The organism is Diaminobutyricimonas sp. LJ205, from assembly GCF_009755725.1.
GTDB lineage: Bacteria > Actinomycetota > Actinomycetes > Actinomycetales > Microbacteriaceae > Ruicaihuangia.
The window spans coordinates 1,255,600-1,370,942 of sequence record NZ_CP046619.1; the positions used below are offsets into that span (position 1 = coordinate 1,255,600).

Below are 115,343 nucleotides of genomic sequence, written 5' to 3' on the forward strand. Positions count from 1 at the left end.
GCCTCGCTCATTGTGCCCGCTGAGTTGTACAGTGAGGACACGCTCGCAGTACTGAAGTCACTCGTTGAACTGCAGCGGTCCGGGATCGAACCGCGGCACCTTCGTGGATTCCGTGCCGCAGCGGAACGTGAGCTAGGCCTGATCGAAAACGCACTGATGCCCGTGGCGAGACGCAAGGACGCGTCGAGTCGGGCGAAAGCGGCGGAACTCGCCCGGGAAATTGCCGGGCAGCTGGAAATCGTCCGCTCGAGCCTGATCCGGTCGGCGCTCGTAAAATTCCAGAGTTAAGGGACATCCGGCTCGACACGCCGGGTCCGGATGTCGGTGCTCCGATGCAGGGTCGATACGGTTGGAACAGCCCGCCGGAGTATCAACTTCAACATGAAGGTTAGGAAGCGTAATGAGCGAACTCAGCCGTAGCGAGGATCGCTACGACCTCGGACTGCTCTTCACCGACGGTCTTCCTGACATGGACGATACTGCCGGCTACCGCGGGGCGGTTGCCGCTCGCGCCGCAGGCATCAGCTACCGTCAGCTGGACTACTGGGCTCGCACCCAGCTCGTCGAGCCCACCATCCGCGGGGCCGCAGGCTCCGGCTCGCAGCGTCTCTACGGTTTCCGGGACATCCTTGTCCTGAAGCTCGTGAAGCGGCTGCTGGACACCGGTATCTCGCTGCAGCAGATCCGCACCGCCATCGGCCAGTTGCGGGAGGCGGGCATCAATGACCTCGCCCAGACCACGCTGATGAGCGACGGCGCAAGCGTGTACCTGTGCACCTCGAACGACGAAGTGATCGACCTCGTCAGCCGAGGCCAGGGAGTTTTCGGCATCGCGGTCGGCAAGGTGCTGCGCGAGGTTGAGACCAGCCTCGTCGAACTGGACATTCAGCAGGACAAGGACCCGCAGGACGAGCTGGCCGCGCGGCGCGCGTCCAAGGCATCCTGAACCGCGCCTGACCTCGCCTGGACGGGATTGTGCGCAAGCGTGCGCGCGCTCGGCCGAGAGGCTCGCTCAGCGAGGAATCAGCCGGCGTCCTGCGCGTACTCGCCGATCTTGCCGGTGCGCATGATCCGCACGAGCAGCTGGTCGAAGTAGCGGGCCATTTCCTGGGCGCTCTCGCCCGGCCAGACGTGCAACGGCTTCGCCGCACCCTGAGCCTGCTGCAGCGACGTGCGCTCCGGCAGTTGCGGGCTGAGCACGAGGGGGCCGAACATGTCGCGCAGCTCCTTGATGCGGAACTGGTGTTCCAGCGACTGCACCCGCACGCGGTTCACGATGATTCCCAACGGCTGCAGACGGGGCGACAATCCGCGGCGGATCTCTTCGATCGCACGCAGCGCACGGTCGGCGGCCGCGACCGAGAACAAACCAGGTTCGGTGACCACGGTGACCCGGTCACTCGCCGCCCACGCCGTGCGCGTGAGCGCGTTCAGCGACGGGGCGCAGTCGATCAGCACCAGGTCGTAGTCGGATTCGACGTGCGCGAGCGCTTCCTCGAGCTTCCAGATGTCGCGGATGCTCGGATGCGGTCCATCGAAGTTCAACGCAGACGGGCTACCGATGAGCACATCGATCCTGCCCGGGCGGCCTCGGGTCCAGCCGCTCGGCGCGATAGCGGAGCGGACCGTCTTCTCCTTGGGGGAAGCGAGCACGTCGGCCACGTTCAGGTGACCGGCGACGGTGATGTCCATCCCAGTGGAGACGTCCGACTGTGGGTCCAGATCGACGACGAGCGTGTTCAAGCCCTTCGCGAATGCGGCCGAGGCGAGCCCGAGCGTGACGGTGGTCTTTCCCACGCCCCCTTTGAGGGAGCTGACGCTCAGTACATGCACGAGAACCGACCATACCTTCCCGATCCGAAAAATCCCTAAAACTTGCCGCCCGTGGCGACTCTTACGAACCTGAGGGGGAGGACGCCCACAGTAGGCTCGTCAGACAGCTAGGAAGGGACTCGATGTTCAAGAAGATTCTCGTAGCCAATCGTGGAGAGATCGCAATCCGGGCGTTCCGGGCAGCCTATGAACTGGGTGCCCGCACGGTCGCGGTGTTCCCCTATGAGGATCGCAACTCGTTGCACCGGCTGAAGGCCGACGAGGCCTACCAGATCGGCGAGGTGGGACATCCGGTACGCGCGTACCTCGATGTCGACGAGATCATTCGGGTGGCGAAGCTCAGCGGCGCCGACGCGATCTACCCCGGCTACGGGTTCCTGTCGGAGAACCCCGACCTGGCTACGGCGGCAGCCGACAACGGCATCACCTTCATCGGACCGAACACCTCGGTGCTCGAGATGGCCGGCAACAAAGTCACCGCGAAGGAACACGCGATCGCCGCCGGAGTGCCGGTGCTGAAGTCCTCACCGGCGACGACGGACATCGATGTCCTCGTGAAGGCGGCCGATGAGATCGGCTACCCGGTGTTCGCCAAGGCGGTCGCCGGTGGCGGTGGCCGTGGGATGCGCCGGGTGAACACCCGGGAGGAACTGCGCCCCGCGCTCGAAGAGGCAATGCGGGAGGCCGGCAGCGCGTTCGGCGACTCGACCATGTTCCTCGAGCAGGCGGTGCTGCGACCGCGGCACATCGAGGTGCAGATCCTCGCGGATGCCACCGGTGAGACGGTGCACCTGTTCGAACGCGACTGCTCGGTGCAGCGCCGAAACCAGAAGGTCGTCGAGATTGCTCCGGCGCCGAACCTGGATGAGGACATCCGGCAGGCCCTGTACCGGGATGCTGTCGCCTTCGCCCGCTCGATCGGTTACGTCAATGCCGGCACGGTCGAGTTCCTGCTCGACACGGTCGGGACGAACAAGGGCAAGCACGTGTTCATCGAGATGAACCCGCGCATCCAGGTCGAGCACACCGTGACCGAGGAAGTCACCGACGTCGACCTCGTGCAGTCCCAGATGCGCATCGCGGCGGGACAGACGCTTGCCGAGCTCGGGCTGCAGCAGCCGGACATCAAGCTTCGCGGGGCTGCACTGCAGTGCCGGATCACCACCGAGGACCCGACGCAGGGATTCCGCCCCGACACCGGCAAGATCACCACCTACCGCTCACCAGGCGGCGCCGGCATCCGTCTGGACGGCGGCACGGTGGCCTCCGGTGCCCAGATCAGCCCGCACTTCGACTCAATGCTGGCAAAGATGACCTGCCGCGGCCGCGACTTCGGCGCAGCCGTCACCCGGGCCCGGCGCGGACTCGCGGAGTTCCGCATCCGTGGCGTCTCGACCAATATCCCGTTCCTGCAGGCGGTCCTCGACGACCCGTCATTCGCGGCCGGGGACTTGAGCACGTCGTTCATCGACGAGCGCCCCGGGCTGGTCAACGAGAACGTCTCGAAGGACCGCGGCAGCAAGATCCTCACCTGGCTGGCGGATGTCACCGTGAACAAGCCGAACGGTTCCGGTACCGCCGTGCTGGATCCGGCGATCAAGCTTCCCGTGGTGGACTTGAATGTGCCCGCTCCAGCCGGGTCGCGTCAGCGGCTACAGGAACTGGGCCCGGTCGGTTTTGCCCAGGCGCTGCGCGCGCAGACCGCGCTGGCGGTCACCGACACCACCTTCCGCGACGCCCACCAGTCGCTGCTCGCCACCCGCGTGCGCACCAAGGACCTCGCCGCGGTGCTGCCGCACGTGGCCAGGCTCACCCCGGAGCTGCTCTCGGTTGAGGCGTGGGGAGGCGCCACCTACGACGTGGCACTCCGCTTCCTCGGCGAAGACCCGTGGGAGCGGCTGGCGCTGTTCCGCGAGCAGTTGCCGAACGTGAACCTGCAGATGCTGCTGCGCGGACGGAACACTGTCGGCTACACGCCGTACCCGACCGAGGTCTCCGACGCGTTCGTGCGCGAAGCGGCCGCGACCGGTGTCGACATCTTCCGGATCTTCGACGCCCTGAACGACGTCTCACAGATGCGTCCGGCGATCGATGCTGTGCTCGAGACCGGAACCGCGGTTGCCGAGGTGGCGTTCTGCTACACCGGTGACCTGCTCGACCCGGCCGAGGACCTGTACACGCTCGACTACTACCTGCGCCTTGCCGAGCAGATCGTTGAGGCCGGCGCGCACGTGCTCGCAATCAAGGACATGGCTGGGCTGCTCCGCGCCGGCGCCGCCCACAAGCTGGTCGGTGCGCTGCGTGAGCGATTCGACCTGCCGGTGCACGTGCACACGCACGACACCGCAGGCGGCCAGCTCGCCACCCTGCTGGCTGCCAGCTCGGCCGGTGCTGACGCGGTCGACGTCGCTAGTGCGCCGATGGCGGGCACCACCAGCCAGCCGTCCGCGTCCGCGCTGGTCGCCGCGCTCGCGCACACCGAGCGGGACACCGGCCTGTCGTTGAAGGCCGTCTCCGACCTCGAGCCGTACTGGGAAGCCGTGCGGCTGGCCTACAAGCCGTTCGAATCCGGCCTGCCCGGCCCCACCGGGCGCGTTTACAAGCACGAGATCCCCGGCGGCCAGTTGTCGAACCTCCGCCAGCAGGCCATCGCGCTCGGACTGGGTGAGCAGTTCGAGAAGGTCGAGGATTGGTACGCTGCGGCGAACCGGATCCTCGGACGGCCGACCAAGGTCACCCCGTCGAGCAAGGTCGTCGGCGACCTGGCGCTGCAGCTGGCCGCCGTCGGCGCCGACCCGGACGACTTCGAGCAGAACCCGGACAAGTACGACATCCCTGACTCGGTCATCGGGTTCATGGCCGGCGAACTCGGCGACCTCCCCGGAGGCTGGCCGGAACCGTTCCGCAGCAAGGTGCTCGCGGGCCGCAACGTCAAGGTCGGCGTCACCGAGATCTCTGACGACGACAGGCGCGCACTGGAAGCCGAGCCGGCTACCCGACGGGCCACGCTCAACCGGCTGCTGTTCGCTGGGCCGACCAAACAGTTCGAGCAGGTACGCGAGACCTACGGCGACCTGTCCGTGCTGGACACCGTCGACTACCTGTACGGGCTGAAGCCGGGCACCGAGCACGTTGTGGACATCGAGAAGGGCGTCAGCCTGTACGTCGGTCTCGAGGCAATCAGCGAGGCCGATGAAAAGGGCATGCGCACGGTCATGGCCACCCTGAACGGGCAACTGCGCCCGGTGTTCATCCGTGACGCCAGCATCCAGGTCGACGTGAAGAGCGCCGAGAAGGCGGACCCTGACCTGCCTGGCCATGTCGCCGCCCCGTTCTCCGGAGTAGTCACGCTCCAGGCGGCCGTCGGTGACACCGTCAGCGCCGGCCAGGTTGTCGCCTCGATCGAGGCCATGAAGATGGAGGCGGCCATCACCGCCCCTGTCGCCGGCACTGTGAAGCGGTTGGCTATCCTGCCTACACAGCAGGTCGAGGCGGGAGATCTGCTGGTAGCGGTCGAGCCGTCCTGACGCCCCGGCGCCAAAGGCACGCCAAGCTGACGATAAGCTGAAATGTCATTCACCGAAAGGGAACCTCGTTTTGGCGATCAACACAGGCAAGGAATCCGACGCGGATTCCGCGTTCAAGGACGCGGACGCGCCGGATGTCGCGGACGTGTCCGCCGAGCTCGTGGAGCTTGCGGAAGAGGACCTGACTGCGGCACTGCCGGAGTCGCTCACCATCAGCATTGACCTTCCCGTTGCGGTGCACACGGTGCCCGATGACGAAATCGCGGTCGCGATCGACGAGATCGCCGTCAATCCTGGCGAGTTGGTGGGTGTGGAGGCCACTACCACCAGCATCGACCTGACGCCGATGGCCGCCGTCCGCGAGGAGCTGCCGTACACCCGGCAGGCACGGCTGCGAGGGGATGCCGCAGGCAGCCCGGAGCCCGCCGCGATGCTCACCGCCGACCGGCTGCTCGAGAGCAAGACTCTCGGCCGGCCCGCGCCCCGCGGGGCGTGGCCGGCGTTCGTCTACGGGGCGACGCTCCGCACCATCAACCTCGGCGACTCGGCGAAGTACCGGGCCAGGAAAGCGGTCGACGCCAGGATCAGCAAGCAGTTCGAGGGCGGCACCCGGTTCGTGCCCGTGCTCACCCGTAAGGGCGGCGTCGGCAAGACCACGATCACCACGCTCATGGGCATGGCACTCGCGGATGTCCGCGAGGACCGCATCGTCGCCATCGACGCGAACCCCGACCGGGGAACACTGTCTGAACGGGTCGCCAGGCAGACCCGGGCCACCGTCCGGGACGTGGTCACCAAGGCCGCGTCTATCGGCGGATTCACCGACTTCTCGACGCTGGTCAGCCGCGATGAGACGAGGCTGGACATCCTCGCCTCAGACACCGACCCGCTGCTGTCAGAAGCGTTCGACGAGAACGATTACAACGTCGTCGCTGACTTGTGCGCGCGGTTCTACTCGATTGTGCTCACCGACTGCGGCACCGGTATCGTGCACTCGGTGATGCGGGCCACCCTGCAACGGGCCGACTCGGTGGTCATCGTCTCCGGCGGTAGCGTCGACGAGGCACGACTCGCCTCCGAGACCCTCACCTGGCTCGAAGCCAACGGGTACGGCGAACTGGTGCGGAACGCTATCGTCGCCCTGAATACGGCGACCCAGGGAACGAACCTGGTGAAGCTCGACGAAATTGAAGCGCACTTCCGGTCCCGGGTCCGCGACACCGTGCGGATCCCGTACGACCCGCAACTGGCCGCAGGTTCGGTCGTGAACTACAAGGAACTGAAACAGATCACCAAAGACGCCGCCCGCGAGCTGGCCGCGCTCGTCGTCGACGGGCTGCCCGCGCGCCGCGGCGCCTGACGGCGACGAACGAAAGCTGGAACCACCCCATGACTGTGCGCGAAATCCGCGTCTTCGGAGACCCCGTGCTCCGCTCACCCTCCGACCCGGTCCGTCCCGGTGACCCGCGAGTCGCTGCCCTCGTGACCGACCTTCTGGACACGGTGCGGCTGCCCGGTCGAGCCGGCGTCGCCGCCTGCCAGATCGGTGTCGGCCTGCGCGCATTCAGCTACAACATCGACGGCGAGGTCGGGTACCTGCTCAACCCCGTGCTGGCCGAGGTGTCGGGGGAGCCCACCCTGATCGATGAGGGCTGCCTGTCGGTGCCCGGCTTCTACTTCTCCCGGAGGCGGTACCCGTTCGCCCGGGCCACCGGAGTGGACCTCGACGGCAAGCCGGTCGAGGTGTCCGGTGAAGGCCTGATGGCCCAAATGCTGCAGCACGAGATCGACCACCTCGATGGGCACCTGTTCATCGAGGGCCTCGAGGGCGACACCAAGCGCGAGGCCATGCGGGCGATCCGCCAGGCCCCCTGGTACTGAGCCCGCTCGTAACCCACCGAACCTGCCGAGATCTCGCTTAACCGTTGATCGAGCCTGCCGAGATCTCGGCAGGCTCGATCAACGATCAACTCAGTGCGTGAGCGACTGCCCCTGCGTTTCGGGGGCGCTCGCGTACATTGCCTCGATCACGTGCGCGAAGTCCTCGACGATGACCTGCCGCTTGATACTCATCTTCGGCGTCAGGTGGCCGCTGGCCTCGGTCAGGTCCGTGGCCAGCACGGTGAACTTCCGGATGGACTCCGCGCGCGAAACCCGTTCGTTGGCCTGGTCCACCGCAGCCTGGATCGCCTCGATCACCTTCGGGTTCACCGCGGCTTCGGCGAGGGTCTGATCGGCCGCCTCACCGTTGTTGTGCAGCCACACGGGCAGCATCTCGGCGTCGAGGGTGATCAGTGCGGAGATGAACGGCTTCTTGTCGCCGACGACGATGACCTGGCCGACCAGCGGATGCGCGCGGATCGGGTCTTCCAGGGCAGCGGGGGCGACGTTCTTGCCTGCGGCGGTGACCAGGATCTCCTTCTTCCGGCCGGTGATGGTCAGGTATCCATCGTCGTCCAGCTGCCCGATGTCGCCGGTCTTGAACCACTCACCCTCGAAGGTCTCTGTCGTCGCTTGCGGGTTGTTCCAGTAGCCGCCGAACACGTTGATGCCCTTGACCCAGACCTCGCCGTCTTCGGCGATCTTGACGCCGACACCGGGGAGCGCGGGACCGGTGGTGCCGATCTTGAACTTGTCGACCAAGTTGACAGTCGCCGGGGCGGTCGTCTCGGTCAGACCGTAGCCCTCGAGGATCTTGATTCCGAGGCTGTGGAAGAAGTGCCCCAGCCGCGGCCCCAGCGGAGCGGAGCCGGACACGGCATACTTCACGTTGCCGCCCATGGCGTGGCGGAGCTTGGCGTAGACCAGCTTGTCGAACAGCGCGAACTGCACCTTGAGCCCGAACGGCACTGACTTGCCCTCTTCGAGCAGCCGCGAGTGCTCGATGGCGACGTCTGCGGCGCGGCGGAAGATGCGGCCCTTGCCGCCGGCTTCGGCCTTCTGCTCAGCCGAGTTGTACACCTTCTCGAACACCCGCGGGACGGCGAGCAGGAACGTCGGCTTGAACGATCCGAGCGACGGCAGCAGCTGCTTCGTGTCCGGCTGGTGGCCGACGCGTACCCCGGCGTGCACGGCGAGAATCGAGATGAACCGCGCAAAGATGTGCGCGGTGGTGATGAACAGCAGCGTCGACGCGCCCGGCTGAACTACCTCGTGCAGAGCGACCGCTGCGTTACGGGATACTTCGACGAAGTTCGAGTGGCTGATGATGCAGCCCTTCGGCTGCCCGGTCGAGCCCGACGTGTAGATCAACGTGGCAAGGTCCGAACCCTTCGCCAGGCTCCGGCGCCGCTCGACTTCTTCGTCGGTGACGGCGGATCCGGATGCCGCGAGCTTGTCCAGGTCGCCGAGGTCGACCTGCCACACCTTACGGATCTGCGGAACGTCGCTGGCGATCTCGTCAAACCGCGAGAAGTGTTCGGCGGTCTCGACGATCATCGCGGTAGCGCCGGAGTCGGTGAGGTTGTAGATGATCTGGGCAGGAGCCGAGGTCTCGTAGATGGGAACCAGCACCGCCCCGGCGAACCAGGCGGCGAAGTCGACCAGGGTCCACTCGTATCGGGTCTTGCAGATGAAGCCGATCTTCTCGCCCGGTTCGATGCCGGCTGCGATGAAGCCCTTTGCGAGCGCGGTGACCTGGCCGAGGAACTCGGTGGCGGTGACATCCGACCAACCGCCGTCACCGGTCGGCAGCGAGAAGAGCGGGGTATGCGGGGTTGCCTTGACCCGGTCGAGCAGCAGGTCGGTGGCGTTCGCGCCGGGATCAGCCTCGACGAGGGGTGGGACGAAATTCTCAATCACGGGGACTCCTTTGGCACCGTTGGGAAGCGGGTTGATCCACTCTAACTTGCCTCACGTACTTGCCGCAGTGGCCTCAGTAGACTCGGTTGTCGTGCACGCAATCGGAATCGACATCGGTGGGACCAAGATCGCCGGAGGTGTCGTCACCGATGCCGGCGACATCATCCGGCAGGAGCGGACGCCCACCCCGGCCGGCGATCCGGCAGCGATCATCGAGGCCGTCGTCGCGATGGTCGAGTCGCTGCGCGATGGGGACGGTGTCGAGGCCGTCGGCGTTGCCGCGGCGGGTTTCATCGATGCCGCCCAGTCCACCGTGTATTACGCGCCCAACATCAGCTGGCGAAACGAGCCGTTCCGGGACCGACTCGAGCAGCGCCTCGGCATGCCGGTCACCATCGACAACGACGCCAACGCTGCCGGCTGGGCTGAGTTCCGGTACGGGGCCGGCCGGGACGTCAGCGACATGACGATGATCACCATCGGCACTGGTGTCGGCGGCGCGATCGTCACCGGCGGGCAACTGTTCCGCGGCGGGTTCGGTGCCGGAGCAGAGCTCGGCCACGTTCGGATGGTGCCGGACGGGCTGCACTGCGGTTGCGGTGCCCGCGGCTGCATCGAGCAGTACGCATCCGGTCGTGCCCTGCTGCGGATCGCCGATGGCATCGCTGATGGCGGCGGCATCGGGCTTGAGCTCGCGAAGGTGCGCGTGAGCAGCGGCGGCCGACTGGACGGCAACGACGTGGCCGCATTGCTCGTCGCCGGTGACCCCGGTGCGCTGGCCGCACTGCGCGAGGTGGGGGACTGGCTGGGGCAGTTCTGCGCCACCCTGTCCGCTGTGCTCGACCCGCAGCTGTTCGTGATCGGCGGCGGGGTGGCGCAGGCGGGAGCCCAGTTGCTCGACCCGATCCGCTCCGCCTACGACCGGCACTTGCCTGCCAAGGGATTCCACCCGGAACCGCGATTCGCGATCGCCGAACTCGTCAACAATGCGGGGGTTGTCGGCGCTGCCGACATCGCCCGCCTACACGCGTCACGTTAGAGTTGTCGAGTCTCGCGGAAGGTTGACCCCCAATGTTCTATTGGTTCATGAAGAACCTGATCGTCGGGCCGCTGCTGATGACGGTGTTCCGGCCGTGGATCGTCGGACGGGAACACATTCCCGAATCAGGCGCGGTGATCTTCGCCTCCAACCACCTGTCGTTCATTGACTCGATCTTCTTGCCGCTGGTACTCGACCGACGGATCTCCTTCCTGGCGAAGAGCGACTACTTCACCGGCCGTGGCCTCAAGGGCTGGGCCACCAAGCTGTTCTTCAACGCCACCGGCCAGTTGTCCATCGACCGATCCGGCGGCAAGGCCTCGGAAGCATCCCTGAACACCGGGCTGGCGGTGCTGGCGCGAGGCGAACAGCTGGGGATCTATCCCGAGGGCACGCGCAGCCCGGACGGTCGCATGTATCGCGGACGCACGGGCGTCGCTCGGATGATCCTCGAAGGGCAGGTCAAGGTCGTGCCCGTGGCGATGATCGACACCGAGAAGGTCATGCCGATCGGCAAGCGGATGCCGAAGGTACGCCGGATCGGCGTGATTTTCGGCGAACCGCTCGACTTCTCGCGTTATCGCGGGCTCGAGGGGGACCGCTTCATCCTGCGTGCGGTGACCGACGAGATCATGCACGAACTGCGTCAGCTGAGCGGGCAGGAGTACGTGGACGTGTACGCCTCCTCAGCCAAGGAACGCACCCCCATCCGCGCCCGCTGAACCGACGAAACACAGGTTTCGGCTGAGCTAGGCTGGCTGATTGGGGCGCCTGACGCGCCCTTTCCTTAGTTCTACGTTGCAAAAGGATTCCCCGTGGTAGACCAGTCCGAACCTGTCGTGATCGCCGACCCCGCTGTGGTGGCTGGTCTCGACTATTGGCGGACCCTGCCCATCAAGCAACAGCCGGAATGGGCGGACCCGGATGCCGCGGGCGCGGCTTCGGCCGAGATTGCCACGATGCCCCCGCTGGTGTTCGCCGGTGAGGTCGACGTGCTCCGCGACCGCCTGGCACGTGCGTCGCGCGGTGAAGCGTTCCTGCTGCAGGGCGGTGACTGCGCCGAGACCTTCGCCGGGGCAACCGCCGACCAGATCCGCAACCGGGTGAAGACAATCCTGCAGATGGCGGTCGTGCTCACCTACGGTGCGTCGATGCCGGTGATCAAGATGGGCCGGATGGCCGGGCAGTTCGCCAAGCCCCGCTCAAGCAACACCGAGACCCGCGGCGAGATCACCCTGCCCGCGTACCGCGGCGACATCGTCAACGGCTACGACTTCACCCCGGAGTCGCGCGCGGCCGACCCGCGCCGCCTGGTGCAGGCGTACCACACGGCGGCGTCCACGCTGAACCTGATCCGCGCGTTCACGCAGGGCGGCTTCGCCGACCTGCGCCAGGTGCACAGCTGGAACAAGGGCTTCGCGCAGAACCCCGCCAACCAGCGGTACGAGGGGCTCGCCAGCCAGATCGACCGCGCCATCAAGTTCATGGAAGCCGCAGGCGCCGACTTCGACGAGCTCAGGCGGGTCGAGTTCTACTCGAGCCACGAGGGCCTGCTGATGGACTACGAGCGCCCTATGACCCGGATCGACTCCCGCACCGGAACGCCGTACAACACGTCCGCGCACTTCCTGTGGATCGGCGAGCGCACCCGCGACCTGGACGGCGCCCACATCGACTTCTTCTCGCGCGTGCGCAATCCGATCGGCGTCAAGCTCGGCCCGACCGCGACGCCCGAGACGATGAAGCAGCTGGTCGACAAGCTCGACCCGAACCGCGAACCCGGACGCCTCACGTTCATCACCCGTATGGGTGCAGGCACCATCCGCGACGCCCTGCCGCCACTGCTCGAAGCTGCAAAGGACCTGGAATCCACCCCGCTGTGGATCACCGACCCGATGCACGGCAACGGCATCACCACCGCCACCGGCTACAAGACCCGCCGGTTCGATGACGTCGTCGATGAGGTCAAGGGCTTCTTCGAGTCGCATCGCGCGGTGGGCACCCACCCGGGCGGCCTGCACGTCGAGCTCACCGGCGACGACGTCACCGAGTGCCTCGGCGGGTCGGAGCAGATCGATGAGGCTACGTTGGCCACCCGGTACGAGTCGCTGTGCGACCCGCGGTTGAACCACATGCAGTCGCTCGAGTTGTCCTTCCTCGTCGCCGAGGAACTCGCCGCCCGCTAAGAGGTACCGGGCACAGGCAGTGTCCCGGTTTGCACCGGGATGCTCGCGGTGTGCTCGTACTGGCGTTCAGCGCGCGGGATGAACAACGCGAGCAGGATGCTGGCGGCGGCGACCGCGGCGGCGATGATGAAGATCAGCTGAAACGCGCCCTCGGTCGGCACCGTGCCTGTGGAGATCTCCATGGTCTGGGTGGCGAGGATGATGCCGATCACCGTGGCTGAGGATGTCGAGCCCAGCGTGCGCATGACCGAGTTGAGCCCGTTCGCCGCGGCCGTCTCGCTCGACGGCACAGCCCTCATGATCAGTGTCGGCAACGAGGAATAGGCGAACCCTGTCCCGATCCCGACCACCGTGGAGATGATCACCACCTGCCAGACCTCGTACATCAGCCATGGCCCGACCGAGAAGGCGGCGGCGATGATCGCGGTGCCGAGAATCAAACTGGTGCGCGGCCCTTTCGCCGTGGACAGCCGGGCGGCGAGTCCCGAGACGAAGAACATCGCCAAGCCACCGGGCATCAGGCACAGGCTCGTCACGATGAGGGTCTGACCGAGCCCCGCACCTTCGGTGGGTCCCTCCAGCAGCACCGGCAGTGCTGCATTGGTGACGAAGAACGCGAAACCCACCGAGATCGACGCCAGGTTGGTGAACAGCACGGCACGCCGGACACTCACCCGGAGGTCGACAAGCGGCGACGCGGTGCGCAGTTCGAACACGCCCCACGCGATGAGGACGAGGATGCCTCCGCCCAGCAGGCCGAGCGTCAGCGGGCTGGTCCAGCCCCACTCGGTCCCCTTGGAGATCGCCAGCAGGATGCAGATGAGCCCAACCGCCAGCCCGACGGCGCCGACGAAGTCGAACCGGCCGCCCGTGCGCAGGGTGCTGACCGGAATGATCGCGAGCACCGCGAAGAAGGCGAGGAAGCCGAGGATCGCCGCCATCCAGAACAACAGGTGCCAGTCGAAGTTCTGCGCGATCACCGCCGCGACCGGCAGTCCGACGGCGCCGCCGACGCCCAGCGTCGCACTGACCAGGGCAACCGCTGCGGCGAGGTTCTTCGGATGGATGACATCGCGCAGGACACTGATGCCGAGCGCGATCACACCGAGCGAGATCCCCTGCAGGGTACGGCCGACCAGCATCGGAATCAGGGTGACCGACAGTGCGGAGATGATCGAGCCGAGCACCAGGATGGCGAGCAGCACCAGGACCATCCGGCGTTTGCCGAACATGTCGCCCAGCCGGCCGCTGATCGGAGTGGAGATCGCCGCGGCGAGCAAGGTCGAGGTGAGCACCCACTGCGCGTCCGCGGTGGTCGTGTCGAGCAGCTCGGGCAGGTGCGGGACGATGGGGACCACGAGGGTCTGCATGAACGCGGCGATCAGGCCGGACGCGGTCAGGACGGCGATCATGGCGCCGTCGCTCGGGCGCCGAGTCAGCCGACGGCGTTGCTGCGGGGTGAGGATGGAGGTAGACGGCGTGAATTCAGTCGATGAAGGTGGCATGTGACCGGTCAAGTTTTAGATCAGTCGAACGGATTGAGCGGGTTGGCAAAATCCACCGTCACTGTCGAACCCTTGTCGACGGAGTCTCCACCTTGTGGGTCGGTGTCTGTGACCCGGAAACGCTCGGGAGCAATATCGGCGAACCGGTCGTAATTGAGCTTGAAGCCCGCGGCCTGTAGTAGACCCTTCGCCTCGTTCCAGGTCTTGCCCTCGACATCCGGCACTTTGACCTGTTCCACGCCGAGAGACTGGATCAGGGTGACCTCGTCACTGGGGCGCACCGGGTCGGTCTTCGGCTCGGCACGAATTATCCGGTCGCGCTTGATGGAGTCGCTGAACTCGCTGCCGCCGACGGTCCCGACGAGATTGGCGTCGGCAAGCCGGTCGATCGCGTCGTCGACGCTCAGGCCTTCGACATCCGGAATCGGCCCCACAGAGACGATCAGGCTGAGCGGCTGCTGCTCGCCGTACTCGGCCTGTCCGGCGATGCTCGTGGCGCCATCGGCGCCGAGCACATCGAGCACCTCACCTGCTTCGTTCTCGGTGAACCGATACTCGGTGCCTGTATGCGTGAACTGTCCCTCGATGGCGGCGAGGGCGGCCTCCTCCTGCATACCGACGAGGGCCGGCAGGGGGAGCGGTTTCGGCCCGACGGACAGGAGCAGGGTGATGATCGAACCCCGGTTGATCATGGTGCCGATCGCTGGATCAGTGTTGGCCACCAGCCCGGCGGCAATCTGGGGGTCGGTCGTGGTTCCGGTTTCGGCCGCGACCTCCAGCCCGAGGTCTTCGAGGATCGCAGTGGCATCCTCAGGGGTGGCGCTGGCGATTGTCGCCGGGATCGTCACCTGCGAGCCGGGACCCCAGCCGAGCCACCAGCCGGCACCGCCGGCGAGCGCAGCCAAGACGACCACGACGGCGAACAGCCACCAGCCGCGGCGCCTCCGTTTCTTACCGGCGGAGGCCAGCGCGGTGGTGGAGTCGGTGACTGCCGGTTCAGCGCTCGGCGCGGCGACCCGGCCGATGACCTGGGTCGCGGCGTCCGGGTTCGCCGCCGCGAGGGTCGGCAGCACCATCGTTCTTTGAACCGCGGTCGCGCCGCCGGGGAGGGCGGATGTCAGGGAGGCAGCGGTGTCGCGCAGCTGGTCGAGCATCTCCCGGGCGTCGCGCGGTCGCTGTTCCGGATCCCGGGCGGTCGCCCACAGCACGAGCTCGTCGAGCTCAGCCGGCACCGCCGGGTTCTTCGCGCTCGGCGACGGCACCGAATCATTGGCGTGCTGGTAGGCGATCTGCATGGGCTGCTCGCCCTTGAATGGCTGCTCGCCGGTGAGCATCTCGTACATCATGATGCCGACCGCGTAGATGTCGCTGCGGGTGTCGGCCACCCCGCGGGTGACCAGCTCGGGGGAGAGGTAGGCGATCGTGCCGAGCAGCGCCCCGCCGGTCGCCGTCTGCGAGGTGGCGGCGCGGGCGAGGCCGAAGTCGCCGATCTTGATCCGACCGTCGTCGGCCAGCATGACGTTCTCGGGCTTCAGATCCCGGTGCACGATGCCCGCACGGTGCGCAGCCGCAAGACCGGCGAGCACCGCTTCGCAAATGTCGATGGTCTGTTCGGAGGTGAGGCTGCCGTACTCCTCGAGCAGGTCACGCAGGGTGATGCCGGGTAGGTACTCCATGACCAGATAGGCGGACTCGGCATCCTGACCCTGGTCGAACACGTTGACCACGTTGGGGTGCGCCAGGCGTGCAGCGGACCGTGCCTCCTGGATGAACCGCTCAGTGAACTGCGTGTCGTCCGCTAAGTGGTCGTGCATGATCTTCACGGCGACGAGCCGCTCAAGGCGCAGATCGGTGGCCAGATAGACCGTCGCCATGCCGCCACGGGCGATGCGCGAGCGGACCTGGTAACGACCGTCGATGAGACGGCCGATCGTAGGGTCGGTCTGCTGCGTGCTCACTCGTCGAGTCTAGAGTCGCGAGGCTGGGTAGTTCAGCAACAACACCGTGCCGCTGCTAGCGGAGCTGGTCGTACCAGGCGCGGGCGCTCTTCTCCCACTTGGCGTAGGCCTCCGGGTATGCGGAGATCTGCACCGCCTGAGCGGCCTGGGTGAGAGTCATCGACTGCCAGCCGCTGATCTCGAGCAGTCCCCGAGTCACGCCCTTGTTCGGGTTCGAATCTCCGCCGTAGAACAGCCGGGCCGCGTGGGCTGGGTTCATGATGTGGGCGGGAGTGCCCCATCCAGCACTCGGCCGCTGCTGGAACAGGCCGAGCGAGTCGCGGTCGCCGTAGTCGATGTTGCGCATGCTCGACTCCTGCGCCGCGGCAGCCAGGGCGATGACGATGCCGTAGTCGGGAACGCCCAGGTCCTGACCGACCTGCACGATGATGCTGGCGTTCTGACGCATCTCACTGGTCAACGGCACGACAGAGTTCCCGACCGGAACCTCGGAGGCACCGGGGATGCTCAGGGTGCGTCCCGCATAAATGACGCTGGACATGGTGAGGTTGTTCGCCTGCAGCAGGGCCGACATGGTGAGCCCGTACTGCTTGGCGATCGAGCTGATCGTGTCGCCGCGCTTGATCGTGTGGCTGCCAGTGGTCGTCGGGGTGGTCGAGCTGACCCGCTCGATCGCCGGCGCTGCGGCCGGGGCGGCGGTGCCGGGGATCGCGAGGGTCTGCCCGGGGTAGATGATGCTCGACCAGCCGAGGCCGTTTGCGCTGAGGAGCGTCTGCGTCGAGAGCCCGAAACGGCCGGCGATACCCGAGATGGTGTCGCCCTTGGCGATGGTGTAGCGGTTGGAGGCGGCCGGCGGAGCGGCCTTCGGCGCTGCCGTGGGCTGCTTGGCGGGGGCAGCGCCGTTCGTGAGCTTCAGTTCCTGGCCGGGGAAGATGATCGACTTCCAGCCGAGCCCGTTCAGCGCGAGGACGGAGGCCGTGGACAGCCCGAAGCGGCCCGCGATGCTTGAGACGGTGTCACCCGCGGCGACCCGGTAGGTGCTCGGCGCGGTCTGCGCCGCCGCGAACGCGGCGGTGCTCACCGTGGTCGGCTCAGTCTTTGCGCCCGCGGACACCAACGCCTGCTTGATCTGCTTGCCGAGCTGGCTGGTGGCCTTGACCGTGTCCTGGCGCGGCGGCTTCTGGGCGTCTGTGTCAACCGGCGCGGTGAGGTTCATCGAGACCGCGGCGACCGATCCGACAAGCACGATCGGCACCGTGTTCAGCAGGCCGCGTGCGACGCGGTTCTCGCGACCGGCGCTCGGCTGGTGCTGTGCGGGTACGAGCCCCGCGAAGACCCGGTGTGCGTTCAGCGGTGTTTCGCTGTTGTCGATACCTGTGGTCATGAGGTTCCCCATCTTCTCCGGCCCCGAGATGTGCGCGCCGACGAGTCGGCACCGTTTTCAAAGCTGTCACAGAAAGAATCTCAAGTCAATTAGTGTGACTAGAGTGACGTGAGTTAACACGTTCGTAACATGCGCGAGGGTCGAAGCGCCCAGATCAGCCGTGGCACTCTTGGAACGTGACTGAACTTGTGCCCACGACCTGGCTGACCATCCCCGAACTCGTCGACGTGCTCGGCGTCTCGCAGAGCCGGGTGCGTCGCCTCATTGAGGAGCGCGCCCTGCTCGCGGTGCGGGTGGATGGCGTTCTCAAGGTGCCCGCCCAGTTCATCGTCGACGGCGAGCCGCTCGGCGAGCTCAAGGGCACCCTCGTCGTGCTCGCGGACTCCGGCTTCTCGGATGACGAGGCCATGCAATGGCTGTTGAGCGAGGATGACGCCCTTGGGGTGGCCCCGATCGACGCGCTGCTGGCCGGACGTAAGGCCGAGGTGCGCAGAGTCGCCCAGGCTCTCGCCTTCTAACCCGGCTTAGGACTCGCGCCGCACGACCGTCTCGGCCATTCGGGCCAGCTCCCGCTTGGCAGGGTCGGCGAGCGGAGCATTCGCGAGCGCGGTTGTCGCGGCTCCGACGTTCTTGTCGATGATCCGCTCGACCTTCTCCACCGCTCCGCTGTCACGGATGGCGGTCTGCAGCATGCTGATCTGCTGGGCGTCGAGATCGGGATCCCCGAGCAGTTCGTCGAACGTGCGCAGCACGCCAGGGGGCAGTTCGCTGCGGGTGAGGGCGACCAGCACTGACCGTTTGCCTTCACGCAGGTCATCGCCGGACGGCTTGCCCGTCAGCGAGGCGTCGCCGAAGACGCCGAGCATGTCGTCGCGCAGTTGATAGGCGATGCCGAGCGGCAGCCCGAAGTCCCGCAGCGACGAGACCTGGTCGGGCGTTCCGCCGCCGAGGCTCGCGCCGATGGTCAGCGGCGCCTCGATCGAGTACTTGGCCGACTTGTAGATGATCACCCGGCGTGCGCGGTCGAGCTGTTCGGCAGCGGAGCGACCCTGCCAGGCGCTGCCCTCGAGCACGTCGAGGTACTGGCCGAGGGTCACCTCGGTGCGCATGCGCGTGAACTCTGCGCGGGCCAGGGCCCCGGCATCCTTCCGCGACAGACGGGACAGTGCGTCATCCAGCAGCTCATCGCTCCAGCCGAGCAGCAGGTCGCCGAGCAGCAGCGCGCCTGACCGGCCGAAGCCTGCTGCGCTGCCGAGCCATCCGGAATCCTGGTGCACCTGCTCGAAGCGGCGGTGCGCTGACGGCCGGCCGCGTCGAAGGTCGGAGTTGTCCATGATGTCGTCATGCACGAGCGCGGCGGCGTGGAACACCTCAAGGGCAGTCGCCGTCAGCACGACGGCGGGCAGGTCGGCGTCATCCGACGGGTTGTGCAACGGATCGAAGGAGCTTTCCAGACCCGCGATCGACTGCCATCCCCAGTAGCAGAACAGCGCACGGAAACGCTTGCCGCCCTGCAGAAGGTCGCCGGCGAACTGGGTGAACGACCCGAGCTCCGGCGCGATGTGAATGAGGTGACTATCGCGGTCCTCGAGGAACCGATCAAGCTCGGCCTGCACTAGATCAACTAACCGGGTACTCTCAGCCACCCGCCTAGCCTAGCCGTGGGCCGGGGCATACAATGAGGATTCAGTACAAGCGTCGAACCCGATCCGTAAGGGGGTACGAGATGCCGCTATCGGAGCAAGAGCAACGGCTCTTGGATGAGATGGAGCGCAGCCTCTATCAAAACGATGCAGATTTCGTTGCAACAGTTGGAGCTCGGCGCGGAAAGCCGAACTACACCGTCCTCGTGATCGGCATCCTGCTCGCCCTGCTCGGTGTGGGCGTTCTCATCACTGGCGTGGCCATACAACAGCCCCTCGTCGGCGTGCTCGGGTTCGTTCTGATGTTCGCCGGCGTGCTCACCATCGTCAGTCCTCCGCGACGCGCAATTCGTGCCGAGGATGCCGCCAAGGCTCGAAATTCCTCGAAGTCGAAGGCCAAGGGTGGCACCTTCATGGACAACTTGAATGACCGTTGGGATCGTCGAACCGACGGACGCTGATCGTCCGCGCTGACCTCTCGCGCTGACCCTCCACACCACTCCACCGACGCGACCAGGACCCCAACCGGGGCTCACTGAAAGGCGCCGCAAAAGGACCGACCGAACAGGTCGGTCCTTTTTTGTGCCCGAATTCACCCCAAAGCGGGGTTCGCCCTCCACCGCCCTCCACTCCCCATTGCCGCTAGGTAATGGGGGCGTGGAGGGCTTTTCGTGCAAAATGGATGCCGAAAACCCTAGACCAGTGGTTGAAAGTGGAGTAAAGTGGAGGTATCCCGAATCGGGGGCCGCTGAGTGAGGGGAGGGCGCTCGTGTTTCTGGGCACCTACGCACCCAAACTCGACGAGAAAGGCCGCGTCATCCTGCCGGCCAAATTCCGCGATGAACTGGCCGCAGGGCTTGTGCTCACCCGCGGTCAGGAACGATGCATCTACGTCTTCAGCGAGGACGGTTTCGCCGAGCAGCACGACAAGATCCGGCAGGCCCCGCTGACCAGCCGTGCGGCCCGTGACTACCTGCGCCTGTTCCTCTCAGGCGCGAGTGCTGAGCAGCCCGACAAGCAGAACCGGGTGACCATCCCCGCGAATCTCCGCGACTACGCCGGACTCGACCGCGACCTCACCGTCATCGGCGCAGGGAACCGTGCGGAGATCTGGGCGACCGACACCTGGAACGCCTACTACGCCGAAAAGGAAGAAGCCTTCTCAAACACCGAGGAGGAGGTGATCCCGGGACTCTTCTGATCCCCTGGCCGCTGACTCCCAGCCGTTCGATCGCCCTGACACACCTTCCCCGGTGCCAGGTCGGAATGGATGGGGATCAGCAGCCAGGAGCCTCCCGGTAACTCATGAACGATCAAATTCACACCCCGGTCATGCTTGAACGAACCATCGAGCTGCTCGCCCCCGCCCTCCAGGCGCCGGGCGCCATCGTCGTCGACGCCACCCTGGGCATGGGCGGCCACTCAGAGGCGCTGCTGACGCGGTTCCCCGAGCTCACGCTGGTCGGCCTGGACCGCGACCTCGAAGCGATCGCCATCGCCGGGGAGCGGCTGGCTCGATTCGGCGACCGCGTGCACCTGGTGCACACGGTCTACGACCGCATCCAGCAGGCCCTCGACTCGCTCGGCATCAGCACCGTCTCCGGCATCCTGTTCGACCTAGGCGTCTCCTCGCTTCAGCTGGATCGCGCCGAACGCGGGTTCGCCTACTCGAAGGACGCTCCGCTGGACATGCGGATGGACTCCACCTCGGAACTCACCGCGGAACGGGTGCTCGCCGAGTACAGCGAGGCTGACCTGCGTCGCATCTTCTACGAATACGGCGAAGAGAAGCTGGCGCCGCGCTACGCCAGGAAGATCGTGGAGCGCCGCGCGCTTCAGCCCTTCACCCGATCCGCTGACCTGGTCGAGGTCATTGCCAGGGCGACCCCGGCGGCCGTGCAGCGCAGCGGTCACCCGGCGAAACGTGTCTTCCAGGCGCTTCGCATCGAGGTGAATCAGGAACTTTCCGTGCTCGAGCGCGCCATCCCAGCCGCCCTCGATGCGCTCGAGGTTGACGGGCGCATCGTCGTGCTCGCCTACCAATCCCTCGAGGACCGCATCGTCAAGAAGGTCTTTGCTGCCCGGTCCACCTCGACCACGCCGCAGGACCTCCCCGTCGAGTTGCCCGAGCACCGCCCGCAGTTCCGGCTGCTGGTGCGCGGCGCTGAGCTCGCCACGGCCGAAGAAAAAGCAGAGAACCCGCGTGCAACGCCAGTGCGTTTGCGCGCAGCAACCCGCATCGTGAGGCCAGCATGAACACCAATCTCGCGTACACGCTGCCGACCACCGCGCCGGCCGAGAGCCCCACTCGTCATATCGAGGTCGTCCCCACCCGCCAGCAACGCCGCGCCCGTCCGCGCATGCTGTACGCCGCGGTCACCATCGGCGGGGTATTCGCCATCCTGATCGCCCAACTGCTGATCAGCATCGTGCTGAGCGACGGCGCCTATCAGATCTCCGCATTGCAGAAAGAGCAGAAGGAACTCTCGCGCAGCGCCGGCACCCTGACCGAGGAACTGGATTTGCTCGCCTCGCCGCAGCATCTCGCCGCCAGCGCCGAGGCGCTCGGAATGGTCAGCAACTCGAACCCGGCGTTCCTGCGCCTGACCGACGGCGCAGTGCTCGGCGCACCGGCCACCGCCGATGCCACCGCGGGAAGCGTGATCGGCCCGGGCGGCAGCCTGCTGGTGCCCAATTCGCTGCTCGATGGCGTTCCGCTGGCCGGTGCCAGCACGCCTGACCAGGTCGTCCCTCCCGCCGCGCCCCCCGAGGGTGGTACCTGGACGAGCAGCGCCGCGCCCACCGCACAGGGGCCGGCCCAGCCGGGCGCGCCTGCCGGATCGGAAACTGGCGGCTCGGTAGCGTCGAACTCGGGAACCCTGCCCGCACCGACGACCCGATAGGCACGCACCACCAGCACTCGCACCACACCGGCACCGGAAGGACGCCTCGTGACACCATCGCGCTCATCACGCGCCAGGCTCTCGGTCACCCTGCTCGCAATCTTCGCGCTCGTCGCGGTGTTCGCGGTGCGACTCGTCGACATTCAGGTTGTGCGCGCTGATGAGCTCAACGAACAGTCCGAAGGCAAACGCGCGGTCAGCGTGACCACCCACGCCGCGCGCGGCGACATCCTCGACACCAACGGAACCCCGCTCGCCGACAGTGTGATGCGCTACGACGTCACCGCCTCCCCGCAGAACATGGGCGACCTGGACCGCCGCCTCGAAGACGGCAGCAAGGTCACCGTGCCACTCATGGACGTGGTGCGTGAGATAGCCGAAACCCTCGGCACGGATGTCGCGGCCCTGCAGGCCAGGGTGCAGAAGCAGCTCACGGATGACCCGGACTCCAACTTCATGTACATCAAGCAGGGCATCACCGCCGAGCAGATGGCCGCGGTGAAGGCGCTCAAGGTGCCCTGGCTGTACTACGACAACCGACCGAGCCGCACATACCCGAACGGCGCCGTGGCAGGGAACCTGGTCGGCTTCCTGAATACCGACGGCCCGGGCGCCGGTCTCGAGCTCACCGAGAACGACTGCCTGAAGGCCACGAACGGCTCATCGACCTACGAGCGCGGGATGGACGGGGTTCAGATCCCCGGCAGCACGGTGACCGAGAAGGAAGCCGTCGACGGCGGCACGTTGCAGCTGACCATCGACGCCGACCTGCAATGGTTCGCCCAGCAGCGGATCAGCGAACAAGCGACAGCGATCGGCGCCGACTGGGCGACCGCTGTCGTGGTGCGAGTCTCCGACGGGCACATCATGGCCCTCGCCGACTACCCGACGGTCGACCCGAACAACGTCGACGCGTCCAACGTGCTCGACCTCGGGTCCCGGGCGTTCTCCACCCCGTACGAACCCGGGTCCACCTTCAAGGGAATGACCGCAGCGATGCTGGTCGACCAGGGACTCGCCGACGCCGGAACCAGGGTCACCGTGCCCGGGGCGCTCGAGCTGTCCTCCGGCGATGTGATCCAGGACAGTTTCGGTCACCCGACCATGCAGTGGACCCTCGCGGGTATCGTCCAGCAGTCCTCGAACATCGGAATCTCCATGCTCGCCGACGGGATGAGCGATGAACTGCGCTACGACTACATGAAGAAGTTCGGGCTGGGGGAGGAGACCGAGGTGGACTTCAACGGCGAGTCCGGCGGCATCCTGCCCCATCACGAACGCTGGGGCGTCACCCAGTCCGCGAACATCTCCTTCGGGCAGGGTGTCTCGACGACCTCCGCACAGGTCGCCAGCATCTTCCAGACCCTCGGCAACGGCGGAGTCCGGATGCCGCTGACCCTCGTCGAGGGGTGCACGATGCCGGACGGCACGGTCATCTCGCCGACCTCGGAGGGAGCCAGGGTGGTCTCCGAGCACGCGGCCGACTCGAGCGTCCATATGATGGAAACCGTCGTCACCGGTGGGTTCCTGAAGAACCAGCTGCAGATCCCGGGCTACCGGGTGTCCGCGAAATCCGGTACCGCGGAATGGGCCGAGAACGGCGTTTACACCGATGAGCGCGTGGTTTCCATCGCGGGCGTGGCTCCCGCGGAGGACCCGAAGTACGCCGTCGTGGTGACCTTCGGCAAGCCGGATACGATTAAGACGTCGGCCGCGGCGGCGCCGACGTTCCGTAAAATCATGACGCAGGTACTCACCATGTACCGCGTTCCGCCGTCGACAGAACCCGCACCCAACCTGCCGACTACTTGGTAAGAAAGAAGACGCTGTGACCGATCGGATTCCCCCGGTACTACGCCCGGAGCATCCGTCACCACGATCTCTCTCCCGGCTCATCGACGAGTTCGAACTCGAGTACCGCGGCGACATTGACGGCGTTGAAATCACGGGCGTCACTCTCTCCACCGGTGACCTGCACCCCGGCGACCTGTACGTCGGGGTTCGCGGCGCCCACAGCCACGGCGCGGACCACGCGCAGGCGGCGCGGGACGGCGGCGCGGTCGCCATCATGACGGATGCGGAGGGCGCAACCGTTGCCTCGGCCAGCGGGCTGCCGGTCATCGTCGTCGACTCGCCCCGCGCCGCCCTGGGAGACATCTCCGCATGGGTGTACCGCACCCTGGAAGAGCCGCCCGTGCTGTTCGCGATCACCGGCACCAACGGCAAGACCAGCGTCTCCTACCTGCTCGAGGCGATCCTGAAGCAGCTGGGACTGGTGACCGGACTCAGCTCGACCGCCGAGCGCCACATCGGGGACCTCAGCATCACGTCGAAGCTCACCACTCCGGAAGCTCCGGAAATGCACGCCCTGCTTGCCCGCATGCGGGAGAGCGCGGTGCGCGCGGTGGTCATCGAGGTGAGCGCCCAGGCCCTCACCCGGCACCGGGTCGATGGAATCGTCTTCGACGTCGCCGGTTTCACCAATCTCAGTCACGACCACCTCGACGACTACGGCACCATGGAGGACTACTTCCAGGCCAAGCTTGCGCTCTTCGACCCCGACCGCGCCCGTCGCGGAGTGGTGTCGCTCGACAGCGAGTGGGGGCAGAAGGTCGTCGACGAGTCCCGAATCCCGGTGACCACGCTGTCGGCGTTCGCCGACCGCGACCCGCAGTGGCTGGTGACCATCACCGAGGAGCACTCGGCGTACACCGAATTCGTCCTGTCCGGTCCCGAAGGACGGAGCCTCAAGACCCGGGTCCCGGTGATCGGCTGGCACATGGCCGCGAACGCGGCGATGGCGATCCTGATGCTGGTCGAGGCCGGCTTCGAGCTGGATGCCATCGCGCACGCGCTCGACGCCCGCGGCGGCATCGACGCTTACCTCCCTGGCCGCACCGAGCGCATCTCCGGCGACACCGGCCCCTCGGTCTACGTCGACTTCGGGCACAGTGCTGACGCGTTCGAGCGCACCCTCACCGCCGTGCGCAAGTTCACGCCAGGCAAGATCATCATCGTCTTCGGCGTCTCCGGCGACCGCGACAAGACCAAGCGTCCTGGCATGGCCAGGGTCGCCGCGGAGCTCTCCGACGTCGTGATCATCACCGACCACCACCCGCGATTCGAGGACCCGCACGCGATCCGCGCCACTCTGGTGCAGGCGGCCCGCGAAGCTTCCCCCGACCAGCCGCAGTTCGAGATCGCCGATCCCAAGCAGGCGATCCGGCACGCCGTATCCCTCGCCGGTCCCGGCGACACGATCCTCTGGGCCGGGCCGGGTCATCAGGATTACCGCGACGTCGAGGGCGTCCGGGTTCCCTATTCCGCTCGCGACGAGGCACGCGCCGCGCTCCGCGAGGCGGGGTGGGACGCGTGATCGCCCTCAGCCTCGCCGAGATCGCAGCGCTCACCGGCGGACGCCTGGTCGCGCCTGCCGGCGTGAGCGCGGACACCATCGTCGACGGGTCGGTTCAGACGGACTCCCGGCTCGTCGAGCCAGGGTCGATCTTCTTCGCACTGGCGGGGGAGACCACCGACGGTCACCTGTTCGCTCCCGCGGCCGCGGAAGCGGGCGCCGCGCTGGTGATCGGCGAGCACGACCTGAGCCTGCCGATCCCGCAGGTGATCGTCGCCGACGGCTACCAGGCGCTCGCTGCTCTCGCCCGCGGCGTCGTCGCCCGGGTGCGTGCTGCAGGCACGCTGCAGATCGTCGCGATCACCGGCTCCAACGGCAAGACCACGACGAAGAACATGCTGCGCGCCGTGCTCGAGCAGCACGGCCCCACCGTCGCGCCACGCGGCTCGTTCAACAACCACGTTGGAGCCCCGGTCTCGATGCTGCGGATCGAGCACGACACCCGCTACCTGATCGTTGAAATGGGCGCATCCGGCACCGGCCAGATTCAGCACCTGATGTCGATCGTCACCCCGGACGTGGCCGTCGTGCTCAAGGTGGGCCTCGCCCACGCCGGCAACTTCGGCGGCGTCGATGCCATCGCCGAGGAGAAGGCCGCGATCGTCCGCAGCCTGCCTGAAGGCGCCGTTGCGGTGCTGAACGCCGACGATCACCGGGTGGTTGCTATGGCGCAGCAGACCAAGGCACGCATCGCCTGGTTCGGGCTGTCGGATGCCGCCGGCTTCCGCGCCGCGGACATCGACCCCTCGGCAACCGGCACCGACTTCACCCTGGTCACCGCCGGCCGTGAACTCCCGGTGCACCTGCGGGTGCTCGGGGAGCACCACGTCATGAATGCCCTCGCGGCATTGGACGCGGCATCCGCCCTCGGCATCGACCCGGCGGACGCCATCCCGGCGATCGAATCGGTCGTGCGGGCAGCCCGCTGGCGGATGGAACTGCTGACGCGGCCCGACGGAGTCATCGTCATCAACGATGCCTACAACGCGAGTCCGGACTCCACCGCGGCCGCCCTGAAGACCCTCGCGCAGGTCGTCACCCCCGAACAGCGCAGCGTCGCTGTCCTCGGTGAGATGGCCGAGCTCGGCGAGTTCGCCGATGAGGAGCACGACCGCATCGGTCGTCTCGTCGTGCGGCTCAATATTCGCAAGCTCGTGGTCGTCGGACACCGTGCCAGGCACATCCACAATGCCGCGGGTCTCGAGGGCTCGTGGGACGGGGAGTCGGTCCTCGTTGAGAGTGCGGACCAGGCGTACGATCTGTTGAATGAGCAACTCCGGCCGGGCGACGTCGTGCTGGTGAAGTCATCGAACTCCGCCGGCCTCCGATTCCTCGGTGACCGGCTCGGTGGCATGGCGGAAGGAACTGACAAGTGATCGCCTTGCTCATTGCCGGAGGCGTGTCACTCATGTTCACGCTGCTGCTCACCCCGTTGTTCATTCGGCTGTTCAAGCGCCTGCAGTGGGGGCAGTTCATCCGCGATGACGGTCCCAAGTCGCACCACGCCAAGCGCGGCACGCCCACGATGGGCGGCATCATCTTCATCCTCGGCGCTGTGGTCGGCTACTTCGTCGGCAAACTGATCGGCGGCGGGGCGATCACCCCGTCCGCCCTGCTGGTGATCCTGCTGATGGTGGGCCTCGGCCTGGTCGGGTTCATCGACGACTTCACCAAGACCCGCAACCAGCGCAGCCTCGGCCTCACGCCGTGGGCGAAGATCATCGGGCAGACCGTCGTCGGCGCGGTGTTCGCCTGGCTCGCGCTGACCATCACTGACGACGAGGGCAACTCGCCGGCATCGACGGCGATCTCGTTCATCCGCGACATCCCCGAACTCGACTTCATGCTGCTCGGCACCGTGATCGGCAGCATCCTGTTCATCATCTGGGTCGTGCTGATCACGGTGGGCACCTCAAACGGCGTGAACGTCGCCGACGGTCTCGATGGACTGGCCACCGGAGCATCGATCCTCGCCTTCGCCGGGTACATCCTCATCGCGTTCTGGCAGTTCAACCAGTCATGTCTCAGCGGCGCGCCCGAGTCCGTGTGCTACGAAACCTCCAACCCGCTGGATCTGGCGACGATCGCCGCGGCGATCGTCGGCGGGCTGATCGGCTTCCTCTGGTGGAACACCTCGCCCGCGCAGGTGTTCATGGGCGACACCGGCTCGCTCGGCCTGGGCGGCGCCCTCGCCGCACTGGCGATCCTGACCCGCACCGAACTGCTGATCATCCTGATCGGTGGCCTGTTCGTCATCGTCACCGGCTCGGTGATCGTGCAACGGGTCTACTTCAAGCTCACCCACGGCCGCCGCATCTTCCTGATGAGCCCGCTGCACCACCACTTCGAACTGAAGGGCTGGGCGGAGATCACCGTGGTCGTGCGGTTCTGGATCATCGGCGGGCTGTTCGTCGCCGCAGGCGTCGGACTGTTCTACCTCGAATGGGCTGTCAGACAGTGACCAACAGGCTGTCCGAGCGACTGTCGACCCTGACCAGCTGGCACGCCGACTGGAGCGACCTGCGGGTCGCCGTCTACGGCGTCGGCGTCACCGGGTTCGCCGCCGCCGACACGCTCGTCGAACTGGGCGCCCGCGTGCTGGTCATCGCCGACCGCGCCTCGGACGAACACCGGCAACTGCTGGACATCATCGGCGCCGACCTGCACGAGCAGGCCGACCTGTCGAACGTCCCGGATGCGCTGGAACGCTTCGACCCCGAGCTCGTGGTCGTCTCGCCCGGCTTCCACCCCGACCACCCCCTGCTGGCATGGGCCGAGGAGCGCGGCACCGCGATCTGGGGCGACATCGAGCTTGCCTGGCGGCTGCGCGACAAGGTCGGCAGGCCAGCCGAGTGGCTGTGCATCACCGGCACCAACGGCAAGACCACGACCACGCAGCTGACCGCCACGCTGATCAAGGCCGGCGGGCTGCGCGTCGCCCCGGCGGGGAACATCGGCATCCCCGTGCTTGACGCGATCCGCGACCCGCAGGGCTTCGACATCCTCGTCATCGAGCTCTCCAGCTACCAGCTGCACTGGATCAACCGGAACCCGGGCGGCGAGTTGATGCCGTTCTCCAGCGTGTGCCTGAACATCGCCGACGACCATTTCGACTGGCACGGCTCGGCCGCGGCCTACCGGGCGGCCAAGGCGAAAGTGTACGACAACACCCGGGCCGCCTGCGTGTTCAACAAGGCCGACCAGATCACCCGCGCGATGGTTGAGGATGCCGACGTGATCGAGGGTGCCCGAGCGATCGGGTTCGGCCTCGACGCGCCAGGACCAAGCGACTTCGGCATCGTCGACGGAATCCTCTGCGACCGAGCCTTCCTCGAGGATCGACGGCATTCCGCGCTCGAACTGACCACGATCGAGGAGCTCGCCGAGGTAGGACTGGCCGCTCCGCATTCGGTGCAGAATGTGCTCGCGGCCTGCGCCCTCGCCCGCTCGGTGGGCATCGAGCCCGCCGTGATCCGCGACGCGTTGCGCGAGTTCCGCATCGACCACCACCGCACCGAGCTGGTGGCCGTGCACGCCGACGTGCGCTGGATCGACGACTCCAAGGCCACCAATCCGCACGCGGCGAACGCTGCGCTGTCCGCGTTCGACTCGGTCGTCTGGATCGTCGGCGGCCTGCTCAAGGGCGTTGACATCGACACCCTGGTTTCCCAGCACGCCGACCGGCTCGCCGCGGTGGTGATCATCGGGGTCGACCGCACCGAGGTGCGTGAGGCGTTCGGGCGACACGCCCCCGCGCTCAAGGTCTACGAGGTCGAAGAGACGGAAACTGGTGAGGTGATGCGGGCAGCAGTCCGCTTCGCGGGTCTTGCCGCAGGACCGGGCGACACCGTGTTGCTTGCGCCGGCGGCGGCGTCGATGGACCAGTTCACCGACTATGCCGACCGTGGCCGCCGGTTCGCGGCAGCCGTGCGAGAGTTCCTGGAAGGGGGAGCGGATGAAGCATCCGATACGCCGCCCCTTCCCGACACCCGATAGCCGCCCCGAGAGCCCGGCCGCGACCGAGACGGGCGACGACGCAGAGCGCAAGGCCCCGGTCGCGTTCGTCGCGGTGAAACGAATCTTCGCCGCGGAGACCGGGAACTACTTCCTGCTGCTCGGCACCACGCTGTTCCTGGTCATCTTCGGCCTGGTCATGGTGCTGTCCTCCTCGGCGGTGCAGTCGCTCAAGGAGCAATCGGACGCCTTCGCGGAGTTCCACAGCCAGGGCGTCTACCTGGCCATCGGTGTGCCGCTCATGCTCGTCGTGTCCCGCTTTCCTGCGAGCTTCTGGAAACGATGGGCATGGCCCGCTGTCGTCGTCGGCGTGGTGCTCCAGATGCTCGTCTTCACCCCACTCGGATACGGCTACGGCGGCAACCTGAACTGGCTCGACCTCGGCGCATTCACCATTCAGCCGTCCGAGCTCGTCAAGCTCGCGCTCTGCCTGTGGCTGGCCTTCATCCTGACCACCAAACGTGAACTGCTCGGCGACTGGAAGCACGTCGCCGTGCCGATTGCTCCGGTCGCGGGTGTCGCCATCGGTCTGGTGCTGCTCGGCAACGACCTCGGCACGGTCGTCATCATGCTCGCGATCGTCTTCGGTTCGCTGTTCTTCGCCGGGGTGCGGTTGCGTTTCCTGGTGCTGCCACTGATCGCGATCGCCGGAATGGGCCTGATCGTTGCCCAGCTGAGCTCGTCCCGCCGCGACCGGATCGAGGTCTGGCTGAACGGCTGCCCGCCCGAGGAGTACCTCAACAACTGCTGGCAGGTGTTACACGGCACCTGGGCACTCGCCTCCGGCGGACTGTTCGGCGTCGGCCTCGGCAACTCGAAGACCAAGTGGTCGTGGCTGCCGCACGCCGAGACCGACTACATCTTCTCGATCATCGGTGAGGAACTCGGCCTGATCGGCGCAGTGGTCGTGCTGCTGCTGTTCGTGGTGCTGGCGATCGCGTTCGTGCGCATCATCCGCGCCAACCGGGATCCGTTCGCTCGACTGACCACCGGCGCGGTGATGATCTGGATCGTCGGGCAGGCGCTCGTCAACATCGCCGTGGTGCTCGGACTACTGCCAGTGCTGGGCGTTCCGCTGCCGCTGATCTCGGCTGGCGGCTCGGCGCTGATCACAACGCTCCTTGCGATCGGTGTTGTACTCTCGTTTGCCCGGACCCCCAAGCACGACCTCGAGGACCACCAGAGAATGAGCCCCGCCGAGCGATCCCGCTGGGCAGCCGCACAACGGAGCCGCACCACCCCATGACGACTTACCTGCTCGCCGGTGGAGGCACCGCCGGCCACGTGAACCCGCTGCTCGCGGTTGCCGACCGGCTTCGCGAACGGGAGCCGGATGCCGAGATCCTGGTGCTCGGCACCGCCGAGGGGCTCGAGGCACGGCTGGTGCCCGAACGCGGGTACGAGCTGCTGACCATCCCGAAGCTGCCGTTCCCGCGCAAGCTGAACCGGGCAGCCATCCGATTCCCTGGGCGGTTCCGCGAGGCGGTGCGGGTGACCCGAGAGTACCTCGACGCGCGTGGCGTCGACGTCGTCGTCGGCTTCGGCGGCTACGTCTGCCCGCCCGCGTACGTGGCCGCCGCGCAAGCCAAGGTGCCGCTGGCCGTGCACGAGGCCAACGCCCGTCCCGGCATCGCCAACCGGCTGGGCGCCCTGCTCACCCGGTTCGTCGGCGTCACCTTCCGCGCCACCAAACTGCGCCACTCCCGCCTGGTCGGGATGCCGCTGCGGCCCGAGATCGAACGGCTCGACAAGATCGTCGCTCGCGCTGAGGGCAACGAAGAGTTCGGCCTGGACCCGCTGAAGCCGACCCTGCTGGTCACCGGCGGTTCGACCGGGGCACGCAGGATCAACCAGACCGTGAGCGAGTCGATCGCGCTGATCCTCGGATCGGGATGGCAGGTGCTGCACATCACCGGTGAGAAGTCCGACCTGGAAGACCCGAATCTGCCGGGCTACCACCTGCTGCGCTACTGCGATCGGATGGAACTCGCGCTCGCCTCCGCGGATCTCACCGTGTCCCGCTCGGGCGCCGCCACCGTCACCGAACTGGCCGCTCTCGGCGTGCCCGCCGTGTTCGTGCCCTACCCGGTCGGCAACGGCGAGCAGCGGTACAACGCCCGTGACCTGCTCGACGCGGGCGGTGCGAGGCTGGTCCTCGACAAGGACTTCACCCCGGAGTGGGTCGCCGCCGAGCTGGTGCCGCTGCTGCAGAACCGAGCCAGGATCGCCGATATGGCCGCTCGCGCCGGCACCGTAGGGGTGCGGGACGGTGCCGACCGGATGGCAGACCTCGTCGCCGAAGCGGCGAAGCAGCGCGTAGGTTTGAAGCGATGATCAAGCCCGACTTCTCCGTCCAAATCCCCGCCGAACTCGGCAAGCTCCACTTCGTCGGAATCGGCGGTTCCGGAATGAGCGGGATCGCCCGCCTCTTCCTCGGCGCCGGGCACACCGTCACCGGATCCGACCTGCGCGAAACGGATGCCGTCGCAGAACTCAGGGCGCTCGGCGCCACCATCGCGATCGGCCACGACGCCGCGAACGTCGGCGACGCCGACACGCTCGTCGTGACCGGAGCACTCTGGCAGGACAACCCCGAGTACCAGCTCGCACTGAGCCGCGGCATCCCGGTGCTGCACCGGTCACAGGCGCTCGCCTGGCTGATCAACCAGCAGCGGCTGATCGCCGTTGCCGGAGCGCACGGCAAGACCACCTCGACCGGCATGATCGTGACTGCCCTGATCGAACTCGGCGAGGACCCGAGCTTCGTCAACGGCGGCGTGATCCAGACTCTCGGCACCAGCGCGGCCAGTGGCTCGGGCGAGCTCTTCGTCGTTGAGGCGGACGAGTCAGACGGATCCTTCCTGCTCTACGACACCGCGGTGGCCCTGATCACCAACGTCGACGCCGACCACCTCGACCACTACGGCTCGCACGAGGCCTTCGACGAGGCGTTCGTCCGGTTCGCGGCGGCCGCGTCGGAACTGGTCGTCGTATCCAGCGACGACCCCGGCGCGATCCGGGTGACCGAGGCGCTCCGGGCGGAACACCCGGGCAAGCGGATGGTCACCTTCGGTGAGGATGCCGCCGCCGATGTGCGCCTGCACTCGGTGGAGACCTCCGGGGCAGTGGCCTTCAGCATCGCCTACCAGGGGAACGACTACCGGACGCAGCTGCAGGTACCCGGCCTGCACAACGCCCTCAACGCGGTCGGCGCCTTCGCCGTGCTCACCGGTCTCGGCTTCGACCCTGCCGCCGTGGTCGATGGGCTCAGCCGCTTCGGCGGAACCGGGCGACGCTTCGAGCTGCACGGCACCGTCCGCGGCGTGCGCGTCTACGACGACTACGCCCACCACCCGACCGAGGTTGCCGCCGCGCTGAGCGCCGCCCGCTCGGTCGTCGGCGAAGGCCGGATCATCGCGATCCACCAGCCGCACCTGTACAGCCGCACCCGGATGATGGCCGGCGAGTTCGCGACCACTTATGAGTCGCTGGCCGACCACACCGTCGTGCTCGATGTGTTCGGGGCGCGCGAGGATCCAGAACCCGGCGTGACCGGCGCGCTGGTGTCCGAGCGCTTCACCGACGCCAGCCACGTCGACTACCTGCCCGATTGGCAGCAGGCAGCCGACCGCGCGGCCGCGATCGCGCAGGACGGCGACATCATCATGACGCTGAGCTGTGGCGACGTGTATCGCATCATTCCGCAGGTGTTGACCGCGCTGGAATCCGGCACGAAGTAGCAGAGCATCAGTGAAGCGACCAGAGGGATTCGACCGGCCCCCCGCGCCGCCCACGCCACCGCCGTCCAAGGCCAGCCCGGACGCTCGACCGAAGGCCGGACCGCAGGCAGGACGCGGCGAGCAGGCGCCGGCGCGTCAGGTCCGGGTACCCCGCGAGCCGCGAGCACTGCGCGAGCCACGGCCGCCGCGCGAGCCGCGCACCACATCGCCGGCAGCAGCCGAGCGGCAGGCAAGGCGAGCCCTTCGCAAGGCGGAAGCCGCCCGGAAACGGTTCGAGCTGGCCGAGGTGCGACGGTTCACCCGGCGCAGCCGACGCAGGCGGATCACCTGGTTGTCCGTGGGGGGCGCGTTCACCGCGCTCATCGTCGCGGTCGGCATCGCCGTCTTCTCGCCGGCCCTCGCACTGAAGACCATCCAGATCGAGGGTGCCGAGCGCATCAGCACCGAGGAACTGACCGGCGCGGTCGACGACCAACTGGGCACCCCACTGGCGCTGCTCGACCTGGGCCGGGTGAAGGACGAGCTCGGGAACTTCCCGCTGATCCGCAGCTTCGTCACCGAAACGGTCCCACCGGACACGCTGGTGATTCGGATCACCGAGCGGCAACCGATCGCTGCAACGGCGTCGGGCGCCGTCTTCCAGTTGCTGGATCCGGCCGGAGTCGTGATCGGCGAGACCCCCACCCGGATCGAGGGGCTGCCGCTGATCGATCTCGGCGGACAGGGCACCGACGGCGTCGCCTTCGAGTCTGTTGTCGAGGTGCTGCTTGCCGTGCCCGCCGATCTGAGGGCGAACATTGATTCGGTGACCGCAACCAGCAAGGACAATGTCAGTTTGATCCTCCGCGGCGTCGGGCAGCGAGTCACGTGGGGGAGCGCGGAGAGTTCCGCGCAGAAGGCGCGCGTGCTCAGCGAGCTGATCAAGCAGACCGACCCCGCCCAGGCGGGCGAGTTCGATGTCTCGGCTCCCTCGATCGCAGTGTTCCGACCCGCCTGATTCAGCGGTTTTCAAGCTCCCGCGACGACTATCGGAAGCGATTCGCGACACGCGGGGGAATCGGCCGCCAGCGAGCCCTGCCGAGCCATACCGTCAGAATCAAGAAATGCATACTGAGCATAACTTTAGACCTCAAGTTGAGGTTGAAAGTTTCCCCGGAGGCCGGACGTGACATCAAACCAGAACTACCTCGCCGTCATCAAGGTGGTCGGTATTGGCGGAGGCGGCGTTAACGCCGTCAACCGTATGATCGAGCTCGGCCTGCGCGGCGTCGAGTTTGTAGCGATCAATACCGACGCACAGGCGCTGCTCATGAGCGACGCCGACGTGAAGCTCGACGTCGGCCGGGAGATCACCCGCGGCCTCGGCGCCGGAGCCGATCCCGAGGTCGGCCGTCGTGCCGCCGAAGACCACGCCGAAGAGATCGAAGAGGCTCTCGCCGGCGCCGACATGGTGTTCGTCACCGCGGGCGAAGGAGGCGGGACCGGAACCGGCGGCGCCCCGGTCGTCGCAAGGATCGCCAAGTCGATCGGCGCGCTCACCATCGGTGTCGTCACCAAGCCGTTCAGCTTCGAAGGCAAACGCAGGCAGGCTCAGGCCGAGGCCGGTGTCGCCACGCTGAAGAACGAGGTCGACACCCTGATCGTCGTCCCCAACGACCGGCTGCTTGAGATCAGCGACCGCGGAATCAGTATGCTCGAGGCGTTCTCGACCGCCGACCAGGTGCTGCTCGCCGGTGTGCAGGGCATCACCGACCTGATCACCACGCCCGGCCTAATCAACCTCGACTTCGCCGACGTGAAGTCGGTCATGCAGGGCGCCGGGTCCGCGCTGATGGGCATCGGATCCTCGCGCGGCGCTGACCGCGCGATCAAGGCTGCCGAACTCGCCGTGGCCAGTCCGCTGCTCGAGGCATCCATCGACGGCGCGCACGGCGTGCTGCTGTCGATCCAAGGTGGGTCGAACCTCGGCATCTTCGAGATCAACGACGCCGCCCGCCTGGTGCAGGAAGCCGTGCACCCCGAGGCCAACATCATCTTCGGTGCGGTCATCGACGACACGCTCGGCGACGAGGTACGCGTCACGGTGATCGCCGCAGGCTTCGACGGGGGAGAGCCCTCGCAGAAGGCCAAGGACCGTCGCTCGACGTACGTGGATGCGGCCGCCGCAGCCTCGGCCGCCGCAGTCGGCGCGCCCGCGGTGACCCCGGTCGGTGAAAGCGTGGCAGCAGCCACCGGTGAGCACGCCCCCGTCGCCTCCTGGGCGGTGGAGCCTGAGCTCCCGCACACCACCGCCATCGACCGCGACTTCGACGACGACGGCGAACTGGACGTCCCCGACTTCCTCAAGTAGTGAGTAACTCGCCACTCGCCGACCGGCTCGCCACGGTGTCCGCGCGGATCGACCAGGCCGCGCGGGATGCCGGGCGAGACCCGAGCGAGATCACCACGATCGTGGTCACGAAGTTCCAGCCGGCCTCGCTGGTTCGGGAACTGGCGGCCCTCGGCGTGCGCCACGTGGGCGAGAACCGTCACCAGGAGGCGCAGTCGAAGGCGGCGGAACTCGCCGACCTCGACCTCAGCTGGCACTTCGTCGGCCAGTTGCAGTCGAAGAAGGCTCGTCAGGTGCGGCGTTACGCGCGCGTCATCCACTCCATCGACCGCGAGGCGCTCGTCGACGCACTGGCCGAGGGCGAGCCGATCGACTGCTTCGTGCAACTGAACCTGACCGACGATCCTGCCCGCGGCGGGGTGGAACTGACTGGGCTCGAACTCCTGGTCGAAAAGGTACTGGCGGCCCCGGGTCTTCGACTGCTGGGGGTGATGGCCGTTGCTCCGCTGGAAGTTGAGCCGCGGCGAGCCTTCGCTGGTGTGCGGGCGGCCTCCGATCGGGTTCAATCGCTTGCTCCCGCAGCCACGGCAATCTCGGCAGGGATGTCGCAAGACTTCGCCGATGCCATCGCCGAAGGTGCGACACACCTCCGGATCGGCACGGCAATCACTGGAAATCGGCCGGGCCGCGGTTAATCTAGCGACCAAGGCTTCATCTCGGAAGGTATTGAAATGGCTAACCCGCTGCGCAAGACCATGGTGTATCTCGGACTCGCCGACGAGGAATTCGAGTACGAGAACCAGGCCAGCCCTGCGCCGGCCGCTCCCGTCGCCGCGCAGCCTGCACCCGTACCGCAAGCCACCCGGGCCCCGGTGACTCCGTTGCGCCGAGCGACCCCCCAGAAGAACACGGGAAACGCCGAAATGAACGAGATCCTGACCGTGCACCCGCGTCAGTACAAGGATGCCCAGGTCATCGCCGAAAGCTTCCGCGAGGGCATCCCGGTGATCATCAACCTGTCTCAGATGACCGAGCCCGACGCCAAACGTCTGGTCGACTTCGCCAGCGGCCTGACCCTCGGCCTCTACGGGAAGATCGAACGAGTCACCAACAAGGTGTTCCTGCTTTCGCCTGCGCACGTCGCAGTCAGTGGCGAGGGCGCGACCGAGGAGTCCGACGTCGAGGCCTCGTTCTTCTCCCAGCAGTAATCTGAACCGGTGGTAGTCGTAAGCATCGTCGCCAACCTGGTCTATTACGCGCTCCTGATTTTCTTCATCGCGATGTGGGCGCGGTTCGTTTTCGACTGGGTGCGCGTGTTGTCCCGGAACTGGCGACCGCAGGGTTTCCTGCTGCTGGTTGCGGAGGCCAGTTACACGGTCACCGATCCGCCGATGCGCGCGGTCCGTAAGGTGCTGCCGCCGATCCGGATCGGCGCCGCCGCCCTGGACTTCGGGTGGACTATCGTTCTGATTGCGTGCATCATCCTGATGTGGATCGTGGGCAACGCGCGCTGAGCCGTCCGGCTCGCCGCGGACGTCCATCGGCGCGTTGTACTGTTAAGCCACTCGCAGCGTCCCAGAATTCGGCCGCGGAGTTGCTAGCGTTAGATCACGTTCCACGGTCCGTGACAGAGAGTGATAGAGGTGACGGTAATGGCCTTGACGCCTGAAGATGTAGTCAACAAGCGGTTCCAGCCAACGAAGTTCCGCGAGGGCTACGACCAGGACGAGGTCGACGACTTCCTTGACGAGGTCGTCGTGGAGCTTCGCCGCCTGAATCAGGAGAACGAGGAACTGCGTCAACGACTCGTGGCAAGCGACGCCCGGATCAGCGAGCTGCAGCGCAGCGGAGGCTCGTCGCAGGCCGCTTCCGCCCCTGCCGAGACGACCCCGGCTCCGGTCGTTGCGCCGCCCACACCCGCGCCCGCCGCTCCGGCGCTCGCGTACCCGACCCCGGCCGTCGACGCCGGCGCGGTCGACCCCACGAACACCAACAACTTGCTTCAGCTGGCTCGCCGCCTGCACGAAGAGCACGTCCGCGAGGGCGTTGAGAAGCGCGACGCTTTGATCGCCGAGGGTCACGCCACTGCGGCCCGCATCGTTGCCGAGGCCGAGGCCAAGCAGCGTCAGCAGATCAGCTCGCTCGACCAGGAGCGTGCACTTCTCGAGCACCGACTCGACGAGCTGCGCACCTTCGAGCGTGAGTACCGCCAGAAGCTCCGCGGCTACATCGAAGGGCAGCTGCGCGAACTCGACTCGTCGACGACGGCCGGCGGCCAGTCGCCCGACTCCAGCGGACCGGCGAAGGTTTCGTCGTCGCAGGGCTTCGGCTCTGCCGCGACCCCGCCGGCGAACTACAGCGGTTTTGCCGGAAACAACTGAGCCACAAGCGGGGAGGGCAAGCGCCACGAAGGTCAGCCTTCTGGCGCTCGCCCTCCTTGCTGTTGTGGCAGTGGTCGTTTACGTCGTCGACCAGGGCAGCAAGTTTCTGATCACGACGAACTTCGCGCTCGGCGACCCGGTACCGATCCTCGGCGAACTCCTCACCTTCCGGTACGTGAAGAACCCGGGTGCGGCGTTCTCGTTCGGCATCGGCATGACCTGGATCTTCTCGATCGTCGCGGCCGGGGTCGTGGTGTTCATCCTGGCCTTCGCCCGACGGATCCGGTCGGTCGCCTGGGCGCTTATGTTCGGGATGCTCCTCGGCGGCGCCCTCGGCAATCTCACCGACCGGCTCTTCCGGGAGCCGAGCTTCGGCCAGGGTCACGTGATCGACTTCATCCAGGTGTGGGGATTCCCGGCGATCTTCAACGTCGCCGACATCTTCATCGTCTCAAGCATGGGACTGTTCATCATCCTCACTGTGCGTGGCATCGGCCTCGACGGAAAGCGCACCGTGGAAGCGAAACCGGAGCCGGCGCCGACGCCCGGCGCCGACGTTCAGTAGCCCGATGGAGCATCGAAGCCTCCCGGTCCCCGACGGACTGGTCGGGGAACGCGTGGATACCGCCGTCGCGAAGCTGCTCGGGTTCTCTCGCAGTTTCGCCGCAGAGACCGCCGAGTCCGGGGGAGTGTCACTTGACGGGGTCGTCCTCGGCAAGTCGGATCGGCTGAGTGCTGGCGGATGGCTCGAGGTCAGCTGGCAGCCGAAGCAGCCGCCGACCGTGATCCCGGTCGTCGTCCCCGAGCTCACGATCGTGCACGACGACGATGACATCATCGTGATCGACAAGCCGCTCGGCGTCGCCGCGCATCCCTCGGTCGGCTGGGAGGGCCCCACGGTGCTCGGCGCCCTCGCCGGAGCCGGTTTCCGGGTCGCGACATCCGGGCCCTCAGAACGAGCCGGCATCGTGCACCGCCTGGACGCGGGCACCAGCGGGGCCATGGTCGTGGCGAAGAGCGAACGCGCCTACGCGGCACTCAAGCGCGCCTTCCATGACCGTGAAGTCGACAAGGTCTACCACGCGGTCGTGCAGGGTCACCCGGACCCGCTGCGCGGCACCATCGACGCGCCGATCGGCCGGCATCCCTCATCCGACTGGAAGTTCGCGGTGACCTCGGATGGCAAGCCGTCGGTGACGCACTACGAGACGCTTGAGGCGTTCCCGAGCGCGTCCTTGCTGGAGATCCACCTCGAGACCGGGCGCACCCACCAGATCCGAGTGCACATGGCCGCCCAGCGACACCCGTGCGTGGGCGACACCATGTACGGAGCCGACCCGACGATCTCGGCGCGGCTGGGCCTCACCCGGCAGTGGTTGCACGCCGTGCGGCTGGGCTTCCGGCATCCGGGCACCGGCGATTACGTCGAGTACTCCACCCGTTATCCGGACGATTTGCAGCGCGCCCTGGACACCCTCCGCGCGGCCTGAACCGAAGCGTCGTACGTCCGGCCTAAGCTGGATATCCACCCCAAGCTAGACGGAGAACCAGTGCCTTCCAGCAACGATTCCTTCGTGCACTTGCACGTGCACAGCGAATACTCGATGTTGGACGGGGCCGCTCGCGTCAAGCCGCTGATCGACGCGGCGGTCGAGCAGGGGATGCCGGCCGTCGCCGTCACCGACCACGGCAACGTGTTCGGTGCCTACGATTTCTGGAAGACCGCAACCGCCGCAGGAATCAAGCCGATCATCGGCACCGAGGCGTACCTGACGCCTGGCACGCACCGGTCCGACAAGACCCGGGTGCGCTGGGGCAACGGCGGCGGTGACGACGTGTCCGGCTCGGGTGCGTACACGCACATGACCATGCTCGCCTCGACCAGCGAGGGTCTGCAGAACCTATTCCGGTTGTCGTCAAAGGCGTCGATCGAGGGTTACTACTTCAAGCCGCGCATGGACCGCGAGCTGCTGTCGACCTACGGCAAGGGCCTGATCGCGACCACCGGCTGCCCGAGCGGCGAGGTGCAGACCAGGCTCCGGCTCGGCCAGTACGAGGAAGCCAAGAAGGCGGCATCCGACTTCCGTGACATCTTTGGCAAGGAGAACTACTTCGCCGAGATCATGGACCACGGACTGGGCATCGAACGTCGCATCATGGATGACCTGCTGCGGCTGGCGAAGGAACTGGACCTGCCGCTGGTCGCCACCAACGACCTGCACTACACCCACGCGCACGATTCCACGAGCCACGCCGCGCTGCTCTGCGTGCAGTCCGGGTCGACCCTCGATGACCCCAACCGGTTCAAGTTCGACACCGACGAGTTCTACCTGAAGAGCGCACAGCAGATGCGCCACCTGTTCCGCGACCACCCCGAGGCCTGCGACAACACGCTGCTCATCGCCGAGCGGTGCGACGTGAGCTTCGACGAGAACGCGAACTACATGCCGCGCTTCCCGGTGCCCGAGGGGGAGACCGAGGACAGCTGGTTCATCAAGGAGGTCGAGAAGGGGCTGCACTACCGCTACCCCGGCGGCATCCCGGAGAACGTGCGCAAGCAGGCCGAGTACGAGAAGCAGGTCATCATTCAGATGGGCTTCCCCGGCTACTTCCTGGTCGTTGCCGACTTCATCAACTGGTCGAAGGACAACGGCATCCGAGTCGGCCCCGGCCGTGGCTCCGGCGCCGGATCGATGGCCGCGTACGCGATGCGCATCACTGACCTCGACCCGCTCGCGCACGGCCTGATCTTCGAACGGTTCCTGAACCCGGACCGCGTCTCGATGCCCGACTTCGACGTCGACTTCGACGACCGGCGCCGTGGCGAAGTGATCAAGTACGTCACCGAGAAGTACGGCGACGAGCGCGTCGCGCAGATCGTCACCTACGGCACGATCAAGGCCAAGCAGGCACTCAAGGACTCCTCGCGCGTGCTCGGCTTCCCGTTCGGCATGGGCGAGAAGCTCACCAAGGCGATGCCGCCCGCGGTGATGGGCAAGGACATCCCGCTCACCGGCATCTTCGACAAGGAGCATCCGCGGTACAAGGAAGCCGGAGACATTCGCGCCGTCGTCGAGACCGACCCCGACGCGAAGACGGTCTTCGACACTGCGCTCGGCCTGGAGAACCTCAAGCGGCAGTGGGGCGTGCACGCCGCCGGTGTGATCATGTCGAACGAGCCGCTGATCGACATCATCCCGCTCATGAAGCGCGAGCAGGACGGCCAGATCGTCACCCAGTTCGACTACCCGGCGTGTGAATCGCTCGGGTTGATCAAGATGGACTTCCTCGGCCTGCGGAACCTGACGATCATCTCCGACGCCCTCGACAACATCGAGATGAACCGCGGCGAGAAACTGGACCTCGAGGCGCTGAGCCTCGACGACCAGGCCTCGTACGATCTGCTCGCCCGTGGTGACACCCTGGGCGTGTTCCAGCTCGACGGCGGCCCGATGCGCGGGTTGCTGCGGCTGATGAAGCCAGACAACTTCGAAGACATCTCCGCGGTGCTCGCGCTCTACCGGCCGGGCCCGATGGGTGCCGATTCGCACACCAACTACGCGCTGCGCAAGAACAAACTGCAGGAGATCACCCCGATCCACCCGGAACTCGAGGAGCCTCTCAAGGAGATCCTCGGCGGTACCTACGGCCTGATCATCTATCAGGAGCAGGTGATGTCGATCGCGCAGAAGGTCGCCGGCTTCTCGCTCGGCCAGGCCGACATCCTCCGGCGCGCAATGGGCAAGAAGAAGAAGTCCGAACTCGACAAGCAATACGAGGGCTTCTCCGGCGGCATGAAGGAACGCGGGTACTCGGAGCCGGCGATCAAGGCGCTCTGGGACATCCTGCTGCCCTTCTCCGACTACGCGTTCAACAAGGCGCACTCCGCTGCCTACGGTGTCGTTTCGTACTGGACGGCATACCTCAAGGCGCACTACCCGGCCGAGTACATGGCCGCGCTGCTCACCAGCGTCGGCGACTCCAAGGACAAACTGGCGATCTACCTCAACGAGTGCCGCCGAATGGGCATCAAGGTGCTGCCACCGGATGTCAACGAGTCGATCGGGTACTTCGCCGCCGTAGGCTCCGACATCCGCTTCGGCATGGGCGCCGTGCGCAACGTCGGTTTCGCCGTGGTCGACCAGATCCGTGCCGCGCGCGAGGCGAAGGGGCGGTTCACCTCCTTCCACGACTTTTTGAAGAAGATCCCGCTGCAGGCGGCGAACAAACGCACCGTGGAATCGCTGATCAAGGCCGGCGCGTTCGACTCGCTCGGCGCCACCCGCCGTGCGTTGCTCGAAATCCACGAGTCCGCTGTCGAGAGTTCGGTGAAGGAGAAGCGCGCCGAAGAGCACGGCGACGTCGGCTTCGACTTCGACAGCCTGTTCGACGAACCGCAGGAGACCGCGAAGGTCCCCGACCGGCCGGAGTGGTCCAAGAAGGACAAGCTGGCCTTCGAGCGGGAGATGCTTGGCCTGTACGTCTCGGATCACCCGCTGGCCGGGCTGGAAGTCACCCTCGCCAAGCATGCGTCGGTGTCGATCGCCGACATCCTCGCGGGGGAGACCGTGAGGGACGGTGAGCAGGTCACCATCGCAGGACTGGTCACCAGCGTGCAGCACCGCACCGCGAGGAACTCCGGCAACCAGTACGGCATGATCCAGGTCGAGGACTTCGGCGGCGAGATCACCGTGATGTTCATGGGCAAGACGTATCTCGAGTTCTCGCCGCAATTGGAGGCCGACTCGATCATCGTGCTGAAGGGGCGCGTCAGCCAGCGGGACGACGGGGTCAACCTGCACGCGGTGACCATGTTCAAGCCCGACGTGGGCGACGCCATGGGCTCCGGGCCGCTGCAGATCTCGCTCGCCGAACGCCGCGCGACAACCGACACCGTGCAATCACTGCACGAGGTCTTCCGTCGGCACCGCGGCGACAACGAGGTGCGGCTGCGGCTGATCAAGGGCGACACCGCGCGGGTGTTCGAGATCCCGCATCCGGTGCGGATCAGCGCCGACCTGTTCGGGGAACTGAAGAGCCTGCTCGGCCCGAACTGCTTCGTGTGATGCTGAAGACTACGATTGACGAGTGATTCAGCGAATCGATCTGCGGGGAACCCGCCCCACTCCGGCCGAACTGCTAGCCCTCATCCCGCGCACCCAGAGCGACATCTCCTCGGTCTCCGGTGCGGTCGGTGAACTCATCGGCGATGTGCGGGCGCGGGGTGAGCACGCCCTGCTCGATCAGGCGGAACGCTTCGACGGGGTCCGGCCGGCAGCCGTGCGCGTTGACGCCGGCGAGATCACTGCGGCCACCGAGGCCCTCACTCCAGCCGTGCGCGCCGCACTCGAGGAAGCCATCGTCCGGGTTCGCGTGGCCACCGCCGCGCAGGTGCCGCCGCCCGCACGCACCGAACTGGCGACCGGCGCGATCGTCGAGCAGCGCTGGCAGCCGGTCAGCCGGGTCGGCCTGTACGTTCCCGGCGGCAAGGCCGTCTACCCGTCCAGCGTGGTGATGAACGTCGTCGCCGCCCAGGTCGCCGGAGTGCGCTCGATCGCGCTGGCGTCACCGCCGCAGAAGGCGTTCGGCGGGTCGGTGCACCCCACCATTCTTGGTGCCGCTGGCCTGCTCGGCATCGACGAGGTCTATGCCATGGGCGGCGCCGGCGCGATCGGCGCCTTCGCCTACGGGGTGCCCGGAATCGGGCTTGACCCGGTGAACGTCGTCACCGGCCCCGGCAACCTCTTCGTCGCCGCCGCCAAGCGGGCCGTGCAGGGCGTCGTCGGCATCGACGCCGAAGCCGGTCCGACCGAAATCCTGATCATCGCCGACGGGACCGCCAACGCAACCCTGATCGCCGCCGACCTGATCAGCCAGGCCGAGCACGATGAGCTGGCCTCATCGGTTCTGGTCACCGACGCGATCGAACTCGCAGACGCGGTCGCCTCCGAACTGGACCGGCTCGCCGCATCCACCCGCCACCGGGACCGCGTGCTCACAGCGCTCGGCGGACGGCAATCGGCGATCGTGCTGGTCGACACGGTGCAGGATGCCGCGGACTTCAGCAACGCCTACGGTCCCGAGCACCTCGAACTGCACACCGCGAATGACGACGCCACCCTCGCGCTGATCGACAGTGCAGGGGCGATCTTCGTTGGCGAGCACTCGCCGGTGAGCCTCGGCGATTACCTTGCCGGCTCCAACCACGTGCTGCCCACTGGCGGGCAGGCACGGTACTCATCCGGGCTCGGTGCGTACACCTTCCTGCGGCCGCAGCAGGTCATCCGGTACGACCGTGCCGCGCTGGCCGAGGTCGAAGAGCGCATCGTCGCTCTCAGCACTGCCGAGGACCTGCCAGGGCACGGCGACGCCATCAGCGTCCGCTTCTCAGGCTGACGCCCTAATCTGGACTCACCATGTATTGCCCGTTCTGCCGCCACCCCGATAGTCGCGTCGTCGATTCCCGCACCAGCGATGACGGGCTGTCGATTCGGCGTCGCAGGCAGTGCCCGGAATGCGGTCGCCGTTTCTCCACCACCGAGACCGCGAGCCTCAACGTGATCAAGCGCAACGGCGTCGTCGAGCCGTTCAGCCGCGAGAAGATCGTCGCCGGCGTCCGCAAGGCCTGCCAGGGTCGACCGGTCACCGACTCCGACCTCGCCGTGCTGGCGCAGCGCGTGGAGGAGACCATCCGCTCGACCGGGGCATCGCAGATCGAGGCCAATGACATCGGGCTGGCGATCCTGCCCCCGCTGCAGGAACTGGACGAGGTCGCGTACTTGCGCTTCGCGAGCGTCTATCAGGGGTTCGACTCGCTCGAGGACTTCGAAGGCGCCATCGCGGTGCTGCGGATGGAGCGCGAGCAGCGGCTGGAGTCCGCTGACGCCGGCGCCGACCAGTAGCCTGATCCAGGCATGTATCCACTTCTCTTTCGCCTGTTCCTGTCAAGGCTCGACCCCGAAGACGCGCACCACCTGGCGTTCGCCGTCATCAAGCGGTTGCCGACGCTCGGCGTCGGAAAGCTGGTGCGGCGGTACACCCGGCCGCATCCGACGCTCGCGGTGAACACGCTCGGCCTGCACTTCGACTCACCGTTCGGCGTCGCCGCCGGATTCGACAAGGACGGCAAGGGCATCTTCGGGCTCGGTCAGCTCGGCTTCGGTCACATCGAGGTCGGCACGATCACCGCGAGGCCGCAGCCGGGCAACGACCGTCCGCGGCTGTTCCGGTTGATCCCGGACCGCGCGGTGGTCAACCGGATGGGCTTCAACAACGAGGGTGCGGCCGCGGCATCCGGTCGGCTGAGGATCGCGGCATCCGCGAGAATCCGCCCGGTGATCGGAGTGAACATCGGCAAGTCCCGTGTCGTCGAGGTCGACGACGCGATCGACGACTACCTCGCCAGCACGCGGTTGCTCGCACCCGCCGCGGATTATCTCGTGGTCAACGTCTCGTCGCCGAATACGCCCGGACTGCGCGGCCTGCAGGAACTGGACAAGCTCGCCCCGCTGCTGCGTGCGGTGCGCGACGAGGCCGACGGGACACCGGTGCTGGTGAAGATCGCCCCAGACCTCACCGACGAGCAGGTGCAGCGGATCGCGCGGCTCGCTGTTGATCTGCGCCTCGCCGGAATCATCGCGACGAACACCACGCTGTCCCGGGACGGGTTGCGAACGGATGCCGCCACCGTCGCCGGGGCCGGTGCCGGTGGTCTCTCCGGGGCGCCGCTCAAGGAGCGGTCGCTCGAAGTGCTGAGGATCATCCGCACGGTCGTGCCCCCTGAGTTGTGCGTGATCTCAGTCGGGGGAGTGGAGACCGCCGCGGATGTCGCCGAGCGACTCGCCGCCGGCGCGACGCTCGTGCAGGGCTACACCGCGTTCATCTACCGCGGCCCGCTGTGGGCGCGCCAGATCAACCGCGGCCTGCTGAAGCTCCGCGCCTCCGCCTAGGAACGGTGACCCCCGGGCGCCTGACGGCACCATCTGCGCGGTGTTTCATTGACCGCGCGCTGGTTCAAGCCTCCGCGGTGTCCTCGAAACTCCGCGCACTCCCAGATGGCGGTGGCCAAACCTCTGTGCGGTCACAAAACCGCAGCGCAGGGGCGAATGGGTGATTTCGAGACGCGCCACTCGCTTCGCTCGCGGTGATCCTCAATCGGCGGAGGGGACTACTTGGGAAAGTGCCCGCGCTTGACCTGCGGCTTCGGCAGCCGCATAACGCGCAGTTGCAGGCTGCGCATGGCCGCGTACCAGCGCACGCCACGCTCCACCCTGTCTTCGCCGAACTTCACGCGCAGCTTCTTGCGGACCAGGAATCCGAGGATCACGCTGTCGATCACGGCGAGGCCGAAGAACAGCCACAGGGTCAGCATCGCAATGACCTGGGTGGACGGGTCAGGCACGAACGTGATGATGATCACGAGGAACATCACCGGGATCATGAACTCGCCGATGCTGGTACGCGCGTCGACATAGTCGCGGACGTAGCGCTTCTGCGGTCCCTTGTCACGCTCGGGTAGGTAGCGTTCCTCGCCGTTGGCGATGCCGATGCGCGCCTTCTCACGAGCCTCGGCCATCTTGGCGCGGGCTTCCTTGTTGGCTACCTTGCGGTCGCCAGGGACGAGGGGACGCTTGTTGGCCGCCTCGCGCTCCTTGCGACTGGGGGTGGGCTGGCCCTTGCCGACGGCGCCGTCGGTGGGCTCCGCCTCAGAGTCTGGAGCGGGAGTGTTGTCAGATATTTTGGCCACGAAGAATTTCCTTGAGAATGGGGTCTCTTAAGATTACCCGCATGACTGATAGAGAGTTGCAGCTCCACGAAGCTGTCCAGGAAGGCCTGCCCTCCGCGATCGCCGACCTGTCGCGGCTGGTGCGGATCCCGTCCGTCTCGTGGGATGGGTTCGACCCGGCGCATGTGCAGGCCAGTGCGGAGGCAATCCGCGATCTGCTGACCGGACTCGGCGTCTTCGACTCGGTGCAGATCTCCCGCGCCCCGATCACCACGGGGGAGCGGCTCGGCCAGCCCGCCGTGCTCGCACGCCGCGCCGCCAAGAACGGCAGGCCCACCGTGCTGCTCTATGCGCACCACGACGTTCAGCCGCCCGGAAAGGATGAGGACTGGCAGACCCCACCGTTCGAACCCACGGTCATCGGTGACCGGCTGTACGGACGCGGGGCCGCGGATGACAAGGCCGGCGTGATGGCGCACGTGGCGTCGATCCGCGCCCTCGTCGAAACAATGGGGTCCGACTTCGACCTCGGGATCGCGGTGTTCATCGAGGGCGAGGAAGAGTTCGGCAGCCGGTCCTTCCAGAACTTCCTGCAGCAGCATCGCGAGGAGCTCGCCGCTCACGCGATCGTCGTCGCCGATTCCGGCAACTGGGATCTCGCCACGCCAGCCATCACCGTTGGCCTGCGCGGCAACGTCACCTTCAAGCTGACCGTCCGCACGCTGGACCACGCCCTGCATTCCGGGATGTTCGGCGGGGCCGTGCCGGACGCCATGCTTGCCCTGGTGCCGCTGCTCGCAAGCCTCCACGACGCGGACGGCGCCGTGGCCGTCAAGGGGCTGCACTCGCGCGAGGCCGACACGCCCGACTACTCAGAGGAAAAGCTGCGCGAGGAAACCGGCCTGCCAGACGAGGTCAGCCCGATCGGCCGGGGCAGCATTTTGAGCCGCATCTGGGACCAGCCCAGCCTGACCGTCACCGGCATCGATGCGCCGACCGTGCAGAACGCCTCGAACACGCTCATTCCGTCGGTCACGGTGCGGATCAGCGCGCGCATCGCACCCGGGCAGACCGCCGTCGACGCCCTTGAGGCGCTCAAGGCTCACCTGCACGCCAACGTGCCGTTCGGTGCAGCGCTCACGATCGACGACGTCGACCTGGGCGACCCGTTCCTGGTCGACACGAGCGGGTGGGCGATCGCCGAGGCGAAGGACGCCATGACCGAAGCTTGGGGTGTTCCCGTGGTGGAGATGGGCGTGGGCGGATCCATCCCGTTCGTCGCCGACCTGGTCGAGATGTACCCGAATGCGCAGATCCTCATCACCGGCGTCGAAGACCCGGATTCACGGGCGCACGCGCCGAACGAGTCGCTTCACCTCGGGGTTTTCCACCGCGCCATCCTGACCGAGGCGCTCTTGCTCGCGAAGCTGAACGCGCGCGCGTAGAATTACTTCGATTTCCCTAAGGAGGGCTAATGACCGACACGATCACCGCCGCCCACGGCGTTGGCCTGAGCGAGACCGCAGCAGGCAAGGTTCGCAGCCTGCTCGAGCAGGAGGGTCGCGACGACCTGCGTCTTCGCGTGGCCGTCCAGCCGGGCGGATGCTCCGGACTGATTTACCAGCTCTACTTCGACGAGCGACTGCTCGACGGTGACGTCACCGTCGACTTCGATGGCGTCGAGGTTGTGGTCGACAAGATGAGCGTGCCGTACCTCGACGGAGCCAAGATCGACTTCGAGGACACCATCCAGAAGCAGGGCTTCACGATTGACAATCCCAACGCGACAGGCAGCTGCGCATGCGGTGATTCGTTCCACTGAGAGTGGCAACACGGAGGGCGTCGACCATCGGTCGGCGCCCTTCGTGGTTATAGGATGGCTAGGAAGCACAGTCCCCAAAGCATTACTCGAGAGGTCAGAGGTGCGCTCAAATCATCGTCGGTGGGCCACAATTCCGATTGGAATTGCGGTAGCCATCGTTCTTGCAGGATGTACCCAAGCGCAACTGAACGGCTTTTTGCCGGCGGAAGCGGGTATCACCAACCACGTTGATCGTGTCATCGGTCTCTGGGTAACTTCTTGGCTCATCCTGCTGGTTGTCGGTGTGATCACCTGGGGCCTCATTATCTGGGCGGCCGTCGTCTACCGTCGCCGGAAGGGCCAGACCGGCCTGCCCGTGCAGCTGCGGTACAACATGCCGATCGAGATCTTCTACACGGTCATCCCGTTCATCCTGGTGATCGGCTTCTTCGCCTTCACCGCGCGTGACCAGGAAGCCATCGAGGCGCCGCACGCCGAGCCGGCTGACGTCGAGATCGAGGTCTACGGCAAGCGTTGGGCGTGGGACTTCAACTACGTCAGCGAGGATGTCTTCTTCGCCGGCGAGCAGGCTCGTGAGACCGGTCCGAACAACACCATCGACCCCGAGTCGCTGCCGAAGCTTTACCTGCCGGTGAACCAGACGGTCGAGATCAAGATCGAGTCTCGCGACGTCATTCACTCCTTCTGGGTGATCGACTTCCTCTACAAGAAGGACATGGTTCCGGCCAAGTCCAACTACATGTATTTCGAACCGCTCAAGACCGGCACCTACGAAGGCAAGTGCGCCGAGCTCTGTGGTGAATACCACTCGCTGATGCTCTTCCAGGTTGAGGTTGTCGAGCAGGACGAGTACGACGCGTACATCGCCAGCCTCCGCGCCGAAGGCAACACCGGCCAGCTGAGCGGCGAGTACGACGCAAACCAGAACCAGCCCGGCAACACCGGCACCCGTGGCGACGAGTAGGGCATCATGACTACGACACAAACCAGGCCTCAGGCTCCTCAAGCGACGTCCGCACCGTTCGGCGCGCAGAAGGTTGAGCGCAAGGGCAACATCCTTGTCAAGTGGATCACCTCCACCGACCACAAGACGATCGGGTACATGTACCTGATCACGTCGTTCCTCTACTTCTGCATCGGTGGCGTGATGGCTCTCGTCATCCGCGCCCAGCTGTTCGCTCCTGGCCTCGAGATCGTGGCCACCAAGGAGCAGTACAACCAGCTGTTCACCATGCACGGCACGATCATGCTGCTGATGTTCGCGACGCCGCTGTTCGCTGGATTCGCGAACGTGCTCATGCCGCTGCAGATCGGTGCGCCGGATGTCGCCTTCCCGCGTCTGAACGCGTTCGCCTACTGGGCGTTTAACTTCGGCTCGTTGATGGCTGTCGCCGGCTTCATCACCCCGCAGGGTGCGGCCTCGTTCGGATGGTTCGCCTACGCGCCGCTGTCCAATACGACGTTCTCGCCAGGACTCGGCGGCAACCTCTGGGTATTCGGCCTTGCGATCAGCGGTTTCGGAACCATCCTCGGTGCGGTGAACTTCATCACCACGATCATCACGATGCGCGCGCCTGGCATGACCATGTTCCGCATGCCGGTGTTCACCTGGAACATCCTGGTGACCTCGATCCTCGTGCTGCTGGCCTTCCCGGTGCTGGCCGCCGCGCTCTTCGGCCTCGGCGCCGACCGGGTGTTCGACGCGAACATCTACAACCCCGAGAACGGTGGCGCCATCCTCTGGCAACACCTGTTCTGGTTCTTCGGACACCCTGAGGTGTACATCATCGCGCTGCCGTTCTTCGGCATCATCTCCGAAGTGCTGCCGGTGTTCAGCCGCAAGCCGATCTTCGGTTACAAGACGCTGGTCTATGCGACGATCGCGATCGCTGCGCTGTCCATCACCGTGTGGGCGCACCACATGTACGTGACCGGCTCGGTGCTGCTGCCGTTCTTCGCCCTGATGACCATGCTCATCGCGGTGCCGACGGGTGTGAAGATCTTCAACTGGATCGGCACCATGTGGCGCGGATCGGTGACCTTCGAAACCCCGATGCTCTGGGCGATCGGCTTCCTGATCACCTTCACCTTCGGTGGCCTGACCGGCGTCATCCTGGCTTCGCCGCCGCTTGACTTCCACGTCTCTGACACCTACTTCGTCGTGGCGCACTTCCACTACGTGGTGTTCGGCACGGTGGTCTTCGCGATGTTCAGTGGCTTCTACTTCTGGTGGCCGAAGTGGACCGGCAAGATGCTCAACGAGCGTCTCGGCAAGATCCACTTCTGGATGCTGTTCATCGGCTTCCACACCACGTTCCTCGTGCAGCACTGGATCGGCGTGCAGGGCGGTGTCCGCCGCTACGCGACGTACATGCCTGAGGACGGCCTCACCTGGATGAACCAGCTGTCCACCATCGGTGCGATGATCCTCGGTGCCTCAATGATCCCGTTCTTCCTGAACGTGTTCGTCACCGCCCGGACCGCGCCGAAGGTCATGGTCAACGACCCGTGGGGTTACGGCCGTTCGCTGGAGTGGGCCACCTCATGCCCGCCGCCGCGGCACAACTTCACGTCGATCCCGCGCATCCGCTCGGAGTCCCCGGCCTTCGACCTGCACCACCCCGAGGCGGGTGTGCCGGTCGGGATCGGTGCCGGACCGATCAAAGACGCACCCGAGGCGCCCGTCGTCGACCTGACCGACAAGAAGGTGAAGTAGTTCATGAAGGCTAATGTCGTCCTCTACTGGGTGCTGTGCGTCTTCTTCGTGCTCGTCGATGTCATGTACATCATCTGGGCGCTGGAGTACTACGACGGCCAGCTCGAATGGGCCGGCGCGATCGCTCTCGGCCTGGCCGCGGCCCTGGCAGCCTTCCTGGCGTTCTACCTGGGCAAGGTGCACCGGTCGCAGGGTGGGGAACTGCCCGAAGACCGCGTCGACGCGAACATCGACGACGGCGACCCGGAGCTTGGCCACTTCAGCCCGTGGAGCTGGTGGCCGATCACCCTCGCTGGTGCCGCGTCACTGATCATGCTCGGCCTCGCAGTTGGTTTCTGGATCATCTGGATCGGTGTCGCGCTGACCATCGTCGCGCTCGTCGGCTGGGTATACGAGTACTACCGCGGAAGCTTCGCCCGCTAACCCTGGCGGCAGAAGGGCGGGAGCAGCATTTGCTGCTCCCGCCCTTTTCTTTTGCCTGATTGACGTTCTCTGCGCGGTAGCATCGGGCGCCCGGTGATCCTCAGCAACCGGGTCCGGACGGGTTTTGCGCACAGTGTTGGGCGACCAGGACAGTGCGGATGTCTCCGGCCGTGGCCACGAGCTCGTTCGCCGGCACCGCCAGGGTGCCGCTGATGGGAGTCCAGCCGCTGCCTGCCCAGCGATACTCCGCGGAGAAGTGCACCGTCAGGGTGATCACATAGCTCCCTGGCGCGGCGTAGACGTGGCTGGTGGGCGTGCGCGAGAACTCGGGCAGGCCCTGCGCGGACCAACTGGCGCCCGGGGTGGATACGACCTGGCCGGTGCCGTCGCCATAGTGCCAGCGGTAGGCGACCGGGGTGAAGCGGACCTCGGCCGGCCTGTCCAACAGGCTGCCCGAGCGCGTGTGCTGGGAGGCAGACGCGTAGAAGTTCGTGTCGAGCCCGACGACGATCCAGCCGTCGGGTTCCATTGCCTGGTTGCCCGCACTCGCGCGGAAGCTTGCAATGTCAGACAGAGTGATCGCGCGGCCGACGGCAGGGTCGGCTGGTTCGGTTGGGGGAGTGCCACCCAGCGGTGTGCTGTAGCCGATGTCGCAGACCACGAGTCCATTGATGACGGCGTAGCCAGGACACGGTGGGGGCGGAGGCGGCAAAGGCGTGCTCGGTGAAGCGGAGCCAGTTGAACCAGTTCCACCTGATCGGCCACGGCCGTCGCTGCCCCGAGATCCGTTGTCGCCAACCGTGACGTCAACCGAGAGGTCGACGCGGTCTTGCGTGACGGATGGTGTGGGAGATGGGCAACCGCCCGTGACTTCTTGAGTTGCGGTACAAGCCCACGCAGGGGCGGCGCCTATACCGGCGACGACTAAGGCGACGGCGAAACCCATGCCGATTAAGGTCAGTTGTGACGCTCTCAGCATGTGGCTGTTCCTTGCCAAGGCTCCCGCCAAGCCACCGCGATCTCCGGTGGAGCGTCGCTGGTAACGTCGAACCCAATCTCGAAGGAGGTTTCGTTAGGGCGTTCGGGGCCAACAACCGAGCGGCCATCTTTATCGAGGACATCGACGGCTGAGACATCCGAACAGAGGTAAATGACTACGACGTCGGTTGTGCTGTCTGGATTGAACTGCTGCAGACGTACATCTCTAACTTTCGTTGTTCCTGTAGTTCGATATCCCGCCGCATGAAACTCCTCGAGAGAGGGAACCTCAGTTTCATAAAAACGAGGAGACACCACGGACCGGAGGGGCTCGATATCGGCTGCGCCGGCTGTCATCACTTGATCTGACACGCTCACATACGCGGCGTACGCCTGTTCCGCGGCGGCAAGGGCTTCCTCGTCGGAGGCGAAGATCGGCTCGGTTGTCGGTTCCGGGGGAGTGGGCACCGCGGCATCCGGACTGCAGCCCACCAGCGCCAGCGAAAGCGCCAGACCCACAGACACTGCCAGACCGATTGCCGCGTCGCGGGCAACTGGTCGACGTCGGGTGGGCATGGCCATACGTTAGAGCATCCGGCCGACCCGTCCGCGAGGTTATCCACACGTGCCCCGGCACAGTAAAGGCCCGGGACGAATCCCGGGCCTTTACGGAGCTGATCACTTAGTGATGGTGCGCCTGCTCGAGTTCGCTCTTGCTGATGGGCTCGATGCGGTCCTCGAAGAACCACCGCGATGCCGCTGCGCGTGCGCGCTGGCCGACGGTGATGCGTCCGCGGTGGTCGGGACGGATCATCAGCGGCTTGTAGTTCTCGTGAGCCACGAGCTTCCAGCGGTCGTATTCGTCGAGTGGCTCGTGCACCTCGATGTACTCGCCTCCGGGGAGGCGGACGATGCGTCCGCTTTCGTAGCCGTGCAGGGCGATCTCGCGATCCTTCTTCTGCAGGCCGATGCAGATGCGCTTGGTCACCCAGAACGCAATGATCGGGCCGATGATCAGCAGGATCTGCAGCGCGATGATCACGCCCTCGATGGTGAGCAGGAAGTGCGTCGCTATGAGGTCCGAACTCGCGGCCGCCCACATGACGGCGTAGAACGTGACACCGGCAGCGCCGATGGCCGTGCGAACCGGGTGGTTGCGCGGACGCTCGGCAATGTGGTGTTCGCGCTTGTCGCCGGTGATCCATGCCTCGATGAACGGATAGATCGGCACCAGCACCAGGAACAAGCTGATGACGGCAAGCGGGATCAGGATGTTCATCGAGAAGGTGTAACCGAAGAGCACGAACTCCCAATGCGGTGGCGCCAACCGCAGACCCCCATCGGCGAAGCCGATGTACCAGTCAGGCTGGGTACCAGCCGACACGGGCGACGGGTCGTATGGTCCGTAGTTCCAGATCGGGTTGATCGTGAACAGCGACGAGATGAGCACGATGACGCCGAACACGATGAAGAAGAACCCACCGGCCTTCGCGGCGAACACCGGAAGGATCGGGGTACCGACGACATTGTGGGTGGTGCGGCCAGGTCCGGCGAATTGGGTGTGCTTGTTGATGACCATCAGCAACAGATGCAGGCCGAGCGCCGCGACCAGGATCGCCGGTAGCAGCAGGATATGCAGCACGTACAGGCGGGCAACGATGTCGTCGCCCGGGAACTCATTACCGAACAGCAGGTAAGAGATCCAGACGCCGATCACCGGGACCGCCTTGACCATGCCGTCGATGATGCGCAGGCCGTTGCCGGAGAGCAGGTCATCAGGCAGCGAGTAGCCGGTGAACCCTTCGGCCATCGCCAGGATGAACAGCACGTAACCGACCACCCAGTTGAGCTCACGCGGCTTCTTGAACGCACCGGTGAAGAACACGCGCAGCAGGTGCAGACCGATGGAAGCCACGAACAGCAGCGCCGACCAGTGGTGGATCTGTCGCATCAACAGGCCGCCACGGATGTCAAAGGTGATGTCGAGCGTCGACGCGTAGGCGACCGACATCTCGATGCCCTTCAACGGCACATACGACCCCTCGTAGTGCACGGGCGTCATGGCGGGCTGGAAGAAGAAGGTCAGGAAAGTTCCGCTGAGCAGGATGGCGACGAAACTGTACAGCGCCACCTCACCGAGCATGAAGGACCAGTGGCCGGGAAAGACCTTGCGCCCGAGCTCCTTGACGAAGCCCGAGATACTGGTGCGCTCGTCAAGGTAATTGGCGGCGGCACCGGTGAAACGGGACCCGCGTGACGGGGTCACGGTGGTGGATGTTGAAGTACTCAACGCTCACGCTCCCAGAAGCTCGGACCGACGGTCTCGGTGAACTGTCTGCGACGGCAGATCGTGCGCTGCCGCTCAGGTTGTGCGACGGGGCATCCGACGTGGGTGCAATCTTTAGGGTACGACCTTTTCCCGGCGGGGGACAGAAGAAGGGCCCGGGAAGAATCCCGGGCCCTTCTACTAGCTGATCGCTTAGTGGGTGTGCGACTGCTCGAGTTCGCTCTTGCTGATCGGCTCGATGCGGTCCTCGAAGAACCACCGCGATGCCACAGCACGGACACGCTGGCCAATGGTGATGCGCCCACGAGAGTCGGGACGGATCATCAGCGGCTTGTAGTTCTCGTGCGCCACGAGCTTCCAGCGGTCGTACTCGTCGAGCTGCTCGTGCACCTCGATGTACTCGCCGCCGGGGAGACGAACGATGCGACCGGTTTCGAAGCCGTGCAGGGCGATCTCGCGATCCTTCTTCTGCAGGCCGATGCAGATGCGCTTGGTCACCCAGAACGCGATGATCGGTCCGATGATCAGCAGGATCTGCAGGGCGATGATCACGCCTTCGATCGTGAGCAGGAAGTGCGTCGCTATCAGGTCGGAGCTCGCAGCCGCCCAGAGCACGGCGTAGAACGTGACACCGGCAGCACCGATGGCCGTACGAACCGGGTGGTTGCGCGGACGCTCGGCCATGTGGTGCTCGCGCTTGTCGCCAGTGATCCACGCCTCAATGAACGGGTAGAGCATGACGAGCACGATGAACAGACCGATCACGGCCAGCACAACCAGAACGTTCATCGAGAACGTGTAGTCGAAGAGCACGAACTCCCAGTGCGATGGCGCCAGGCGCATACCGCCATCGGCGAAGCCGATGTACCAGTCAGGCTGGGTACCAGCGGAGACAGGTGACGGGTCGTATGGTCCGTAGTTCCAGATCGGGTTGATCGTGAACAGCGACGAGATGAGCACGATGACGCCGAACACGATGAAGAAGAACCCACCGGCCTTCGCGGCGAACACCGGGAGGATCGGGGAACCGACCACGTTGTGGTTGGTACGGCCGGGTCCGGCGAACTGGGTGTGCTTGTTGACCACCAGCAGCAACATGTGCAGGCCGAGCGCCGCGATCAGGATCGCCGGCAGCAGCAGAATGTGCAGCACGTAGAGCCTGGACACGATGTCGTCGCCCGGGAACTCGCCACCGAACAAGAGGTAGGAGATCCAGACGCCGATCACCGGGATGGCCTTGACCATGCCGTCGATGATGCGCAGGCCGTTGCCGGAGAGCAGGTCATCAGGCAGCGAGTAGCCGGTGAAGCCCTCTGCCATGGCCAGGATGAACAGCACGAAGCCGATCACCCAGTTGAGCTCACGCGGCTTCTTGAACGCACCGGTGAAGAACACTCGCAGCATGTGCAGACCGATCGCTGCCACGAACAGCAGCGCCGACCAGTGGTGGATCTGTCGCATCAACAGGCCGCCACGAACGTCGAAGGTGATGTCGAGGGACGACGCGTACGCGACCGACATCTCGATGCCCTTCAACGGCACGTAGGAACCCTCGTAGTGCACCGGGGTCATCGCCGGGGTGAAGAAGAAGGTCAGGAACGTTCCGCTGAGCAGGATGGCGATGAAGCTGTACAGCGCCACCTCACCGAGCATGAAGGACCAGTGGTCCGGGAAGATCTTGCGGCCGAGTTCCTTGACTGCGCCCGAAATGCTGGTGCGCTCGTCAATGTAATTGGCGGCGGCGCCCGTCAAACGAGACCCACGCGTTGGCGTGGGCGTCACAGTGGTGGTTGTTGTCGAGGTGCTCAACGCTCACGCTCCCAGAAGCTCGGACCGACGGGCTCGGTGAAGTCGCTCTGCGCGACCAGGTAGCCCTCTGAGTCCACGGTGATCGGAAGTTGGGGGAGGGGACGAGCCGCCGGGCCGAAGATCACCTTGGCGTGGTCGGAGACGTCAAACTCGGACTGGTGGCACGGGCAGAGCAGGTGGTGGGTCTGCTGCTCGTACAGGGCGACGGGGCATCCGACGTGGGTGCAGATCTTGGAGTACGCGACGATGCCGTCGTACGACCAGGTCTTGCGCTCTTCACTCTCGATGAGTTCCTCGGGACGCAGGCGCATCAGCAGGACTACGGCCTTGGCCTTCTCCTCGAGCAGACCGGTCTCATGGGTGAGCTCGGTGAGACCGTCGGGGATGACGTGGAAGGCCGATCCCACGGTGACATCCGACGCCTTGATCGGTGTGCCGTCCGGGTCGCGGGTGAGGCGAACGTCCTTGTCCCACATGGTGTGCCGCAAGAGTTCGTGCGGCTCGGCTGCCGGCGCCAGGTCACGGAAGATGACGATGCCGGGCAGCGGTGAGAGGACGAGAGCACCGATCAGGCTGTTGCGCAGCAGGGTGCGACGGCCGAAACCAGACTCCTCGTTGGCCTGCTGGAAGATCTCGACTGCGCGCTCACGGGTCGCGGGCTTGCCGCGAGTCTCGTGACGCTCCTCGACCAGGTCGTGGCCGTGCATGAGGGCCTTCGCCCAGTGCACCGCACCGAATCCGATGCCGAGTAGCCCGAGCGTGATGCCGAGGCCCAGCATGAGGTTGTTCATGCGGACCGACGCCATGTTGCCCGGTTCGATCGGCCAGATGAAGTAGGCGGCGATCGCGAAGACCGCGCCAATGATCGACACCCAGAACAACGCGGAGACACCGCGTTCGATCTTCTTCTCGCGAGTCGGGTCCAGGTCTGCGACGCGCTTGTGCGCGGGCGGGAAACCGGGGTTCTCGATCCTGTCGGCTACGACGATCGCGGTGCCCGGTGACACCTCACGTGGCTTATCGACGGCGCTGCCAGCGGCACTGTCGTGCTGCTCTGCCATGCTCTTCCCTTCCAAAAAATCTTGCTAGACGCTCAGCGAACTCAGTTGGACCGCGCGGTCAGCCAGACCGTGATCGCAACGATCCCGCCCAGACCGAAGATCCAGATGAACAGACCCTCAGAGACCGGGCCCAGGCTGCCGAGGTCGAAACCACCGACGGAGGGGTTGTCATCGAGGTACGCAAGGTAGGTGATGATGTCCTGCTTCTCCTCGGGGGAGATGTTCAGGTCGTTGAACACCGGCATGTTCTGCGGGCCGGTGACCATTGCGGCGTACACGTACTTGGGGTCGACACCGCCGAGAGCCGGAGCGTACTTGCCCTCGGTCAGGGCGCCACCGGCACCGGCAACGTTGTGGCACATCGCGCAGTTGATGCGGAACAGCTCGGCACCGTTGGCGGCGTCGCCGTCCGCGGTGAGCAGGCTCTCGTCGGGAACCGCCGGGCCGGGGCCCGACTCGGCGACGAATGCTGCCATTGCGTCGATCTGCTCCTGGGTGAACTGCGGCGGCTTCACAGCGGCCTGCGGGCCCTGGAAGGCCATCGGCATCCGGCCGGTTCCGACCTGGAAGTCGACAGCGAGCGCGCCGACGCCAACCAGGCTCGGTCCTTCAGCGCTGCCCTCGAGGTTCAGGCCGTGACAAGTGGCGCAGTTCGCGGCGAAGAGCTTCTCGCCCTCGTCAATCTGCTGCTGGCTCGCTGCCTGCGTTTCAGCAGTCGCCGAGGTGGTGAACAGCGCGTACGCGCCACCCGTGGTGAGAAGGCCGATGGCCAATAGCGCGACGGTGGCCAGAGGTGACCGGCGGCCGGTAGCGCGCTGCTTGCGTGAGGTTTTCGCCATAATGCTGTGTCGTTTCGTTTCCGTTTGTCGCGATCGCTATTGCAGGACGTAGATGACCAGGAATAGGCCGATCCATACGACGTCGACAAAGTGCCAGTAGTACGAGACGACGATCGCGGTGGTTGCTTCCTTGTGTCCGAAGTTCTTGACCGCGTAGGCGCGACCAATCGTGAACAGGAAGGCGATGAGGCCGCCGATCACGTGCAGGCCGTGGAAGCCGGTCGTGATGTAGAAGGCGGAACCGTAAGCGTTGGAGCTGAGACTGACGTGCTCACTGACCAGCACGGCGTACTCGTAGGCCTGGCCGCAGATGAAGATGGCGCCCAGGAGGTAGGTCAGCCAGAACCACTCGACCATGCCCCACTGGCTCGGCTTCCAGCCGGTGCGGCGTGACTGCAGCCGCTCGGCGGCGAAAACACCGAACTGGCAGGTGACGGACGACAGCACCAGGATCACCGTGATCGTCGCCGAGAGCGGGACGTTCAGGATGCTCGTTTCGCTCGCCCAGAGGTCCGGCGAGGTAGAGCGGAGGGTGAAGTAGATCGCGAAAAGGCCGGCGAAGAACATGACTTCGCTCGACAGCCAAACGATCGTTCCCACCGCAACGGTGTTCGGGCGATTAATTACAGGCGCGCCCGTCGGTCTGGAGAGAGAGGTGCTGGTCACGGTTCCCATTATGGCTGATTCGTTGCGGTGGAAGAACTAAGGCACGCCTTCCAGTTCCATGCTTTCTTCGGATTTGGCCGTCAGAGGCCTGAGAATCCGCCGATATTGTGGGGGTATGCCTGAAACGCCCGCATGGTCACAGATTCTCACCGATCTACTTGACGGGAATGATCTTTCGATCAGTGATTCGTCGTGGGCGATGCGCGAGATCATCCAAGGGCGGGCAACTCCTGCCCAGTTGGCGGCTTTCCTGATCGCGTTGCGCGCGAAGGGCGAAACCGTGGGTGAGGTCGTCGGCTTCCGTGACGCCATTCTCGAGAACGCGCTGCCGTTGCCCGTCGATCCGATGGCGGTCGACATCGTCGGGACCGGGGGAGACCGGATCGGGACTGTCAATATCTCGACGATGGCCTCTGTAGTGGTGGCCGCCGCCGGTGCCCGGGTCATCAAGCACGGCAACCGGGCGGCCAGTTCGGCATCCGGCGCATCCGATGTCCTGGGTGCGCTCGGCATCGACCTTGCGATGCAGCCCGAGCGAGTCGCCGAGGTGCTCGAGGCCACCGGCATCACCTTCGCTAATGCCGCGGTGTTTCACCCGGGCTTCCGGCACGCCGGCCCCACGCGGGCCGAGCTCGGCATTCCGACGATCTTCAACTTCCTTGGGCCGATCGTGAACCCGGCCAGGGCCGAGGCATCCGCTGTGGGTGTCGCCGTCGCCGAAATGGTTCCGCTCATCGTCGGCGTGTTCCAGACCCGCGGTGCCACCGCTCTGGTGTTCCGCGGCGATGACGGACTCGACGAACTCACCACCACCGGGCACAGCAGCCTGTGGGAGATCTCCCGCGGACTGGTCACCGAACACGACCTCGACCCGGCGGATCTGGGTATCCCGCGGTCCGAGATCAGCGACCTCATCGGCGGTTCGCCGGAGCACAATGCCGACGTCGCCAGGCGAGTGCTCGCCGGCGAACCGGGACCCGTGCGCGACATCGTCCTGCTGAATGCGGCCGCAGGCCTGGTGGCTTTCGAGTTGGCGAAGGATCCGGCCCAGTCGCAGCGACCGATCCGCGAACGGTTCGCCGAGCAGCTGACTGTCGGCGCCAGCGCGATCGACTCCGGCGCCGCGATCGCCAAGCTCGATGCTTGGGTCGCCGCCGCCGGCAGACGGTAGGGTCTTTTCCCTGTTCGGGGGCGAGACGACCTCGGCCGTGAACGGCACCGCTAAGGGTGGCGGCAATGGCTCGGTCGACCTGCAGTTCAAAGGAACCGCCGCGCTGAAGTAGTGCGGGATTCGGGGCATCCGGCCTGGCCCCAAAGCCAGCCGGATGCCCCTTTTCTGTCGGGGTCGCGAGCGTACACTGACGCCATGGTCAATGACGACAAGCAACAGAGACCCAGTGGGCTGGTTCGCATCGTCGACTGGCTCAACGGCCACCTGATGACGGCGTTGGGACCGCCGAACATCGGGCCGTACGAGGACATGCTGAGCACCGCAGGCGAGGGTGTCTGCCCGGTCTGCTTCCACCCGATGAAGGAGCACTTCATCGACCACTCGACAGCGAATGCCGTGCTGATCTGCCCGGCCGATCACGAGCCGGAGTATGAGTCGTTCGCGCCGCTGAACGAGGTCGGCATGCCGAAGAAGTCGGGCTCGAACCCGGCGATGTAGCGTCTCAGGCGACTCTTCCCAACCTGGGGTTCACCCGCCTGGGATGACCAGATCGGCGCGCTCGCGCGTCGCCTCGATCAGTACCGCGTTGACGCCGTCGACCGACTCGGCCCAGGCTTTCGCGGCGTCCGGGGAGCGCCCGTACCGCTCGTGCCGGTCCACCAGCCGGCGCAGCCGTTCGTCGGAGGACGTGTCGCAGTACCAGGTCTCGGCGAGCATCTCCGGGATGGCGGACCACGGTTCCTGATCGACGAGCAAGTAGTTGCCCTCCACTACGACGATTTCGGCATCCGGCAACACGACGAGCTCCGCGGCGATCCCCTCATCGACCTTCCGATCAAAGCTCGGTGCGTAGACGGGGTGATCGAGTTCCACCAGCAGGCGACCGAGCAAGGCGACGAATCCCCAGCCGTCGAATGTGTCGATGGCGCCCTTGCGGTCATGGTTGCCCAGCCGATCGAGGGTGGCATTGGCCAGGTGGAACCCGTCCATGGGCAGGTAGGCGGCCCGTTCAATCGGGGATTGCGGGTCGGCCAGGATCTCGTTCAGGCGTTCAACCAGCCTGCGCGCGACGGTCGTCTTGCCGGCGCCGGGGCTTCCGGTGATGCCAAGGATCACCCGTTGCCCTGGCCTCATGAGCCTGATTGCCCGGTGGGCGAGCGCATCCAGGTCGGCGACCGTGACTGCGGATGCCGCCGCCTCGGGGTCAGGCTGAGACACGTGTGCCGCCCAGCGCCGTGCGCAGGTAGTCGTGAGCATGCGCCGCCAGCACCGGGCCGTCATCCCACAGGTTGCGCCAAATGGCGAGGTCCTTGGACAGGGTGGGGCCCCCGCCGAACGACTTGGGGATGTCGGTCGCCGACAGGATGATGTCGGAGCCAGCCTTCATCACACCAGCATGGAGGATTCAGCCGTTCAGGTATGTACGCGGCACGCGCGCCGACACCCGGGTGACGATCTCGTCACCGATGGTTTCCGACCAGTCCGCCCACTGCTCAGCGGTCGGCTCGCCGCGCCGGGAATCGCCAAACAATACGATTTCGTCGCCTGGTGTCGCGCCGCTCTCGACCTGAATAGTCATGGTGTCCACGTCGACCGTGAGCACCCGGCAGCGAGCGTCGCCGAGCCGAACTGCAGCCCTGCCCGCGCCGAGCGCGTGCACACCGTCACCGAATCCGGCCGCGACGGTGGCGACGGATCCGTCGACGCTGATCACCGGAGCACGAAGCGACATCACCGGGCGCAGTCCCAGGTCGGCTCCGCTCTGGTCGTCGAACGGGGAGATTCCGTAGGCGGCGATACCGAACCGCACGAGGTCGAATCGGGCTTCCGGCATCCGGATGCCGGCGGAGCTGGCAGCCATGTGCAGGATCTCAAACGATGCGCCGCGGTCTTTCGCCGTCTGGACCGCGCCGTGGAAGAGTGCGAGGGCGTCTTCGTCGGCTTCGACCGAGGCATCGGCGAGGTGGGTCCACGCCGCGCGCACGCGCAGCACGCCGCGGCGTTCGAGTTCGAGGGCCACGTCAATGAGGGCAGGCCAGTCCTCGAGCGATGCGCCGTTGCGGCTGAGGCCCGTGTCCACTTTGAGGTGCACGACGGCGGGCCGATCGGCGCCGGCGTCGGCAATCGCCTGCAGTTGCCAGGCGGCGGAGATGCCGAGTTCGATGTCCGCCTCGATGCCGGCCGCGAAGTCGGTGTGCATCCCGTGCAGCCAGGCGAACAGCGGCACGGTGATGCCGGCGCGACGGAGCGCCAGGCCGGCAGGGATCTCCAGCACGGCCAGCGAGGCGGCCCCGGCGGTGAGGCCGGCCTGGGCAATCGGAATGATTCCGTGGCCGTAGGCGTCGGCCTTGACAGCGAGCATCACCTCGGCGGGCGAGGCCTTCTGCGCCAGAACGCGCACGTTGTGGCGCAACGCGTCGAGGTCGATGACGGCGGTGGCGGTCACGGCAGGTGGATCCTCTCGATGCGCTGGCCGAGGCCGGCGGTGATCGATTCGGCGGGGATACGGGTGGCTTGAGCCCAGTCGAGCACGGATGGCTCACCGCGCAGGGGAGAACCGAATAGCACCGCTTCGTCGCCGACCGACGCGTGTTCGTCGCCGAGGTCGACGACGAACTGGTCCATGGCGATTCGCCCGGACACTGTGCCGGTGAAGCTGCCGATCAGTACCGGGGCACGATTCGACGCGGGACGAGGCACTCCGTCGGCATAGCCGAGTCCAATCAACGCGAGGCGGCTGGGATTCGCAGTGCGGTAGGTATAGCCGTAAGAGACTCCGCGGCCCGCTGGCACCGGCTTCACCGCGACGACCTCACCGGATAACCGCAGGACCGGCTCGGTTGCGGATGCTTCGGCCGGTGCGGGTTCGGACAGGAGCCCGAACAACGCGGGACCGAGCATGTGCTGACCGGGTTCGCCGGCGAGCGGGCTTTCGGTGTGCAGTGACATCCGGATGCCCGCATCGGCCAGGCGACTGCGGTCGGCGTCAAGTGAGACAACTGCGCCGCCGAGGCCGGCGGCGTCAAGTGTGCGGGCAATCTGGAGCAGACCGTGCCCGTAGGCGTCGGCCCGCAGGTCCGCCACTTCGGCGGCCGGGCTGTCGGTCAGCTTCGCCAGATTGCGCCGCAGCGCGTCATGGTCGACGCGCGCGAGGCGGCGAAGACCGCTCAGGAACGGACTTCCTCGATGAGCCGGCTGGACTCGTCATGCCAGTCCAGTGCGGTCGGCTCCAGCTTCTCCCTGAACTTGGCGCCGTGGTGGGCGCAGAACATCAGTTCGCCCGATTCCATCTTGACGTGGACGTATGCCTGGGCACCGCAGAGGTCGCAGCGGTCGGAGGCGGTAAGGCGCGGCTCTTCTTCGAGGGTTGCGGCTGCGTTCTCGGTTGCAATCTGAGACATGTGCTGCTCCTTTTCTCGAAACGATCGCGTTGTTACCCAATAACAACACACCGCACTGACAAATCTGCCCAATGACGGCTGTCGTTCGCTGTGCGCGTAGCCACCCCTCCCCAGTTGAGAAGGCTTAGTGGCGTGGGTGTCGGAGACGGGCGAGGGCGCGGAAGGTCATTACTCTTAAGAACGCCCCTGCAATCGATCGAAAGGAAACGCGCCTGTGGCGAGTTCCGATTACTCCGCACGTCACCTGTCCGTGTTGGAGGGACTCGAAGCGGTGCGTAAGCGCCCGGGCATGTACATCGGGTCGACCGACTCCCGAGGCCTCATGCACTGCCTCTGGGAGATCATCGACAACTCGGTGGACGAGGCACTGGCCGGGCACGGTGACCAGATCACGGTTCGGCTGCACTCCGACAACAGTGTCGAGGTGCACGACCGGGCCCGCGGCATCCCTGTGGACGTCGAACCGAAGACCGGCCTGTCCGGCGTCGAGGTGGTCTTCACCAAGCTGCACGCCGGCGGCAAGTTCGGGTCCGGCTCCTACGCCGCATCCGGTGGCCTGCACGGTGTCGGCGCATCCGTTGTGAACGCGTTGTCTGAGCGGCTCGACGTCGAGGTCGACCGTGACGGCAAGACCTGGGCGATGTCCTTCCATCGCGGAGAACCCGGCATCTTCGACGACAAGAAGGGGGAGCCGACGCCGGATGCCCCGTTCACGCCGTTCATCTCGGGTAGCGAGTTGCGCGTGGTGGGCAAGGTGGCCAAGGGTGTCACCGGTACCCGCATCCGCTACTGGGCAGACCGCCAGATCTTCACCCGCGGCGCATCCTTCCTGTCCGACGATCTGACCGCGCGGGCGCAGCAGACCGCGTTCCTGGTTCCCGGACTCGGCATCGACATCCTCGACGAGCGCGGCGAAGAGCCGGTCAGCCAGTCGTTCAAATACTCCGGCGGAATCTCCGAGTTCGCCGATTACCTGGCACCGGATGCCGCGATCACCGACACCTGGCGGATCACTGACTCGGGCACCTTCACCGAGACGGTGCCAGTGTTGCAGGAGAACGGCCACATGGTGCCGACCGAGGTCAGCCGACAGTGCGACGTCGACATCGCCTTGCGCTGGGGGACCGGCTACGAAACGGTCATGAAGACCTTCGTAAACATCATTGCCACCCCGAAGGGTGGCACCCACCAGGCGGGCTTCGAGGCCGGCCTGCTCAAGTTCCTCCGTGCGCAGGTTGAGCAGAATGCGCGCCGGCTGAAGGTCGGCAATGACAAGCTCGACAAGGACGATGTGCTCGCCGGGCTCACCGTTGTGCTCACCGTGCGGGTACCCGAACCGCAGTTCGAGGGACAGACCAAGGAAGTACTGGGCACGCCGGCCGTGCGCTCGATCGTCTCGAACGTGGTCTCGAAGGCGCTGGCTGCTCGGTTCAGCTCCACCAAGCGCGATGACAAGGCCCAGTCGGCGCTGGTGCTCGACAAGATCGTCGCCGAGATGAAGTCCCGAATTTCGGCTAGGGCACACAAGGAGACGCAGCGTCGCAAGAACGCGCTCGAGAGTTCGTCGCTGCCGACCAAGCTGGTCGACTGCCGCAGCAACGACGTCGCGAGCAGCGAACTGTTCATCGTCGAGGGTGACTCGGCGCTCGGCACGGCCAAGCTCGCCCGTGACAGTGAGTTCCAGGCGTTGCTGCCGATCCGTGGCAAGATCCTGAACGTGCAGAAGGCGTCCGTGTCGGACATGCTCTCTAACGCGGAATGCGCCTCGATCATCCAGGTCATCGGCGCTGGTTCGGGTCGTAGCTTTGACATCGCGCAGGCGAGGTACGGCAAGGTCATCATCATGAGTGACGCCGATGTCGACGGCGCGCACATCCGCACGCTGCTGCTGACGCTGTTCTTCCGGTACATGCGACCGATGATCGAGAACGGGCGGGTGTTCGCGGCGGTCCCGCCGCTGCACCGGGTAGTGGTGATGAACCCCGGTTCGAAGCCGAACGAGACGATCTACACCTACTCCGAGGCGGAACTGCACGGCGTGCTCGCCGGCTTGAAGCGCACCGGCAAGAAGTATCAGGATCCGATCCAGCGCTACAAGGGCCTCGGTGAGATGGATGCCGACCAACTGGCGACAACCACGATGTCACGGTCGCAGCGCACACTGCGGCGCGTCAACGTCGGCGATGCCGAGAATGCTGCGCGTGTGTTCGAGCTGCTGATGGGCAACGACGTGGCGCCGCGCAAGGGCTTCATCATCGAGAACTCGGACCGGCTCTCGCGGGACAGCATCGACGCCTAGGGTGCCGCTTCGGCGAGACGTCATACTCACTGGTCGATAGCCTTTCTTCCGGTGGCCCCGGAGCGCCGCGAGCGAAGCCCGTCCGGTGGCCCCGGAGCGCCGCGAGCGAAGCGAGTGACACGTCTCGAAACCCGTCCGGTACATCCACAGCCCCTGCCGGCTTGGCTCTGGAATGTCGGTGGTCCGGTGTTGACTTCGAACATGGACAACGAAGTCAACGGATGGGACCCAGCACCGGTCCTGGAGTTGGACCAGCTGCCGCCGGATCCGCTGCCCGCAGAAGACTTCGAGGCGTCCTTTCAGGCGTTGATCCGGGAGTGGGAGCAGCCCGAGTCGATTCCCGAGGAGATCCAGCACGTGGCCCGGTTGCAGCAGCAGCGAGCCGCGCTCGATGCCGAGGAGTCCCGGGCGCTGGCGAACCTGACCCGGTTGAGCCTGGCCGAAGCCGGGCCGCGCGCCGACCGCGGCCTGGTCTACCGATCGCTGTCTGCCGAGCTTGCGCTGGCCTGTCACCTGTCCGATCGCACCTTCCAGGCCCGAATCGGCAACGCGGAGACTCTGGTCCACGACTTCCCGCGGACGCTTGCCGCCCTGGAAACCGGGACGATCGGGGTCGGTCATGCCCGGGTCATCGTCGACGCCGGATCCCCGATCGGCGACCCCGAGCAGCGCGCCCGATACGAAGCCGCGGTCCTCGACCGCGCAGCAGACGTGACCCCGGGGAGACTGCGCAAGCTGGCCCAGGTCGCCGCCGCCCGGCTCGGCGAGCTGACCTTCGAACAGCGCCACCGGATCGCGGTGGAAGACCGGGCGGTTCGCACACAGGAACTCGGCGATGGGATGTCCGAGGTGATCCACACCGTCTCCACCGTGTACGCAGTGGCGATGCTGGACCGGCTCACCGCCCAGGCCAAGGCCGTGCAGGCGGCGAACCCGGATGATTCGCGAACGCTGGATCAGATCCGCGCCGACCTGGCGACGGAGCTGGTGTTGACGGGGCAGCCGACCGGGCACCCGGATGCCCCGCATGCCGCCGGGATCGGCATCCGAGCCGAGGTGTCCATCGTCATCCCGGCACTGACCCTGCTCGGCCGGAGCGACGAGCCGGCGACGATCGCCGGTGCCGGTCCGATTGGACTGGCAGAGGCCGCCCGGCTGGCCTGGGACGCCCCCGTGTTCCTCCGGATCCTCACCCACCCGGTGAACGACCAGGTGCTCGCGGTGGACAGCTACCGACCCTCACGAAAACTGCGCCGCTACATCCACGCCCGGGATGGCCGATGTCGATGTCCGTCCTGCACCCGCGCCGCCAATAGCTCCGATCTCGACCACACCCTCGCCTGGAAGCACGGCGGCAAGACCACGGCCGACAACCTCGCCGCCCTCTGCCCGAAGCACCACACGATCAAACACTTGCCGGGGTGGAGTGTGCGCCAGATCAGTCCCGGGGTGCTGGAATGGACCACCCCGCACGGCATCGTCGCCACCGATTACCCGGACACCCCGATCAAATTCCAGTAGGGCGAGAGATCTCGACAGGCTCGATCAGCGAGTTGGCTCGATCAGCGGGTGGCTCGAACTGCGGCAACTAGGCCTGATCGCGACGCTCCTCGAGATCGGCCTGGAGGCGCCGTATGCGCTCCTGCCGCTTGTGTTCCGCGATCTCCCGCTCGAGGTCCGCCAGCTGCTCCTCGGTCGACTTCGCTGATGATGTCGACGTCGCTGCCGGTTCGGTCGATTCCCAGCGCCGCGGATCACCGAACGAGCCTCGACTGACCGGCGCACTGTACTCACGACCGACCGTGAACCAGATGATGCTTCCGATCAGCGGCAGGAAGATGACCAGAAGCACCCAGGTCAGCTTGGGAAGATGCCGGATCTGATCGTTGTCCTTGGTGATGATGTCGATCAAAGCCGCCAGCACGATGCAGAAGAGCACGAGCGAGAAGATCAGATACATGACGCGAAGTCTAATCAGACCGAACCTCAGACGTGGGTAGATTTCATCAATCGTTGAGAGACGCTCGCGCCCCGTTCACCCAGCTGCCCTGCAGACGCACCTCAGGAGACTGCGGCTGCGTTCCTTCCGACCGAGCCAACGACTGCGTCAAGCGGCGTTCCAGAGGCATCCCGCTTCGCACCCGGCTCCGGCAGGGTTCGCACTGAACCGTCCGCACCGACCGCATACGCCGGCCATTCGCCGACCCAGGCCAGCGCGAGCGTGTCCTCACCCTTCAGGAACGAATGCGCGCGCACGCCCCCGGTTGCCCGGCCCTTGCCGGGGAACTGATCGAAGAACGACACCTTGGCGCGTCCGGGATCTGCCCCGGGAATGGTCTCGCTCGACGTGGACACCGTGACGACGACCGCCGCCTGCGGTGCCACCGACCCGAAGAAGATCACTCGGGCATCCCCATTCACGGAGATACCAGCCACACCACCCGCGGCCACGCCCTGAGGACGCACCTGCGCTGCCGGGAAATGCAGCAGCTGAGCCCCGGAGGTGACGAACACCAATTCGTCGGACTCCCGTCCCTGCGCTGCGCCGATGACTTCGTCGCCGTCCTTCAGTGCGATCACTTCGAACGTGGGCTTGTTCGGGTACGCACCGGTCGCGACTCGCTTCACGACGCCCTGCGCAGTGCCCAGCACGATCGAGTCGGCAGCCTCGAGCGAGACCAGCGCGAGCACCCGTTCTGACTTATCGGTGAGGCCGATGTAGTCGCGGATCTTCGTCCCGGCCCCGAGGTGGATCGAGTTCTGGGGGACCGCGGTCAATCCGACCGGGGAGAACCGGATCAGCCGGCCCTTATTGGTGACCGCCCCAATCTCCGCCCGAGCGGTGGTGGTCAGCGCCGACAGGATGGCGTCGTGCTTGACGCGGCGTGCCGCAGGAGCGGGTGCATCCAACAGATCGTCAGGGATGTCGACCCGCACGGCACGGCCGGTGGTGGACAGGAGCACCCGGCACGGGGCATCCGGAATCTCCAGCACCGGTGCATTCTTCTTGGACGAGGCCGACGCGATACTCGGACGCGCCTCGGTCAGCAGGGTGCGCCGCGGCGTACCGAAACGCTCCGCGACGTCTTGAAGCTCGGTGGCGACCAGCTGCCGAATTCGCGCCGGACTGCCGAGGATCGCCTCGAGTTCCGCGATTTCGGCGGCCAGCTTGTCGCGCTCGGCCTCCAGCTCGATCCGGGAGAACTTGGTCAGTCGGCGCAACCGCAGCTCGAGGATGTACTCGGCCTGAAGGTGGCTGAGGTCGAAGACATCCATCAGGCGCGTGCGCGCCTGCTCGGACTCATCGCTCGCTCGGATCACCTGGATGACCTCGTCAATGTCCAGGATGGCGATCAACAGGCCCTCGACCAGGTGCAGCCGGTCGCGACGCCGAGCGAGACGGAACTCACTGCGGCGGGTGATCACCGACAGCCGGTGGTCGAGGTAGACCTGCAGCAGGTCCTTCAAACCGAGCGTGCGCGGACCGCCGTCGACCAGGGCGACGTTGTTGATCGAGAATCCATCCTCGAGCGGGGTCTGCTTGTAGAGCTGCTCGAGCACCGCCTCCGGGCTGAACCCGGTCTTGATCCCGATTACCATGCGCAGGCCGTGCTTGCGGTCGGTCAGGTCGGTGACATCCGAGATGCCGGACAGTTTCTTGTTCCCGACGCCGTCCTTGATCTTCTCGATCACACGCTCCGGACCGACCAGATAGGGCAGCTCGTGCACGATGATGCCGGTCTTGCGCGCGGTGATCGGCTCGATGGTCACCTTCGCGCGGGTCTTGAACGAGCCACGGCCGGTGGCATAGGCGTCCTTGATGCCGTCCAGGCCGGAGATGATGCCGCCGGTGGGCAGGTCGGGGCCGGGCACGAACGCCATCAGGTCCTCGACGGTCGCATCCGGGTTCTCGAGCAGGTGGGTGGCGGCACCGACGACCTCGACCAGGTTGTGCGGCGCCATGTTGGTGGCCATTCCGACCGCGATGCCGCTCGCCCCGTTCACCAGCAGGTTCGGGAAGGCGGCAGGCAGCACATCGGGCTGCGTGAGCTGGTTGTCGTAGTTGGGAACGAAATCAACGACGTCCTCGTCGAGGGTTTCGGTGAGCGCGAGCGCCGCAGCATCCAGGCGCGCCTCGGTGTAGCGAGGCGCCGCCGGACCGTCGTCGAGCGAGCCGAAGTTACCGTGCCCGTCGATGAGCGGCACCCGCATGGTGAAGTCCTGCGCGAGACGCACCAGTGCGTCATAAATAGCGGTGTCACCGTGGGGATGCAGTTTTCCCATCACCTCACCGACGACACGGGCGGACTTCACATGCCCGCGGTCGGGGCGAAGTCCCATCTCGCTCATCTGATAGAGGATCCGGCGCTGGACCGGCTTCAGCCCGTCACGCGCGTCGGGCAGCGCCCGCGAGTAGATGACGGAGTAGGCATATTCGAGGAATGAGCCCTGCATCTCTGTGGAGACATCGACGTCCTCGATGCGTTCGCCGGAGGAGACGGGGCTGGGATGTTCGGGTGCAGTCATAGGATTGCCAACATGCTACCGGCGCCCAACTCAGACCGGCTGCGCCTTGCCGATGTTCTGTCGGGATGCCTCGATTCCGTGGTGGGTCGCAATACGCGGCTGACGCAGGCCCGGCCCGCGAAGGCGATTGTGCTGCTCGCGGACGGCCTTGGACAGTCGGCGCTGAAGGCCCGGCAGGGGCATGCTCGGTCGCTGGTCGCGGCACAGTCCGGGCCGGATCCGGTGATCGAAGTCGGATTCCCCACGACGACGGCCGCGTCGCTGACCAGCCTGACCACCGGCAGCACGCCGGGAACCCATGGCATCGTCGGCTACTCGGTGCTCGACCCGGACCGGGACCGGATCGTCAACCAGCTGAACGGCTGGGACTCCGGCATGGACCCGTTCACCTGGCAGCGGGTGCCGACGGTGTTCGAGCGGGCAGCGGAGGACGGTGTGCACGCCATCGCGATCGGTCCCGAGCGGTTCCGTCACTCCGGTTTCTCCCGCGCAGCACTGCGCGGCGCCGTCTATCGGGCAGGGGAGACGATCAGCGAACGTCTCGACCAGGCTCGCCGAAGCTTGGACGAGGTCGATCGCGCCGTGCTCTACGTGTACGTGCCGGAGCTCGACAAGGTCGCCCACGCGTCTGGCGTCGAATCCGGGGAGTGGACCGAGGCGCTGGAGGAACTGGATGCCGCCGTCCGCACCTTCTCGAACACCCTGCGGCGCGACGAAGGACTGATCGTGACCGCCGACCACGGCGTGCTCGACGTCCCCGAGCGCAGCCACGTGCTCGTCGACGAGTTGCCCGGCCTGCTCGACGGCGTCCGCCACATCGGCGGTGAGCCGCGCTGCCTCCAGCTGTACTGCGAGCCCGACGCGGATGTCGCCGCGGTCGCCGACCGCTGGCGGGAGTCCGAGGCCGACCGCGCCTGGGTGGCAACCCGCGACGAGGCGATCGCGGCAGGGTGGTTCGGTGCGGTCGACGACGCGGTGCGCGGACGCATCGGCGACGTGCTCATCGCTGCCCGCAAGCGAATCGCGTACTACGACGGCCGGTCCGTTCAAAGCCTGCGCGGCCGCGGCATGGTGGGCCAGCACGGGTCACTCTCGGACGAAGAGTCGCGAGTGCCGTTGTTGCGTTTCGGCGCGTTCGCCAGCTGACCTGAGCCAGCCGACGAGCCAGCTGACCTGATCAGCCGGGTGACTACGCCAGGTCGTCGTCCGAGCGGGCGCCGAAGACGATTTCATCCCAGCTGGGCATCGCGGCGCGACCCTTGCGCGGCTTGTGCACGCTCGATGGCTGTTCCGGCAACGGCTGCGTGTCAGACGGCCGCGCATGCGCAGGCGCATGATCGTCCTCGGACACCCCGTACTCGTCGAGTGGCACGTCAACGAGACGGATGCCTCGACCGGCGGGACGCTGGTCCTCAGGTTCCTCGAACTGGGCAGCCTCGCGCTCTCCGCGACGACGCCGCAGCGCCTCCAGCAGATCGGCGGTCTGACTGAGCGAGCGGGGCTGCTTCTCGGTCACCGGCCCACGAGGCGGCACAGCATCCTGCTGACGCACCGATGGGTGCTGGCTGGGGAAGACGACCTGTTCGATGATCGGCGCCTCGTCCGGGGCATCCGATTGGGTGACGGTGAACGCACCGCTGTCGAAGCGGGTCTGGTCCGGCGTGCTCTCGTCGGTGGGTACGGCGCGCAGCCGGGGAATCAGGGCTCCACGCACTTCGCCCTGCTGCGACAGGGTGATCGCCTCGTTGCCGAGCGGCGCCAGCGCCTGCTTGCGGGGCTCATATTGCCAACGGGCGTCGTGGTCGATCCCGTCCGCGCTGAACGACAGCTTGACGATCCAGCCGGAGTCTTCCTTCCAGCTCGCCCAGCGTTCGCCAGTGGCGGCAAGGCCGTGGAGACGATCGCGGATCACTGAACCGAAGGTCGGACCTTCGCCGAGCGGCTCGGCATCGCTGGCCGTGTGCACGGGCACATTGAGCGCCGACTCGACGATGTACTCGCGTTCGGCGAGCACGGGTCCCTCAAATTTGCGGATGTACTCGATCGGCGCTCCGGTGACACCGGCGACGTCCTCCGCGGACATGCCGGCGCGGATGTGCGCCTGGATCTCGCGCGGTGCCGGCTTGCGACCTGACACGGCTGGCGTGGACGGCTGCTTCAACCGGCTCCGCACCGTGTCGTCGATCGCGATGCGGTAACGATGTCCCTCTTCGGAGGCCGCGAGCAGTGCTCCGCCGTCCACCCCGATGACTTTCAGTTCCTGCATTGATCCGCCTCCGGCTCTGACATTCCGAGGCAAGGATGTCACGGCACACGGCGTTTACTCGGGAATATCCCGGGCGTGCCGGAAGTTGCTTGTGGGACAGTTCTGGCGTGCGAATCGTGAATTGCGTTTCACCGCCAGTTCATGCAAACTGTGCCCGCCGAATTTCAATGAACCAATAGAAGTGGATGGGAATGGCAACCGACTACGACGCCCCGCGCAAGAGCGACGACGACTCCGAGTCGATCGAGGCCCTCAAGGAGCGCGTGCCCGACAAGATGTCGGGGGTCGTGGACGTCGACGACGCCGACAACCCTGGCAGCTTCGAGCTCGCCGGTCAGGATCTTTCTGACCTTGATCTCGACGTTGTCGTCCTGCCCCCGCAGGCTGACGAATTCACATGCGTCAGCTGCTTCCTTGTGAAGCACCGTTCGCAGCTCGACCACGAGGAAAAGCTCGGGCCGATCTGCCTGGAGTGCGCAGCCTAGGCTGCTCGCGATTTCGCCGTACCGATCGCCTCGACGAGCGCCTCCGGGTGTCTCGTCGAGACGATCCAGTACGGCACCGGGTCGCTGTCATCGAGCAGCTCGATCCGCACTACCCCCGAAACCCAGCCCCTGATCAGCAGCCAGGCCCGCGCATCAAGTCGCGGCCCACGCTCCTGCCGGGCATCCTCGCCGTCATGTGCGGTGACCTCGCCTGCCAGCTCGAGCGGCAAGCTCGCCCGCCCAGCCTTGAAGACCGTCTCACTGACCGTCACCGTCGGCGCTGCCGCGATCAGCAGCAGGATGAGTGCGATGTACAGCACGATCCCCGTGATGATGCCCACCAGCAGGTTGATCGGCAGGAAAACCAGAATCGACGCCGGGATGACCAGCGCTGAAGCCAGGTACATCCACGCGCTCGGCCAGAGACGCTCACGGAACAGGATCATGCCTCTATTCGATCAGATCGAGCGGCCTGCTCTCGTCGGGACGCACGTTCAGGCTCATGGCCGTTGTGGGCTAGCCTTCTTCGCGTGACCGATATCGTCGACGTTCTGATCAAGAGCGACCACTTGCCGGAGTATGCCCACCCAGGCGATGCCGGGGCGGATCTCGTCTCGACCATCGACCTCGTTCTGCAGCCGGGGGAGCGGGCGCTGATTCCGACCGGAGTGTCGATCGCGCTGCCCGAGGGTTACGTCGCCTTCGTCGTTCCCCGCAGTGGCCTGGCCACCAAGCACGGGATCACCATTGTGAACAGTCCCGGCACGGTTGACGCCGGCTACCGCGGCGAGCTCAAGGCGACGCTGTTGAACACGGATGCCTCAGAGCCCTACTCAATCTCGGCTGGTGATCGCATCGCCCAACTGATCGTGATGCCCGTGTCCAGGGCGCGCTTCATTCCCGTCGACGAACTCCCCGACAGCCAGCGCGGCGCGGGCGGCTTCGGGTCGACCGGCTACACAGCACCGGACACTCGCACGCAAGAAACAGGAGTAACCGCGTGACCGACGCCCCGCAGGACCCGGACGAGACCACCTCGCCCGCGATCGACCCCGAGAAGTCCGCCCCCGCTGACCGCGACACCGCAGGACCGCTCGATGAGAGCGAAGCGAATGCTGTGCGGCCCTACGTCGATCTCGGCGGAGTGAAGATCGTGCCTCGCCCCGAGCTGCAGCTGCGTCTCGAGGTCGAAGAGGGAACCAAGCGCGTCGTCGCCGTCGGGCTCGACTACGCCGGGTCCACCCTTCAGGTTCAGCCCTTTGCCGCGCCCCGCTCGAGCGGTCTGTGGCACGAGATCCGCGCGCAGATCGGCGAGCAGATCAAGAAGCAGGGTGGCCGCACCACTCAGAAGGACGGCCCGTTCGGCCCCGAACTGCTTGCCGAACTCCCCGTCGTGGCCGGTGCCCCCGGCGCCAGCCGCATGGCCCGGTTCATCGGTGTCGACGGCCCGCGCTGGTTCCTGCGCGGGGTGATCGCCGGTGAAGGCGTGGTCAACCCCGAGGCCGCCGAGAAGATCGAAGACCTCTTCCGCAGTATCGTCGTCGTGCGCGGCAATACGCCGATGCCGCCGCGGGACTTGATCCCGCTGCACATGCCCCAGAACCAGGCCGGCCAGACGCCGACAACACCGACCCAAGCGTGAGCCAGCAGCAGCCAGAGATTCCCGAGCCGTCACAGCCGAACCTGGCCGACGCGCTCAGCGCCGCCGCGCGCAAGTCGGCGTTCGCTCACGTCGAGCCGGGCAAGACGCCCACCGGCCATGACCTGTTCCGCGCCGTCGGCGGTGCACGCGGACTGGTCGAGGCGCTGCTGCCTGGACTGATGTTCCTGGTCGTCTACACGATCACCGAAGACCTGGTGCCCTCGGTCATTGCCCCCGTGGTCATCGCCTTGCTGTTCGTCGCGGTCCGGGTCTTCACTCGTAGCCCCCTGGGTCCGGCCGTGGCCGGTGTCATCGGCGTGGGCGCGTCCGCCGGAGTCGCATTGTTCACCGGCCAGGCCGAGGACAACTTCCTGCTCGGCTTCATCATCAACGGCGCGTCGGTGACCGTCCTGGTGATCAGCCTGGCCGCGCGTTGGCCGTTGATCGGCGTCATCGTCGGCCTGCTGCGTGGGGATGTCTCCGGCTGGCGGAGCGATAAGGCACAGTTCCGTGTGGCCGTCGTCGCGACGCTGCTGTGGATAGGTGTGTTCTCGCTGCGACTCGCGGTTCAACTGCCGCTGTACCTCGCATCCCAGACGCAGGCGCTGGCCGCGACCAAACTGCTGATGGGGGTGCCGCTGTACGCGGCGACACTGTGGGTCACCTGGCTACTGGTGCGCGCCGCGTACACGCCGGTCGAATCCAAGGATTGAGACATCCGCCCTGCTATGTTTATCTTGACATCAAGATAAATTGACCGGTTTTGGGAGCGCGCCACGCCCGTGGCAGCCACCCGGAACGGGCTTAGGCTTGGCTTGCTGGCGGACGTCGCGGCGGCAAGGATGAGTTCGAGTCAGCAAGGGAGACGGCACAGTGCCCAGTATCAATAGCTTCGGGTCGAAAGACACCCTCACCGTCGGGTCGACCGACTACCAGGTATTCCGCATCGACAAGGTCGCGGGCTACGACAAGCTTCCGTTCAGCCTGAAGGTGCTGCTCGAGAACCTGCTTCGCACCGAGGATGGCGCGAACGTCACCAAGGCGCAGATCGAGGCGCTCGGGTCCTGGGTGCCATCCGCCGAGCCGGACACCGAGATCCAGTTCACGCCCGCGCGCGTGGTCATGCAGGACTTCACCGGCGTGCCCTGCATCGTCGACCTCGCCACCATGCGTGAAGCGATCGTGGAACTCGGTGGCGACGCCAAGAAGGTGAACCCCCTCGCTCCCGCCGAACTGGTCATCGACCATTCCGTCATCGCCGACCTGTTCGGTACCCCGAACGCACTCGAGCGCAACGTTGAGATCGAGTACGAGCGCAACGGTGAGCGTTACCAGTTCCTCCGCTGGGGCCAGACTGCCTTCGAGGACTTCAAGGTCGTCCCGCCGGGAACCGGCATCGTGCACCAGGTCAACATCGAGTACCTGGCCCGGGTCACCTACACCCGTGAGGTCGACGGCGCACTGCAGGCTTACCCCGACACGCTGGTCGGCACCGACTCGCACACCACCATGGTCAACGGCCTCGGCGTGCTCGGCTGGGGCGTCGGCGGCATCGAAGCCGAGGCGGCCATGCTCGGCCAGCCGGTGTCGATGCTGATCCCCAAGGTCGTCGGTTTCAAGCTCAAGGGCTCGATCCCCACCGGCGTCACCGCCACCGACGTGGTGCTCACCATCACGCAGATGCTGCGCAAGCACGGCGTGGTCGGCAAGTTCGTCGAGTTCTACGGCGACGGCGTCGCGCAGGTGCCGCTCGCCAACCGCGCCACCATCGGCAACATGAGCCCGGAGTTCGGCTCCACCGCGGCGATCTTCCCGATCGACGAGGTCACCCTCGACTACCTGCGCCTCACCGGCCGCAGCGCCGAGCAGGTGAAGCTCGTCGAGGAGTACTCCAAGCTGCAGCAGCTCTGGCACAACCCCGCCAACGAGGCGACCTACAGCGAGTACCTCGAACTCGACCTCGCCACCGTCGTCCCATCGATCGCCGGACCGAAGCGGCCGCAGGACCGCATCGAGCTGAGCGAGTCGAAGACCCAGTTCGAGAAGGACCTCAACGACTACGCGGCCATCGAGCACGACATCGTCGACCTCGAGGTTGCCGAGTCCTTCCCGGCATCCGACCCGCCAGGGAACACTCCGGAGACCGAGTACAGCTCGCACCACCACACGCACCGCAGCCACGCTCCGGCTACCGTGTCGAAGCCCAGCCGGGTCAGCCTCGCTGAGTCCGGTGAGAGCTTCGTGCTCGACCACGGAGCGGTCACCATCGCGGCGATCACATCGTGCACCAACACGTCGAACCCTTCGGTGATGATGGCGGCTGGCCTGCTCGCCCGGAACGCGGCGAAGAAGGGCCTCAAGTCGAAGCCGTGGGTGAAGACCACGCTCGCTCCCGGCTCCAAGGTCGTCACCGACTACTACGAGAAGGCAGGCCTGACCGACGACCTGGAAGCGCTCGGCTTCTACACCGTCGGCTACGGCTGCACCACCTGCATCGGCAACTCGGGCCCGCTCGCCGACGAGATCTCGCAGGCGATCAACGAGAACGACCTGGCCGTGACAGCGGTACTGTCCGGTAACCGCAACTTCGAGGGTCGCATCAACCCCGACGTGAAGATGAACTACCTCGCCAGCCCGCCGCTGGTAATCGCTTACGCCCTGGCCGGGTCGATGAACTTCGACTTCGAAAAGGACGCGCTCGGCACCGACGGCGACGGCAACGAGGTGTACCTGAAGGACATCTGGCCGGACTCGGCCGAGGTGCAGAAGGTCATCGACGAGTCGATCTCGACCGACATGTTCGACCACCAGTACGCCGGCGTGTTCGACGGTGACGAGCGCTGGCGTTCGCTGCCCACCCCGACCGGTGACGTGTTCGAGTGGGACGACAAGTCGACCTACGTGCGGAAGCCCCCGTACTTCGACGGCATGACCCTGGAGACCACCCCGGTCACCGACATCAGCCGTGCTCGGGTGCTGGCAAAGCTAGGTGACTCGGTCACCACGGACCACATCAGCCCCGCTGGCAACATCAAGGCCGACAGCCCGGCCGGTCACTACCTCGCCAGCCACGGCATCGACCGTAAGGACTTCAACTCCTACGGTTCGCGCCGCGGCAACCACGAGGTCATGATCCGCGGCACGTTCGCGAACATCCGTTTGAAGAACCAGCTGCTGGACGGCGTCGAGGGTGGCTACACCCGCGACTTCACCCAGCCGGACGCACCGCAGTCCTTCATCTACGACGCCAGCCAGAACTACCAGGCCGCCGGCACCCCGCTGGTCGTGCTCGGTGGCAAGGAGTACGGCTCGGGCTCCTCACGCGACTGGGCAGCCAAGGGCACCAGCCTGCTGGGCGTGAAGGCCGTCATCACCGAGAGCTTCGAGCGCATCCACCGCTCGAACCTGATCGGCATGGGCGTTGTCCCGCTGCAGTTCCCTGCAGGCGAGACCTGGGCGTCGCTCGGCCTCGACGGCACCGAGATCATCAGCATCTCGGGGCTCACCGAGCTGAACGAGGGCCGCACCCCGAAGACGGTGCACGTCACTGCGGAACCGAGCGAGCACTCGCCGGCGGGCAAGCAGACGATCGAGTTCGACGCGGTCGTCCGAATCGACACCCCCGGTGAGGCGGACTACTACCGCAATGGCGGAATCCTGCAGTACGTGCTCAGGAGCCTCGTCTAAGATTCTGACGCTATGACCCTTCTCGAGACCATCCACGGTCCTCGTGATCTCGACGGACTCTCCTCCGCGCAGCTGAAACAGCTCGCGGAGGAGATCCGCCATTTCCTGGTCGCCGAGGTCTCCAAGACCGGCGGCCACCTGGGCCCGAATCTGGGCGTGGTGGAGCTCACGATTGCCATCCACCGCGTATTCAAGTCGCCGAACGACGCGATCGTCTTCGACACCGGACACCAGAGTTACGTGCACAAACTGCTGACCGGTCGGCAGGACTTCAGCCTGCTCCGGCAACGCGGCGGACTCGCCGGCTACCCGCAACGCTCCGAGTCCGAGCACGACATCGTCGAGTCCTCACACGCGTCCAGCTCGCTGAGCTGGGCGGACGGCATCTCGCGCGCGTTCGCGATGACCGGGCAGGACAAGCGCCACGTCGTCGCCGTGGTCGGTGACGGGGCGCTCACCGGCGGCATGACCTGGGAAGCGCTGAACAACATCAGCGATGACAACAGCCGCAACCTGGTCATCATCGTCAACGACAACGGTCGCTCCTACGCGCCCACTATCGGTGGCATGGCGCGTTTCCTGAACAGCGTGCGCACCCGGCCGACCTACAAGGACCTGTACGTCTCGTCGCGGAAACTCTTCGACCGGCTCGGCAAACCGGGACGCGCGTTCTACCGCGGCACGCGCGGTGCGCTGCACGGATTCCTCAGTCGCGGGTCCAACTACCAGGGGCTGTACTCGAACCTCGACATCAAGTACCTCGGCCCCGTCGACGGTCACGACATCGGTGCCCTCCGGGAGGCGCTGCAGCAGGCGAAGAACTACTCGGCGCCGGTGATCGTGCACGTGATCACCCGCAAGGGGGAAGGGTACGAACCGGCGCTGTCGGATGTCGCGGACCAGTTCCACGCCGTCGGCCAGATCGATCCCGAGACGGGGGAGCCGATCGAGGCCAGCAAGCCGTCCTGGACGTCGGTATTCGCCGATGAGATTGTCAAGCTGGCCGAGAAGAACCCCCGCATCGTCGGCATCACTGCCGCCATGCTCCGGCCCACCGGGCTGCACAAGCTCGCCGAGCGTTTCCCCGACCGGGTCTTCGACGTCGGCATCGCCGAGCAGCACGCGGTGACCTCGGCCGCGGGACTCGCCTTCGGCGGCCTGCACCCGGTGGTCGCGGTGTACGCGACGTTCATGAACCGGGCCTTCGACCAGGTGCTGATGGATGTCGCCCTGCACAAAGCCGGCGTCACCTTCGTTCTGGACCGCGCTGGCGTCACCGGGCCGGATGGCCCGAGCCACCATGGCATGTGGGACCTGGCCTTGCTGCAGGTGGTGCCCACCATCCGCATCGCGGCGCCCCGCGACTCGGACGCGCTTCGGGAGCAGCTCGGCGAGGCTGTCGCGGTGACCGAGGCACCTACCGTGGTGCGCTTCGCGAAGGGCTCAGTTGGCACGCAGTTCCCCGCATTGCGTCGCACGGCAGACGGTGTGGACGTGTTGCGCGACGGTGAAGGCCGCGACGTGCTGATCGTCACGGTCGGGCCGATGGCGAAGCTCGGACTGGAGGTCGCCGAACGGCTGGCAGCCCAGGGGATCGGCGCGACCGTGGTCGACCCCCGCTGGGTCGTTCCGGTTCCTGCGAGCGTCGTCGACTTCGCCCGCGAGCACCGCATCGTGATCACCATCGAGGACGGTGTCAGGGTCGGTGGCGTGGGCACACGCATCCGCCAGGTGCTGCGTGAGGCGGGCGTCGACACGGCCGTGGACGAGCTCGGGTTGCCGGATGCCTTCCTCGACCACGCGACCCGCGACGAGATTCTCGCTGACGCCGGGCTCACCGCGCAGCACATCGCCCGCGACATCGTCGCGCAGGTGCTCGGCATCCGGATCCCGATCGCGCGACCGCTCACCGCAGCGCAGGCGGCCGCGCTGAACACCGGCCCGATCGGCACCCAGCCTTAACCGCTGATCGAGCCTTCCTGCTGATCGAGCCTGCCGAGATCTCGACAAGCTCGATCAGCGGGGAGGCAGGGGTTAGGCCACGCCCTTGATCGGCGGGTGGTGGAAGGTGTCACCGAACACGCGTTCGCTGGCACCGGTCCGGTCCAGGTACGGCGTCGCACCACCCATCTGGAACGGCCAGCCGGCACCGAGGATCATGCACAGGTCGATGTCCTCGGCTGCTTCGACGACGCCGTCCTCAAGCATTCGGTGAATCTCGTCGGCCAGCCCGTCCTCGAGCCGGCGCAGGATCTCGGCCTCGCTCATCGGACTGGTGCCGCCACGGACGATCTTCTCGGCCTGCTTGTCGACGCCCTTGATCTTGCCCTTGCCGTCACGATCGAAGATCCGACCATGCTCGGCGAGCTCATGCAGGTTCTCGCTGCGGTAGAACCGGTCGGGGAAGGCAGCATGGTGAGTGTCCAGCACGTGCGCGCCGACCTTCAGACCGACCAGCTCGAGCAGCTCGAAAGCGCTCATCGGCAGGCCGAGCGGGGCAATCGCCTTGTCGACGGTCTCAAACGGCGTGCCGGTATCGACCGCGTGCATGGCCTCACCGAGTACCTTGGCGAGCACCCGGTTCACAACGAAGCCCGGTGTGTCGGCGGTGATCACGGCATTCTTCTTGAGCGCCGCTGCGGTGACCATGGCGGTGCTAAGAACTGCATCGCTCGTCGCATCTGTCTTCACCACCTCGATCAGCGGCATCACCGCGACCGGGTTGAAGAAGTGGAAGCCGACCAGGCGTTCCGGATGCGCCAGCTCGGCGCCGATCGCGGTCACCGACAGTGACGAGGTGTTGGTCGCCAATACGGCATCCGGGGAGATGTACTTCTCGATCTCGGCGAACACCTGCTGCTTGACGCTGAGCTCCTCGAACACGGCCTCGATCACCCAGTCGCAGTCGGCGAAGTCCGCCTTGTTCGTGGTGCCGGTGACCAGCGCGCGAAGCCGGTTGGCCTCATCGGCGTTGATCCGGTCTTTGCGAAGTAGGGCGTCAATCTCGTCGCGGATGTACTCGAGTCCCTTGTCAACGCGTGTCTGATCGAGGTCGGTGATGACCACCGGCACCTGCAGGCGACGGACGAACAGCAGTGCGAACTGGCTGGCCATCAGTCCCGCTCCGATCACACCGACCTTGGTGACCGGTCGGGCGAGCTCCTTTTCGGGCGCTCCGGCGGGCCGTTTCGCTCGCTTCTGCACCAGGTTGAAGGCGTAGATGCTTGCCCGGAACTGGTCGCCGGCGATGAGGTCGGCGAGGACCTCGTCTTCGGCGGCGAATCCGGTGGCCTTGTCGGTGTTCTTCGCTGCCTTGAGCAGGTCAAGGGCACGGTACGGGGACTTCGCTACCGTGCCGATCTTCGACTCGAGCATCTTCCGCGCGATGCCGACCGCGGCATCCCACTTCACCGCCCGCTCGATCTTGCCCGGCTGGTTGGGACGCTTTACCGTGAGCCGGCCGGAGAGCACGTCATCGGCCCACCGGATCGAGTTCTCGAGGAAGTTGACCGGGCCGAACATGGCATCCGCAATACCCAGCTCGAGGACCTCGTTGCCCTTCAGGGTGCGGTTGTTCTTCAGCGGGTTCTCGATGATGACCTTGAGCGCATTCTCGATGCCGATCAGGTTCGGCAGCAGCCAGGCGCCACCCCAGCCGGGAATCAGCCCGAGGAAGACCTCGGGCAGCGCGAACGCGGGAATCGAGCTGTCCACCGTGCGGTAGTCAGCGTTCAGGGCGATCTCCACGCCACCGCCGAGAGCCAGGCCGTTGATGAAGACGAATGAGGGAACCCCCAGTTCGCCGAGCTTGCCGAGCACCTGGTGACCCAGCCGGCCCATCTGCAGGCCGGTCTCCCGGTCTGGGATGTCGCCCACCCGCGACAGGTCAGCGCCTGCCGCGAGGATGTACGGCTTGCCGGTCACCGCGACCCCGGCGATCTCGCCGCGGGCGGCGCGCTCAGCGAGCGAATCGAGCACCGACCCGAACTCCATCAGGGTCTGCGGGCCGAGCGTGTTTGGGCGGGTGTGGTCGCGACCGTTGTCGAGGGTGACCAGCACGAGCGTCCGCCCGCCTGAGATCGGGATGTCCCGGGTGTAGGAATGCGTGATCACCTCATCGGTGGCGAGCCCTTGCAGCCGGTCGAACTCAGCGTCGTTTCGCATAACCGTGGTCACTTGGTCGCTCCCTTGCGCTTGCCGGTGTAGTGCGGGTTCTCCCAGATCACCGAGCCGCCCTGGCCGAGGCCGACGCACATGGCGGTCAGCCCGAAGCGCACCTCGGGGTGTTCCTCGAACTGGCGGGCGAGCTGGATCATCAGCCGAACCCCGGAGGAGGCCAGCGGGTGCCCGATGGCGATCGCGCCGCCCCACTTGTTCACCCGGTCGTCTTCGTCGTCGATGCCGAAGTGGTCGAGGAACGAGAGCACCTGCACCGCGAACGCCTCGTTCAGCTCGAACAGGCCGATGTCCTCAATCGTCAGACCGGCCTTCCGCAGCGCCTTCTCGGTGCTCGGCACCGGCCCGATGCCCATGATCTCCGGCTCGACACCCGCGAATGCGAAGCTCACGAGCCGCATCTTCGGAGTAAGGCCGTAGGTCTTCAGCGCGTCACCGCTCGCGATGAGCGACGCCGTGGCGCCGTCATTCAGCCCGGAGGAGTTGCCGGCCGTGACTCGACCGTGAGTCCGGAACGGGGTCTTCAGCTGAGCGAGCCCCTCGAGCGTGGTGTCCGGTCGGAGCGCCTCGTCCCTGGTTGCCAGCCCCCATCCTTCGTCGCTGCGAATCGCGACCGACACGAGGTCGGGCTGCAGCTTGCCTGCCTCGTAAGCCGCGGCAGCCTTGTGCTGGCTCGCCATCGCGAACAGGTCGGAGCGTTCCTTGGTCAGCTCGGGGAAGCGGTCGTGGATGCGTTCCGCGGTCTTGCCCATGTTCAGCGCATCCTCGCTGACCAGTCGTTCGGCGAGGAACCGGGGGTTCGGATCGGCGCCGAAGCCCATCGGGTGCCTGCCCATGTGCTCAACTCCACCGGCGATGGCGAGGTCATAGGCGCCGAACGCGATTGCGCCCGCGGTGGTCGTCACACTGGTCATCGCGCCGGCGCACATGCGGTCGATCGCATATCCCGGCACGCTGCGGGGGAGACCGGCCAGCAGGGCGGATGTCCGTCCGATTGTGAGTCCCTGGTCGCCCTGCTGGGTGGTCGCTGCGATGGCGACGTCATCGATGCGGTCCTTGGGAACCTGCGGGTTCCGTTCCAGCACCCCGATCATTGCCTTGACGATCAAGTCGTCGGCACGGGTCTGCCAGTACATCCCCTTCTCGCCCGCTCGTCCGAACGGTGTTCGCATCCCGTCGACGAAGTACACATCAGTTCGTTCAGCCACGTTGCCTCCCAGGAGATCTTGATGATCACGATCCTAGGGAGGGGCGATTGGGCGGGGGAATCCGTTGATTCTTCCTACGAAGCGGTTTCCACCGGACCCTCGCCTGTTTGGGCCGCTTCGACAAAGGCCTGGGCGATTCGTGGTGCAGTTGCGTCAATCTGCCAGCCCCGGGCGCCCAGCTCGCCGAGCGCGGCGGCGATCGAGTCGACGGTCACTTCCTCCGGCGGCGTCCAGGCCAGCCGTCGCAAAGTCTCCGGAGTCAGCAGGTTCTCGACCGGGACTTCCACCTCGCTGGACAGTTCACCGATCGCCGCGCGCGCTCGCTTCAGTCGACGGTCGGCATCGGGGTTCTTCTCCGCCCAGGCCCGGGGTGGCGGAAGGGCGTCGTTGTTGGTTCGCAACACCGGCAGGTCCTCGGTGGTGAGCCCTGCCTCAACGGCGTCCCACCAGCGATCCAGCTGGCTGCGACTGGCCCGGCCACTGAACTCTTTGAGCGCCGCAAGCTCATTCTTGGTCTTCGGCAGGGCCCGGGCAGCTGACACCAACGAGGAATCCGGCACCAACCGGCCCGGGGCGACGTCGATCTCGCGCGCGTAGGCGTCGCGCGCTGCCCACAGTTCACGGGCGACGGCAAGATTGCGGATGCCGCGGATCGAGTGCACCCCGGAGAGCCTGCGCCACGGTTCCGCCCGAACGACTTTCAGGTCGCGCGCCAGGGTCGCGTCGAACTCCTGCCTGGCGATCTCGGTCTTGCCGGCCTTCTCAAGCAGGTCGGCGATGGCGTCGCGCAGGTCGGGAAGCAGCTCGACATCCAGCGATGCGTACACCAACCAGGCTTGGGGCAGGGGACGGGTCGACCAATCGGCTGCCGAGTGCTCCTTGGCCAAATGGATGCCGAGCAGTGCCTCGACCACCGTGCCAAGCCCGACACGGGGGAGGCCGAGCAACCGGGCGGCGAGCTCGGTGTCGAACAGGTGCTTCGGATCCAGCCCGACCTCACGCAGGCAGGTGAGATCCTGGCTGGCGGCGTGCAGGATCCACTCTTCGTCGGCAATCAGGTCATTGAGTTCGGTGAACTCACCGATCGCGGGCGGGTCGAACAGGAAGGTGCCTGCGTCACGTCGGTACACCTGGATCAGGTAGGCACGCTGCGAGTACTTGAACCCAGACGCGCGTTCAGCGTCGATCCCGATCGGTCCATGGCCGTCGGCGATGACCGACAGCGCCTCCAGGTATCCCTCGTGGGTGTCGATGACCGAGATGGCATCGCCGGCCGACGGACTACTTGTCACCGCGGGCCATTCGGCGTGCAGACAACAGACTCACTCCTTCTCCCACCGGCGGTAGACCCGCCAGCATGCACAACAGCTCACTCCAGCCTTCCACATGTGCGGCGAGGTCGGTTTCGTCCGGGCTCCAGGAGGCCCGGAGTTCCAGCTGTGCGCCGCTGCCCTGCTCGGCAAGTTCGCCGTAGCCGGTCGACAGCACCTTCGTCGCGGTTCCCGCCGCGGAATGGTACTTGGCCCCGCGGGTGTCGAGCGCGTCCATCAGCCACGACCAGGTGACATCGGCGGTGAAGGGATCGAGGGCGATCTCCAGCTCAAGCGGGGCCTGGGCGAAGCACACCACGCGGAACGGTCCGCCCCACGCCTCCGGCTCTTCCGGGTCGTAGAGCAGGATGAACCGGCCGGTGCCGAGTTCCTCATTGGCGTGAGCCGAGGGCGTGACATCCGCCGCCAGCGCAAGCGAAAAAGGCGCGAGGCGGCCGGGCGACTCGATCTCGGTAACGGTCAGTTCGCTGCGGACATTCGCACGCCGCACTGCCTCGACGGCCGCGCGGAATGGGGCGGGCAGCGCTGTCCCGTCTTGCTGTTCAGGCACGAGGGCAGACTATGGTTTCTCGATACCATCTGTGCTGAGGCTCGCCGTCGCCGGGGAGCAATACGGAAGGATGCAGATGGCCTCGTACCGATCCTCTCGCGGATCGCGAGCCGGCGTTGCCGCGGCGGTTCTGCTCGGGGGTGCCGCAGTGCTGGCAGCGGCATCGAGCGCGGTGCTCGCCGTGGTCGTCGCCCGCAAGGTCGTCACCCCGCCGAAGAAGGCAGTCGAGGACCTGCGGGTACTGGCCGTTGACCTTGACGCGGCCACCATCGCGCTGCAGCGCACCGACGAGTCTGAGGTCGCGGGCACCTATAGTTTCTGGTTCGACACCGACCGGCACGCGATCGTCGGCGAGGTCATCGAACGCACCGACACTTCGGTGATTCGACGCATTGAGAAGGCGGATGACCCGGCCCTTGCCGCGGCACAACGTGGACGGCTGGGCGCCTGGGTGTACCGGCATCCGAACGACCTGCACCTTCCATACGAGGACGTCGAGGTGCAGACCACACTCGGTCCGGCGCCGGCATGGCTGATTCCCGCCCAGGAGAGCTCCGGCCGCTGGGTGATCCAGGTGCACGGCAGGGGCGTGCGCCGCGAAGAGGCACTGCGAGCCGTGCCGGTGTTCCGGGATGCCGGCTACACGTCGCTGCTGATCTCGTACCGCAATGACTCGGATGCGCCGAACAGCGTCGACGGCCGGTATGCGCTCGGCGCGGTGGAATGGCTCGACGTCGAAGCAGCCATCCGCTTCGCGCTCGATCGCGGTGCGACGAGCATCGTGCTGATGGGCTGGTCGATGGGTGGAGCCCTCGTCCTGCAGACGATGTCACGCTCACCGCTTGCTCACACGGTCGACGGCATCGTTCTCGAGTCTCCGGTCGTGGACTGGGTGACCACGCTGACCTACCAGGCGGATTTGCTGCGCCTGCCGCCGTACATCCGCGACGCCGCGCTGGCGCTGATCGGCACCAAGTGGAGCCGTCGGCTGACCGGGCTGGAGGAGCCGATCGATTTCACCAAGCTCGACTTCGTGCGCCGCGCCAGCGAGCTGAACACGCCGATCCTGCTGCTGCACAGCGACGACGACGGGTTTGTGCCATCCACCGCTTCCCGGGCCCTAGCTGGTGCCCGCCCGGACATCGTCCGCTACTGGCCCTGGCACACCGCCAGGCACACCCGGCTGTGGAACTTCCACTCCAAGCGCTGGAACGCGGAGATCACCAGCTGGCTCGAAACCCTGAGCGAGACTGAGCCCGAGACTCAGGCGAGCTGACTCGGGGCGAAGCGGTTCAGGCTGCGGTCTTCTCGCGGATCTGCCGCTTCACCCGGCCGAGCATGGCGGACATCCCGCGCATCCGCAGCGGGCTGACGACCTTGGTCAGCCCGATGTCGAGCGGGTAGTCGTCGGGGATGCCCAACACCGCGTCGGCGGGAAGACCGCTGATGCCCTGCGCGAGGATTGACGCGAACCCGCGCGTGGTCGGCGCCTCGGCCGGCGCAGTCGCGTGCATGTGCACGACGTGGTCGGCGTCGACCTCGACGAAGATGTAGACCGGCGACTGGCACTCGATCACACGTTCAAATAGGTCGGGGTGATCTTCGTATGCCGCAGGCAGTGCCGGCAATTCGTTGGAGAACTCCAGCAGCAACTGCAGGCGGTCACGCTCCTCGAGGGCGAGGAAGTCGTCGCGGATTTCGGCGAGGCTCTCAGGTAGTGCGGTAGACATCAGGACTCCGATCAGCGAGTGGGGAGTTCGCCCGGTTCGGTGCCGACGACAATCGGTACGCGTACGGCGCTGCCCCACTCGGTCCAGGAACCGTCGTAGTTGCGCACCTTCGGCAGGCCGAGCAGGTGCGTGAGCACGAACCAGGTGTGCGCGGACCGTTCACCGATCCGGCAGTAGGCGATCACGTCGTCGGCATCGCCCAGGCCGGCACCGTCACGGTACAGGCTGTTCAGCTCGCCGACGGAGCGGAAGGTGCCGTCCTCGGCTGCTGCCTTGCCCCACGGCACGCTCTGCGCGGTCGGGATGTGGCCGGCACGAAGGGCGCTCTCCTCGGGGTAGGCGGGCGCCGTGGTGCGCTCACCGGAGTACTCCTCGGGCGAGCGCACGTCGATGAGCGGCTTGCCGAAGTGGTCGAGCACATCCTGCTTGAACGCGCGGACGGTGCGGTCGTCGCGGGCGACGACGGGGTAGTCGGTCGGGGTCGGCTGCGGAACCTCGGTGGTCAGTTGCCGACCCTCGGCGATCCACTTGTCGCGGCCGCCGTCGAGGAGGCGCACGTCGGCGTGCCCGAACAGCGTGAACACCCAGAGCGCGTACGCCGCCCACCAGTTGCTCTTGTCGCCGTAGATGACCACGGTGGTGTCGCGGGCGATCCCCTTCGACGACAGCAGCGCGGCAAACCGCTCGCCGTGCACGAAATCGCGGGCCACCGGGTCGTTGAGGTCGGTGTGCCAGTCGATCTTCACCGCGCCGGGGATGTGACCGGTCTCGTAGAGCAGCACGTCCTCGTCGGATTCCACGACCACGAGGCCATCGGCGCCGAGGTTTTCCGCCAGCCACTCGGTGCTCACCAGACGTTCCGGGTGGGCGTACTCGGCGAACTTCTCGGAACGATCGACCGCAACGGTCATTTCTACCTCCTGGGTTGGGCCCCGATCGGGCTACGCACTAGCACCATTCTCTCGCCCGATAGGCTGAAACGGTTGCCCTGCGCGCCAATGCACGGCGCACGCTGCTCCTAAAACTCTGACATACAGCGAGGCCCCCGTATGACATCCGACCAGAAGCTCGCCCTCGCCCGCCTGGTCGACCGGTCACCGTCACTGTCGGGAACCGAAATTGCGGCACAGCTGGTCCCGCCGCGGCAGTTCCAGCACGCCACGCTGGACAACTACGTCCCGGATGCCGATTACCCCTCGCAGTCCGAGGCGGTCGACGCGGTGCGCGGCTTCCTGCAGAGCTGGAAGCCCTCCGGCGGTGGCCTGTTCTCCCGGCGCAAGTCCACCCCGCCGCTGCCCGGCCTGTACCTTGACGGCGGCTTCGGCGTCGGCAAGACCCACCTCCTCGCCGCCCTCTGGCATGGCGCGCCCGGCCGCAAGTACTTCGGCACTTTCATTGAGTACACCGCGCTGATCGGCGCGCTCGGCTACCAGCAAGCCGTGCAACTGCTGCGCGGAGCGACCCTGATCGCCATCGACGAGTTCGAACTGGATGACCCGGGCGACACCATGATGATGACGCGGATGCTGGGCGAGCTGATCGACTCCGGCAGTCGGGTCGCCGCAACCTCGAACACGCCGCCGAACGCCCTCGGTGAAGGCCGGTTCGCGGCATCCGATTTCCTGCGTGAGATCCACGCCATGTCCTCCCGGTTCCGCACCATCCGGATCGACGGCCTGGACTACCGGCGTCGCGCGATCGAGGGTCACGCGGTCAGCCTCGGCAACGCCGAGTTCGACGCCGCCGTGAAGGGCCTGCCGCGTGGCAGCACGGTCGATGACTTCGACGCGGTCCTCAGCCACCTGGCCACGATCCACCCGTCGAAGTACGTGAAGCTCGTCGAGGGGCTGCCCGCGATTGCGTTGAAGGACGTGCGGCAGATCACCGCGCAGACCGACGCGTTGCGCCTGGTCGCGTTCATCGACCGGCTCTACGACGACCAGGTGGAGATCGTGGCCAGCGGCACACCACTGGATCAGGTGTTCGCCGACGACATGCTTGGCGGCGGCTATCGCAAGAAATACCTGCGGGCGATCTCCCGAATGATCGCGCTCACCACCGGGCAACCACAGTAACGGCGAGCACGCACCGGACGAGCCTCCGATAGCATCGGGGGAGGTGAGCCGGGAAGTCTGGTCGGCCTGCGGTGATAGGCCGCAGTCATTGCCATCAGCCCTGCCCGGAGTTCTCACATGACGACATCCCCTGACGCCGCCTACAGCCGGTTCCGCGAGTCCCTTCGCATCGAAGACATCCTGCGCAAGGAGACCGTTGGCGGCATCATCCTGCTGGTCGCCGCGGCACTGGCGCTGATCTTCGCCAACTCCGGCCTCGCCGACGCCTACTACGCGCTGCGCGACCTGCACGTCGGTTTCGTCGTGGGGGACTGGCAGTGGGAGATCAGCCTCGGTCACCTTGCGGCGGACGGGCTGTTGGCGATCTTCTTCTTCCTCGTCGGGCTGGAACTGAAGCGGGAACTCGTCGCCGGTGAGCTGCGCAATCCCCGTGCTGCCCTCGTGCCCGTGGTCGCGGCGTTCGGTGGCGTGCTGGTCCCCGCGCTGATCTTCCTCGCGCTGAATGCGCCGTCAGGCGGAGAGGCGCAGCGTGGCTGGGCGATCCCCGTCGCGACCGACATTGCATTCGCGCTTGCCGTCCTCGCGGTCGTGGGCACCTGGCTGCCCGCCGCGATGCGCACCTTCCTGCTCACCCTGGCGGTCGTCGACGATCTGATCGGCATCACCATCATCGCGATCTTCTACGCGACCGATCTGCAGCCGGCTTACCTGATCGCCGCCCTTCTCGGCGTGCTCGTCTTCGGCGTGATCGCCCAGAAGTATGCGGTGCTGTTCCACGTGCGCTCGTCGGCGGCCTGGTTCATCCTGTTGCCGATCGGAATCGTCGTCTGGGCGCTGATGTACCAATCGGGCATTCACGCCACCGTCGCCGGCGTGCTGCTGGCGCTGACGGTGCCGGTGAAGCGGAGCCGTCGGGTGCAGGAGGCTGCGCGGGCACACGGGCATCAGGATGCCGAGAACGGGCCAGGCCTCGCCGAGCTGTTCGAGCACCGTTTCCGGCCCATCTCGACCGGCGTGGCTGTGCCGGTGTTCGCCTTCTTCTCGGCGGGCGTCACGATCGGTGGCATCGAAGGATTTCTGGCCGCGCTCACTTCCACGGTCACTCTCGGAATCATCGTGGCCCTGGTGGCGGGCAAGACGATCGGCATCGTCGGCGCCACCTGGCTGGTCACCCGGTTCCGCGGGGTTTCGATCGGCCGGGGGATGGCATGGGTCGATGTCCTCGGCCTGGCTGTGCTCGGCGGAATGGGCTTCACCGTCTCGCTGCTGATCGCTGAACTGAGCTTCGGCATGAGCGGTGTCCTCGCCGACAACGCGAAGATCGGTGTGCTGGTGGGGTCAGGCCTTGCCGCGATCATCGCCGCGATCCTGCTCGGGGCGCGCAACCGGCGCTACCGGCAGCTGCGTGCCGAAGAGAAGGTCGACGCCGACCGCGACGGCATCCCCGACGCCTTCGAAACTCCCTGACGCGTACCTGCGCGGTGCGCGCCCCGGAATTGCGCGAAACACGATGTTTACATCCGGCGGGCGTCCGTAACACTCGCGAAACCGAGCACGCGCGTACCTGAAATCTGACGGTTCCAAACTGGCACTGTTCCGACGCGACCAGTCGCGGAGAGACATCCGGCACAACCCGTAACCGTTAGGAATCGAAATGGATACCGGCAATCTCGCGTGGGCGATCACCGCCACCGCCTTGGTGCTCTTGATGACGCCGGGAGTGGCGTTCTTCTACGGCGGCCTGGTCAAGGCCAAAAGCGTCGTCAGCATGATGATGATGAGCTTCGGGGCGCTCGGCCTCGTCAGCGTCCTGTGGATCTTGTACGGCGCGAACATGTCCGTAGCCGACTCGGTGTGGGCCTTCGCAGGCAACCCGTTCTCCGACTTCGGCCTGGCCGCAGCAGACAATGAAACCCTCGTCGGCGCCGCGTACGGTGCGACGTTCGCGATCATCACCATCGCACTGATCTCCGGCGCGATCGCCGACCGGGCGAAGTTCGGGTCCTGGATGATCTTCGCGGGAATCTTCGCCACCCTGGTGTACTTCCCGGTGGCGGCCTGGGTCTGGGGCGGAGGGTGGATCTTCAACCTCGGCGAGATGATGGGACTGCCGGCGGTCATCGACTACGCAGGCGGCACGGCGGTGCACATCAATGCGGGCGCCGCGGCACTCGCCCTGGCTCTGGTGCTCGGCAAACGTGCCGTGTTCCAGAAGGGCGCGCACAAGCCGCACAACGTGCCGTTGACGCTGCTCGGTGCCGCGATCCTCTGGTTCGGCTGGTTCGGCTTCAACGCCGGCGCCGAATGGCTGAACGACCTACAGAATGTCGGACTCATCGTGATCAACACCTTGGGTGCGACCGCTGCGGCGATCATCGGCTGGCTCATCATCGAGAAGCTCAAGGACGGCAAGTCGACGTCGGTCGGCGCCGGCTCCGGTGCGGTGGCCGGTCTGGTCGCAATCACCCCCGCCTGCGCCAGCCTCACCCCGGGATGGGCGCTCGTGCTCGGCATCCTCGCCGGCGCGGTGTGCGCGCTGGCAGTCGAACTCAAGTTCAAGCTCGGCTTCGACGACTCGCTTGACGTCGTCGGCATCCACCTCGTCGGTGGCCTGATCGGCACCCTGTACCTCGGCTTCTTCGCCACCGGTACCGGCCTGTTCACCGGTGGCGACTTCGGTCAGCTCATCGTGCAGGCGATCGCCGCCCTCGGCGTGATGATCTACTCGTTCGCCGTCGCCTTCATCGTCGGCTTCGCGATCGAGAAGACCATCGGCTTCCGGGTCAAGAACGAGGACGAGGTCGCAGGCATCGACACCATCGTTCACGGTGAAGAGGCATACGCGATGGAAGTTCGCTAACCGTTACAACTCGCGGGGCGGTGCTCTTCGGAGCACCGCCCCGTCGTCGTCTACTGTGACTCTCGTGATGGTTGTGGTGGCGGTGCTGGTGTTGGCTCTGGCTCCGGGACTTCAGCTGCTCAGGGACGGCCGCGTGCGGATGCCACGGGGTGCCGTGTTGCTCGCCGGGAGCGCAGCGCTCGTCGCGATCGGAATCGGCCTGATTCGGGGTTGGCCGGTCGCGCTCGTGGTGCTGCAGGCCGCGACGGTCGCGGCATCCGTGCTCGTCATCGCGGTGCCGGTGACTGCGCGGTCGCTCCTGTTCGCTGCCGGCTGGGTGCTGCTGGTGCAGCTTCCGCTCGGGTTCGCGGTGTTCGACGGATCGGCCGGGTTCGAGACCACCATCGGCGCTCGTGATTTCGCCGGGGGACTGTCGCTCGCGGTCGCGCTCGGTGCCGCAGTTCTGCTCTGGGGTCGCACCACGAGAGAGCATGCCCGCCACCGGGTCCTCGGCGGCGGTGCAGTCACCGCGCTCGGCCTAGTGGCGACCTGCGTGGCCGCGCAGACGGTCGTTGACGCGGTTGTGCTGCGCATCCTGGTCGCCTGCCTGCTGTCCGCGGTGGCGGGAGCCGTCGGCTGGCTGGTTGCCCGCCGGATCGCCGCCGATCGGCTGCGCGCGGCCGACGCGGTGTTCGGCACGCTCACCGGACTGGTGGCTGCGCTGGCCTCCTGCGCCTCGGTGACCCCGCAATGGTCGCTGTTGATCGGCCTTGTGGCGGGGGCCATCGGCGGTCTGCTCGCAGGACGATTCGCGCGGCGCACCCGGTCGGGTGTCGCGTTCTGCGCAGCCATGCTGCTCGCCGGCGGGGTCATCGGGACCTTCGCGCTCGGACTCTTTGTCGACGGCTCCGGGCTGGTCCACACCGGGGGAGTGGACCAGTTCGTCGCCCAGACGCAGGCCACCGCAGTCGCGGTCTGCTGGTCGATCCTCGTGTCGCTGCTGCTGATGCTCGTGTTGCGGCCGCGCACTCAGGGCGGCGCCGATCAGCGCAGTGATGATCAGCGCAGTGTCGACCAGCAGAGTGCCGCCGGGCTACTTGCGGGACCCGCGGGCGGCGGCGCCACCGGCACCACCGACGCCGCCGAACGCGATTGAGACACCCAGCACGTAACCCAGGTTGTACCAGCCGCCATTGTTCTGGACTTCATAGATCCCGACATCCGGATTGAACAGCGAGATCACGAACGTGATCACGATGATCAACCCGTGCCAGAGACCGAGCCAGAAGCCCGCGGGATCGGGGCCGGTGCCCGTCTCGGGATTTCCGCCCGGAGCGCAGGCGGTGAGCGCCAGAATGCCGGCTACAACGATGACCGAACCGAGAATTCTTGTGCGCGACGACGATCGAGTGACGGCTGGAGATGCCATACCGGAAGTCTCCGGCTGGCGGGCCAGATCATGAATCACCCGAACGGGACGACACTTCAGCCAAAAAGAAAAACCCCTGATGAATCAGGGGTTTTGGTGGGCGATACCAGACTCGAACTGATGACCTCTTCCGTGTGAAGGAAGCGCGCTACCAACTGCGCCAATCGCCCGCGGCCTCAATCTTGCCATAGAAAATCCCTCGTTTCGCACATCCCGGGGATGCCGATTCGACACGTCCTGGCTCGTTTTGGCGCTCGCGAAAACATCCGCTATTGTTTTCAAGCACGCAGAAATGCAAAGCGAAATGCGGATGTGGCGCAGTGGTAGCGCATCACCTTGCCAAGGTGAGGGTCGCGAGTTCGAATCTCGTCATCCGCTCGAATGTGAATCGGTCGCAAGACCGGTTCATTTCATTTGGTGGTGAACCCAACACACGGTGGATTGGCCGAGAGGCGAGGCAGCGGCCTGCAAAGCCGTATACACGGGTTCGAATCCCGTATCCACCTCCAAGATTAAAACCTTGGGCGATTGGCGCAGCGGTAGCGCGCTTCCCTGACACGGAAGAGGTCACTGGTTCGATCCCAGTATCGCCCACCAACACAACACCCCGGAGCCCTCTGGCCCGGGGTGCTTTTGTTTAACCGTTCTCATTTTCACCGCCCGGGGGAACGATGGGCGGATGGACGATTCAGCGCTGAACCGGGCTAAACAGCCGCGAACTGTGCTCGCGGGTCCCTATGGGCACCCCTTCCACCCCATCCTCGTGACCATCCCGATCGGCGGCTGGGTGGCCGCCATCATCTTCGACCTGGTCGCCATCTTCGGCGAGGACGACGAGGTCTTCGCACGCGGGGCGATGTGGCTGGTCGGCATCGGCATCATCGGCGCCCTACTGGCCGCCATCTTCGGATTCATCGACTACAGCGGCATCGCGGCCGGCACCAAGGCGAAGCGCACGGCGACGATCCACATGGGCATCAACCTCACCGTCACCGCCCTGTTCGTCGTCAGCTTCTTTGTCCGCTGGGGTGACGGGTTCGACGACGTCAGCGTGCTCGGCTTCGTGATTTCGCTGCTCGGACTGGCCTGGCTTGGCGTCTCCGGGTACCTGGGCGGCGAGCTGGCCTACCGGTACGGCATCCGGGTGGCTGACGAGAACACCCAGCGAGAAGGCTTCGACTGATTGTGGCTCCACTTATCGTCCCCAGGGTCGTCGTCATCACCGGAGCCTCCAGCGGGATCGGCCGCGCCGCGGCGCACCGATTCGCCGAGGCGGGAGACTCTCTGGTTCTCGCCGCACGCGGACAACCGGGGCTTGACCAGGTTGCCGACGAGTGCCGGGACCGTGGCGCCCCCGTCATCACCGTCCCGACGGATGTCAGTCAGGAAGACCAGGTGGAGGGCCTCGTCGATCAAGCAATCGCGGCGTTCGGCCGGATCGATGTCTGGGTGGGCTGCGCGGCCGTGTTCGGCTACGGCACTGCCGAGCAGATGCCCGGTCCGGTGTTCCGCAAGATCGTGGACACCAACCTGCTCGGCCAGATCTATGGCGCCCGTGCCGTGATGCCCCACTTCCGGGAGCGCGGCGGCGGCGCCATCATCCTGGTGGCATCCGTCTACTCGAGAATCGCCACCCCGTACGTCTCCGCCTACGTCGCCAGCAAGCACGGGCTGCTCGGCTTCGCCGAGGCCCTCCGACAGGAGCACTACCGGGACGGGATCTCGGTCAGCACCGTGCTGCCGGCGACCATCGACACCCCGCTGTACCAGCGCTCGGCGAACTACACCGGCCGCCGAATCCACCCGCTTCCGCCGGTCGTGCATCCCGATCGGGTCGCCCGAGCCATCGTCAAGCTCGCCGACCGCCCTCGGGCAGTGGTCACGGTGGGGCGGGTGCAAGGTGCCGGGGTTCTCGCCCGGGCTGCCCTCGGCGCGCGTCTCTATGACCCGGCGGCCGGATGGGCGATGCGCACGTTCGCGCTTCGCCGGCATTCCGCGCCGGCCACGGCCGGATCGGTGTTCGAAGCGGGAGAAGTAGCGCCTACGGTGACGGGCGGATGGCGATCGCCGGCGATCCGCGGTGGCGCTCTCGTCACTGCTGGCATGCTCGCCCTCGCGTTGCTGAATCGTCGGCCTCCGGGCGCCGATCGGCGACGGCTCAAGGGTTAGGCGAAGCCGACTAAAGTTGGGGGAATGAATGCTCCCCAGACCGGATTCGACCTCTTCAGCGATCGCTCAATCGTGGCGATGCGCGTCAACGGCGAACTGAAGGATCTGGCGGCAACAGTCACGGCCGACGACACCGTTGAGCCGATCACCATCGACTCGCCCGACGGGTTGAACATCCTGCGCCACTCGGCTGCCCACGTCGCAGCCCAGGCAGTGCAGACCATCAACCCCGAGGCCAAGCTCGGCATCGGCCCGCCGGTGACCGACGGTTTCTATTACGACTTCGATATCGAGGAACCCTTCACCCCGGAAGATCTGAAGGCCATCCAGAAGGAAATGGACCGGATCATCCGCTCCGGCCAGCGTTTCGTGCGCCGGGTGGTGACGGATGACGCGGCCCGCGACGAACTCTCGAACGAGCCGTACAAGCTTGAGTTGATCGGGCTGAAGGGTGCGGCTGCCGAATCGGGCGACAACGAGTCGGTCGAGGTCGGCGCCGGTGAGCTCACCATCTACGACAACGTCGACCCGAAGACGGGGGAGACGGTCTGGAAGGACCTCTGCCGCGGCCCGCACCTGCCGAACACCCGCATGATCGGCAATGGCTACTCGCTCATGCGCGTCGCCGCCGCCTACTGGCGCGGCTCGGAGAAGAACAAGCAGCTGCAGCGGCTGTACGGCACCGCCTGGCCGACCAAGGACGAGCTGCGCGCCTACCAGGCCCGCCTCGAGGAGGCCGCGAAGCGCGACCACCGCCGACTGGGCGCCGAACTCGACCTGTTCAGCTTCCCCGAGGAGCTCGGCTCCGGCCTGCCGGTGTTCCACCCCAAGGGCGGCATCATCCGCACCGAGCTGGAGAACTACTCGCGCAAGCGGCACATTGAGGAGGGCTACTCCTTCGTCAACACGCCGCACATCACCAAGGGGCGGCTCTACGAGATCTCCGGTCACCTGGACTGGTACCGCGACGGCATGTTCCCGCCGATGCACATCGACGCCGAGCACAACGAAGACGGCTCGGTGCGCCGCGAGGGCCAGGACTACTACCTGAAGCCCATGAACTGCCCGATGCACAACCTGATCTACCGCGCCGGCGCGCACTCCTACCGTGAACTGCCGATGCGCCTGTTCGAATTCGGCAGTGTGTACCGCTACGAGAAGTCCGGCGTCGTTCACGGCCTCACCCGGGTGCGCGGGATGACGCAGGATGACGCGCACATCTACTGCACCCGCGACCAGATGAAGGATGAGCTGACGAAGACTCTGAACTTCGTGCTCGGCCTGCTCAAGGACTACGGACTCGACGACTTCTACCTGGAGCTGTCCACCAAGGACCCGGAGAAGTTCGTCGGCAGCGACGACGCCTGGGATGAGGCCACCCGCACGCTCGCCGAGGTGGCCGAGGCTTCCGGCCTCGAACTCGTGCCCGACCCGGGCGGGGCAGCGTTCTACGGCCCCAAGATCTCGGTACAGGCGCGCGACGCCATCGGCCGCACCTGGCAGATGTCGACCATCCAGCTCGACTTCAATCTGCCCGAACGGTTCGACCTCGAGTACACCGCCGCGGACGGCACCCGGCAGCGCCCGGTGATGATCCACCGCGCGCTGTTCGGCTCGATCGAACGGTTCTTCGGCGTGCTCACCGAGCACTACGCCGGCGCGTTCCCGGCCTGGCTGTCACCCGTGCAGGTCGTCGGCATCCCGGTGTCCGAACAGCACAACGACTACCTGCAGGGTGTCATCGATCGCCTCCGTGCCGAGGGAGTCAGGGCGGAACTGGATGCCTCGGATGACCGCATGCAGAAGAAGATCCGCACCCACACCAAGCTGAAGGTGCCGTTCCAGCTGATCGCAGGCGAAGAGGACCGCACCAACTCTTCGGTGAGCTTCCGCTTCCGCGACGGCCGCCAGGACAACGGCATCCCGGTGGATGAGGCGGTCGAGCGCATCCTCGACGCCATCCGCACCCGGGCACAGGTGTAGCCGTTGGCGGACACTCCGAACAGAGACTACGACGGCTCCCACTACGCGGGTGTCGAGGCATCCGGTGACTTCGCCGCCGTGCCCGACGCGTTCCAGCGGCTGTGGACACCGCACCGGATCGCGTACATCCAGCACGGTCAGGCCCCGGGCAAGGACGAGTGCCCGTTCTGCCTCGCCCCGTCCCGCGACGACGAGCAGGCGCTGATCGTCGCCCGCGGTGCGCACGCCTACGTGCTGCTCAACCTGTTCCCGTACAACAGCGGGCATCTGCTGGTCTGCCCGTACCGTCACATTGCAACCTATGACCAGGCAACCCCGGACGAGGTCGCCGAGATCGGTATGCTCACCCAGACGGCGATGCGCGTGCTCACCGAGACATCGGGTGCGCACGGCTTCAACATCGGAATGAACCAGGGCAGGATCGCGGGTGCAGGCATCGCCGAGCACCTGCACCAGCACATCGTCCCGCGCTGGGCGCAGGACTCCAATTTCTTTCCGATCATCGCCGGTACCAAGGCTGTCCCTCGCCTGCTGGGCGAGGTGCGCGACGAGATCGCGGCGGCCTGGCCCGTGAGCAACCCTGAGTAGAATCGACACATCATGAGTGAAACCACCCCCACCGAACTGCTGGGCACCAGCCGCGTGAAGCGCGGCCTGGCCGAAATGCTCAAGGGCGGTGTGATCATGGACGTCGTCACCGCTGAACAGGCCCGTATCGCCGAGGACGCCGGCGCCGTCGCCGTGATGGCCCTCGAACGCGTGCCCGCCGACATCCGCTCGCAGGGCGGGGTCGCCCGGATGAGCGACCCCGACCTGATCGACCAGATCATCGCGTCGGTGTCGATCCCGGTGATGGCCAAGGCCCGGATCGGCCACTTCGTCGAGGCGCAGGTGCTCGAGGCGCTGCACGTCGACTACATCGACGAGTCCGAAGTGCTGAGCCCCGCCGACTACGTCAACCACATCGACAAGTGGCAGTTCACGGTTCCCTTCGTCTGCGGTGCCACCAATCTCGGTGAGGCGCTTCGACGCATCAACGAGGGCGCCGCGATGATCCGCTCGAAGGGCGAGGCCGGCACCGGGGATGTTTCCGAGGCCACCAAGCACATCCGCAAGATCAAGGGCGAGATCGCCGCACTCAGCGCCATGTCGAAGGACGAGCTGTACGTCGCCGCCAAGGAACTGCAGGCGCCATACGAGCTGGTCGCCGAGATCGCCGAGACCGGCAAGCTGCCCGTGGTGCTGTTCACCGCCGGTGGCGTCGCAACCCCGGCTGACGCGGCCATGATGATGCAGCTCGGGGCCGACGGTGTCTTCGTGGGCTCGGGCATCTTCAAGTCCGGCAACCCGGCAGCGCGCGCCGCAGCGGTCGTCAAGGCCACCACGTTCTACGACGACCCGTCGGTCATCGCCGATGTGTCGCGCGGCCTCGGTGAGGCCATGGTGGGCATCAACGTCTCCGACCTCGCCGCACCGCACCGCCTCGCCGAGCGTGGCTGGTAAGACGCCCAGGATCGGCGTCCTCGCCCTGCAGGGCGACTTCCGTGAGCACATCCAGGTGCTCACGGGCCTCGGCGCGGACGCCGTCCCGGTACGCCGACCGGCGGAACTGGACACGGTCGACGGGCTCGTCATCCCCGGCGGCGAGTCCAGCGTGATTGACAAGCTCACCCGCACGTTCGGGATGCAGCAGCCGTTGCGCGACGCGATCGCGGCCGGACTGCCGGTGTATGGCACCTGCGCGGGCCTGATCATGCTCGCCGATCGAGTGCTGGACTCGATCGAGGGCCAGCAGACCATCGGCGGGCTGGATGTCGAGGTGCGCCGGAACGCGTTCGGCTCGCAGGTGGACTCGTTCGAGACCGACCTCGACGTGCCCGTGCTCGGCGAGACGCCGGTGCACGCAGTGTTCATTCGTGCGCCCATCGTCGAGACGGTCGGGCCGGCGGCATCCGCTCTGGCCTCGCTGGAGGACGGTCGCGTCGTCGCCGTCGAACAGGGCAACCTGCTGGGCACCTCATTCCACCCGGAGATGACGGGGGAGACGCGATTCCACGCCTACTTCCTCGACAAGGTGCGCGCCTGAAAGGCTTCAGAGGCATGCGCCGTTAGAATTGCCGACATGGCAGGTCACTCCAAGTGGGCGACGACCAAGCACAAGAAGGCCGTCATCGACGCGCGCCGTGCCAAGTCGTTCGCCAAACTCATCAAGAACATCGAGGTCGCCGCGAAGATCGGCGGCGCGGACCTCACCGGCAACCCGACGCTCGTCGACGCCGTGCAGAAGGCCAAGAAGACCTCTGTCCCGAACGACAACATCGACCGGGCCATCAAGCGCGGCGCCGGGCTCACCGGCGAGAGCATCGAGTACACGACGATCATGTACGAGGGCTACGCCCAGGGCGGCGTCGCGCTGCTCATCGAGTGCCTCACTGACAACAAGAACCGCGCGGCAGCCGAGGTACGCACGGCGATGACCCGCAACGGCGGCAACATGGCCGACCCGGGCAGCGTGGCATACAACTTCAACCGCAAGGGCGTCATCTCGATCGAGAAGACCGACGGCGTCACCGAGGACGACATCCTGATGGCGGTGCTGGATGCCGGAGCCGAAGAGGTCATCGACCGCGGAGCCGGCTTCGAAGTGATCACCGACCCGTCGAACCTCGTGGCCGCGCGCACCGCACTGCAGGAGGCCGGCATCGACTACGACTCAGCCGAGGCCGAGTTCGTGCCGAACCTCAGCGTCGACCTCGACGCCGACACGGCGCGCGAGGTGTTCAAGCTGATCGACGCGCTCGAGGACAGCGACGACGTGCAGAACGTGTTCGCCAACTACGAGGTTTCCGCCGACGTCCAGGCCGAGCTCGACGAAGAAGACTGACCCGTGTCGTTGCGGGTGCTCGGCATCGACCCGGGGCTGACCCGGTGCGGTGTCGGCATCGTCGACGTCGAGCCCAACCGGCGGGCACGGCTGGTGCACGTGACCGTGATCCGCACACCGCCCGACCTCGACCTCGAACGGCGGTTGCTCGCCGTGGGCACCGGTATCCGTGAGCTGCTCGACGAGTACCTGCCTGCCGCGGTCGCGCTGGAACGGGTGTTCGCCCAGCACAACGTGCGCACCGTGATGGGAACCGCGCAAGCCAGCGGCGTCGCCATGCACGCGGCGGCCGAACGAGGCCTGGCCGTCGGCCTGCATACTCCGAGCGAAGTGAAGGCAGCGGTCACCGGGTACGGTGCCGCGGACAAGAAGCAGGTGGCGACGATGGTGGCCCGCGTGCTCGGGCTCGACAGCCCACCGAAGCCCGCCGACGCCTCCGACGCCCTCGCGCTGGCCATCTGCCACGCCTGGAAGTCCGGTGCCGCACCGGTCAGCGCCGCCGGCACGCTCACTCGCGCCCAGGAGGCGTGGCGTGCGGCGGAAAAGTCGGCGGCCAAACGTAGGCTCTAAGGCATGATCTCCTCCGTACGTGGCACTGTCCTGGCTGCGAGCGGCACCACTGTCGTGATTGAGGTTGGCGGAGTCGGCCTGTCGGTGCAGGTCACCCCGCAGCACGCGCTCGGCTTGCGCATCGGCTCCGAGGCGATGCTCCGCACCACGCTGATCGTCCGCGAGGACGACCTCAGCCTGTTCGGCTTCGCCGACGCCGATGAACTCGACGTGTTCGACAAACTCCGTGGCGTGACCGGGGTCGGCCCGAAGTCGGCGATGGGGGTGCTTGCCGCGCTCACGCCCGCCGAGGTCGCCGCCGCGGTCGCGCATGAAGACGACGCGGCGTTCCGCAAGGTCTCCGGGATCGGGCCGAAGACCGCGAAACTCATCGTGGTCTCCCTCGCGGGCAAACTGCACGTGGCGCCGCAGGCGAAGGCCGCGGCATCCGGCGTCGGCATCTCGGTCGCCGACAGCGTGCTCACCGCTCTGATCGGGCTCGGCTGGCCGGAGAAGGTCGCCGCCCAGGCGGTCGAGGATGCTGCGAATACCGCGTCTGACGTCGAGAAGAGCACGGTTCCTGCCCTGCTGCGGATCGCGCTGGCCCAGCTCGGGCCGGTGCTGCACGCCGGTGGTCGCTCGTGAGCGACGGCGCGGGTGTGGACATGGGTGTCGACGTCGGCGACATCGTCCGCGCCGATCCGGAGTCCGAGGCGGAGCTCGCCTTCGAGGGCGCGCTGCGCCCGAAGACCCTCGGCGAGTTCGTCGGCCAAACCAAGGTGCGCGGCCAGCTGCAGTTGCTGCTGCAGGCAGCGGCACTGCAGAACCGCACCCCCGACCACATCCTGCTGGCCGGCCCGCCCGGACTTGGCAAGACCACCCTGGCAATGATCGTCGCCGAAGAGAGCAAGCGGCCGTTGCGGATGTCGAGCGGTCCCGCCATCCAGCACGCGGGCGACCTCGCCGCGGTGCTGTCGTCGCTGGTGCCCGGTGAGGTGCTGTTCATCGACGAGATCCACCGCATGGCGCGGTCGGCCGAAGAGATGCTGTACCTCGCGATGGAGGACTTCCGCATCGACATCATGGTCGGCAAGGGCGCCGGTGCCACCTCGATCCCGCTCGATCTGGCGCCGTTCACGCTGGTTGGCGCGACCACCCGCTCGGGCCTGCTGCCGAACCCGCTCCGCGACCGGTTCGGCTTCACCGCACACCTCGAGTTCTATGAGGATGCCGAGCTGGAGCAGGTGCTCGAACGAGCCGCGAAACTGCTCGCCCTCCGCGTCGACACCTCCGCGCTCGGGGAGATCGCCCGCCGCAGCCGCGGCACCCCGCGTATCGCCAACCGGTTGCTGCGCCGAGTGCGTGACTACGCCCTGGTGACCGGGTCGGAAGCGGCGCTTCCGGCGGTGCAGGCCGCACTCGAGCTGTACGACGTGGACCCGCTCGGGCTGGACCGGCTTGACCGCGCGGTGATGCAGACGATCCTCTCCCGCTTCGACGGGGGACCGGTCGGGCTGAACACGCTCGCGGTGTCGGTCGGCGAGGAGTCCGAGACCATCGAGTCGGTCGTCGAACCGTTCCTCGTGCGAATCGGCCTGCTCACCCGAACCCCTCGCGGCCGGGTGGCCACCCGCCAGGCCTGGACCCACTTCGGGGTGGCCAAGGATACCGCCGCCCTGTTCGGGGATGACTTATAATTTCCAAGGGTTTCGCAGTCAGCACATCTAGACTGACTCGGTTCAACCCCAATCCGGAAGGCTTTCCCCACACACAATGGATCCGTTCACTCTTGTAATGCTGGCCATCCTGGCCGTGCTCGTGTTCTTCATGTTCCGCAACTCGCGTAAGCGTCAGAAGGACCAGGCGGAACTGCAGACCAAGATGGTGCCTGGCGCCGAGGTCATGACCAGCTTCGGCCTGTACGGAACGCTCGTCTCGGTCGACGACGAGAAGGTCACCGCCGACATCGAGGTCGCGCCGGGAACCGTCGTCCGCGTGCACCGTCAGACGCTCTCCAAGGTCGTCGAGGACACCGAGGTCACCGACGCCGAGGTCGAGGACACCGAGAGCACCGTCGGCACCGACGCGCCGGTCCTGAACGACGCGCCCGTGGTCGACGACGCCCCGCGCCCCGCATCAGACGTGAAGAAGACTGACGACTAACCATTAGTCTTGGATGCGGCCCGCCACGGCGGGCCGCAATCAGGTCTGCGCCCGTGGCGGGTGCTCTCGTAGAAAGCTGAGTTCTTAGGTGGCACGAAGCACACCGGTACGCAAGGCCTGGCGGTCGCTGACCTGGTTAGCGGTCATCATCGCCGCCCTGATCGGCTTGAACGCGGCTGGCGCCATCTGGAACAACGCCGGCTGGACCCCTCAGCTTGCCCTCGACCTCGAGGGTGGAACGCAGATCATCCTCGAGCCACAGCTCGAGGAGGGCCAGAGCGTCTCAGCGGAACAGCTGAACCAGGCGGTGTCGATCATCCGCCAGCGTGTCGACGCGAGCGGTGTCTCCGAGTCCGAGATCACCACCCAGGGCGGCAGCAAGGTCGTCGTCTCGCTCCCGGGAACCCCGGACGAAGAAACCATGGCGCGCATCCAGGCCTCGGCAAAGCTCGAGTTCCGCCCGGTGCTCACCGCCGATCTGCCCACCGATCAGTCAATGACCGACGGTGAGACGCCGGCTCCGGATGCTCCGGCCGACGCCGAACCGACGCCGACTCCCTCGCTGGAATCCACCCCGACTGCCGAGCCGACGAGCCCGAGCGACCTGAACTGGATCACTCCGGCCCTCGCCGACGAGTTCGCGAACTTCGACTGCGCATCGCTCGACGAGGCCCAGTCCTCGATCGCTCCCGCCGATCAGCCACTGGTCACCTGCGAGCAGGATGGCTCGGTCAAGTACGTCCTCGGCCCGGTCGAGGTGTCCGGCGAGACCATCAGCGACGCCACCGCCGGATTGGTGCCCGACTCTCGCGGATTCGCCACCAACGAGTGGGGCGTGTTCATCGAGTTCAACGAGACCGGAACCGCGCAGTTCCGCGATGTCACCGAGCGTCTGATCACGCTGCAGGGTGCGCAGAACCAGTTCGGCATCGTGCTGGATGGCAAGGTCATCTCGGCGCCGACCACCAACGTCGCCATCACCGACGGCAAGCCGATGATCAGCGGAAACTTCACCCAGGAATCCGCCCAGACCCTCGCCGACCAGTTGAAGTTCGGCGCTTTGCCGATCGGCTTCGAGCTGGAGAGCACCAACACGATCTCGGCAACGCTCGGAACCTCGCAGCTGCAGAGCGGACTCATCGCCGGCATCATCGGCATGATTCTGGTGCTGATTTACTCGCTCATCCAGTACCGCACCCTGGGCCTTGTGACGATGGCGTCGCTGCTGGTCGCTGCCGTGATCACCTACCTGATCATCAACCTGCTGTCCTGGCGCGAAGGCTACCGGCTGTCGCTCGCCGGCGTTGCCGGTCTGATCGTCGCGATCGGTATCATCGCGGACTCGTTCATCGTCTACTTCGAACGTATTCGCGACGAGTTGCGCGACGGCCGCAGCCTGGTGTCGTCGGTGGAGACCGGATGGAAACGCGCACTGCGCACGATCCTCGCCGCGGACTCGATCAACTTCCTCGCCGCGATCGTGCTCTTCATCGTCGCGGTCGGCAGTGTGCAGGGCTTCGCGCTCACCCTCGGGCTCACGACCCTGGTCGACCTGCTGGTCGTCATCATGTTCACGCACCCGCTCATGCAGCTGCTCGCGACCACCCGCTTCTTCGGCGGAGGACATCCGTGGAGCGGGCTTGATCCCCAGGCCCTCGGCGCCGTGTACCGGGGCCGCGCTCAGTTCCGCGCTCCGGTTGCCACGGCCGGCCGCAACCAGCGGGCCGCGAAGGAAGCGGAGAGACGGCAGACCATCGCCGAACGCAAGGCAGCCGAGCTCACCTCGAGCGGTCGCGACGCTGGAAAGGACTCCTGATGTCCCGCCTCACCACCTTCGGCAACGACCTGTACACGGGCGCCAAGTCGATCGACTTCATCGGCCGCCGGAAGCTCTGGTACGCGATCGCCGGGATCGTGATCCTGATCTCTGTCGTCGTTCCATTCGTGCGCGGCGGATTCCTCTTCGGCATCGAGTTCCGCGGCGGTTCTGAGTTCCAGATCACCCAGATCGAGAACCTCGATCCGGCCACCGACCAGCCGCGCGCGAGCGAAACCGTCACCGACACCGTCGAGGACGCGGCTCCGCGCGTCAGCATCGTCGGTGCCGATGGCATCCGCGTGCAGACCGACCAGCTCACCCCCACCGACAGCAACGCGGTGCGCGATGCCCTCGCCGACGAGTTCTCGGTCAGCAGGGACGATGTCAGCGCCTCGTTCATCGGCCCCAGCTGGGGTGCGGATGTCACCGGCCAGGCGCTGCGCGGTCTTGCCATCTTCATCGTGTTCGCCGCTGTGATGATGGCCCTCTACTTCCGCACCTGGAAGATGTCGCTCGCCGCACTGGTCGCCCTCGCGCACGACCTGATCATCACCGTCGGCATCTACGGGGTGCTCGGCTTCGAGATCACCCCGGCGGCCGTGATCGGCTTCCTCACGATCCTCGGCTACTCGCTGTACGACACCGTCGTGGTGTTCGACAAGATCCGCGAGAACACCGCAGAGGACGGCGAAACCAGCAGGCGCACCTTCGCGCAGTCGGTGAACCTGGCCGTCAACCAGACCCTGGTCCGCTCGATCAACACGTCGGTGGTCGCCGCGCTGCCGGTGGCCGCGATTCTCTTCATCGGCGCGGCCGTGCTCGGCGCCGGAACGCTTCGCGACATCTCGCTGGCCCTGTTCATCGGCATCCTGGTCGGTGCGTACTCGACGATCTTCATCGCCGCGCCGGTCTACGCCCAGCTGCGTGAGAACGAGCCGGAAGTGAAGAAGCAGGGTCACGGTGTGAAGAAGCGTGAAGAGGTCAGCGGCACGACGACCGGCGCGGTTCGCTGAGCCGCGGATGACGCCGCCGATGCCGTACGGCACGCCCAGCGTGCGCGGCTAAACTGAGCGTCGGAGGTGGCGGCATGAGCGAAGCGACAACGACAGCTTCCCTGCGCACGCGCCTTCCGCGCCTGTTCTCGCGGGCCCAGCCCGCCGGGGCGGTCGACACGCTGCTGAAGACGGTGCGGATGCACCATCCGAAGACCGATCTCGGCCTCATCGAACGCGCCTACCAGACCGCCGCCCAGGCGCACGAGGGACAGAAGCGCAAGAGCGGCGAGCCGTACATCACGCACCCGATCGCGGTCGCGCAGATCCTCGCCGATCTCGGCATCGGATCGATCACGATCGCCGCCGCGCTGCTGCACGACACGGTCGAGGACACCGACTACACCCTCGACATGGTGCGGTCCGACTTCGGCGACGAGATCGCCATGCTCGTCGACGGCGTCACCAAGCTGGACAAGCTCAAGTACGGCGACAGCGCGCAGGCAGAAACCGTCCGCAAGATGGTCGTGGCGATGTCGAAGGACATCCGCGTGCTCATCATCAAGCTCGCCGACCGGCTGCACAACGCCCGGACCTGGGGATTCGTCGAAGGCGGCTCCGCGAAGCGGAAGGCGCAGGAGACCCTCGAGATCTATGCGCCGCTCGCCCACCGGCTCGGCATCCAGACCATCAAGTGGGAACTGGAAGACCTGTCCTTCGCGGTGCTCTATCCGAAGCTGTACGTCGAGATCGAAAGCCTGGTGAAGAACCGAACCCCGCAGCGGGAGGAGTTCGTCCAGCAGGTCATCGACGCGGTCAGCGACGACCTCAAGGCGGCGCGCATCAAGGGCCAGGTGATGGGCCGGCCCAAGCAGTACTACTCGATCTACCAGAAGATGATCGTGCGCGGCCGCGAGTTCGACGAGATCTATGACCTGGTCGGCATCCGGGTGCTCGTGAACACCGTGCGCGACTGCTACGCGGTGCTGGGTGCGATCCACGCGCGCTGGAATCCGATCCCCGGCCGGTTCAAGGACTACATCGCCACACCGAAGTTCAACCTGTACCAGTCGCTGCACACCACCGTGATCGGCCCGAAGGGCCGCGCGGTCGAGATCCAGATCCGCACGCACGACATGCACCAGCGTGCCGAGTTCGGTGTCGCCGCGCACTGGAAGTACAAGGAGCGGGTGGGCGGCGGCAAGAGCGAGCAGTCGAAGAGCGACACCGACATGGCGTGGCTCGCGCACATCACCGACTGGCAGGCGGAGACTGCCGACCCGACCGAGTTCCTCGATTCCCTGCGCTTCGAGATCGGCGCGAAGGAAACCTACGTGTTCACCCCGCAGGGCAAGGTCATCGGGTTGCCTGCCGGCGCCACCCCGGTCGACTTCGCCTACGCGGTTCACACCGAGGTCGGGCACCGCACCATGGGCGCGAAGGTCAACGGCCGGCTGGTGCCGCTCGAGTCCACACTCAACAGCGGCGACGTCGTCGAGGTGTTCACCTCGAAGAACCCCGACGCGGGGCCCAGCCAGGACTGGCTGAGCTTCGTGAAGAGCCCTCGCGCCCGCAACAAGATCCGCCAGTGGTTCACCAAGGAACGACGCGACGAGGCCATCGAGCACGGTAAGGATGCCATCGCCCGGGCGATGCGCAAGCAGAACCTTCCGCTGCAGAAGCTCATGACCCAGGACTCGTTCTCCGAGGTCGCCGCGGCGATGCGCTACGACGACGTCAGCGCGCTGTACGCCGCGGTCGGTGAGGGACACGTCTCCACGCAGTCGGTGATCGAGAAGGTGCTCGCCTCGCTGCAGGCGGAACCCGACCTCGACGAGGCGGAGATCGCGTTCCCCAGCAAGGGCAGGGCCCGGCCGCTTCGCCCGAGCGATTCCGGCGTGCTGGTGCGCGGCGCTCCCGACATCCTGGTGAAACTGGCCAAGTGCTGCACCCCGGTGCCTGGCGACGCGATCGTCGGCTTCGTCACCCGCGGCCAGGGCGTCTCGGTACACCGCAGCGACTGCAACAACGTGCAGTCCCTGCTGAACGAACCGGACCGGATGATCGACGTGGAGTGGGCACCCACCTCCAAGAGCGTGTTCCTGGTACAGATTCAGGTCGAGGCGCTCGACCGGGCCGGCCTGCTCTCGGACGTCACGCGCGTGCTCAGCGAGCATCACGTGAACATCCTGTCCGCGTCGGTGTCGACCTCGAACGACCGGCTCGCGCTCAGCCGATTCGTCTTCGAGATGGGCGACACCACCCACCTCGACCGGGTCCTGAACGCCGTGCGCCGGATCGAAGCGGTCTACGACGTCTACCGGGTCTCCTCAGGCTGAGCCAGCAGGCGCTGGACCGCTCGGCGTTTGAACGGCAGGTGCGGACGCCTCTCGAGTGACGCGATGCACTCGGCCACGCTCAGCTCGCCGATCTCGAGGAGGGCCGTGACCGTTGCCGCGACGCGAGCGGCTTCGCGGCTGTCGTGATCGAACCTGACCAGGTCGCCGATGGTGCGCAGGGGAGTGGTGACGGCGAGGCCGCCGATCGTCAGGCACTCGTCATCCTCGATCGCCACCTCCCGCACCGCGCCCTGTAGCGCGGTGGGATGCGCCACGCGGGCTTCGATCCTGGTGCAGAAGGTGTGCCGCGGCGGCGGCGCGCATGCCCCCAACACCCAGGCGGCGCTCCACCGCTCGGCGATCAGCCGCTCGTTCAGCCCACGCCGGATCGCCGCAGCCCGCAGCGCGGGCGAATCGAACTCGTCGATGGGCGAGAACGCTTCGTCGACGGCGAACAGGTCGCCGTCCAATCGCATGGCGGAGAGCTCAGCAAGCGGAACGTCGGTGACGGTGAGCATTACGGTCTGACGAATCGCCATGCCAGCCATGCTTCCCCCGGCGTCGGAGTAGCACCGATCACGGGGTCTCGGCGGTGGAGAATCAGCCGCTGTGGAAGAGCGGTGGCGTTGCCGCCGAGAATCCTTACCCGAGGGCGTCCAGCCAGACCTTCCTGGCTTCGAGAGCTTCCTGCGCCTCAGCGATCTTCTTGGTGTCGCCGGAGGCCTTCGCCGCCTCCAGCTCCTCGTCGAGCTTCGCGATCGCGCTCTGCAACTGGCTGGCGAGTCCCTCGGAGCGAGCAATGCGCTCGGGGTTGTTCTTCTCCCAGTGCTCGTCGTCGAGCTTCTTCACGGCGTTCTCCACCTTGCGCAGGCGTTCCTCAACCGTCTTCACCTGCTCGCGCGGCACTCGGCCGATCTCATCCCACTTGCGCTGGATGACAGTCAGCGCCTCGCGGGCCTTCACCCGGTCGGTCTCAGCAAGGATCGGCTCAGCCTGCTCGAGAAGGGCAAGCTTCAACTCGAGGTTCTCCTGGTACTCGGCGTTGTCGCGCGCGTCGAGCTCACCCTTCGCGGAGTAGAGCACATCGCCCGCGGCCTTGAACCGGGCCCACAGGGAATCGTCGAACTTCTTGCCGGCCCGGCCGGCGCGCTTCCAGTCATCCAGCAGCGCACGGTAGGCGGGGATGCCGTCCACTCCCTTCGGGGTGAGCGCCTCAGCCTGCTCGACCAGAGCCTGTTTGCGGGCGCGCGCCTCACGGTGCGCGGAGTCCAGCTCGGCGAAGAACGTCTTGCGGTGCCCCTCGATGGTGGTCCGGGCGGCGCGGAACCGTTTCCACAGTTCGTTGCTCTCTGCCTTGGGCAGCCGAGGGCCTTCCTGCTGGTGCTTCTGCCAGCGCGCGAAGATGTCGTCGATCTGCGCGGTGACCTGCTTCCACTGCGCCTTGGCGGGATCCGCGGCCGCAAGCGTCTCGGCCTCGACCACGAGCGACTCGCGGTAGCGGAGCGCTTCCTCGACGGCCGCCTTGGCCTCCGCGGACTGCTTCTCGGTGAGCTCGCCGACCGAACTGCTCAGCGCCTCCAGACGAGTCCGGAGCGCGGCAAGGTCACCGACGGCGTTCGCATCCTGGACCGCGGCAGTCAGAGTCTGCACGGCCTTCGCTACGTCAGCAGCGGGCGCACCGCGGCGGGCACGCTGCTCGAGCAGGCCCACCTGCCCGGCCAAATCCGCATACTTGCGCTCGAAATACGCGAGCGCCTCTTCGGCCGATCCGTCTGGGTATTGACCGACTTCACGCTCGGTCTCGCCCTCACGAACGAACACGGTTCCGGTCTCGTCCACACGGCCCCAGGGAGCCTTATCGTTGGTAACCACGCACCACCTCGATGTATCCACGCCGGTTGCCTCTAACCAGCAGGCACCCAGCCTATTGCACGACCTATTGCAGGGTGATACCCGTAATGCTTGTCGGGACCGCGGGAGCTCCATCGGAGGACCCATCGGCAGTGCCGGCATCCGTGATCTCAGCGGTCAGCGCGTCCAGGCCGCTGGTGACCCTGCCGAGCACGGTGTAGCCGCCCGCGGCATCGGCCGGGATCGTCGTGTCGCCGTAGACGATGAAGAACTGGCTGCCCATGCTGTGGGCGTTTCCGCTCTGGCGGGCCATGGCGATCGTGCCTGCCGGGTAGACGTCGTCGGCCGGGGCGTTCTCGATCGGGCCGTACCGGAAGTCCGGTCCGCCGGTGCCATCACCGCTCGGGTCGCCGCACTGCAGCACCGAGAAGCCCTCGCCAGTGGTCAGTCGGTGGCAGGTGGTGCCATCGTAGAAGCCGCTCTGCGCCAGGCTGATGAACGAGGAGACACCCTGCGGTGCGAGCGCACCGTCCAGTTCGATGCCGAGCGGGATGCCGTTCAGCGCCAGCTCACCGGTCCAGACGCGATCCTCGGCGATCGAGGCCTCCGGAACCTCACCGGTGTTCTCGCCGGTTGCGGTCTCTTCCGGCTCGGGAGTCGCCGATGCGGATGCCTCGGGCTCCGGTGCACCGGGCCCTGAGCTGAAATACAGCACCTGGGCGGTCGTGGCCAGGGTGGCGATCACGACCAGGGCGATCGCGGCGATCCAGTTGTCGCGCACCCGGCGGGCGACGCTGCGGGTGTGAACCTGCTGGCGTGCCTGGTAACGACGGAGTCGCTCGCGAGCTTCGCGATCCTGGCTCGTTGGTTTGGCCACGTATTCCTCCGTCGGGCTCGAACAGTCCAGAAGAACTTTAGTGAGGCGGCAACAGCCCGGCCAAATGCGCGGGTGAGCGGGGGTGTCAGCGGGCCCGATTAGGCTTGCGGCATGACCGCCCAGCCCGGGCTCCACCACGGAGCCACCCCGCTCGCGGTGCGCATGCGACCCACCTCGCTCGACGAGGTCGCCGGCCAGAAACACCTGCTCGGGCGAGGATCGCCCCTGGTCAGCCTTGCCACCGACGCATCCGGTGCGCGCGGATCCGTCTCCGTGATCCTCTGGGGTCCACCAGGCACCGGCAAGACCACTCTCGCGCAGACCATCGCGCACAGCTCCGGTCGCCGGTTCGTTGAGCTGTCCGCGGTGACCGCTGGCGTGAAAGACGTGCGCCAGGTGATGGAAGAGGCCCGCTCGAACCGCGACCTCTACGGGGTCTCGACGGTGCTGTTCCTCGACGAGATCCACCGCTTCACGAAGGCCCAGCAGGATGCCCTGCTGCCCGGAGTCGAGAACGGTTGGGTCATCCTGATCGCAGCAACCACCGAGAACCCGTCGTTCTCGGTGATCGCGCCGCTGCTGTCCCGATCGCTGCTGCTCACCCTCGAACAGTTGAGCGACGACGATCTTGGGATCCTCATCGACCGCGCGGTCAGCGCCGAACACGGACTGAACAACGCCGTCGTGATCGACCCAGACGCGCGCGCCGCCCTGATCCGGTTGTCATCCGGAGACGCCAGACGAGCCCTCACCGCGCTGGAGGCCTCCGCACTGGCTGCGACCGCCGAGGCCGCCGAAGCCGATGATGCAGACAGCGATGATCCAGACACCGAGGCCGCTGACGCGGATCCCGCCAAGCCGGTCGTCACCGCCGACACGATCGCGCGCGCTGTCGACCGGGCGCTGCTCCGCTACGACCGGAACGGCGACGAGCACTACGACGTGATCAGCGCCTTCATCAAGTCGATCCGAGGGTCGGACGCCGACGCCGCCCTGCATTACCTGGCACGCATGATCGAAGCGGGGGAGGACCCGCGGTTCATCGCCAGACGGATCATTGTCAGCGCCTCCGAGGACATCGGCATGGCCGACCCGCAGGCACTCCCGATCGCGGTCGCCGCCGCGCAAGCGGTGCAACTGATTGGGATGCCGGAGGGACGCCTCCCGCTCGCTGAAGCGGTCGTCTACCTGGCCACCGCCCCGAAATCGAACGCCGCATACACCGGCATCAACGAGGCCATCGCCGACGTCAAGGCCGGCGCGTTCGGCCGGGTGCCGAAGCACCTGCGCGACGGGCACTATCCTGGCGCCAAGAAGCTCGGTCATGGCAAGGGCTATCGGTACGCGCACGACGCCGACATCGGCGTCGTCGAACAGCAGTACCTGCCGGATGACCTGGCCGGCCGCAACTATTACCGGCCGACCGAGCACGGGCACGAGCGTGAGGTCGGCGCGCGCTGGTCGAAGCTGCGCAGGATCATCCGCGGTCAGGCGTGATCTGGTACGCTGAACGCTGCCTGATTCGGTTTCTCGCGTGCGGCTGCGTCGAGATTCCGTAAAGGAGCTTCAGTCTGTAGCCGACTGACCTCCGCGGCACACCCCTCTGACTTCCACCGGCCCTCGGTGTCGCGTCCATGCGTGAGCGCGCACAACGCCGGTGTCATCCGTTAGTTCGACAGAAAAGGACATCGTGTCTACCAAGTCACGTACTCGCAGCAAGACCCGCCTCTCGCGCGCGCTCGGTATCGCCCTCACCCCGAAGGCTGCCAAGTACCTCGAGAAGCGCCCATACGCTCCCGGTGAGCACGGCCGCACCAAGCGCAAGGCCGACAGCGACTACGCGGTTCGCCTGCGTGAGAAGCAGCGCCTGCGCGCCCAGTACGGCATCCGCGAGGCACAGCTGAAGATCGTCTTCGCCGAGGCCCGCCGCCAGCCAGGCCTGACCGGTGAGAACCTGGTCGAGCTGCTGGAGATGCGCCTGGACGCCCTCGTGCTGCGTGCCGGCTTCGCCCGCACCACCGCACAGGCTCGCCAGCTGGTCGTGCACCGCCACATCCTCGTCGACGGCCAGCTCGTCGACCGTCCGTCCTTCCGCGTGAAGCCGGGCCAGCTCATCCACGTCAAGGAGAAGAGCGAGAGCCTCGACGTCTTCCAGGTTGCCGCCGCCGGTGGCCACGCTGAGGTCCTGCCGAAGGTTCCCGCCTACCTCGAGGTAGAGCTCGACAAGCTGCAGGCCCGCCTCGAGCGTCGCCCGAAGCGTGCCGAGGTTCCGGTCACCGCCGAAGTTCAGCTCGTCGTCGAGTACTACGCCGCCCGCTGATTCCAGCGGCTGCTAGACAAGTACTGCCACAAAGGCGGGTCATCCTTCGGGGTGGCCCGCCTTTGCAGTTTTGCGCATGGTCAGCAAAGGCGCAGCAAGTAAGCTGACTATTCGGATCAATCGAGAGGGGATTCTCCATGAAGAACGCACTGTGGTTGCTCATCGGTGTTGCAGCAGGATTCGTCGTCGCCCACCAGGTGAACAAGACACCGCAGGGTCGGCAGTTCTTCGAGGGTCTCGACGCGAGGACCAGGTCGTTCACCGACGCGGTCGTCGACGGCTACAAGTCGCGGGAAGCGGAACTGCGTGCGGCGGTCGCCGACGCCGAGGACGCCATCGCCGACCTCGCCAAGCACGCCAAGTAGCCCGCTCCACGCGAACGGGCTGTCACCGGCCCGTTCGCTTACGCATGCCATCACCACAGGGAAAAAATGCACACCGCTGATATTCAACGCCGCTGGCTCGACTTCTTCGGTCAGCGCGGACACACCGTCGTCCCCTCCGCCTCACTGATCGCGGATGACCCCACGGTGATGTTCACGATCGCCGGCATGGTGCCGTTCATTCCCTACCTGACCGGACTCGTCCCGGCGCCGTTCCCGCGCGCCACCAGCGTGCAGAAGTGCATCCGCACCCTCGACATCGAAGAGGTCGGCAAGACCACCCGGCATGGCACGTTCTTCCAGATGAACGGCAACTTCTCGTTCGGCGACTACTTCAAGGAGCAGGCAATCGCCTACGCCTGGGAGCTGCTCACGACATCCGAGAGTGATGGCGGACTCGGCTTCGACGAGAAGGACCTCTGGGTCACCGTCTACGAGGACGACGATGAAGCGGTGCACTTCTGGCAGAAGGTCGCCGGGCTCCCGCTTGAACGGATCCAGCGGCTGGGCAAGGCCGACAACTACTGGTCGACCGGTCAGCCCGGTCCTGCCGGGCCCAGCTCGGAGATCTACGTTGACCGCGGCCCGAAGTACGGCCGCGACGGTGGACCCGCGGTCGACGACAGCCGGTTCATTGAGATCTGGAACCTGGTCTTCATGCAGCACCTCATCGACGACGTGCAGTCGAAGACCGAGTTCCGCATCGTCAGCGAACTGCCGCGCATGAACATCGACACCGGTATGGGCATGGAGCGCGTCGCGTTCCTGAAACAGGGCGTCGAGAACTTCTACGAGATCGACCAGGTCCGGCCGGTGCTGGACAAGGCTGCTGAGCTGTCCGGTCGCCGCTACGGCGCCGATCACGGAGACGACGTGCGGATGCGCGTGGTCGCCGACCACGTGCGTTCCGCGCTCATGCTGATGTCCGACGGCGTGACCCCGAGCAACGAGGGCCGCGGCTACATCCTGCGCCGCCTGCTGCGCCGCTCGATCCGCGCAATGCGCCTGCTCGGCGTGCAGGAAGCCGCCTTCGGCGAACTGTTCCCCGCCTCCCGCGACGCCATGAAGGCCTCCTACCCGGAGGTCGCCACCGAGTTCGACCGGATCAACCGGCTCGCCACCGGTGAGGAGGAGACCTTCCTCGCCACGCTGGAGAGCGGCACCAGCATCCTCGACCTCGCGGTGACCAAGACCAAGTCCGACGGCGCCCAGAC

Annotated in this window: 105 protein-coding genes and 4 tRNA genes (2 of these 109 only partly in view); 75 read left to right on the forward strand and 34 right to left on the reverse strand. The window is 66.3% G+C overall.

Translation table 11 applies throughout. From position 1 onward, the window contains the following. Both ftsR and GO591_RS05985 read left to right on the forward strand, forming a co-directional pair. A protein-coding gene (gene ftsR / locus GO591_RS05980; protein WP_157155981.1) for a transcriptional regulator FtsR crosses the window boundary here: on the forward strand, positions 1 to 288 show its 3' end. 414 nt of this gene lie to the left of the window's left edge; only the last 288 of its 702 coding nucleotides appear in the window; its start codon lies off the left edge, out of view; it ends in the stop codon at positions 286 to 288. A 112-nt stretch (positions 289 to 400) separates the two neighbouring features. Beyond that, positions 401 to 946, forward strand: coding sequence for a MerR family transcriptional regulator (locus tag GO591_RS05985; RefSeq protein WP_157155982.1), 546 nt, complete (start codon positions 401 to 403; stop codon positions 944 to 946). 77 nt (positions 947 to 1,023) lie between these two features. Here the strand turns inward: GO591_RS05985 and GO591_RS05990 are convergent, their stop codons facing one another. Continuing rightward, positions 1,024 to 1,833: a ParA family protein gene (locus tag GO591_RS05990; RefSeq protein ID WP_157155983.1), complete on the reverse strand. Its 810-nt coding sequence runs from the start codon at positions 1,831 to 1,833 to the stop codon at positions 1,024 to 1,026. Positions 1,834 to 1,955: 122 nt separating this feature from the next. Here GO591_RS05990 and GO591_RS05995 point away from each other — a divergent pair, with 122 nt between their 5' ends. The 3 genes from GO591_RS05995 (at position 1,956) to GO591_RS06005 (ending at position 7,241) form a co-directional block, all read left to right on the forward strand. Then, entirely contained in the window at positions 1,956 to 5,360 is a 3,405-nt protein-coding gene (locus GO591_RS05995) for a pyruvate carboxylase (protein ID WP_157155984.1), read from the forward strand. 70 nt (positions 5,361 to 5,430) lie between these two features. Continuing rightward, entirely contained in the window at positions 5,431 to 6,720 is a 1,290-nt protein-coding gene (locus GO591_RS06000; RefSeq protein WP_157155985.1) for a MinD/ParA family ATP-binding protein, read from the forward strand. A 29-nt stretch (positions 6,721 to 6,749) separates the two neighbouring features. Next, a complete protein-coding gene (locus GO591_RS06005; protein ID WP_157155986.1) occupies positions 6,750 to 7,241 on the forward strand; it encodes a peptide deformylase in 492 nt (163 codons plus the stop codon). Between the two features lie 90 nt (positions 7,242 to 7,331). On the opposite strand, the gene GO591_RS06010 is transcribed toward GO591_RS06005, so the two are convergent. Next, positions 7,332 to 9,161: an AMP-dependent synthetase/ligase gene (locus GO591_RS06010; protein ID WP_198295573.1), complete on the reverse strand. Its 1,830-nt coding sequence runs from the start codon at positions 9,159 to 9,161 to the stop codon at positions 7,332 to 7,334. Between the two features lie 91 nt (positions 9,162 to 9,252). On the opposite strand from GO591_RS06010, the gene GO591_RS06015 reads away from it, so the two are divergent. The 3 genes from GO591_RS06015 (at position 9,253) to GO591_RS06025 (ending at position 12,386) form a co-directional block, all read left to right on the forward strand. Beyond that, positions 9,253 to 10,200 (forward strand): ROK family glucokinase, encoded by a 948-nt coding sequence (locus GO591_RS06015; RefSeq protein ID WP_157155987.1) that lies wholly within the window; start codon positions 9,253 to 9,255, stop codon positions 10,198 to 10,200. Positions 10,201 to 10,232: 32 nt separating this feature from the next. Then, positions 10,233 to 10,922 (forward strand): lysophospholipid acyltransferase family protein, encoded by a 690-nt coding sequence (locus GO591_RS06020; protein ID WP_157155988.1) that lies wholly within the window; start codon positions 10,233 to 10,235, stop codon positions 10,920 to 10,922. 93 nt (positions 10,923 to 11,015) lie between these two features. Continuing rightward, positions 11,016 to 12,386 carry a class II 3-deoxy-7-phosphoheptulonate synthase gene (locus tag GO591_RS06025; protein ID WP_157155989.1) on the forward strand — a complete coding sequence of 457 codons (1,371 nt, stop codon included), beginning with the start codon at positions 11,016 to 11,018 and terminating at the stop codon, positions 12,384 to 12,386. On the opposite strand, the gene GO591_RS06030 is transcribed toward GO591_RS06025, so the two are convergent. The 3 genes from GO591_RS06030 to GO591_RS06040 are packed head-to-tail and all read right to left on the reverse strand — an operon-like array spanning position 12,383 to position 17,233. Next, positions 12,383 to 13,891, reverse strand: a complete 1,509-nt coding sequence (locus GO591_RS06030) for an MFS transporter (protein WP_157155990.1) — start codon at positions 13,889 to 13,891, stop codon at positions 12,383 to 12,385. The two genes, GO591_RS06025 and GO591_RS06030, sit on opposite strands and share 4 nt — an antisense overlap. 20 nt (positions 13,892 to 13,911) lie before the next feature. Then, positions 13,912 to 15,849, reverse strand: coding sequence for a Stk1 family PASTA domain-containing Ser/Thr kinase (pknB, locus tag GO591_RS06035; RefSeq protein ID WP_157155991.1), 1,938 nt, complete (start codon positions 15,847 to 15,849; stop codon positions 13,912 to 13,914). A 55-nt stretch (positions 15,850 to 15,904) separates the two neighbouring features. Then, a complete protein-coding gene (locus tag GO591_RS06040) occupies positions 15,905 to 17,233 on the reverse strand; it encodes a LysM peptidoglycan-binding domain-containing protein (RefSeq protein WP_157155992.1) in 1,329 nt (442 codons plus the stop codon). Between the two features lie 176 nt (positions 17,234 to 17,409). Here GO591_RS06040 and GO591_RS06045 point away from each other — a divergent pair, with 176 nt between their 5' ends. Beyond that, positions 17,410 to 17,751 (forward strand): Rv2175c family DNA-binding protein, encoded by a 342-nt coding sequence (locus GO591_RS06045; protein WP_157155993.1) that lies wholly within the window; start codon positions 17,410 to 17,412, stop codon positions 17,749 to 17,751. Positions 17,752 to 17,757: 6 nt separating this feature from the next. On the opposite strand, the gene GO591_RS06050 is transcribed toward GO591_RS06045, so the two are convergent. Beyond that, positions 17,758 to 18,879: a polyprenyl synthetase family protein gene (locus tag GO591_RS06050; RefSeq protein ID WP_157155994.1), complete on the reverse strand. Its 1,122-nt coding sequence runs from the start codon at positions 18,877 to 18,879 to the stop codon at positions 17,758 to 17,760. Positions 18,880 to 18,959: 80 nt separating this feature from the next. Here GO591_RS06050 and GO591_RS06055 point away from each other — a divergent pair, with 80 nt between their 5' ends. From GO591_RS06055 to GO591_RS06170, 24 genes are all read left to right on the forward strand, one after another. Further along, positions 18,960 to 19,337 carry a DUF3040 domain-containing protein gene (locus tag GO591_RS06055; RefSeq protein ID WP_157155995.1) on the forward strand — a complete coding sequence of 126 codons (378 nt, stop codon included), beginning with the start codon at positions 18,960 to 18,962 and terminating at the stop codon, positions 19,335 to 19,337. A gap of 308 nt (positions 19,338 to 19,645) precedes the next feature. Continuing rightward, positions 19,646 to 20,077: a division/cell wall cluster transcriptional repressor MraZ gene (mraZ, locus tag GO591_RS06060; protein ID WP_157155996.1), complete on the forward strand. Its 432-nt coding sequence runs from the start codon at positions 19,646 to 19,648 to the stop codon at positions 20,075 to 20,077. A gap of 104 nt (positions 20,078 to 20,181) precedes the next feature. Then, positions 20,182 to 21,132, forward strand: a complete 951-nt coding sequence (gene rsmH / locus GO591_RS06065; protein WP_157155997.1) for a 16S rRNA (cytosine(1402)-N(4))-methyltransferase RsmH — start codon at positions 20,182 to 20,184, stop codon at positions 21,130 to 21,132. Continuing rightward, a complete protein-coding gene (gene ftsL, locus GO591_RS06070; RefSeq protein ID WP_157155998.1) occupies positions 21,129 to 21,779 on the forward strand; it encodes a cell division protein FtsL in 651 nt (216 codons plus the stop codon). The genes rsmH and ftsL overlap by 4 nt, the downstream gene beginning before the upstream one ends. Positions 21,780 to 21,827: 48 nt before the next feature. Further along, entirely contained in the window at positions 21,828 to 23,594 is a 1,767-nt protein-coding gene (locus GO591_RS06075; protein ID WP_157155999.1) for a peptidoglycan D,D-transpeptidase FtsI family protein, read from the forward strand. Positions 23,595 to 23,607: 13 nt separating this feature from the next. Then, complete coding sequence (locus GO591_RS06080; protein ID WP_157156000.1) at positions 23,608 to 25,155, forward strand: Mur ligase family protein; 1,548 nt, start codon at positions 23,608 to 23,610, stop codon at positions 25,153 to 25,155. After that, the gene (locus GO591_RS06085; RefSeq protein ID WP_157156001.1) at positions 25,152 to 26,570 is read left to right on the forward strand and encodes a UDP-N-acetylmuramoyl-tripeptide--D-alanyl-D-alanine ligase; all 1,419 of its coding nucleotides are present in this window, start codon (positions 25,152 to 25,154) and stop codon (positions 26,568 to 26,570) included. The genes GO591_RS06080 and GO591_RS06085 overlap by 4 nt, the downstream gene beginning before the upstream one ends. After that, positions 26,567 to 27,655, forward strand: coding sequence for a phospho-N-acetylmuramoyl-pentapeptide-transferase (gene mraY / locus GO591_RS06090; RefSeq protein ID WP_157156002.1), 1,089 nt, complete (start codon positions 26,567 to 26,569; stop codon positions 27,653 to 27,655). The genes GO591_RS06085 and mraY overlap by 4 nt, the downstream gene beginning before the upstream one ends. Beyond that, entirely contained in the window at positions 27,652 to 29,190 is a 1,539-nt protein-coding gene (gene murD / locus GO591_RS06095) for a UDP-N-acetylmuramoyl-L-alanine--D-glutamate ligase (RefSeq protein WP_232466290.1), read from the forward strand. Before mraY ends, murD begins: the two co-directional genes overlap by 4 nt. Continuing rightward, on the forward strand, positions 29,150 to 30,454 hold the full coding sequence (gene ftsW / locus GO591_RS06100; RefSeq protein WP_157156004.1) for a putative lipid II flippase FtsW: 1,305 nt from the start codon (positions 29,150 to 29,152) through the stop codon (positions 30,452 to 30,454). The genes murD and ftsW overlap by 41 nt, the downstream gene beginning before the upstream one ends. Next, the gene (gene murG / locus GO591_RS06105) at positions 30,451 to 31,542 is read left to right on the forward strand and encodes an undecaprenyldiphospho-muramoylpentapeptide beta-N-acetylglucosaminyltransferase (protein ID WP_157156005.1); all 1,092 of its coding nucleotides are present in this window, start codon (positions 30,451 to 30,453) and stop codon (positions 31,540 to 31,542) included. Before ftsW ends, murG begins: the two co-directional genes overlap by 4 nt. Continuing rightward, positions 31,539 to 32,948, forward strand: coding sequence for a UDP-N-acetylmuramate--L-alanine ligase (gene murC / locus GO591_RS06110; protein ID WP_157156006.1), 1,410 nt, complete (start codon positions 31,539 to 31,541; stop codon positions 32,946 to 32,948). Before murG ends, murC begins: the two co-directional genes overlap by 4 nt. 10 nt (positions 32,949 to 32,958) lie before the next feature. Beyond that, positions 32,959 to 33,945, forward strand: coding sequence for a cell division protein FtsQ/DivIB (locus GO591_RS06115; RefSeq protein WP_232466291.1), 987 nt, complete (start codon positions 32,959 to 32,961; stop codon positions 33,943 to 33,945). Positions 33,946 to 34,113: 168 nt separating this feature from the next. Beyond that, complete coding sequence (ftsZ, locus tag GO591_RS06120; protein ID WP_157156007.1) at positions 34,114 to 35,298, forward strand: cell division protein FtsZ; 1,185 nt, start codon at positions 34,114 to 34,116, stop codon at positions 35,296 to 35,298. Then, complete coding sequence (locus GO591_RS06125) at positions 35,298 to 35,972, forward strand: YggS family pyridoxal phosphate-dependent enzyme (protein ID WP_157156008.1); 675 nt, start codon at positions 35,298 to 35,300, stop codon at positions 35,970 to 35,972. Before ftsZ ends, GO591_RS06125 begins: the two co-directional genes overlap by 1 nt. A 36-nt stretch (positions 35,973 to 36,008) precedes the next feature. Then, the gene (locus GO591_RS06130) at positions 36,009 to 36,485 is read left to right on the forward strand and encodes a cell division protein SepF (protein ID WP_157156009.1); all 477 of its coding nucleotides are present in this window, start codon (positions 36,009 to 36,011) and stop codon (positions 36,483 to 36,485) included. Positions 36,486 to 36,494: 9 nt separating this feature from the next. Continuing rightward, the gene (locus GO591_RS06135; RefSeq protein ID WP_157156010.1) at positions 36,495 to 36,791 is read left to right on the forward strand and encodes a YggT family protein; all 297 of its coding nucleotides are present in this window, start codon (positions 36,495 to 36,497) and stop codon (positions 36,789 to 36,791) included. A gap of 138 nt (positions 36,792 to 36,929) precedes the next feature. Continuing rightward, positions 36,930 to 37,658 carry a DivIVA domain-containing protein gene (locus GO591_RS06140; protein WP_157156011.1) on the forward strand — a complete coding sequence of 243 codons (729 nt, stop codon included), beginning with the start codon at positions 36,930 to 36,932 and terminating at the stop codon, positions 37,656 to 37,658. Between the two features lie 64 nt (positions 37,659 to 37,722). Beyond that, positions 37,723 to 38,223, forward strand: a complete 501-nt coding sequence (gene lspA / locus GO591_RS06145; RefSeq protein ID WP_232466292.1) for a signal peptidase II — start codon at positions 37,723 to 37,725, stop codon at positions 38,221 to 38,223. Positions 38,224 to 38,227: 4 nt separating this feature from the next. Then, positions 38,228 to 39,148: an RluA family pseudouridine synthase gene (locus GO591_RS06150; protein ID WP_157156012.1), complete on the forward strand. Its 921-nt coding sequence runs from the start codon at positions 38,228 to 38,230 to the stop codon at positions 39,146 to 39,148. Between the two features lie 114 nt (positions 39,149 to 39,262). Continuing rightward, positions 39,263 to 42,724 (forward strand): DNA polymerase III subunit alpha, encoded by a 3,462-nt coding sequence (gene dnaE, locus GO591_RS06155; RefSeq protein ID WP_157157800.1) that lies wholly within the window; start codon positions 39,263 to 39,265, stop codon positions 42,722 to 42,724. 22 nt (positions 42,725 to 42,746) lie between these two features. Further along, the gene (gene hisD / locus GO591_RS06160) at positions 42,747 to 44,054 is read left to right on the forward strand and encodes a histidinol dehydrogenase (RefSeq protein ID WP_157156013.1); all 1,308 of its coding nucleotides are present in this window, start codon (positions 42,747 to 42,749) and stop codon (positions 44,052 to 44,054) included. A 20-nt stretch (positions 44,055 to 44,074) separates the two neighbouring features. Next, positions 44,075 to 44,560 (forward strand): transcriptional regulator NrdR, encoded by a 486-nt coding sequence (nrdR, locus tag GO591_RS06165; protein WP_157156014.1) that lies wholly within the window; start codon positions 44,075 to 44,077, stop codon positions 44,558 to 44,560. A gap of 12 nt (positions 44,561 to 44,572) precedes the next feature. Beyond that, the gene (locus tag GO591_RS06170) at positions 44,573 to 45,607 is read left to right on the forward strand and encodes a quinone-dependent dihydroorotate dehydrogenase (protein WP_157156015.1); all 1,035 of its coding nucleotides are present in this window, start codon (positions 44,573 to 44,575) and stop codon (positions 45,605 to 45,607) included. 218 nt (positions 45,608 to 45,825) lie between these two features. Here GO591_RS06170 and GO591_RS06175 read toward each other — a convergent pair whose 3' ends face one another. Next, positions 45,826 to 46,395 (reverse strand): DUF3043 domain-containing protein, encoded by a 570-nt coding sequence (locus tag GO591_RS06175; protein WP_232466360.1) that lies wholly within the window; start codon positions 46,393 to 46,395, stop codon positions 45,826 to 45,828. A 50-nt stretch (positions 46,396 to 46,445) separates the two neighbouring features. On the opposite strand from GO591_RS06175, the gene GO591_RS06180 reads away from it, so the two are divergent. The 5 genes from GO591_RS06180 (at position 46,446) to ctaF (ending at position 51,344) form a co-directional block, all read left to right on the forward strand. Further along, the gene (locus GO591_RS06180; protein WP_157156017.1) at positions 46,446 to 47,828 is read left to right on the forward strand and encodes a dipeptidase; all 1,383 of its coding nucleotides are present in this window, start codon (positions 46,446 to 46,448) and stop codon (positions 47,826 to 47,828) included. 29 nt (positions 47,829 to 47,857) lie between these two features. Continuing rightward, positions 47,858 to 48,205: an iron-sulfur cluster insertion protein ErpA gene (gene erpA / locus GO591_RS06185; RefSeq protein ID WP_157156018.1), complete on the forward strand. Its 348-nt coding sequence runs from the start codon at positions 47,858 to 47,860 to the stop codon at positions 48,203 to 48,205. A gap of 100 nt (positions 48,206 to 48,305) precedes the next feature. Next, complete coding sequence (ctaC, locus tag GO591_RS06190; protein ID WP_157156019.1) at positions 48,306 to 49,169, forward strand: aa3-type cytochrome oxidase subunit II; 864 nt, start codon at positions 48,306 to 48,308, stop codon at positions 49,167 to 49,169. Positions 49,170 to 49,175: 6 nt separating this feature from the next. Continuing rightward, positions 49,176 to 50,921 (forward strand): aa3-type cytochrome oxidase subunit I, encoded by a 1,746-nt coding sequence (gene ctaD, locus GO591_RS06195; protein ID WP_157156020.1) that lies wholly within the window; start codon positions 49,176 to 49,178, stop codon positions 50,919 to 50,921. 3 nt (positions 50,922 to 50,924) lie between these two features. Next, positions 50,925 to 51,344, forward strand: coding sequence for an aa3-type cytochrome oxidase subunit IV (ctaF, locus tag GO591_RS06200; RefSeq protein ID WP_157156021.1), 420 nt, complete (start codon positions 50,925 to 50,927; stop codon positions 51,342 to 51,344). Positions 51,345 to 51,444: 100 nt separating this feature from the next. Here ctaF and GO591_RS06205 read toward each other — a convergent pair whose 3' ends face one another. The 7 genes from GO591_RS06205 to ctaE all read right to left on the reverse strand — a co-directional run bounded on the left by GO591_RS06205 (position 51,445) and on the right by ctaE (position 58,993). Beyond that, the gene (locus GO591_RS06205; protein WP_157156022.1) at positions 51,445 to 52,005 is read right to left on the reverse strand and encodes a PKD domain-containing protein; all 561 of its coding nucleotides are present in this window, start codon (positions 52,003 to 52,005) and stop codon (positions 51,445 to 51,447) included. Between the two features lie 311 nt (positions 52,006 to 52,316). Next, positions 52,317 to 52,898 carry a hypothetical protein gene (locus GO591_RS06210; protein WP_157156023.1) on the reverse strand — a complete coding sequence of 194 codons (582 nt, stop codon included), beginning with the start codon at positions 52,896 to 52,898 and terminating at the stop codon, positions 52,317 to 52,319. 106 nt (positions 52,899 to 53,004) lie between these two features. Beyond that, positions 53,005 to 54,612, reverse strand: coding sequence for a cytochrome bc1 complex cytochrome b subunit (gene qcrB / locus GO591_RS06215; RefSeq protein ID WP_157156024.1), 1,608 nt, complete (start codon positions 54,610 to 54,612; stop codon positions 53,005 to 53,007). A 189-nt stretch (positions 54,613 to 54,801) separates the two neighbouring features. Continuing rightward, on the reverse strand, positions 54,802 to 56,418 hold the full coding sequence (qcrB, locus tag GO591_RS06220) for a cytochrome bc1 complex cytochrome b subunit (protein ID WP_198295575.1): 1,617 nt from the start codon (positions 56,416 to 56,418) through the stop codon (positions 54,802 to 54,804). Then, positions 56,415 to 57,479, reverse strand: coding sequence for a cytochrome bc1 complex Rieske iron-sulfur subunit (gene qcrA, locus GO591_RS06225; protein WP_157156026.1), 1,065 nt, complete (start codon positions 57,477 to 57,479; stop codon positions 56,415 to 56,417). The genes qcrB (GO591_RS06220) and qcrA overlap by 4 nt, the downstream gene beginning before the upstream one ends. A gap of 41 nt (positions 57,480 to 57,520) precedes the next feature. Continuing rightward, a complete protein-coding gene (gene qcrC, locus GO591_RS06230) occupies positions 57,521 to 58,318 on the reverse strand; it encodes a cytochrome bc1 complex diheme cytochrome c subunit (protein ID WP_157156027.1) in 798 nt (265 codons plus the stop codon). A gap of 36 nt (positions 58,319 to 58,354) precedes the next feature. Next, positions 58,355 to 58,993: an aa3-type cytochrome oxidase subunit III gene (ctaE, locus tag GO591_RS06235; RefSeq protein ID WP_157156028.1), complete on the reverse strand. Its 639-nt coding sequence runs from the start codon at positions 58,991 to 58,993 to the stop codon at positions 58,355 to 58,357. Positions 58,994 to 59,099: 106 nt separating this feature from the next. Here ctaE and trpD point away from each other — a divergent pair, with 106 nt between their 5' ends. Together trpD and GO591_RS06245 are read left to right on the forward strand one after the other, a co-directional pair. Beyond that, the gene (trpD, locus tag GO591_RS06240) at positions 59,100 to 60,155 is read left to right on the forward strand and encodes an anthranilate phosphoribosyltransferase (protein ID WP_157156029.1); all 1,056 of its coding nucleotides are present in this window, start codon (positions 59,100 to 59,102) and stop codon (positions 60,153 to 60,155) included. 195 nt (positions 60,156 to 60,350) lie between these two features. Beyond that, a complete protein-coding gene (locus GO591_RS06245) occupies positions 60,351 to 60,653 on the forward strand; it encodes a hypothetical protein (RefSeq protein ID WP_157156030.1) in 303 nt (100 codons plus the stop codon). A gap of 30 nt (positions 60,654 to 60,683) precedes the next feature. On the opposite strand, the gene GO591_RS06250 is transcribed toward GO591_RS06245, so the two are convergent. Genes GO591_RS06250 through GO591_RS06270 form a run of 5 tightly spaced genes read right to left on the reverse strand, consistent with a single transcriptional unit; the run spans position 60,684 to position 63,556 of the window. Further along, a complete protein-coding gene (locus GO591_RS06250; RefSeq protein WP_232466294.1) occupies positions 60,684 to 61,373 on the reverse strand; it encodes a nucleoside/nucleotide kinase family protein in 690 nt (229 codons plus the stop codon). Next, positions 61,360 to 61,542 (reverse strand): hypothetical protein, encoded by a 183-nt coding sequence (locus GO591_RS06255; protein WP_157156032.1) that lies wholly within the window; start codon positions 61,540 to 61,542, stop codon positions 61,360 to 61,362. Before GO591_RS06255 ends, GO591_RS06250 begins: the two co-directional genes overlap by 14 nt. An 18-nt stretch (positions 61,543 to 61,560) precedes the next feature. Then, positions 61,561 to 62,601: an alanine racemase gene (locus GO591_RS06260; RefSeq protein ID WP_157156033.1), complete on the reverse strand. Its 1,041-nt coding sequence runs from the start codon at positions 62,599 to 62,601 to the stop codon at positions 61,561 to 61,563. Continuing rightward, positions 62,598 to 63,326: an alanine racemase C-terminal domain-containing protein gene (locus GO591_RS06265; RefSeq protein WP_370455346.1), complete on the reverse strand. Its 729-nt coding sequence runs from the start codon at positions 63,324 to 63,326 to the stop codon at positions 62,598 to 62,600. The genes GO591_RS06260 and GO591_RS06265 overlap by 4 nt, the downstream gene beginning before the upstream one ends. Next, complete coding sequence (locus tag GO591_RS06270) at positions 63,323 to 63,556, reverse strand: DUF7455 domain-containing protein (protein ID WP_157156034.1); 234 nt, start codon at positions 63,554 to 63,556, stop codon at positions 63,323 to 63,325. Before GO591_RS06270 ends, GO591_RS06265 begins: the two co-directional genes overlap by 4 nt. A gap of 214 nt (positions 63,557 to 63,770) precedes the next feature. Between GO591_RS06270 and GO591_RS06275 the strand changes: the two genes are divergently transcribed. Together GO591_RS06275 and GO591_RS06280 are read left to right on the forward strand one after the other, a co-directional pair. Further along, positions 63,771 to 65,855 carry a DNA gyrase/topoisomerase IV subunit B gene (locus tag GO591_RS06275; RefSeq protein WP_157156035.1) on the forward strand — a complete coding sequence of 695 codons (2,085 nt, stop codon included), beginning with the start codon at positions 63,771 to 63,773 and terminating at the stop codon, positions 65,853 to 65,855. Between the two features lie 201 nt (positions 65,856 to 66,056). After that, positions 66,057 to 67,376, forward strand: a complete 1,320-nt coding sequence (locus tag GO591_RS06280) for an HNH endonuclease signature motif containing protein (RefSeq protein ID WP_157156036.1) — start codon at positions 66,057 to 66,059, stop codon at positions 67,374 to 67,376. Between the two features lie 67 nt (positions 67,377 to 67,443). Here GO591_RS06280 and GO591_RS06285 read toward each other — a convergent pair whose 3' ends face one another. Beyond that, entirely contained in the window at positions 67,444 to 67,815 is a 372-nt protein-coding gene (locus GO591_RS06285) for a PLD nuclease N-terminal domain-containing protein (protein WP_157156037.1), read from the reverse strand. A 101-nt stretch (positions 67,816 to 67,916) separates the two neighbouring features. After that, entirely contained in the window at positions 67,917 to 70,382 is a 2,466-nt protein-coding gene (locus GO591_RS06290; protein WP_157156038.1) for a DNA gyrase/topoisomerase IV subunit A, read from the reverse strand. Positions 70,383 to 70,463: 81 nt separating this feature from the next. On the opposite strand from GO591_RS06290, the gene GO591_RS06295 reads away from it, so the two are divergent. Beyond that, positions 70,464 to 71,528, forward strand: a complete 1,065-nt coding sequence (locus GO591_RS06295) for an alkaline phosphatase family protein (RefSeq protein ID WP_232466296.1) — start codon at positions 70,464 to 70,466, stop codon at positions 71,526 to 71,528. A 43-nt stretch (positions 71,529 to 71,571) separates the two neighbouring features. Here the strand turns inward: GO591_RS06295 and sepH are convergent, their stop codons facing one another. Continuing rightward, on the reverse strand, positions 71,572 to 72,648 hold the full coding sequence (gene sepH, locus GO591_RS06300; protein ID WP_157156040.1) for a septation protein SepH: 1,077 nt from the start codon (positions 72,646 to 72,648) through the stop codon (positions 71,572 to 71,574). Positions 72,649 to 72,839: 191 nt separating this feature from the next. Here sepH and GO591_RS06305 point away from each other — a divergent pair, with 191 nt between their 5' ends. Then, positions 72,840 to 73,133, forward strand: a complete 294-nt coding sequence (locus GO591_RS06305) for a DUF4193 domain-containing protein (RefSeq protein WP_157156041.1) — start codon at positions 72,840 to 72,842, stop codon at positions 73,131 to 73,133. Here GO591_RS06305 and GO591_RS06310 read toward each other — a convergent pair. After that, positions 73,130 to 73,579, reverse strand: a complete 450-nt coding sequence (locus GO591_RS06310) for a DUF3093 domain-containing protein (RefSeq protein WP_157156042.1) — start codon at positions 73,577 to 73,579, stop codon at positions 73,130 to 73,132. The genes GO591_RS06305 and GO591_RS06310 overlap by 4 nt on opposite strands. 84 nt (positions 73,580 to 73,663) lie before the next feature. On the opposite strand from GO591_RS06310, the gene dut reads away from it, so the two are divergent. The 5 genes from dut to dxs all read left to right on the forward strand — a co-directional run bounded on the left by dut (position 73,664) and on the right by dxs (position 80,424). Continuing rightward, complete coding sequence (gene dut, locus GO591_RS06315; protein WP_157156043.1) at positions 73,664 to 74,137, forward strand: dUTP diphosphatase; 474 nt, start codon at positions 73,664 to 73,666, stop codon at positions 74,135 to 74,137. After that, entirely contained in the window at positions 74,134 to 74,775 is a 642-nt protein-coding gene (locus tag GO591_RS06320) for a DUF3710 domain-containing protein (protein WP_157156044.1), read from the forward strand. The genes dut and GO591_RS06320 overlap by 4 nt, the downstream gene beginning before the upstream one ends. Beyond that, on the forward strand, positions 74,772 to 75,488 hold the full coding sequence (locus tag GO591_RS06325; RefSeq protein ID WP_157156045.1) for a DUF3159 domain-containing protein: 717 nt from the start codon (positions 74,772 to 74,774) through the stop codon (positions 75,486 to 75,488). The genes GO591_RS06320 and GO591_RS06325 overlap by 4 nt, the downstream gene beginning before the upstream one ends. Positions 75,489 to 75,648: 160 nt before the next feature. After that, the gene (gene acnA / locus GO591_RS06330; RefSeq protein WP_157156046.1) at positions 75,649 to 78,462 is read left to right on the forward strand and encodes an aconitate hydratase AcnA; all 2,814 of its coding nucleotides are present in this window, start codon (positions 75,649 to 75,651) and stop codon (positions 78,460 to 78,462) included. Between the two features lie 12 nt (positions 78,463 to 78,474). Next, positions 78,475 to 80,424 (forward strand): 1-deoxy-D-xylulose-5-phosphate synthase, encoded by a 1,950-nt coding sequence (gene dxs, locus GO591_RS06335; protein WP_157156047.1) that lies wholly within the window; start codon positions 78,475 to 78,477, stop codon positions 80,422 to 80,424. Positions 80,425 to 80,496: 72 nt separating this feature from the next. Here the strand turns inward: dxs and GO591_RS06340 are convergent, their stop codons facing one another. The 4 genes from GO591_RS06340 to GO591_RS06355 form a co-directional block, all read right to left on the reverse strand. Further along, positions 80,497 to 82,626 carry a 3-hydroxyacyl-CoA dehydrogenase NAD-binding domain-containing protein gene (locus GO591_RS06340; RefSeq protein WP_157157802.1) on the reverse strand — a complete coding sequence of 710 codons (2,130 nt, stop codon included), beginning with the start codon at positions 82,624 to 82,626 and terminating at the stop codon, positions 80,497 to 80,499. An 8-nt stretch (positions 82,627 to 82,634) separates the two neighbouring features. Further along, positions 82,635 to 83,846, reverse strand: a complete 1,212-nt coding sequence (locus tag GO591_RS06345; protein WP_157156048.1) for a thiolase family protein — start codon at positions 83,844 to 83,846, stop codon at positions 82,635 to 82,637. A 74-nt stretch (positions 83,847 to 83,920) separates the two neighbouring features. Continuing rightward, positions 83,921 to 85,159 (reverse strand): ribonuclease D, encoded by a 1,239-nt coding sequence (locus GO591_RS06350; RefSeq protein WP_157157803.1) that lies wholly within the window; start codon positions 85,157 to 85,159, stop codon positions 83,921 to 83,923. Further along, complete coding sequence (locus GO591_RS06355; RefSeq protein WP_157156049.1) at positions 85,128 to 85,727, reverse strand: DUF3000 domain-containing protein; 600 nt, start codon at positions 85,725 to 85,727, stop codon at positions 85,128 to 85,130. The genes GO591_RS06350 and GO591_RS06355 overlap by 32 nt, the downstream gene beginning before the upstream one ends. Before the next feature lie 76 nt (positions 85,728 to 85,803). Here GO591_RS06355 and GO591_RS06360 point away from each other — a divergent pair, with 76 nt between their 5' ends. Next, positions 85,804 to 87,003, forward strand: coding sequence for an alpha/beta hydrolase family protein (locus GO591_RS06360; RefSeq protein ID WP_157156050.1), 1,200 nt, complete (start codon positions 85,804 to 85,806; stop codon positions 87,001 to 87,003). 16 nt (positions 87,004 to 87,019) lie between these two features. Here the strand turns inward: GO591_RS06360 and GO591_RS06365 are convergent, their stop codons facing one another. Both GO591_RS06365 and GO591_RS06370 read right to left on the reverse strand, forming a co-directional pair. Continuing rightward, positions 87,020 to 87,457, reverse strand: coding sequence for a SufE family protein (locus GO591_RS06365; RefSeq protein WP_157156051.1), 438 nt, complete (start codon positions 87,455 to 87,457; stop codon positions 87,020 to 87,022). An 11-nt stretch (positions 87,458 to 87,468) separates the two neighbouring features. Further along, complete coding sequence (locus tag GO591_RS06370; protein WP_157156052.1) at positions 87,469 to 88,368, reverse strand: sulfurtransferase; 900 nt, start codon at positions 88,366 to 88,368, stop codon at positions 87,469 to 87,471. Between the two features lie 138 nt (positions 88,369 to 88,506). Here GO591_RS06370 and zapE point away from each other — a divergent pair, with 138 nt between their 5' ends. From zapE to GO591_RS06390, 4 genes are all read left to right on the forward strand, one after another. Further along, a complete protein-coding gene (zapE, locus tag GO591_RS06375) occupies positions 88,507 to 89,532 on the forward strand; it encodes a cell division protein ZapE (protein WP_157156053.1) in 1,026 nt (341 codons plus the stop codon). A 117-nt stretch (positions 89,533 to 89,649) separates the two neighbouring features. Continuing rightward, positions 89,650 to 90,999 carry a Na+/H+ antiporter NhaA gene (gene nhaA / locus GO591_RS06380; protein WP_157156054.1) on the forward strand — a complete coding sequence of 450 codons (1,350 nt, stop codon included), beginning with the start codon at positions 89,650 to 89,652 and terminating at the stop codon, positions 90,997 to 90,999. A 187-nt stretch (positions 91,000 to 91,186) separates the two neighbouring features. Next, positions 91,187 to 92,392, forward strand: a complete 1,206-nt coding sequence (locus GO591_RS06385; RefSeq protein WP_157156055.1) for an ammonium transporter — start codon at positions 91,187 to 91,189, stop codon at positions 92,390 to 92,392. Positions 92,393 to 92,459: 67 nt separating this feature from the next. Continuing rightward, the gene (locus tag GO591_RS06390; RefSeq protein WP_232466362.1) at positions 92,460 to 93,527 is read left to right on the forward strand and encodes a hypothetical protein; all 1,068 of its coding nucleotides are present in this window, start codon (positions 92,460 to 92,462) and stop codon (positions 93,525 to 93,527) included. Here GO591_RS06390 and GO591_RS06395 read toward each other — a convergent pair. Further along, a complete protein-coding gene (locus GO591_RS06395; RefSeq protein ID WP_157156057.1) occupies positions 93,465 to 93,800 on the reverse strand; it encodes a hypothetical protein in 336 nt (111 codons plus the stop codon). The genes GO591_RS06390 and GO591_RS06395 overlap by 63 nt on opposite strands. Positions 93,801 to 93,894: 94 nt before the next feature. After that, positions 93,895 to 93,970: transfer RNA gene (locus GO591_RS06400), tRNA-Val, on the reverse strand. A gap of 136 nt (positions 93,971 to 94,106) precedes the next feature. Between GO591_RS06400 and GO591_RS06405 the strand changes: the two genes are divergently transcribed. The 17 genes from GO591_RS06405 to GO591_RS06485 all read left to right on the forward strand — a co-directional run bounded on the left by GO591_RS06405 (position 94,107) and on the right by GO591_RS06485 (position 108,698). Then, positions 94,107 to 94,178 (forward strand) — tRNA-Gly (locus GO591_RS06405). Positions 94,179 to 94,235: 57 nt separating this feature from the next. Then, positions 94,236 to 94,309, forward strand: a tRNA-Cys gene (locus tag GO591_RS06410). Positions 94,310 to 94,322: 13 nt separating this feature from the next. Next, positions 94,323 to 94,397: transfer RNA gene (locus tag GO591_RS06415), tRNA-Val, on the forward strand. 82 nt (positions 94,398 to 94,479) lie between these two features. Next, positions 94,480 to 94,983 (forward strand): DUF2231 domain-containing protein, encoded by a 504-nt coding sequence (locus GO591_RS06420; protein ID WP_157156058.1) that lies wholly within the window; start codon positions 94,480 to 94,482, stop codon positions 94,981 to 94,983. A 2-nt stretch (positions 94,984 to 94,985) separates the two neighbouring features. Then, a complete protein-coding gene (locus GO591_RS06425; RefSeq protein ID WP_157156059.1) occupies positions 94,986 to 95,969 on the forward strand; it encodes an SDR family NAD(P)-dependent oxidoreductase in 984 nt (327 codons plus the stop codon). A 24-nt stretch (positions 95,970 to 95,993) separates the two neighbouring features. Then, positions 95,994 to 97,952 carry a threonine--tRNA ligase gene (gene thrS, locus GO591_RS06430; RefSeq protein ID WP_157156060.1) on the forward strand — a complete coding sequence of 653 codons (1,959 nt, stop codon included), beginning with the start codon at positions 95,994 to 95,996 and terminating at the stop codon, positions 97,950 to 97,952. Between the two features lie 78 nt (positions 97,953 to 98,030). Beyond that, entirely contained in the window at positions 98,031 to 98,540 is a 510-nt protein-coding gene (locus GO591_RS06435; protein ID WP_232466363.1) for an HIT family protein, read from the forward strand. Positions 98,541 to 98,552: 12 nt separating this feature from the next. After that, on the forward strand, positions 98,553 to 99,455 hold the full coding sequence (gene pdxS, locus GO591_RS06440; protein WP_157156062.1) for a pyridoxal 5'-phosphate synthase lyase subunit PdxS: 903 nt from the start codon (positions 98,553 to 98,555) through the stop codon (positions 99,453 to 99,455). After that, positions 99,445 to 100,038, forward strand: coding sequence for a pyridoxal 5'-phosphate synthase glutaminase subunit PdxT (gene pdxT, locus GO591_RS06445; protein WP_232466298.1), 594 nt, complete (start codon positions 99,445 to 99,447; stop codon positions 100,036 to 100,038). The genes pdxS and pdxT overlap by 11 nt, the downstream gene beginning before the upstream one ends. 36 nt (positions 100,039 to 100,074) lie before the next feature. Then, a complete protein-coding gene (locus GO591_RS06450; protein WP_157156064.1) occupies positions 100,075 to 100,836 on the forward strand; it encodes a YebC/PmpR family DNA-binding transcriptional regulator in 762 nt (253 codons plus the stop codon). 9 nt (positions 100,837 to 100,845) lie between these two features. After that, positions 100,846 to 101,406: a crossover junction endodeoxyribonuclease RuvC gene (gene ruvC / locus GO591_RS06455; RefSeq protein WP_198295605.1), complete on the forward strand. Its 561-nt coding sequence runs from the start codon at positions 100,846 to 100,848 to the stop codon at positions 101,404 to 101,406. Positions 101,407 to 101,409: 3 nt separating this feature from the next. Further along, a complete protein-coding gene (gene ruvA, locus GO591_RS06460; protein ID WP_157156066.1) occupies positions 101,410 to 102,030 on the forward strand; it encodes a Holliday junction branch migration protein RuvA in 621 nt (206 codons plus the stop codon). Positions 102,031 to 102,050: 20 nt separating this feature from the next. After that, positions 102,051 to 103,082 (forward strand): Holliday junction branch migration DNA helicase RuvB, encoded by a 1,032-nt coding sequence (gene ruvB, locus GO591_RS06465; protein ID WP_157157804.1) that lies wholly within the window; start codon positions 102,051 to 102,053, stop codon positions 103,080 to 103,082. 97 nt (positions 103,083 to 103,179) lie between these two features. Then, positions 103,180 to 103,548, forward strand: a complete 369-nt coding sequence (gene yajC, locus GO591_RS06470; protein ID WP_232466299.1) for a preprotein translocase subunit YajC — start codon at positions 103,180 to 103,182, stop codon at positions 103,546 to 103,548. A gap of 88 nt (positions 103,549 to 103,636) precedes the next feature. Then, on the forward strand, positions 103,637 to 105,364 hold the full coding sequence (secD, locus tag GO591_RS06475) for a protein translocase subunit SecD (protein ID WP_157156068.1): 1,728 nt from the start codon (positions 103,637 to 103,639) through the stop codon (positions 105,362 to 105,364). After that, positions 105,364 to 106,380: a protein translocase subunit SecF gene (secF, locus tag GO591_RS06480; RefSeq protein WP_157156069.1), complete on the forward strand. Its 1,017-nt coding sequence runs from the start codon at positions 105,364 to 105,366 to the stop codon at positions 106,378 to 106,380. The genes secD and secF overlap by 1 nt, the downstream gene beginning before the upstream one ends. Before the next feature lie 74 nt (positions 106,381 to 106,454). Next, on the forward strand, positions 106,455 to 108,698 hold the full coding sequence (locus GO591_RS06485) for a RelA/SpoT family protein (protein WP_157156070.1): 2,244 nt from the start codon (positions 106,455 to 106,457) through the stop codon (positions 108,696 to 108,698). Here GO591_RS06485 and GO591_RS06490 read toward each other — a convergent pair. The 3 genes from GO591_RS06490 to GO591_RS06500 all read right to left on the reverse strand — a co-directional run bounded on the left by GO591_RS06490 (position 108,677) and on the right by GO591_RS06500 (position 111,426). Beyond that, complete coding sequence (locus GO591_RS06490; RefSeq protein WP_157156071.1) at positions 108,677 to 109,237, reverse strand: hypothetical protein; 561 nt, start codon at positions 109,235 to 109,237, stop codon at positions 108,677 to 108,679. The two genes, GO591_RS06485 and GO591_RS06490, sit on opposite strands and share 22 nt — an antisense overlap. Positions 109,238 to 109,340: 103 nt before the next feature. After that, positions 109,341 to 110,570, reverse strand: coding sequence for a DUF349 domain-containing protein (locus tag GO591_RS06495; protein ID WP_198295576.1), 1,230 nt, complete (start codon positions 110,568 to 110,570; stop codon positions 109,341 to 109,343). Positions 110,571 to 110,634: 64 nt separating this feature from the next. Next, a complete protein-coding gene (locus GO591_RS06500) occupies positions 110,635 to 111,426 on the reverse strand; it encodes a peptidylprolyl isomerase (RefSeq protein ID WP_157156072.1) in 792 nt (263 codons plus the stop codon). Positions 111,427 to 111,537: 111 nt separating this feature from the next. Here GO591_RS06500 and GO591_RS06505 point away from each other — a divergent pair, with 111 nt between their 5' ends. The 4 genes from GO591_RS06505 to alaS all read left to right on the forward strand — a co-directional run. Next, on the forward strand, positions 111,538 to 112,923 hold the full coding sequence (locus GO591_RS06505) for a replication-associated recombination protein A (protein ID WP_157156073.1): 1,386 nt from the start codon (positions 111,538 to 111,540) through the stop codon (positions 112,921 to 112,923). A gap of 193 nt (positions 112,924 to 113,116) precedes the next feature. Then, positions 113,117 to 113,746 (forward strand): 30S ribosomal protein S4, encoded by a 630-nt coding sequence (rpsD, locus tag GO591_RS06510; protein ID WP_157156074.1) that lies wholly within the window; start codon positions 113,117 to 113,119, stop codon positions 113,744 to 113,746. 137 nt (positions 113,747 to 113,883) lie between these two features. Next, positions 113,884 to 114,111: a hypothetical protein gene (locus tag GO591_RS06515; RefSeq protein ID WP_157156075.1), complete on the forward strand. Its 228-nt coding sequence runs from the start codon at positions 113,884 to 113,886 to the stop codon at positions 114,109 to 114,111. 66 nt (positions 114,112 to 114,177) lie between these two features. After that, positions 114,178 to 115,343, forward strand: partial view of an alanine--tRNA ligase gene (alaS, locus tag GO591_RS06520; protein ID WP_157156076.1) — the 5' portion only. The gene runs 1,492 nt beyond the window's last position; 1,166 of the gene's 2,658 nt are visible here — the first part of the coding sequence; it begins with the start codon at positions 114,178 to 114,180; the stop codon falls past the right edge of the window.

Excerpts from the sequence above, each read along its gene's own strand:
- GO591_RS06310 (WP_157156042.1), bottom strand. The coding sequence starts at position 73,579 with ATGATCCTGTTCCGTGAGCGTCTCTGGCCGAGCGCGTGGATGTACCTG.
- murG (WP_157156005.1), top strand. The coding sequence starts at position 30,451 with ATGACGACTTACCTGCTCGCCGGTGGAGGCACCGCCGGCCACGTGAAC.
- GO591_RS06450 (WP_157156064.1), top strand. The coding sequence starts at position 100,075 with ATGGCAGGTCACTCCAAGTGGGCGACGACCAAGCACAAGAAGGCCGTC.
- ctaD (WP_157156020.1), top strand. The coding sequence starts at position 49,176 with ATGACTACGACACAAACCAGGCCTCAGGCTCCTCAAGCGACGTCCGCA.
- GO591_RS06385 (WP_157156055.1), top strand. The coding sequence starts at position 91,187 with ATGGATACCGGCAATCTCGCGTGGGCGATCACCGCCACCGCCTTGGTG.
- ruvB (WP_157157804.1), top strand. The coding sequence starts at position 102,051 with ATGGGTGTCGACGTCGGCGACATCGTCCGCGCCGATCCGGAGTCCGAG.
- GO591_RS06370 (WP_157156052.1), bottom strand. The coding sequence starts at position 88,368 with ATGACCGTTGCGGTCGATCGTTCCGAGAAGTTCGCCGAGTACGCCCAC.
- pdxS (WP_157156062.1), top strand. The coding sequence starts at position 98,553 with ATGAGTGAAACCACCCCCACCGAACTGCTGGGCACCAGCCGCGTGAAG.
- GO591_RS06245 (WP_157156030.1), top strand. The coding sequence starts at position 60,351 with ATGGTCAATGACGACAAGCAACAGAGACCCAGTGGGCTGGTTCGCATC.
- secF (WP_157156069.1), top strand. The coding sequence starts at position 105,364 with ATGTCCCGCCTCACCACCTTCGGCAACGACCTGTACACGGGCGCCAAG.
- dxs (WP_157156047.1), top strand. The coding sequence starts at position 78,475 with ATGACCCTTCTCGAGACCATCCACGGTCCTCGTGATCTCGACGGACTC.
- GO591_RS06285 (WP_157156037.1), bottom strand. The coding sequence starts at position 67,815 with ATGTATCTGATCTTCTCGCTCGTGCTCTTCTGCATCGTGCTGGCGGCT.
- GO591_RS06515 (WP_157156075.1), top strand. The coding sequence starts at position 113,884 with ATGAAGAACGCACTGTGGTTGCTCATCGGTGTTGCAGCAGGATTCGTC.
- GO591_RS06420 (WP_157156058.1), top strand. The coding sequence starts at position 94,480 with ATGGACGATTCAGCGCTGAACCGGGCTAAACAGCCGCGAACTGTGCTC.
- ctaE (WP_157156028.1), bottom strand. The coding sequence starts at position 58,993 with ATGGGAACCGTGACCAGCACCTCTCTCTCCAGACCGACGGGCGCGCCT.
- GO591_RS06485 (WP_157156070.1), top strand. The coding sequence starts at position 106,455 with ATGAGCGAAGCGACAACGACAGCTTCCCTGCGCACGCGCCTTCCGCGC.
- sepH (WP_157156040.1), bottom strand. The coding sequence starts at position 72,648 with ATGCAGGAACTGAAAGTCATCGGGGTGGACGGCGGAGCACTGCTCGCG.
- erpA (WP_157156018.1), top strand. The coding sequence starts at position 47,858 with ATGACCGACACGATCACCGCCGCCCACGGCGTTGGCCTGAGCGAGACC.
- ctaF (WP_157156021.1), top strand. The coding sequence starts at position 50,925 with ATGAAGGCTAATGTCGTCCTCTACTGGGTGCTGTGCGTCTTCTTCGTG.
- GO591_RS06210 (WP_157156023.1), bottom strand. The coding sequence starts at position 52,898 with ATGCCCACCCGACGTCGACCAGTTGCCCGCGACGCGGCAATCGGTCTG.
- GO591_RS06365 (WP_157156051.1), bottom strand. The coding sequence starts at position 87,457 with ATGTCTACCGCACTACCTGAGAGCCTCGCCGAAATCCGCGACGACTTC.
- GO591_RS06150 (WP_157156012.1), top strand. The coding sequence starts at position 38,228 with ATGGAGCATCGAAGCCTCCCGGTCCCCGACGGACTGGTCGGGGAACGC.
- nrdR (WP_157156014.1), top strand. The coding sequence starts at position 44,075 with ATGTATTGCCCGTTCTGCCGCCACCCCGATAGTCGCGTCGTCGATTCC.
- GO591_RS06140 (WP_157156011.1), top strand. The coding sequence starts at position 36,930 with ATGGCCTTGACGCCTGAAGATGTAGTCAACAAGCGGTTCCAGCCAACG.
- GO591_RS06490 (WP_157156071.1), bottom strand. The coding sequence starts at position 109,237 with ATGGCGATTCGTCAGACCGTAATGCTCACCGTCACCGACGTTCCGCTT.
- GO591_RS05985 (WP_157155982.1), top strand. The coding sequence starts at position 401 with ATGAGCGAACTCAGCCGTAGCGAGGATCGCTACGACCTCGGACTGCTC.
- qcrA (WP_157156026.1), bottom strand. The coding sequence starts at position 57,479 with ATGGCAGAGCAGCACGACAGTGCCGCTGGCAGCGCCGTCGATAAGCCA.
- GO591_RS06505 (WP_157156073.1), top strand. The coding sequence starts at position 111,538 with ATGACCGCCCAGCCCGGGCTCCACCACGGAGCCACCCCGCTCGCGGTG.
- GO591_RS06360 (WP_157156050.1), top strand. The coding sequence starts at position 85,804 with ATGGCCTCGTACCGATCCTCTCGCGGATCGCGAGCCGGCGTTGCCGCG.
- rsmH (WP_157155997.1), top strand. The coding sequence starts at position 20,182 with ATGAACGATCAAATTCACACCCCGGTCATGCTTGAACGAACCATCGAG.
- GO591_RS06255 (WP_157156032.1), bottom strand. The coding sequence starts at position 61,542 with ATGAAGGCTGGCTCCGACATCATCCTGTCGGCGACCGACATCCCCAAG.
- GO591_RS06170 (WP_157156015.1), top strand. The coding sequence starts at position 44,573 with ATGTATCCACTTCTCTTTCGCCTGTTCCTGTCAAGGCTCGACCCCGAA.
- qcrC (WP_157156027.1), bottom strand. The coding sequence starts at position 58,318 with ATGGCGAAAACCTCACGCAAGCAGCGCGCTACCGGCCGCCGGTCACCT.
- GO591_RS06055 (WP_157155995.1), top strand. The coding sequence starts at position 18,960 with ATGCCGCTATCGGAGCAAGAGCAACGGCTCTTGGATGAGATGGAGCGC.
- GO591_RS06290 (WP_157156038.1), bottom strand. The coding sequence starts at position 70,382 with ATGACTGCACCCGAACATCCCAGCCCCGTCTCCTCCGGCGAACGCATC.
- GO591_RS06020 (WP_157155988.1), top strand. The coding sequence starts at position 10,233 with ATGTTCTATTGGTTCATGAAGAACCTGATCGTCGGGCCGCTGCTGATG.
- GO591_RS06040 (WP_157155992.1), bottom strand. The coding sequence starts at position 17,233 with ATGACCACAGGTATCGACAACAGCGAAACACCGCTGAACGCACACCGG.
- yajC (WP_232466299.1), top strand. The coding sequence starts at position 103,180 with ATGCTGGCCATCCTGGCCGTGCTCGTGTTCTTCATGTTCCGCAACTCG.
- murC (WP_157156006.1), top strand. The coding sequence starts at position 31,539 with ATGATCAAGCCCGACTTCTCCGTCCAAATCCCCGCCGAACTCGGCAAG.
- GO591_RS06340 (WP_157157802.1), bottom strand. The coding sequence starts at position 82,626 with ATGCGAAACGACGCTGAGTTCGACCGGCTGCAAGGGCTCGCCACCGAT.
- ftsW (WP_157156004.1), top strand. The coding sequence starts at position 29,150 with ATGAAGCATCCGATACGCCGCCCCTTCCCGACACCCGATAGCCGCCCC.
- GO591_RS06305 (WP_157156041.1), top strand. The coding sequence starts at position 72,840 with ATGGCAACCGACTACGACGCCCCGCGCAAGAGCGACGACGACTCCGAG.
- thrS (WP_157156060.1), top strand. The coding sequence starts at position 95,994 with ATGAATGCTCCCCAGACCGGATTCGACCTCTTCAGCGATCGCTCAATC.
- GO591_RS06280 (WP_157156036.1), top strand. The coding sequence starts at position 66,057 with ATGGACAACGAAGTCAACGGATGGGACCCAGCACCGGTCCTGGAGTTG.
- GO591_RS06030 (WP_157155990.1), bottom strand. The coding sequence starts at position 13,891 with ATGCCACCTTCATCGACTGAATTCACGCCGTCTACCTCCATCCTCACC.
- GO591_RS06395 (WP_157156057.1), bottom strand. The coding sequence starts at position 93,800 with ATGGCATCTCCAGCCGTCACTCGATCGTCGTCGCGCACAAGAATTCTC.
- zapE (WP_157156053.1), top strand. The coding sequence starts at position 88,507 with ATGACATCCGACCAGAAGCTCGCCCTCGCCCGCCTGGTCGACCGGTCA.
- ruvA (WP_157156066.1), top strand. The coding sequence starts at position 101,410 with ATGATCTCCTCCGTACGTGGCACTGTCCTGGCTGCGAGCGGCACCACT.
- ftsL (WP_157155998.1), top strand. The coding sequence starts at position 21,129 with ATGAACACCAATCTCGCGTACACGCTGCCGACCACCGCGCCGGCCGAG.
- GO591_RS06130 (WP_157156009.1), top strand. The coding sequence starts at position 36,009 with ATGGCTAACCCGCTGCGCAAGACCATGGTGTATCTCGGACTCGCCGAC.
- GO591_RS06005 (WP_157155986.1), top strand. The coding sequence starts at position 6,750 with ATGACTGTGCGCGAAATCCGCGTCTTCGGAGACCCCGTGCTCCGCTCA.
- GO591_RS06270 (WP_157156034.1), bottom strand. The coding sequence starts at position 63,556 with ATGTCTCAGATTGCAACCGAGAACGCAGCCGCAACCCTCGAAGAAGAG.
- GO591_RS05995 (WP_157155984.1), top strand. The coding sequence starts at position 1,956 with ATGTTCAAGAAGATTCTCGTAGCCAATCGTGGAGAGATCGCAATCCGG.
- trpD (WP_157156029.1), top strand. The coding sequence starts at position 59,100 with ATGCCTGAAACGCCCGCATGGTCACAGATTCTCACCGATCTACTTGAC.
- GO591_RS06180 (WP_157156017.1), top strand. The coding sequence starts at position 46,446 with ATGACTGATAGAGAGTTGCAGCTCCACGAAGCTGTCCAGGAAGGCCTG.
- dnaE (WP_157157800.1), top strand. The coding sequence starts at position 39,263 with ATGTTGGACGGGGCCGCTCGCGTCAAGCCGCTGATCGACGCGGCGGTC.
- nhaA (WP_157156054.1), top strand. The coding sequence starts at position 89,650 with ATGACGACATCCCCTGACGCCGCCTACAGCCGGTTCCGCGAGTCCCTT.
- GO591_RS06390 (WP_232466362.1), top strand. The coding sequence starts at position 92,460 with ATGGTTGTGGTGGCGGTGCTGGTGTTGGCTCTGGCTCCGGGACTTCAG.